Origin of the sequence: Leuconostoc holzapfelii, assembly GCF_012396485.1 — a bacterium.
Classification (GTDB): Bacteria; Bacillota; Bacilli; order Lactobacillales; family Lactobacillaceae; genus Leuconostoc; species Leuconostoc holzapfelii.
The window spans coordinates 57,458-172,800 of record NZ_JAAXPO010000002.1; the positions used below are offsets into that span (position 1 = coordinate 57,458).

Consider the following 115,343-nt stretch of genomic DNA (forward strand, 5'->3'; position numbering starts at 1 on the left):
TTAAATCAAGTTATTTAGAAACATTCTATTTTACGTGATATACTAAACATGACATCAAAAAGGAGTACGACATATGACGCCACAAGCGCAACGTGACATTTTAAAAAAGCATGGGTTAAAAGTCACCGCCCAACGGCTGGCCATTTTGGACTATCTCATCACCCATGAGACCCATCCGACTGCCGAAATGATTCATCAAGATTTACCCATGATCAGCTTGGCAACCATTTATAATACACTTGAACGCCTTGTCGCAGCTGAGATTATCATCGTGATTGATAGTCTCAGCGATGGGAAGCGTCATTTTGATTATTATGGTCAACCCCATTACCATATTGTCAACACCCAAACCAATGCCATCATTGATGCAGAAAACTTTGATGTCGCACCGCTCTTAGCGGCAGCAAGACAGGCCAGTGGACTAAACATTACCGGTTTTCATATTGAAGTTTATGGGGTCAACCCAGAAGATGCGCGCTAAAAAAAGACGCTTGCAATCACTTGCAAGCGTCTTTTTTTATTACATATTGGCATTCATGATTTTGGCAACTGCCGCATGAATCTTTTCGAGATAAATGCCCTGTTCTTCTTCAGATTGCGCGTACTTATCGTCTGCGACACTTTGGTCACTCACAACAACTGCATCAGCCATTAATTGTGTCGCATCAGCATACTTTGCATAAGCACTGGCAAGTGACTTGTGCACACCAAGTAGACGAACAGGCGCTGAAGCTGCGTTCAATTTTGCAGCATTCGCTTGATAACTTGCAACCGCATCTTCAAATTCGGCTTTGATTTCAGCAAATTCTGCTGCAGGAATTTCCGCAATTTTACCAGCTGCTTTGGCGTCATCTAGCTTGGTAAAAAATGGTGTCACGCGTGTTGCTGTGTCTTCTGTGTTGGTCAAAACATTTTGTAATGTTTGCACATACATTTGCGCTTGTTTGGGATTAAATTTTGGCAATGTCTTCGTATCCTTTTTTGAAAATTTTTCGCTGTACTAATTTTACCAGTTCAACGATCAGAATGATACTCAATCCGGCCAACAAGACGATCGCCCACTGGTAGGCATCCAAGTGTGAGACGTGGAAGATTGGATTCAATGGTGGTATCACTACAACAGCTGCCATGGCAATAAGTGACACCAATAACGCCCAGTTAAACAATTTGTTTTTGAAAGCTTGTTGGCCAAGCATTGAGCCATATACCGACTTCACGTTAATTGCATTAAACATTTGCATTAGCCCCAATGTCATAAATGACATCGTTAAGGCGTCTTGATGTGCTGCTGTGTCGTTGGCATGAACTGGGAAAGCCAAGGCAAAGCCATAAACGGTGAGCACAATCGCTGCTTGTAACATCCCCTGCCAAATAATGGCTGGGCCAACGCCGCCAGACATGAAGCTTGCGCCACGGCCTCGTGGGGCATGTGTCATCGCATCTTTTTGCGCTGGTTCTACGCCTAAAGCAATGGCTGGCAACGTATCCGTGACCAAGTTAATCCACAAAATCATAATCGGTGCTAAAATGTCCCAACCCAATAAGGTCATCACAAATATTGCAATGACTTCCGCCAAGTTTGAAGCCAAAAGGTATTGCAAGGCCTTTTGGATATTAGTAAAGACCTTGCGACCTTCTTCAATGGCATGGACAATGGTGGCAAAATTATCATCAGCTAAGACCATGTCAGAAGCACCTTTGGAGACCTCTGTCCCTGTAATCCCCATGGCGATGCCGATATCGGCCGCTTTAAGGGCTGGCGCATCATTCACGCCATCACCAGTCATCGCCACAACTTTGCCTTTATTTTGCCAAGCTGTGACAATTTTAACTTTATGTTCTGGTGCTACACGCGCATAAACACTATACTGGTCCACCTTCTCTGAAAATTCAGCCGCTGTCATACGATCCAAATCTGAGCCTGAAATCACCGCGGTGTCACGGTCGGCTTCATCTAAGATTCCCAATCGAATGGCAATGGCAGCTGCGGTGTCGCGGTGGTCGCCAGTAATCATCATTGGGCGAATACCCGCTGCTTTCGCTTCAGCTACGGCTTGGGCAACTTCTGGCCGTTCTGGATCAATCATCCCCACAAAGCCAGTAAAGACTAAGTCTTTTTCGACTGCTACAGAAGTCATCTCTGGTGGCAGTGTTTTTGATAAGTGATAAGCAAAACCTAACACCCGCAGTGCTTGCGTCGCCAATTCCGAATTAATCGCCAATAGTTTGGCACGGATCGCATCAGTCAACGGCACGATGTCGCCGTGCATTTCAATCTTAGTGGCCCGTTTCAACAACTCATCAGGTGCCCCTTTAACGGTGATGATATAGCCTTCTGGCGCGGGGTGAACTGTCGTCATTAACTTACGTTCCGAATCAAACGGAATTTCTGCCACGCGCGGCATCTCGGTAAATAACTTGTCCAAATCACGGCCATGATTGTCGTTAAATGCAATTAAGGCTGTTTCGGTCGGATCCCCAACATAACCATTTTCTGTGCGCTTCGTGTCATTATTTAGCGCTAAAATATCTGCCAAACGCGCTGCCGTGCCGGTCAGCGCTTCAGTCGTTGCCGCATCAGATATTTCAGCATTAACAACCAGCTTTTCCACAGTCATTTTGTTTTGCGTGAGCGTACCAGTTTTATCAGAACCAATAATATCTGTGGAACCCAGGGTTTCCACGGCTGGCAATTTACGAATCAAGGCTTGGCGGCCAGCCATCCGTGTCGTCCCCAGCGCCAACGTAATGGTCACAATCGCAGGTAGGCCTTCTGGAATCGCCGCCACCGCCAAAGAAATTGAAGTGAGCAACATATCCAGAATGGTTTCTTTGCCACGCATCAAGCCGACAACAAAGGTAAAGGCTGCGATTGCCAAAATCAAATAGGTCAAAATGCGGCCGAGTTGAACCAAATTATCCTGCAACGGGGTGCGTGTTTCGTCAGCTGCTTCCAACATACCAGCGATATGCCCAATTTCCGTTGCCATCCCAGTATGAATCACCACACCAACCCCACGCCCATATGTGACGTTTGTGTTCATAAAGCCTAAGTTTTTCCTGTCACCAAGGGGCAGGTCTTTTTCTGGCAAGGCTTCAGCCACTTTATCGACTGGGACAGATTCCCCGGTCAACGAGGCTTCTTCAATTTGTAATGAAGCAGACGTTAACAGCCGAATATCGGCCGGTACGATGTCGCCGGCTTCCAAACGGACAATATCCCCGACGACTAAGTCCGTTGATTTCACGGACACATCTTTACCATCACGAATCACATTGGCATTCGGGGTGGCCATTTCTTTTAAAGCATTAATGGCATCTTCGGCCTTTGCTTCTTGGAATACGCCAAAGACTGCATTAATGATCACAATCGCTAAAATAAAGCAGGCATCCACCATTTCTCCAGTGAACCCGGCGACAATTGCCGCAATGAGTAAAATCGCAATCATCAAATCCTTGAACTGATTGACAAACTTTTGAAATAGCGAGGTACTGGCCGCCTCTTTTAACTGGTTTGGACCATTATCAGCCAGGCGTCGCGCGGCTTCTTCTTGACTTAAGCCACGTTGGCCATCTGTGTTGAGTTCGGTCAAAATCGTTTGTGCCTCTTGATTATATCTTGGCTGGTCTGCCATACTTTCCTCTTTCCTCCTACGCTTTTGCGCTGTCATTCCTGTGTCTCACTTCAAAAAAAAGACCCATATAAATAACACAATGCATCGGCACCGGTTATTTACATGAGTCTCACCATTTAAGATAATACCGGAACACCTTGTTCGATATAAGCCACGTCTTTAACATGGCTCGCTTTGACGGTATTATCGCGGAAAATCCGCCAGTTACTCCCTCAGGAATGTTGATACCTTTATTCTAACAAAGCAGCTACAGTCACGCAAGCGACTTGCTCTGACCTAAAAGGCCACACTGCCACCCTACTGGCTCAGGTATACAGCAAACGCCGGCTTTCAAAACCAACACGTCCCGTCGACTTATTCCCTTTATGTCGAAAATAACGTAAAATAGAATGATAAAAATCATCGGAAGGACGCAGGCATTGCACACCCTCACACCCCTATTTGTCCCCTTTGCCTGCCATTACGCACATGTCAAAATCTGCCCACCCCATTCACGAACGCTTACCCATTGCCTTACTTTTAGCGGCCAATTCCGGCTTTGTCGATGCCTACACCTTTCAATATCACGGTGAACGGTTCGCCAGTTTACAAACTGGTAATATCATTCAAGCGGGTATTTTGCTGGCCAAAGGTGAATTTGTCGCTGCCCAAAGTTTTATTTTGCCGATTCTTTTTTTCATTTTAGGCGCCGCTTTTAACGGGATATTAAAACGCGAATTCAAATCAGGCAAGCTCTCTCAACAACAACATAGCCTACTTGTCGAAACGTTGGGCATCAGTTTTGTCGTGGTACTCGGCGCTTTGATGTCAAGCACCCTCTATATCACCATGCTCTCATTTTTCCTCGCCATTCAGCTTGATGCTTTCCCAAAAGTCAAAGGCTTGCCATTTACAAGTGTCATGTCGACCGGTAACTTGCGTAACGTTGGCGCTAACATGATGACTTTTTTCTACACAAAGGACACACAAGCGCGTAAAAACGCTGGCTTATTTACACTCATTGTTTTAGCTTTTTTGGTCGGGGCCTTTGTTTCAACCAGTCTCGTGAACCTCTTTGACCGCTATACGCTCATTGGTTCTAGCGTGATTTTACTCAGCATTTTCACATTACTTTTTGATTTTTCCAAAAAAGGTGTTGACAAATATTAATCAGGTGCGTATTATAAGATTTAACGATTTTAGAAATAAACAAGTTGAACAGGAAAGTAGCAATTAAGCAAAGCCCAGAAAGCTAATGGTTGATGAGAATTAGCGTGCGTGCGATTGTGAAAATGACCTGTGATTGGTGTTGGCGAATTGGTTTACCATTTAGCTAGCAACGGTTTGGCCCTCGTTACTGGGCACACCATTCGGCTAGGATCATCTCCCGATGCCCGATGGTTAGTGAGCAAGTCAATAGTAATATTGGCTGACAACTCAGAATGGTAACGCGCTTTTTAGCCGCTTCTGTATTTAGGTATACAGAAGCGGCTTTTTTTATTGCAAATGCAACAACTGCCTTTCTAAAATCGCGTCAGATAACATTTGGGAGAATAATACATGAGTAAAGTAACAAATTGGTTCATTGGCGGCGCACTCATTGTCGCCATTGGTGGGATTGGCTATGCGAGTTTTGGCAACCATGGTCGCAAGACTGACGACAAAATTGTCAAAGTCGGCATCATGTCTGGTTCAAAACAAGATACCCAGATTTGGCAATCTGTGGCTAAAACAGCCAAAAAACAATATGGCATTACCTTAAAATTCAAAGAATTCTCAGATTATAATCAACCTAACAAAGCCTTAGCCGAGGGCGACATCGATATCAATGCTTTTCAACATTACGCCTTCCTTGATGCCTCAAATCAAGCAACTGGCAATAAAATTGTCGCCATCGGCGATACGGTGATTTCCCCAATCCGTTTGTATAGTCAAACGTATAAGAACGTCGCTGATTTTAAAACTGGTGATACCATTGCCGTGCCAAATGATGCCTCTAACGAAAGCCGTTCACTCTATGTTTTGAAGGCCGCCGGCTTAATTGACCTAAAGCCTGGTCTCAAAACAGCAACCGTCAAGGACATCACGAAGAATCCAAAGAATTTGAAAATCAAGGAGCTCGCCGCTGACCAAACAGCTCGTGCCTTATCTGATGTGCAAGGTGCCGTTGTCAACGGGACGTATGCCGATACCGCTGGTTTGGACTACAAAAAGGCGATCTTCGTAGAACCCATTAACAAAGATTCACACCAATGGGTCAATATCATTGCCGCTAACGCCAAAGATAAAAATAAAACCGTGTTAAAAGATGTTGTGAAGGCCTACCAGACGCAAACAACAAAAGATGTCATTAACAAAGCTTATGACGGCGTGGAACTTGCCGCATGGGGAAAAGATTTCTCAAAATAACAGCATATCAGTAACGATTAGTTTACTGATGTGAGCGACCCAAGCCTTGGCTAGTTCGTTCACATCAGCGCGTTAGTCGCTAACCCACATAGGAAAACAGAAGGAGATTTGTCACATGAGTCAAAAGAAAAATTGGATTATTGGCGGTGTAGCCGTCGCAGTCGTTGCCGTTGGTGCTTATTTCAGCTTTGGTGGTCAAAGTAAAGAAGCAACCAATAAAACAGTAACCATCGGTGTGATGGCTGGTGATAAAAACGAAGATGAAATTTGGCAATCTGTTAGTGAAACAGCCAAAAAGAAGTACGGTATCACATTAAAGACTAAGAAGTTCACTGATTACCTCCAACCCAACAAAGCGCTTGCCGCTGGTGAAGTTGATTTGAATGCATTCCAAAATTACCCATTCTTGGCGAACTGGAATAAGCAATATAAGACTGATATTGTCTCTATTGGTGACACTTGGACAACCCCACTTCGAATTTATTCTGGCAAGTATAAGCAAACTTCAGAAATCAAGGATGGCGATCAAATCACGATTGCTAACGACCCAACCAACGAAAACCGTGGCCTACACCTTTTGGCCGATGCTGGTTTGATTAAGATTAAGAACACGACTGCAGCCACACCAAAAGACATTACCTCTAACCCTAAAAACTTGAAAATTACACCGGTTGACGGGTCACAAACTGCGGCTTCATTAAACGATCCAACGGTTGGCGCAGCGGTTGTCAACACCAATTACGCCAAGTCAGCACATTTGGATATCAACTCAGCCATTTTTGTGGAAAGCCTCAACAAAAATTCTGAACAATACTTCAACTTTATTGCCGCCAACAAAAAGGATAAAAACAAGGCAATTTATCAAGACGTTGTGAAGTCATTACAAACGGCTCAGACCAAGGCTTTGGTTAAGAAGTTCTACGGTAACGCTGAAATTACTGTCTGGGACTACAAGAAATAACCAACCAGCACCAATAGCTGCAAGTACGCTTGCAGGTACATATGTGAAACGGGAGAAGACACATGACTATCCGCCAAGACTACCTCAACTTACTTGAAAAACTTGTGTCCATTCCAAGTGTGTCCGCTCAGGCAGCGTCACTGCCTGAAGCAGCTCAAATGATTGCCCATGCTTTTGACCAACTTGGTGCAAAAGTGACTTATGATGACACGTTTTTTGCCCCCTTTGTGCTGGCTGAATTTCCCAGTTCACGACCTGATGCAAAAACGCTCGTCATCTATAATCATTATGATGTGCAACCTGCCGAACCACTTGACCTTTGGACCACTGCCCCATGGACTTTATCAGCACGTGATGGCAAGCTTTATGGCCGTGGTGTTGACGATGATAAAGGCAACTTGACTGCACGACTAGCGGCTGTTGCTGAATATTTAGCAGAAAATGATAACACATTACCAGTCAATATCGTCTTCATTGTCGAAGGTGCTGAAGAAACTGCCTCACAATTCTTACCACAATACTTAGCAAAACATACCCAAAATCGCCCGGCAGACTTAATCCTTTGGGAATCTGGTGGTAAAAATGCGGCTGACATTGTAGAAATTTATGGTGGAAATAAGGGCATTGTGACCTTTGAATTAACAGCTCATACCGCGGATAGTGACCTACACTCATCATTGTCGGCTGTTGTGGACTCGGCTCCGCTTCGCTTATCACAAGCCATTGCGACATTATTTGATCAACAAGGCAATATTGCCGTGCCGCATTTTTATGATGAGGTCGCTGCACCCAATGCACGCGAAAAAGCTTTAATTGGCCAGTTACCGCTAACACGGGAAGATCTAGTAGCCCAACACGGCCTAAAAGTGCCACTTTACACGGATCGCAACGGTCAAGATTTAAAAGAAACGTTGTATTTCCAACCCACCCTTAATGTGCAAGGCCTGATCTCGGGGTATAATGGTAGAGGTGTAAAAACTGTCTTGCCAGCCACCGCCACCGCCAAATTAGAGGCGCGCTTGGTACCAAATATGTCACCGGACGTCACGTTACAACGCATAACTGACCATTTGATTGCGCAAGGTTTTTCAGATATTACCGTCACCAAAACGCTGGGCTTGGCTGGTTATCGCAGTGACATGTCTGACCCAGAAATTCAACGGGTCATCTCGGTGGCCAAAGCCTACTATCAAGTCGCACCGGTTGTCATGCCTACTTCGCCTGGCACTGGCCCCATGGCAACTGTTTATGCAGCTTTACAGGCCCCAATTGCCAGTCTTGGCGTAGGTTATGCTAACAACCTCGATCATGCACCAAATGAGCATATTCGTCTGGTTGATTATAACCAACATATTGATGCTGTGAAGGCGTTAATCAAAAGTTATCATACCCCAAGTATTTGAACTAAAGGAGTAAATGAATGAGTCATCCCATTATTGCATTAGACAATATTACTGTCACTTTTCATCAAAAAAAGCGGACCATCACTGCTGTCAACAATGTTTCTGTTCACATCGAACGTGGCGACGTTTACGGGATTGTTGGGTATTCTGGCGCTGGTAAATCAACCTTAGTACGCGTCATTAACCTTCTCCAAGAACCAACCAGCGGCTCAGTTGTCGTCAATGACGAAGTCTTCTTTCAAAGTGACGCCAAAACCGATAAAGCCACGCGTATCACAAGCAAAAACCTACGTGACCGCCGGCGAAAAATTGGTATGATTTTCCAACATTTCAACTTGCTAAATGAACGAACTGTCACAGAAAACGTCGCGTTCGCCTTGCAACACAGTCCCTTGTCAGAAAAAGAAAAAGCACAAAAAGTCGCTGAACTCTTGGACTTGGTGGATCTGTCTGATCGTGCCCAACAATATCCCTCACAACTTTCTGGTGGGCAAAAGCAGCGTGTGGCCATCGCGCGTGCTTTGGCTAACGACCCAGAAATTTTAATCTCTGATGAAGCGACTTCAGCGCTTGACCCCAAGACCACTAACCAAATTTTGGCCTTGCTCAAAAAGCTCAACCAAGAACTAGGCTTGACGATTGTTCTCATTACGCATGAAATGCAGGCCGTCAAAGAAGTCGCCAATAAAGTCGCTGTGATGCAAGATGGCGAAATCATTGAACGTGGCTCACTACTGGACATCTTTGCGCAACCAAAGGAACAACTGACCAAAGAATTCATTGAAACAGCCACCAACATCGATAAAGCCATTGCAACCATCGCAGGCCAGCCATTAGTCACGAACTTACAACCCAATGAAATCTTTGTCCGTTTGGCCTATGTGGGCGACACCACTGATGAACCACTCATCGCGGGTCTATTCCGTGACTTCAATGTGACCGCCAATATTTTATACGGCAACATTGAAGTGTTGCAAGACACGCCTGTTGGGTCGCTGCTCGTGATTCTGTCTGGGACGTCTGAGCAAATTAAAGCATCAATTTCAACCTTGGCCGATCATCATGTTGAAGTTGAAATTCTTAAAGGAGGGCAATAATCATGCAAACATGGTTCGCACATACATTTCCAAACGTGGTTTATCAAGGCTGGACTGGTGATACCGGTTGGTTAACGGCCATCACTGAAACACTCTTTATGACTTTTTGGTCAGCCCTCTTTGGCGGCCTACTTGGCCTTATTTTTGGTATTGGCCTGGTCATTACCGCACCAAATGGCATCACGCCAAATCGTCCCCTCTTTTGGTTGTTTGACAAAGTGGTCTCAATTTTCCGTGCCGTGCCGTTCATTATTTTACTGGCTGCGATTGCACCTTTTACCAAGCTCCTGGTCGGGACACAAATCGGAACAACCGCAGCGCTAGTGCCTTTGTCTCTTGGCGTCTTCCCCTTTTACGCGCGTCAAGTACAAGTGGCTTTAGCCGAAGTGGATAGCGGTATTGTTGAAGCCGCGCAAGCAGTCGGTGCATCATTTTGGGATATTGTCTTTGGCGTGTATCTGCGCGAAGGGCGTTCAGAGATTATTCGTGTCTCAACCGTCACACTCATTAGTTTAATTGGTTTGACAGCCATGGCCGGTGCCATCGGTGCTGGTGGCTTAGGTAACATGGCCATTTCATACGGCTATAACCGTTTTGCCACGGATACGACATGGGTTGCCACCTTACTCGTCTTAATCTTTGTCTTGATTGTTCAATTAGTTGGCGATTACCTCGCCAAAAAGTTAAGCCATAAGTAACCATCCTATTAAATGTCATGCAGGTGTCATTCAAAAAACCTAAACGTCGACTCAAGCACTGACGCGACGTTTAAGTGACGCACTGGGAGTGATGGCACTCAGCCTGATTTTTCTCCCCACTAAAAAAGACTAGCATCCGCTAGTCTTTTTGCTTTATCGCGTTAATGTAAATTCAAAACGTTCGCCCACATAGTATGAGCGGACATACTCAAACGGTAAATCATTTTGGTCAAAAGATACTTGACGTACCGTCAAAATCGCATCCCCACGCTTAATCTGTAACAACTCGGCAAGCCGTTCATTCGCCAAACTTGCTGAAATCGTTTGTTCCGCGCGACCTGGCAGAATGCCGGCTTGGTTTAACGTGACATACAAAGATTCCGTCAAATCGTGCTTTGAAAAGTCCCCCACTAACTTTAACGGCAATGTGGCACGTTCTAGTAAAATCGGTTCATCGTCCCCCATTCGCAAACGCTCCATCACCAAGACGTCATCCGTTTCCAAAAGTTGTAAATGAGTCATTTCCGAAGCCGACGGTGACGTCACTTTGTAACTGATCGTCTGTGTGCGGGCCACGCGGCCGGTTGCCGCCATTAATTCGGTAAAACTGGTCATACCAAGGGCACGTTCCGACACTTTTTGCTCGGCCACATACGTCCCAGAACCAACTTTACGTTCTAACAACCCCTCATCAACAAGGGTCTGTACCGCTTGACGTAGGGTCATTCGCGACACATTAAAAGCTGCGGCTAATTCACGTTCGGCCGGCAGTCGCTTATGTGACTGCCATTCCCCCGCTTCGATGCGCGCTTTAATCTGATTATGAATTTGGATGTAACGTGGTGTGGCCGGTTTTGTCATTAATTCTTCCGTGCAAATCGCCGGCCTAATGAATAGGTCGCTTGAAGTTGCATATTTTCCTTATTAAATAAATTAAAATCAGCATCTTTGCCGATAGCGAGTTCGCCTTTTTGGGTCAACCCAAATTCACGGGCTTGATTCACTGAACTCATTTGAACTGCTGCTTGGATGTCAGCAGATGTCATTTGTTGAATATTACGAAATGCATCATCGTACGCTAACACAGAACCCGCGAGATGCCCATTTTCAAGACGCGCCTGTTTATCTTGAACGATAACTTTTTGTCCACCAAGCTCAGACTCCCCATCACCCAAGCCTTCAGCTCGCATCGAATCCGTAATTAATTCCAGTCGTTCTGGTCCCTTCAAACGAAAGGCGAGTTCTAGCATATCCGGTACAATGTGGAAGCCATCAGCGATCAGTTCCGCAGTCATGGAAGATTCCAACATGGCATGCCCTGTGACACCAGGTTCGCGATGATGCAAAGGGCGTTGCGCATTATAAAGATGCGTCACATGCGTCGCCCGTGAATGGGTTAATTGTTCACGCGTGGCATTAGAGTGCCCAACTGATGGGCGAATATGATGTGCTAACATAAAGGCTTCAAAATCAGGGATACCCCCATTTTCGGGCGCATACGTGACTAAGCGAATCCGTTCACCAGATAAGGCATACCACTTTTTAAGCAGGTCAGTGTCAGGATTGACAATATATTCTTCTGGTTGTGCCCCCATGAAGACTTTGTTAATGAATGGCCCTTCCAAATGAATCCCTTGAATGACTGGATTCGTCTTTGCTACATAATCAATCGTCACCAAAGCACGTTCAATATTTTCCGGTGACTGCGTCATGGTCGTTGGGAAAAGCGACGTAATCCCTTCCGTCACCATCAAATTAACCATCTCATTGAGTTTATCAGGATCACCATCCATTGTATCAAAGCCGTAACCACCGTGCTTATGCACATCAATAAAGCCGGGCACAACCAAGCGACCACTGGCCTCTTCAATGACTGTATCTGCCGCATCTGGGACAAAATCTGCCATATACCCAACATCTAAAATCGTATCAGAAAAACGGATATACGCAGCTGGCATATGCTTGTATCCCGTGTAAAGATCAATATTTTTCAATAAATTTGCCATGATTATACGTGCCACAGTATCACCATTATTCAATATGCACATGAATAATTTATGGTAGGGGACACTGCCTCCTTTTTCTTGTTACCTTCATTATAATTGGTATAGACCGATTATGCAAATCTCACTAAAAAAAGACGCTGCCGCGTCATGTGTCACTATATCTGGTGCGCAATAATATTTTTAGCATAGTTGTGAGCAATTTTTGAGGCGGCAGCAGCAGCCAATGCCCCGACAATATCATCAGCAAAGGTTGTGACAGCAGCAGTTGTTTTCCCAATGCGATCTAATTCCCCAACCAAACCAACCTTGGTCTTATCAATGTAACCATAGTTTGTGACACCAATGGTGTCATATGACATCGCAATTGCTGTACCAAGTGTTTCATCCACACCAAAAAGTGAATCATCCCCTTCTACCAAATCCTGTAAAGGTGATTCAAGTAAATGGGCTTCGGCCAAACGATCAAGCTCTAATGCGACCCAAATTTGGTGTTGAACCACACGTTTATGCAAAATACTCACCACCGCTTCTTCAACTTGGGCTAACGTGAGGTCAGGTTGATACCGGTGTTGGCTATCAAAACCAATTAACGCAATATCATGAATGGAAATGTGATGCTGCTTAAGTTTTTCAACAGTATTCTCGTAAGTTGCGTATGCCATGGTGTTTCTCCCTTTAATATGTCCTTAGTATAAACAATAAATCAGAATTTGACAAAGCCTATTTTAGGCTTGCAAAACCGAGTTGAACTCTGTAAAATAGATAGAGTAATTGCCCCTTGGCCAAGCGGTAAGGCGGTGGCTTCTGGTGCCACTATGCGTTGGTTCGAATCCAACAGGGGCAATGCCTAGCAGTCTTCGGACTGCTTTTTTTATGACCTGAAAAACATAAAAAAGCCATCGTCTGAGACGATGGCTTTTAATAAAATGTTGCAAATTCTGATCCTAATGATGGATAAGCATATAAGTTAGCTTGCGTTTCTGCTAACGTCCGTCGCTCATTAATGGCTGTGACAAAATAATTAATGACTTCTTCTGCCTCAGCGGCAATAACGCTTGCGCCAACGATATATCCGTCATCATCAAGAACTGTCCGTACCCGTGCCGTATCATTATAGCGATAAAAAGGCATGACTTGACTCATATCCACATCCGTTACCCGATACCCCTTTGTCTGTCCTGCCTCAACAGATAACCCGACTTGCGCAATATGTTGGGTGCCAAACACCACCCCTGGAATAGCCGGATAAGTGATGGCGGCAGTGGTCAATCCAGTAATGACTTGTGCCACGTAACGCCCTTCATGGTTCCCAGTTGGCACTAATTTGGCCACCGGTGAACCACCGACATCCCCAATCGCATAAATATGTGGGTTTGACGTGCGCAAATGGTCATCAACCGGAATTTCCGTTGTCTCCCAGACCACCCCCGCATTTTCCAGCTGTAGTTGATCCGCATTGGCCACGCGACCAGCCGTCGCAAACACCCGTTCCGTTTCAAATTGCGTCCCATCAGTCAAGGTCACCGTTAATCGTCCTGATGGCGTCTGCATGATTTGTTGGACAGTGGCATTAAAATACCAGTCAATACCTGTTTCTTGCATGTCGGTGATGAGCTGACGGACTAAGGTTTGATCAAATGACCGTAGCGCTGTCGGCCCTGCAGTGACTATACGTGTGTGGGCGCCGGCAGCTTGGGTAATATTGGCAAATTCCATTCCGATATACCCAGCACCGATAAACGTCACGTCTTCTGGCATGACGGGCAAATTCAAAAATGCTTCAGAATCTTCGGCCAATTCGGCACCTGGAAACGTCAACGTTTTGGGCCGTTGCCCTGTGGCAATCACCCAATCTCGCGCCTTAATCTGATCCCCTGTTTCACCCACCGAAACGGTATCGGCGTTCACAAATGCCGCCCGACCACAGAAACGGGTAATCCCGGCCTCATCCAACCCGCGAATTTTCCGGGGTTCAACCGCATCGACATAACGTTGCTTGTGCGCCATCAATGCAGACCAATCAATGGTTAACAGACCACGTAGCCCAAGATTTTGGAGGGCGGATTGTCGATGAATACCTTCAACAGCTGCCAATAAAATCTTTTTCGGGTCACAGCCATAATTAGGGCACGTCCCACCCCAGAGATAATCTTCAAAAATCGCGACTTGCTTGCCTAATGCTTGCGCGGCATAAGCCGCAGCCAAGCCAGCAGGGCCTGCACCAATTACACCAAGATCAAATTCATATTTTGTCATGATTCACCTCACTAAAACATATTATACCAGCATTTTTTCATCTCTATCGGGCCTGCTTTCATGAAAATATTTGCATAAACCCGTGACATATGTTAAATTTAACGTGTAGTTTAATATTTAACAATCTGGGGTGCCTTTTGGCTGAGAAACACCCATTGAACCTGATCTGGTTAGTACCAGCGAAGGGAGCATTGCGCTTTAGTGTGTCTTGAGCAAACGCATGGTTCATAAAAAGCCAGGCGTTTTTTTATTTGTCCAAAATATCAACGCCAAGACACCAGTTAACTGCACGCTGCCAGACATAAGATACAAACTACAAAAAATTTTATGGAGGCATATTCCTATGCAAACTGTTTCAGATTCAAAGCGTCGCCATTGGGCGCTCCGCGATGTCCTATTACTCGCCTTTGTGGCTGTGTTTATTGGGTTTATCTTCTGGGTGCTTGGCCCTGTTTATAACGTGTTGGCCGCTGCTTTGACACCCATGGGCTTGGCACCATTTGCCAATGACTTGTTGCTTGGTGGCTGGATGATGGCTGCTCCTTTGGCCAGTATTTTAATTCGTCAAGCCGGCGCCGGCTTGCTCGGCGAACTCTTTGCCGCAGCTGTTGAAATGTTGTTGGGTGGCCAATGGGGCGTGGCAACCTTGCTTTCTGGCCTTGTCCAAGGTATTGCCAGCGAAGCTGGTTTCGCCGTTTTGGCCTATAAAGATTGGCACTGGCGTGGTATTTTCTCATCAGCTGTGACTGGTGCTGTGATTACCTTCATCTGGTCACTATTCCGTGATGGTTATGCCTCATACCACATCGGCCTTTTGGTCGCCTTGTTCTTGACACGCTTCGTGTCACTACTCTTCTTTGGTGGTGTCCTAGTGGTTGCCATCCAAAAGTTGATCGAAAAAGCTGGTGTATTGCGTCGTGACTGAACTCGTTGTCCAACAAGTTAATTTTGCCTACAACGATGCCACAGTCCTCCGTGATGTCTCTTTGACAATGCAACCAGGCAGCTTGAACTTACTTGTCGGCCCAAGTGGAAGTGGTAAATCCACCCTGCTAAAACTTTTGGCTGGTCTTTATCCAACCTTTAGCGGGGGTAAACTCACCGGCCAATTGACATTAGATGGCTACGAGATTCATGATATTGTGCCGTTTCAACGGGTGGCCCACATTGGTTATTTGTTCCAAAATCCCACCCGGCAATTCGTGATGAAAACACCTTTTGAAGAACTGCGTTTCAGCTTGGAAAATCTCCAAGTCGCCCCTGAAGACATGACGTCACGTATCGAAGATGCCCTCACACGCGTGGGTATGCGTGACTTCATGTGGCATGATTTGATGACCCTTTCTGGTGGCGAGAAGCAAAAAGTCGCTTTAGCCGCAGTCCTCGCAGCAGACAGCCATTACTTACTCCTTGATGAGCCGTTTGCTAACGTGGATCCCACGTCACGATTACAATTAATTCAGTTAATTAAAGCCTATCAACAATCTGGTAAGACGATTTTAATTGCTGATCATGACTGGAGTGGCTACACCGACGTGATTGATGATGTCTTTGTGATGGCTGATGGGGGATTGCACACCGCATCAACTGCCGAAAAGACAACGATTCTATCGCAATTACCCACCCAACCCGCAGTTCACACCACACAACCTGACGCAGTGATTGGCGACGTTGTTTTGGACCAGGTGACGCTCACCAATGGTGACCGCCCCCTACTGTCTAAAACATCACTAACTATCCCGAATGCAAAACGGACACTAATTACTGGGCCAAATGGTGTGGGCAAATCAACTCTTTTTTCTGCCTTAGTGAAGCTGTATCCATACGGTGGTCAAATTCTGTATCAGAATCAATCATTAACCAAACGGCGTATCGCACAACATGTCCGCGACGTTGCCTTGGTCTTCCAAAACGCGGAACAACAATTTGTCGCCATGACCATGGCTGAAGAATTAGCCCAAGCGCAACAAATGAGCCGCTTTCCAGAACTTTGGACGTCAGCGGTACTCGATGACGTGTTGACCCGATTAAATCTCGCCCATGTGCGCGACCATATCGTTTACCAACTTTCTGGTGGCCAACAAAAAAAGCTCCAAGTTTTGCTGATGCTGATGACTGGCACGCCAGTCTTGTTGTTTGATGAACCCTTGGCTGGCTTGGATAGTGTGTCACAAGCACATCTCTTAGCCATCATTGCGGAAATTACGACCCAGCAGGCTCAAACCGTGGTGATGATTAGTCATCAATTGCACGCGGTGACTGATTGGTTTGATTACCATCTTCAGTTTGAAGATCAAGCATTAACTTTTCGAGGTGACGCATCATGAACCCACTGATGAAATTTGGCGTGATTATGATTATTGCCTTAGAATTAACCTTCATTAAAAGTGTCACCATTAATCTGATTGTCATTGCCGTGAGCGCCGTCTTATATCTCATCTTACATTTGCGGTGGCGACAATGGCTCTGGCTATGCTTGTTACCAGTCTTGCCAGGATTGGGATCATGGTTTTCGTTGATGTACTTTGGGACGGGTGATCATGTTCATATGGCGTGGGTCATGCTGTCGCGTGTGTATGCCTACCTCTGGCTTGGTGGCTTATTTACCCTAAAGCTCAATGACGAACGCGATATTTTCCTAGCGACACTTGAGCAACGGGCGCATTTAAGCCCCACCTTTGTTTATGCCTTGGTTGGCGTTTTGAACTTTATGCCAGCGGTAAATCAACAAATTAAAACCATTCGTGTGGCTGCCCAGATGCGTGGCATGACACTACACATTTGGGAACCACAGTTGTATTTTAAAGCCATCTTGTCTGCCATTCGTTGGTCACAGAGCTTGGCTGAGGGGATGGTCAGTCACGGCTTCACCGAGGGTGCCCAACGCACCCATCTTGAAGCTGTGACAATTAAGCGACTCGACTGGGTCATTGCCATTATTGCCCTAATTGCTTTCCAATTGTTATTGCTACCCCATTGGTACTAAGGAGACCGTTATGACTTTTTCACAAGCACTCTTAGAGCGCGCACAACCCATGATGGATGCCATTATGGCAAACCCGTTCGTTAAAGCTATCGCGGCTGGTCAAGTACCCGACGAAGTTTTGAACTATTATGTGGAACAAGATGAACATTATTTGAAAGATTATTTGCAAGTAACCGCCTTGACGATTACCAAGACCGATAATGTCGATGATATTAATAATCTCTTGGCTACGGCACAATTTGTTCAAAATGAATCGCGTGCCCATCAAGTCATGCTTGAAATCACGGGACACCCCATTGAAAATTGGCGGCGTGAACCAGAAACCAAGCGTTATACTGATCATATGTATGCATCAGCTTATCACGGCACATACGCTGACGCCATTGCAGCGCTCCTACCTTGTGCTTGGAGCTATGCCGTGCTTGGTGAACAACTAGTTGACCAAGGGGCTAACAATGCCGATAATCCACTGAAAGAATGGATTGAGTTGTATGCACCCCAGACAAATCCAGATACGCCAGATTACAATGTCTGGCGATTTGAAGCCTTGGATCGCGCGGTGGCCTCACTTAACCCAACACAGCTTGAACACGTTGCCCAAACATTCCTCTTCAGCCTTGAAATGGAATGGCGCTTCTGGGAAGCGGCTTGGCAACAAGAACATTGGCAATTCGAATTCTAATCAAAAAGCAGATCAATTGATCTGCTTTTTATTTTTGTTTCGTTTGTTGTAATTGGGTCGCTAATAACAAACCCAGGATCGGTACAATGATAAACCACGCTGAAGTGCGAACGAGCGCCTGTCCAAAAGACAAGGTGAGATTGTAATGACTCAAACAAAGTGTCGCAACGACAACACTACCGGCACCGATCACTTGTCGCATCGTCGTAATTAATGCCGTGCCGTGACTCACTAATGGCTTGGGGAGCACATTATTGGCAGCCGTAATGGCTGGCATCATGACAAAAGCATTCCCACCTTCCAAAAACATGGCCGAAACCAGGCCAACCAGCCAACTTCGCAAACCAAAAAGCGCTAAGAGTACGTAGCCCACAATCATCATTGTCATGCCGATATAGACGAGTTTTCTCAAACCAATTTGATTTAAGAGTTCGCCGGCTTTGGGGTTTAGTTGGCTTAAAAACACAGCCGCTGGCACCAATAATAAGCCAGACCACATCGGCGATAAATGAAACACTTTTTGATAAAAGAGCGGCATGATCACTGTGGCAATAATCAAGCCTGAATAAGCAATGCCGGTTAACAATAACCCCGGCAAATACCCTCGGTAACGCAAGACGGATAAGTCTAAAAATGGCTCTGGCAGGCGCTGTTGCCGAATGACAAACCCTACCAGCAAGAGCAGGCTCACACCAGTTATCAGCCACCAAGTGGTGTCAAAATGGCTTTGCGCAAGACTTGATAAGGCATACAATAACCCGCCAAAACCTAGCAAGCTCACCGCAGATAGCCAGTCAAACCGCGTAGGTTGCAGGTGATGTGTGTTTTGAATCCAGCGCTGGCCCAAGAGCAAGAGACCCGCTAAAATAACAAAAAACAAACCAAACAGCGCACGCCACGACACCCACTGCAAGACCACGCCTGAAATAATTGGGCCAACCGCCAGAGCTGAACCCATCACTAAGCCCACAACCCCCATTGTTGCACCGCGGTTTTCTACCGGTGTGTTTTCTAAGATAACACTTTGGAAGGTTGGAAACAGTGCCCCAACAGCTAGCCCTTCCAGTAAACGCCCCAATATCACCCCAGTAAAATGCGTGGCAAACATCGCCACGGCTGTTCCAATCAAAAATACGACGACAATGCCATTTAATAAACGGCGCAAACTGATATTATTCAATAACCATGGACTAACTGGCATGACGAGGGTCATTGCAACCATGAAACCAGTCGTCAACCACTGCACAGTATCAGCCGCTACCTGAAAATGTGCCATCAAAATAGGATACGCCGTCGTCATAGTCGATTGACTAATTGACATCGTGAAGGCCATGGCCAGTAACAATAGCGAAAAAGGGGTTAATTGTCGGATATTTTTGAGCATGTCGTGCCGCCTTTCATTTACTCATAGTTTACCGAACATTGGTGCGTAATTCAAATTTAATTAGAATCATTCTTGTTTAATTAACACGATATAAAAAGCGTGGGCGAATGCTCACGCTTTTTTCGGCTTTGGCTTTAATTTAAAGCCATAAAATGTGCTACCTTTATAAGTTTGCTTGGCTAATTTACCGGTTGCCGTATACGGTTTGCCGCGCTTAGACTTGGCTTCAAAACTAATTTCCGCCCCGTTCAATAATTTGGTCAGTTCGTCATCTGTAAAGACATGGCCACTCCATTCTTTGGCAAACGTAATCTCTTCACCTTTAAACGTGGCGGTCATCTTTTCACTCACTTTGCGCTTGGACGTCGGCTTTGGTTGACCGAGCTGCGCGGTTAATTGTTCCGCGTTGGCTAACATGATGGGCATATCATGGGCAACCACTTGGGTCACAGATTCGAGTAACTTTGGCATCGTCATCTCAAATTGGCCCACTTGATCCATCATTTCAAATAACCGTTTGGTGATTTTGGGTGAGGCAATCCAGGTATCTTTGACCATGACCGCAGACACATTGCCGGTTTCAGTTAAGGTCAGTTTCCCCCGCGTTTCTTTAATCATCGCTTTGGTACCTTTGCTCATGTCCGACAATGTCGAGACGCGGGTCGCACCGGTGCCAACATTGTGCTTCTCCAAAAAGGCCATAATCCATTTTGTCGTTGGCGCTTGCGGCTTCTTGTTCGCCCCTTCGTGCAAATAAGGTTGCGCCATTGGCCCTAACTGGCCATTGGCCACGTCATCTTCAGTCTCATCATCCACTTTTGTGGCGCGTTGGGCATCATAAACCGCTTTAAAATTTAACGCAATCGGCACATTATACGCTGTTTTAAATGCGGGATAATCCGCTAGATTAGCAGTCACATGATCATAGATATAATCTTCGGCCAACATGGCCAAATAGTTTTTGGCAATCACTTCATAAATGGCTGAGGCACTGGGCCCAAATTTGGTCAAACTGGCTAAAGTGGTTGGTACATTTTCCCCTGGCCGGTTCGCCCCGTGGGCACCTTTGGCTTTCACATGGGTTGGCCGTGGTTGCCAATGTGTGAGCAAGCTTGGATCAACTTGGACCACTTGGGCAATTTGATCAATTTTTGGCAGCAATTCATTAAATTGCTCTGGTGTGACCGTCTTGTCTTCCGTTCGTGGATAAGATACCACTTGGGCTTCATACATCTTTTGATACGTGCCCAGCACTTCTTGGGCAGAAAAGCCACGCGGTGCCAAAATGGCGGCTAAGCCAGCCAAATCTAGCAATTTCCCTGGCGCTTGCGTTCGTGTTTGGTGCTTTTCATTTACCACCGCACTCTCATGATACTGGGCCAAATCTTGTTGCGCAGCCGCTTTTGTCACAAAGCGCCAAGGGATCACATCCCCTTCTGGGGTGACCCGACCAAACACGTGGCCGGTGGGATCTTTGAACTTCACCTCAAAATACGGCTTTTTAACATAATTTTTAATCGCTTCCAGTTGGGCATAGATTTGCCAGACAATGACTGACTTTAGTCGCCCTTGCCGTGCCACCACCTTAAAGCCTTGTTTTTTAGCCGCAGTGGTCGCAATGCGGGTCAGTTGCATCGAGGCAAAATCCCACCGGTTACGACTTTCACCTTTGATATAGTCGCCGTCTTGCTGCTTATCGGACACATCGCGAAGCTGGGTCATCGCGGCTTGAATGCCTTTGACCGACTCGTCCATGAAGTTCGCCCGGAGGACTTTGCCACGCCACTTGATCGCGTCTAACGCCTCCCACGCCAACAGTTCGCCTTCCCCAGACGGGTCTGTGTCGGTGGCGATGACAATGGCATCATAACCGTTTTTGGCTTCTTTTTTTAAGTCATCAACTAGCTGTTTTGTCGATTCGATTTTCCCAGTGCGGAAATTGCGTTGCCGAATGTAGGTACGTTCCCATGAAAAGTCAGCCAGATCCCAAGGCAAATGCTTGATGAGCCACGATTTGTAGCGTGGTTTGAGTTCATCAGCGACCATCGCCTCGGGCTCTTTTAGGGTCATCACATGACCACGTAAATTGGTAATTTTATAATTAAATTGGTTAAATGTGCCAGTTTGGCCACCCAATGCTTTGACAAAGTTGGCGGCAGCGGATGGCTTTTCCGTAAGTATCAGGTAATTGGGCATCTCTTTATGTCGCCTTTCGATTCATTACCTTACCATTTTACCAGATTTCGCCACCTAGTCGTCAGCTCGGCGACGAGTCGCAAGCTTTTCATTGATACGACGAGCACGATTTTGGCCTTGCTGGCGGAAGTAAAAGAACACGAGTACATAAATTACGACAAACGTGGGGATACTGTGCCAGGTGATTACCCAGTCATGAAAAGTTAGCCAAATAAAAATAGTGTACGTCAGCAATTCCAAGATGAAATGACCACTCAATTGGCTGATAAACGACAAACGCTCAACATCAAAAATTGTCGTTACCAGCCCCATCACCACACTCATCCCCATCAATAACCAAAATTGTGTCATCGACAGCGTCGCATGATGCACTGTCACTGATAACAGTGAGATAAACGCTCCCACACCTACGCCTACTTGGGCATGTAACAACAAATATTTAAACTGCGTCATTGTCTGTTCCCCCTTCCAATCGATTCAAAATATTTTTAATATAACGCCTCGAAACCGTCACGCGTTGACCGTTTGTTAAATACCCATAATAATTCCCAGAAAAAGCCACTGCCATCCGATCCAACGCGTCTATATTAATGGCCATTGACTTAGATATTTGGACAAATAAATGTGCTGTATCATCCGCTAAAAATTGCTTGAGCGTTTTTCGGGTAATGAGCTGTTGCTGGTGTAAACTGATGGTGAGTTCATTACCTAAACTTTCAACCCATAAAACATCTGCAAGTGCGACAACTTGGAGTTGATCAGCTGTTTTAATCACCATTTTTCTAGCCTCAACTGGATTGGTGTCTAATTTTGCCGCGACAGCTGTCAACTGCGTTAGATCTGGCCCGGATATCACCGCCAGAATATCTGATAATGTGTTGTCGACAGTGAGTTTAATTTCCATGCCTTTTTCCTCGTTCACGTCATGAATTGAATACACCCCATTTTACCAAATCATCCTCATACAGGTCGCTTTTTGAGCCGACGATAACGCTTAGCCAAACAATACAAGGCAAAAGTAATCAGGATAAAGACACCCATTTGCAAGAGTTCGTCTTGAAAACCAGCGAGTTGCTGCCCTTGCCACTGTGCCCGCAACGTCTCACGAAAGATTTTAAAGGGAATCCAGCGGCTCAATTGTGTGACACCTGCTGGCACTTGTGAAACGCCCATGCTGCCAGTGGTAAACGCAATACCAAAATAGCATAACATGGCAATCCCTTGAATCATGTTAAACCCTTCAAACACCTGCGCAATGGCGAAAGCGAGCAAATAAAGGCCGCCAGCCAAACAAATCATACTCAGATAAATCATTACCAAAGCCAACAAACTTAGTTTTGGCAGCGGCAGCATCTGACTTAACACCACCCAATATAACGTCGTCATACTTAACACCAACAGCAGCACCGCGATAAACTTCGCTAGTAGTTGTCGGGTCAGCGTGTAGCCAAAAAGTACCAATCGATTTGTAATACCGCTTGTCATATCACGGGCAAAACTAATGGTAAAAGGCAAAATTACCAACCCTAGTGGTACCATTGGTAGCAACGTGACAAATACCCCTTTAGCGGTTGCTTGGTCAAGCGCGGCATGACCAGTAGCATGGTAGTTACTCAAAACGAGCACCAAGGGTAAGATCCCCCCAACAATCATCGCAATGGGATAACCCAACGTATTTTTTAATTCAAATCTGATATAAGCCCACATGATTAGCCCGCCTTTACTGTTTGGTGTAACGCCAGCACGTTGAGATAGATTAAGGTCAGGTTCAAGCGTGTCGCTGTAAACGCCACGCCAGCCTGATTCAATAATGCAATGACTGCTTGTTGCGTGGTTGGACTATCACACCCAATAGCGGTTGTTCCAGACTCACCGGCAATTTGGCGTGCACCAACAGGCAATACTAAATCAAGCTCTGGGGCTGCAACAATGACTGCAGCGGCGCCCACATATTCTTGAAAAAGTGCTGTGGTTGGGCCATAGGCCAACATTTTCCCCTGTTCAATAATGAGTAATTGATTGGCCAATGCCTCAAGCTCATCAAAATAGTGGGTAATCATTAAAATTGTCGCAGGTTTCTCCGCATACCAGGCTTTGATTTTGCTCATCAGTTGTTGCCGTGTCTCAAAATCCAAACCCGTACTTAATTCATCAAAACATGTTAGCGCAGCGTCTTGATACAAGACCATCATGATGGTTAAGCGCTGCTGTTGTCCGCCCGAAAGTTGCTGAAATTTACGTTTGAGTAAAGGCGCAAATTCAAAAAAAGCCACCAGCGCCTGTAATTTTTGGTCACGCCGATAGGTTGTCTGTAACAAGCCCTCCAAAATCGTTTGGCAAGTCACGGTATCTGGATAATGGTTTTCTTGTAGGTGAACGGCAATGTCGGTCGGCTTATCAATCTGACCTGTGTAGGCCACTTGGTCGGTTAAAGCCTTAATCAATGTTGATTTACCCGCACCATTGCGTCCGATAATCCCGACAATATCCCCATCAGCGATTTGAATTTTTGATTGTAAATCTAAGGCAACTTGGTCACCATAGCGCACAGTTACTTGGTCTAGCATTAGCATTTTTGTCACTCCTTTAAGCCGTTGATGTGATTAGCATACCAACTTTGCCCACAAAAAAACCGCTTTTGTGATAAGCGGTTCATTTTTTGAGATAAGTGACACCATCAGAAACTAAACTTTTCAAAGTAGACCTGGTCGCCCGACACGCCAATTCGGCGCAATAAGTTTTTGGTCTGACTCATCATATTGTTGGGCCCACTCAGCAAGTAAAAGTAATCATTGGTCACCCCTTTGGCCAAAAAACTTTGTAATTCATCGACGGTGAAACGCCCTTGATGGACGCGATACTGAAAAGTATCTGGATATTGCGCCTTTAAGTCGGCCAAGACTTGGTCATAGACTAGTTCATGAACTGTCTTGGCTGTCCAAATCAAGTTAATTTGTCGGCCTTGTTTGAGATAATCATGACTTAGACTTAACATCGGGGGAATCCCCGAACCACCAGCTAAAAGCACCAGCGGTTGACGGCTTGGGGTCTGGGCCACCATATTTTTGAGCGTCCCATAGGCACCAGCAATGCGAACTCGTGTGTTGACTGGCACATCACGTAACTGTCGTGTCCAATCCCCATCACGTCGAATCATCAGCGAGATGAATTCAGAATCGTTTTCCGCATTTAACAGGCTAAAGGGATGTGGTTCACGCATACCCGCAATGCCCGGAAAGCTAATCAAGACATAATCGCCCGATTGGTAGTGCAAGCGATCGCGTTGTCGTAAACGAATTGTGATTTGCTGCACTGAACGGCTCAATACGTCATTGGCCACGAGCACACCCGAGGCATGCCCACGGAAACTTTGGACTTTATCCCAACCATATAAACCAAAAGCCAAGCCACTGTAGGTATAAAACCACACCATAAAGCTCATATCTTGGCGGATATACGGGATTAAAATCACATGGACGAAAATCAATAATGTGGCCACCACGTTCAACCGGTGCAACCAGACCGAGATTTCATGCTTGAAGACATGCTCAAGCCACTGTTTAACTTGCCGTAACCACCACACCCGATCCGTCAACCAGCCGCTAAGAAAGAATACCGAGTAAACCAGCACCCCAATGAGGATGACCAACGCCGCATCCCCGGTGAGCTTAATCAGCCCATTAGATTGACTCCAGATTTTATGCAAATACGCCACAATGATAATGCCAATCCCAATCATGCCATGAACAAAGTACATTTCCGGTAAGCCAATCAAACGTTCTAACCATTTTGGTCGGGTGGCAATAAATAGTTCAAACAGCATCCAAACATAGGCAATTACCCCAAGGTTAATGGCAAAAAGCGACTGGGCGTAAATTGGACTGAGTCCCATGGCAATGGCTTGAATTAAGGGGAGTGGCAACACAAAAATCGTAATCAACCAAAATAGTCCCAGATAATAGCGGTGTTGTTTTAGCATGATGCCACCTCCTGTCCGGCAAACCAACGCCGTGTGTCGCCATTGGCTGCTACCAGCAGCCCAGTGCCCGGTACCCGTTGGTCAAAGCCAAATGTCTCAAAATCCGCCGCAATCAGACTGGTTGCCCAAATATCCGCAGTCGTCAAATCATCTGTCACCACCGTGGCAGACAGCGCATGACGACCAGTGGTCTGATAAGCGATGTGTTCGCCACGCGCCACCGTCCCAGAGGTCGCTACTGCGCCTGAGTGTAAGGCGAGGTGCGCCAGGACCTGCTCGGGTTGGTTAGGATCTTGAATGCCAATTTCCCACGTCCAATCCGTCACCGACTCACGCGTCAACAATTGCATGTCACCACCACCATTTAGCCCAACCGCCACCAAGCCGGATTCAGTCGCCAATAGCGGGGCTAAAAATCGCGTCACGCATTGGGCTATTCCCCAGCCTTTGACCAGTCCAATCGGATCATAGACGCCCGCATGCCACGCATTAAAGAGCCCTTGTGTGTCTTTTAGTGCCGTTTCGGCCAGCTGCCAAACGGTCCAAAACCCATCCGACGTTGCCGCCAGTGTGAGCTCCCCACGATTAAATCGGGATAATTCAGAGTCTGGTAAAAATGGCGAAAAGGTCTGGTCAAGCCAATCCAAGTAAGTTTGGATTTTTGGCAATACTTCGGCCGTAAGAGCCGCAATTTTAGTCGATATGGTCTGTTCGGGTTGGAACACCAGTTCTAAGGTAAATGGGACGGTAAACTTTTCAAAATGTGTTTTGGCAATCTGATAAGCACCTTGTTGTTGCGTTGTTGTGCGAATTACTGCTGTCATGTGATTACCCCGCTTGTGATAGCGCATTTTTGAGCGAAGCTTGGAAACCATGCCAAGTTTCCGTTGCCCCACTGATATTCGAAAAATGTGCCGATTGCGCACTGACAGCCGCCTTTTCATAGACGGGCAACGCTTGGGCATTAATGGCTGCGGTATGATGGCTATCCGTTGGATATTTGACCGTCTTGACTTGAGTGATTTTTCCGTTGGCAACGGTGATTTGAACTTGAATTGCCCCGTACTGATAACTGGCGTCTGTCCCCAAATACGTCCCGTCTTTATAGGCTGTTGTCTTTGCTACGGTATGTGCTGGTGTCGCTGTTGACGCGGTTGCAGCGGTCGTTTTTTGCGGTGTATAGAAGAACAAGAAGAAAACATCTAACACCATGGCGAGTAATGTGATTGTTGCAATCATTACCGTGATTATTTTTTTCATCAGTCAACCCCATCATGCTTTTTTGCTTACAAAGATCATAGCAGAAAAAGGCTAAATGAAAATGAAGAAACGTCATATTATCCATGTATTTGACAAATGATTTATTGACGTGATAGACTAACGATAACAATTAAATCACGTGTTATATCGAGAGCTAGTGAGTGATTACACACTTTGACCTAGCAGCAACCTACCTTTTGGCAAGGTGCTCCACTGTAATTGGATATACGTCACTTTTAACGTGTTCGTATATCGGGCACGTTTTTTATTTGTTTAATCAGTCCTTTGGACGTTAAACAGGAGAACCACATGACCACACTAACCTTAGACGCAGCGCTTCGCCAGCAAGCCTTGACCCAACTCGGGGTTGCACAAGTCTTGACACTGCCTGATGTCACCCCAACTGATCTCGTGCTGATGGCACAAACCACGCAAGACCCTGCGTTACACGAGCAAATCCAACAAGTAGCTCAGGTACAAGCAGCTGACGCCCTCACCCGTTATCAAACCTTGCAACACGCTAATGGTCTCATCGCTTATCGTGGCCGTCAGCACTTTAAAGCCCAACTTAGCGAACTCCTGCCCCTCCTCCCCGAAACCCAACAGCTCGTTATTCAAAAAATTTGCTATTAATGCAAAAAAATCGTAAAAAAAGCTTGACGACCGCCGTGAAAATTGTTATGATATTATAGTTGTCTGATAGCAATTCAGACATCACTGACCATGGCTCGTTGGTCAAGTGGCTAAGACGCTGCCCTTTCACGGCGGAATCGAGAGTTCGATTCTCTCACGAGCTATATCAAGTCGCAACTTCGGTTGCGGCTTTTTATATTGTTTTAAACATGATAAAAAACGCCAAACCTAATTTTTAAGGTTTGGCGTTTTTTCATTTTTCTCTCTTTGTTTAGCATCAACAAACCTAAAACGATAAACAAAATTGGGCATATCAAAAATGGCAGTGCAAAAGGATGACTCGTCGTCAACCACGTATAACTGAATAACATGATTCCAGTACCAACAATCAGCCACCCGCGATAAGGATAAATCGCCCGCATCGATTTCGTATTCTTTAAGTAAATTGCCTAAAATTGTCGCAGCGGCCATACTTTATCTTAGTCGATCGTTGTCTGATTTAGCGTCATCAATTTTCTTCTCAAATCATCATTAACAGCATAAATATAAAGACCATGTACGCCGCGTGTCAGCAAAACATTGACAACATTTTTTAGAAATGCCTTATTTTCAGTAGTATTATACGTCCCATTTTGTTTTCTAATTTTCGAATGGTCAAACGAATAATCAGCATCAATATCTAACGCATTGGTTGCTTCGTTCCAAATGACTGACGGGCCTAAAATCACACCAACATAATTCAAATCAATCCCTTGAACTGTAAAATCACTACCAACTTCGCTAATACTTTCGGCAATTTCTTGCCACGGTATTTGTTTATTTTGCGCTACTTTAACCTGTGGTAATTCAAGATTCCAAGGGACAACCTCACCACCGAACGTCACAGCCCAATATTGCCCATCTTCTGGTCTTGATCCTTGCGAATATTGCCAGTCGTATGTTGCTACGAGTCTGCTTAATCCAACTGCTGCGTTTTGTTTTTCAATCGCAGTTTTAAAATTTTTCGCACTATCAAAAAATTTAATTTGATATGTCTCATCAGTTGGTGGCATAATCAGCGAATTATTTTCAAAGTGGGCTAAATTTTCAATCCATTGTTGCGATTCTTGGCTGGCTTGTATTCGCCACTGATTTTCCAAGTAAAGTGTTGTGGTATCTGGCCCATTAACTAACCGCCAAAGTGTGTCGTTATCACTAATATTGTTTCTCACCGATGTTGCCTGTTTTGGATCATAAACCAATACCATTGTACGCGCTAATGCATGTAATGCCTGTAAATCCGGTTGCCATTTGGCTTTGTTCACACGTCCGTAATTACCACTCCATAAAAGATGCGCCTCATCTACCAGAAGGACATCAACCTGCTTACCGCGATTAATAAATGTTGGCACATCCATCACAACTGCTTTGCCCATATTTAATTTACGGGCAATTTGTTCGTAAGTGCGCCGTTGTTGTTCATGACGCACTAATAGCACAACTGTGGCGTCATGTTTTGATTTTTTATCTGCATTTAATACCGGATACGGATTTTGCCAAATTTCATAAAATAGTTGCGACATCAGGACAGCCTTCCCAGAACCCGCAAGCCCTTGGATTTTAATAATTTTGTTATCCAAACCATTGACTAAAGTCTCTTCAATCGTCAAACCAATGCGATTTTTTGCCATTTCTTGTTCTGGACTTAATGATTTAAATGGACTATTCGCAAAAAGGGCTGAATTTTTGACAGATTCTAAACTCGATACAACATTTTCTTGCCGTAAACGTTCCCATATTTCAGGAAAAATACCTGACCGATAGGCTTCTCGTTGATAAAAATCATTGGATAAACCATTGTTACGACCATTATAAATTTTGTCAAACTTGTCATCGCCTAACAGGTAGTCCATGAACATTTGCTCAATTTCCAATGTCGCTGATTTATTGAATTTTGAATGCCCTATAATATATAATGACTCGTTTTGCTCGTCGGAAACAGCTTTAATCTCATTTAGCTTATCTACCTGTGCGCCCAGATGTTCAACCGTTCGACGTACAATTGCACTCGCCTCACCGACATAAACTAGCTGCTTAGTCTGCTTGGTATACTCATTTGTTTGTTTCCCTATTCCCAAATAAACTGTTGGATAATTGGTTAATATCGTATTTTGGGCGGTTTTTGCAAAATTTTTAATAGCGTCTTTTGAATAATCAATCGTCTTCATCATTAAATTACCGCTATCAATAAAGCCAAACACAGATAAGATTTCATCTGACTCAAACCCTAGCAGACCAAAATAGTCCGCCAGTAATTCATTTGGAATCGCACGCTTATCTTTCTCCCAATTTTGAACAGCTTGTCGTGTGACATTCAAAAAACGTGCGACATCATCTTGTGTGTAGCCTTTATCTTCTCTTTTTTGCTTAATTAACTCATACAATTTCATAGCCTAATTATCTCAAACCGGTCCAAAACAAAAAGCAACAAATTGTTGCTTTTTGTTTTGCTATTTTATCAAATTGACTGATGGTTAAATTCATCCTACTCCTCTAAAGTCGCATCAAACTTCGCTTTCATGGTCGGATTGTTCTTCGTGAGCTTTTTGACACTGACATCTTCCAGCTTATTATTAGCCAAGCGGAGTTGGTTTTCTGAGGTGGTCAGGGCTTTTTTGACGGCTTCCATTCGAGCAATTGACTTATCAATTTCATCAATCGCCTTTTTAAAGTTAGTTGCGGCACTTTGGTAGTTTTTACCGAAAGCAGTCTTAAAGTTGGTCAGATCACTTTCAAAATGCGTGATGTCAATATTTTGTTCGCGGACTTGCGCAAGTTCTTGCTTGTAGGCGACGGTGTTTAGTGCGGCATTGCGCAACACCCCGATGAATTGAATAAAGAATTGCGGGCGAATGACATACATTTTCTCATAGTTTGGCACTTGGACAATGCCAGTATTGTACAAGTCACTATCAGCTTCTAACATCGATACCAAGACGGCGTACTCGGTGTTTTTTTCGCGACGATCTTTATCCAATTCCTTGAAAAAGTCAGCATTCTTATGCTTGGTGGCCGTCGTATCGGCTTCATTTTTCATATCGAACATGATACTGATAAATTCCAGATCATCTTGATAGTCACGGAAAATAAAGTCACCCTTTGAGTTAGTTTCCGATAACGTATTATCCTTTTCAAAATAAGCATTGGGGAAAGCATACGAGCGAATCTTGTTAAATTCGGTCATCGCGTATTGTTCCAAACTTTCACCAATTTCTTTGGTGGATTGCCGCGCTTTAAAGTCTTTATAAAACTCAACTTGCTCTTGCGCTGTTTTTAATTGCGCTTCAAATTGATTTTGGACACTGGCGAGTTCTAATTGTTGTTTTTGCTCTTTTAGTGCTAACTGTGACGTCAATTCGGTGAGCTTTTGGTCCCGCGTGGCCAATTCAGATTGCACATCCGCATCCTTTTTAACTAACGCCGTTTCCAATTCGGCTTGCCCTTGCTGCTTAACTGCATCAATTTTAGCTTGTAATTGCGCGATTTCAGCCTCTTTCTTAGCAATCGTGTCCTGAATATCTAAATCCTTTTTGACGAGCTGAGATTGCAATTCTGCGGCATTCTGCTCCTTGACCGCATCAATTTTGGCTTCTAATTGCGCGATTTCAGCTTCTTTCTTAGCAATCGTGTCCTGTATATCTAAATCCTTTTTGACGAGCTGAGATTGCAATTCTGCGGTATTCTGCTCCTTGACATGCGCTAACGTGGTCTCTAACGCAACAATCTTTTGCGCTTTTTCATTCACTTGCGCTTGCATCGTCTGTTTTTGCGCTTGCAATTGATTTTCTAGTTCAGCGGCTGCTTGTTTTGCCTGCTGCGCTAGCCATTCTTCGCGCGCTTGTGCGACCTTTTCTTCTAAAATATCGGCAATTTTACCGTTCACGATACTAGTATCAATATTTTGTTCATCCGTCAGGTCGATGACATCCCCAACTTGCGCCTCTTGGTCGAGGACAAGTTCTGTTTGCGATGCAATGTGAAATTTAACTTTTGCCATGATGATCCCCTGAATAATTTTCTAGACTAGGTCCTTACTTGCTTTATTATAGCAAAACTTCTAAGGCCATCTGCGGTCAATTCGTGTTACCACCATTAAAAAAACACCTGCCGAAGCAAGTGTTTTCACTTATTTTTGACGCTTTTGCATATAGAAATAAAGTGGCAAACCAGCCAGTGTTGCAATGACACCAATCATGGCCAACTGGAATTGGGTCATCAACGTCATCACAATAATGAACACGCCACCGACAATGGCAATACTTGGTACAATCGGATAAAGTGGTACGCGATATGGTCGGACCAATTCTGGTTCTTTGCGGCGTAAGATAAAGACTGCCACAAAGACTAACGTGTAGAACAGCCAAATGACAAAAATCAGCATATCCGTCAACATGTCAAAGCCACCGACAAACATCAAGGCAATTGCCACGACTAATTCAAAGATGCCCGCAACATAAGGAATCTTAAAACGGTTTAGCTTCACTAAGTGCTTTGAGAATGGCAAGCTGTTTTCCAAGGCCATCGCATAAGGCAGGCGCATCCCTGTCATCGTGTAACCGTTCAACGTGCCGTAAATCGAAATCAAAATACCAATCGTAATTAACTTACCACCAAAGCCACCAAAAATTGCTTGGGCAGCATCCATAGCTGTGTTTTCATTCCCTTGGATAGCATGGAATGGCAATGCATGTAAGAATGCATAGTTAACTAACAAATAGATAAACATGATACCAAGCAAACCACCCGCAATGGCGCGCGGTAGGTCACGTGTTGGGTTCTTCATTTCCCCAGCGATGTTTCCCACGTGAATCCAGCCATCATAAGCATACATCGTGGCCAACAAGCCACCACCCATCGCAGCAGCCCAGCCGCTCACTTGATGTCCTGGTGCTACTGGGAACAATGAAACATCGACTCCGCCTGGTTGTAACAAACCAAAAATAATAATCAATGCAAGTGGAATTAATTTAAAGAATAATGTAATGGATTGGAATTGACCAGCAATTTTTGAACCTAACATGTTGATCAAGGCCACTGATACCAAGGCCGCAATCCCTGATGGAATAATCGCAGCCGTACCCCAATGCAAGAGATTAGCCACTTGTGTCCCAAAAATAACACCTTTGGCAGCAATACTTGCTGGGAAGTAAATAATAATTTGCGCCCAACCCAAGAGATAACTCGCTAATTTACCATAAGCGCGTTCGATATAAACCAGCATCCCACCAGTATGTGGCAAGGCTGCCGCAAGTTCAGCCCCAGTTAAGCCAGCAGCTAGACTAATCAAGCCACCCACTAACCAGACAAATAATGACATGCTTGTTGATCCTGTGGCATCAGCCACACTTGAAGCTTTATAAAATACCCCAGCGCCAATCACTGTGCCCATCACAGTTGATATTGCCGGTACTAACGTCATGGTACGATTAAGTTTTTGATCGGTTGCCATGTTTATTCCCCTGTCTCACCTAAGATAGAATTACATTCTCTATCATACCAGTTAAAGAATGACAAACCTATGACTTTTCCAAATTTTTAGACGTTTTTAAACATCCAGTGCCCAGACACCCCATTTGACAACCGATACGGAACTTGTTATGGTAAAGACAATCATATCGTGACATGTCATGACATGTCTGCGTTACACGGCAAAACAGGTATAGATTGGGCGTTGTCAATGCGACGTCCTCTTTTTTGTACAAAAAAATAGAAACGGTGGGTTATGACAACAATTCAAAAGCGGGCGTTATTTTTGCTCGTGGGTTCGCAATTATTAATTATGTTAGGGATCGGCTTGGTCATTCCAGTCGAACCCTACATCAAAGCAGAAAAGCAGATATGTGCTTAACAGCCATGGATATGGGCATCATGGCGGCGCTTTTTGCCGCAGTCCAATTCGTCGCGTCACCAATTATTGGTCGTTTATCGGATAAGTTCGCGCGCACGCCCTTGATTGCTGCCGGATTACTCTTATTTGCCATCTCAGAAGCTGTCTTTGCACTTGGTATCAATCATGCTTTCTGGCTGCTTAATTTGGCACGTATTTTAGGTGGTTTGGCCGCTGCGTTATCCATGCCATCTATTACTGCGTTAGCTTCAGACATGACATCTAATGCCAATCGTGCCCGCGTGATTGGGTGGCTATCTGCCTCATTTAGCGGCGGCATCATCTTGGGCCCAGGTGTTGGTGGCGTATTGGCTAATATCCACCACGCACTGCCTTTCGTTGGTTCGGCCATTTTGGGCTTAATTGCCTTTATTGTCTTCATTACGCTGATGCCAGCAGAAGACAAACTACGCGTGGCGCATGCCACCCAACAGGAAAGCGTCACTCAGTCAACGACACCATTTTGGTCACTACCATTAGTGATGTTACTGGTACTCATTCTTGTGGCCTCATTTGGCCTGGCAGCACTCGACAATATGTTTAGCCTCTACCTCCATGATGTCCGTGGTTTTGATCTCGCAGAAATCGCTTGGTTTCTAGTTGTCAACGGCATCCTATCCTTGATTTTTCAAGTGGTCTTCTTTGACAGTCTGGTAACCTATCTTGGTGAACTGCGATTAATTCGTCTGAGTTTTATTGCCAGTGTGCTCGCGATCATTTGGATTCTACTGGCGCAAAGCAAATGGGAAGTTTTCATCGCGACTTTGATTGTATTTGTCGGATTTGACATTATTCGACCTGCCATTACAACATTACTCTCGCATGTCAACGAAGGGCAACAAGGCCTTATTAATGGCCTAAATATGTCGCTGACCAGCATTGGTAACATCGTTGGTCCCGTTCTTGGCGGCGCGTTACTCGACATTAATGGTAATTTGCCATACGCTTTTGTCGCAGTGATTATGGCGATTTCAAGCATCTTAACCTTCACCGTGAGGTTTAAACCCCAAACGTATTAAACAGTTGCTCATGCAGCTGTTTTTTTGCACAAAAAAATCAGTGATCTGTAGTCACAGACGCACTGATTAAGAAGATGCCGACGAGAGGATTCGAACCTCCGACCCCAGGTTTACGATACCCGTGCTCTACCAACTGAGCTACATCGGCAAATTGATAACCAACAGGTTATCTCAGACTCCGACTGCCGGGCTCGAACCGGCGACAACCTGATTAACAGTCAGGTGCTCTACCAACTGAGCTAAGTCGGAATAATTGCTTAACACAACTATTTAATTATGCCAGCTTTGACTAATTTTGTCAACACTTTTCATCAGAAAGTTCGCTTAGAAAACGGCACAAAAAAAGCAAGCCACAAGCGGCCTGCTTCTCATAAAACTCCGACTGCCGGGCTCGAACCGGCGACAACCTGATTAACAGTCAGGTGCTCTACCAACTGAGCTAAGTCGGAATAATTGCTTAACACAACTTAATTATTATATCTAATAATCCATCGTTATGTCAAGCCTTTTTATCGTTTATATTGAAAAATGCTTATCGCATTGTTGGGAACAACAAAACATCACGAATCGTGTCAGAATCGGTTAGCAACATCACCAAACGGTCAATGCCGATTCCCAAGCCACCTGTTGGTGGCATACCATATTCCAAAGCTTCGATGAAGTCTTCGTCAATATTTTCCGCTTCATCGTTACCATTTTCGCGTTCAGCAACTTGCGCTTCAAAACGGCCGCGTTGGTCGATTGGATCGTTCAATTCCGTAAAGGCGTTCCCATATTCGCTGCCCATAATAAACAGCTCAAAACGATCTGTAAAGCGGTCATCATCAGCGTTACGCTTAGCCAATGGTGATACTTCCACTGGGTGACCATACACAAATGTTGGTTGAATCAAGGTGTCTTCAACGAACGTTTCAAAGAACGCATTGATAATGTGGCCAACACCCCAATACTTTTCGTACTTCACGTGGTGTTCATCGGCCAACTTTTGAGCGTCTTCAACTGACATGTCTTTCCAGAAATCAACACCAGTCTGTGCCTTAATCAAATCAACCATGTGCTTACGGGCAAACTTTGTGCCGAGATCGATTTCTGTGCCTTGATACGTCACTTTCAGGTTATCAGAAACAACGGCTGCGGCAGCCTTGAAGATGCCTTCAGTTTCGTCCATGACGTCCGTGAAGTCCATGTAAGCCGCATACGTTTCCATTGTGGTAAATTCAGGGTTGTGCTTTGGATCCATCCCTTCGTTACGGAAGATACGGCCAATTTCATAGACCCGTTCAAAACCACCTACGACCAAACGCTTTAAGTACAATTCTGTGGCAATACGCATGTACATGTCAATGTTCAACGCGTTGTGGTGCGTGATAAATGGGCGCGCCGCCGCACCACCAGCTTCCGTTTGCAAAATTGGTGTTTCAACTTCCATGAAGTCTTGCGAATCCATGTAAGCACGAATGGCAGAAATAATCTTTGAGCGCAATTGGAACTTCTTGAATGACTCTTCATTGGCAATCAAGTCCAAGTAACGCTTACGGTAACGTGTTTCCACATCAGCAATCCCATGGAACTTATCTGGCATTGGCCGCAAAGCCTTGGTAAGGTGTGTCAACTCTGTCGCTAAGACAGTCAACTCACCAGCTTCTGTCTTCATGACGATTCCCTTGATACCAAGGAAATCACCAAGATCCGCCCGCTTAATGATTGGGTAGTTGTCACCTAGGTCATCGCGCTTAGCATACACTTGAATCTTACCTGACACATCGCGGAAATCAGCAAAAATGACCTTCCCTGCACCACGCTTGGCAATCATACGACCTGCAATGACCACTTCGTGTTGTGCGGCTTCTAAATCTTCTAACGTGCTATTATCATATAAATCATGCAAGGCTTGCGCCTTTGCAGTGCGATCAAATCGCTTTCCAAATGGATCCAAATGTAAATCGTCAACAAGCGTTGCTAGTTTTTGACGACGCGCCAACATTTGATCGTTGAGGGCTTTTTCTTCTGCCATATGTTTAAAGTGCTCACACGGAGCACGTTTCCTCCATTATATTCTGGCTTTTTACACCAGTTTTAAAAGTTCTCACTAACAATAACTATACCAAAAAAAGGAGGCAACCTCAAAGGTTAGTCGTGATTCTTGTCGTTGATTTCAATCACGATCTCACGTAATTCATCTGCTGTGAAAAAGTAACGTTTTCCCGAGAACTTACCCACAATCTCAGCCCCGCCATCTTCGTCAATCATTGCCTGAACTTCTTCAGCCGGTAACGTTGTTAACATGTCACGGTACGCGGCCTTCGTTGGTTCCGCAGCTAGACCAACACCGGCTACTTGAAGTATTTCCACTTCGCCTTGACCAAAAATTTCTTCTAGGATTTCAAGCGGTGTATAACCAGCAACTAACATATCGGCTAACGGCTTCATATTTTTTAAAGCCGCTTCCAAATCATCAATGGCTTCGTCTGTCGCATCTGGTAAGGCTTGTACCAAAAAACCGCCGGCAACTTCGACCGTATCGTCTTGATTCATGTAGACTGAGACGCCAACAACGGATGGAATCTGTTCAGATTGGGCCAAATAATATGTGAAATCATCGCCAATTTCACCGGAAACCAGCTGACTTTGTCCGATATATGGGTTGGCATACGGGGCAAACTTTGTGATTTGCAAAAAGCCGTTGGTGCCAACTGCTTGCGCGACGTCTAACTTCCCCTCAGCATCAAATATTGGCTCAAGTTGTGGGTTGGTCACATAACCACGGACACTGCCTTTGGCATCTGCTTCTGCAACCACATTCCCGATTGGTCCCCGACCGTTAATTTGAATGGCTAGTCGTTCTTCACCCTTTAACACCGATTGTGCGGTGAGTGTGGTGGCCAACAGGCCACGGCCCAAAACAACCGCGGCCAAACGGCTCGTCTCATGGGTAGCCGCTGCCTCACGAACAAATTGCGTTCCGTTTAAGGCATAGGCTCGGAAATACTTATTTTTGGTAACAGTTTTAATAAATTGATCTGACATAATAGACTTTCTATATTCGTAGGTGCCTATGGCACTCAAGGTTGACACAGTTGATTTCAAATAAAAAAGTTGACGCTAACGTCAACTTCTATTTTACTTACTTTCGTCTTGCTTGTCATCAGTTGGTGCATCATCCGCAGCTTCCGCTTCTGAATGATCATCCGTATCTGCTGGCTTTTGATCATCATGATGTTCAAAACGAGCTTCTGCTTCAGAATCTTTCGCATCCGCAGCAGCTTTTGCTTCTTCAAATGACTTGGCTGTTGCCAATTCATCGTCATCTTGGACATCCTTACGCGTGAATTCACCCGTTTCGTAAATGTCTTTGATTTGACGTTCATCCAATGTTTCCACTTCAAGCAAAGCTTCCGCAATGGCGACCAGCTTATCTTTATGCTCTGCAATAATTGCTGTGGCATCATTATAAGCTTCTTGCGCTAGACGACGAACTTCTTCATCAATCAGGCGGGCTGTCTCTTCTGAATAAGCATGGTTCCCAGCCTGTTCAGTATAACCAACACTGGCATTACCTTCCAACTGCACCATACCAAGCTTATCTGACATACCAAATGCTGTGACCATTTGGCGTGACAAGTTCGTTGCTTGCTGGAAATCGTTTGACGCACCAGAACTGGCCTCGTCAAACATAAACATTTCCGCTGCACGACCACCCATCAAACCAGCTAACTGTTCTTTGGCTTCAGAATAACGTAAGTTGAAACGATCATTCTTCGGTGTCATAAGGGCATAACCCCCAATACGACCACGCGGCACAATCGTTACCTTACGCACAACTGAGGCTTCTGAACGAATCAAGCCAACCAAGGCATGCCCAGCTTCGTGATACGCCGTTGTGCGGCGCTCTTGTTCTGACATCCCACGATTGGTTTTGGCTGGGCCTTGGAAAATACGATCTTCAGCTTCATCAATATCAGCGGCATCAACCTTTTTCTTATTCCGACGTGCAGCTAACAATGCCGCTTCGTTCAATAAGTTTTCCAAATCAGCACCAACGTAACCTGGTGTTTGTTGCGCAATGGCCTTCAAATCAACATTATCAGCCAACGGCTTGTTTTTGGCATGCACATTCAAGATGGCTTCACGCCCCTTCACATCAGGTGCGCCAACCAAAATCTTACGGTCAAAACGACCAGAACGGAGCAAAGCCGGATCCAAAACATCCGAACGGTTGGTTGAGGCCAAGATGATCACACCTTCTGAACCTTCAAAACCATCCATTTCAATCAAAATTTGGTTCAACGTTTGTTCACGTTCATCGTTGCCGCCCCCCATGCCTGTGCCACGACGACGACCAACCGCATCAATTTCATCAATAAAGATAATGGCTGGGGCTGATTTTTTCGCGTTTTCAAACAAATCACGCACACGTGAAGCGCCGACACCGACAAACATTTCAACGAAGTCAGAACCTGACATTGAGAAGAATGGGACGTTGGCTTCACCAGCAACTGCTTTGGCCAATAATGTCTTACCTGTTCCCGGAGGGCCCTCAAGTAACACACCCTTTGGAATGCGTGCCCCTAAGCTCACAAACTTCTTAGGTGACTTCAAGAATTCAACCACTTCGACTAATTCTTGCTTTTCTTCTTCGGCACCAGCCACATCAGAGAAGCGCACTTTATTGTCTTTTGGATCGGATGGCTTAGCTTTTGACTTGCCAAAGCTCATCATCCCACCTTGGCCACCCTTGCCACCGGCTTGGCTCATCATGACGTAGAAGACGCCAACAATGAGCAAAACAGGCAAGAACGACACCAAAAGGTTCAACCAGAAGCCAGAAGATTCTTGCTGCTTGGCCACCAAATCTGTCTTGGTATTTGCAGCCGCTTGTGTGACTGACTTTAATGACGCGTCATTGGGTAGCAGAGTTGACGTAAACTTAGTTACCTTTTGTGACTGCTGCAACAAGTTTAAGCCGGAATCAGATGACGCATCCTGTGGCTTACGGTATTCACCAGTAATGTTATAAATCCCATTACCTTGTTGCACTGTGATTGATTTCAGGTCCTTATCGTTCAGTGCCTTCATAAATTCACTTGACGTCAGTGTCTTAGATGTTGACTTGTCATTGCCAAACAAGCCATAAATCATCCCTACAACAGCAAGGAAAATGAAGATGTAGAAAATTGAACTTTTTAAGAAACCATCTTTTGGATTATTTTTCATTAAGTTTCCCCAATTCCTAGAAGTTAATCAGAATAGACTTCTTTTTTCAAGATACCAACATATGGCAAGTTACGATACATTTCTTTGTAATCTAAGCCATAGCCCACGACGAATTCATTGCGGACATCAAAACCAATGTAATCGGCATCAATTTCGACTTTACGCCCGGCCTTTTTATCTAGCAGGGTTGCGACCTTAATTGAGCGCGCGCCACGCTTGGCTAATAATTCTTTCATGAACAACAGTGATTGCCCAGTATCAACAATGTCTTCTAAAATAATGACATCGCGGTTAGCAACATCTGAACGGATATCTGTCACTAACGTAATTTCATCGGTACTAGTGACCCCACCATGATAACTTGAAACGTTGATAAATTCTAAATCAACGTACAAATCAACTGCACGTAATAAATCAGCTGTCCAAAGATAAGCACCCTTCAACACTGATAATACCACTGGTTTTTCGCCAGCATAATCTTGTGTAATTTGCTTGCCCAAGCGCACTGCCGCATCGTGGATGCTGGCTTGGTCAAACAATACTTCTTGTATATCGTTATCCACTACTTTTCCTCAATTCGCCATGCTAGCCAATTTGGCATCGCATCTTGTTTGATGGCAAAATCTTCGCTAACGCGCCAACGTTGACGTATTCTCACTGCAATCACCTCGTTTTCCGGGGTGGCCAAGACGAGACAAGCTCGGCGTTCAGCAGGGGTTAATTTTTCGTCAATCGCCAGTCGTCGCAACTTTTTGTGCCCATGTATGAGTGCAAGTTTATCACTAGTTTTCATGGGACGCAAGTCCAAATGCGTTGCGGGTTGTTTTAGGTTAAAAGCAACCGTGAATGCGGTTTCATTTGGGGACTGATTTGTCCATTGAAAGGCGTCATCATTGAATTTTTGCCACTGGTTTAATTTTAACATAGTTGGGGGCAAAACTTGCACTGTATTTGCCGGATCTATTATGTTTTCTAGTCGTAATTGTTGATAAGATTTGACAATTTGCTTATCTGCCGACAAACGCACTGTACCCGTGGGTTTTTGTGCGTTGTGTAATAAGTTCACCACTTGCGTGATCTGGGCCTGTTTCACTTGAAAAATGCCATGCTGCTGACAAAAAAATTGTAAGGTGGGACCCAACCAAGCCGTTGGCACGCTTGGCCAATTCATCATGAGTTGATCCACGTAAGCCGCAGCTGTTGCCTGGATTAAATCTGATTGCACTTGAATCTGTGCTGCCATCCCATTAATATGCGCTACGGCTTGCGGATTAATCTGCTGTAATGCTGGTATGATGTCGTGGCGAATCCGATTACGCGCGGTGTAGTTAGGATCCGCATTCGTTTGATCTTCGCGCCACATCAAGCCATGCAGCTGCGCATACGCCACCAACTCCTGTTTAGTTAGGGACAAAAATGGCCGCTTAATTTGCTGGTTTGTCGCAGCCATGCCACTCAGTTGGCTGGCTTGTCCACCGCGTGTGAGCTTCAATAAGACTGTTTCTGCTTGATCATTGGCATGATGTGCCACCACAATCGTCTGTGTCTGATACTTATCAGCTAACTGTTTGAAAAAACGATACCGTAGGTGGCGCGCTTGTGCTTCGACGCCTGTACTCGGTACTGCATCCCAACTGCATTGCTCAAAAACGGCCTGGTATTTTTGGGCTAAGTTAGCCACAAAGGCAGCATCCCCGTCACTTGCGGTGCGCAAATGATAATTCACATGTGCGACTACAAGCTGTGCTTGTGGTAAATGCTGACGCAAAGCGTGTAATAAGACGACAGAATCGACCCCACCAGAAACAGCGACGATAATGGTCTTTTCCCATACGTGGGCTTGTAATTGTTGTTGGATTTTTTCAATCATGATAGAAAAAGCACCCTGAAGGTGCTTGTTAATTATTATTTGATGGGAGATTGTAAACCAGCTCACCTGATTTTGTGTACCCGTATTTGTCGCGTAAAATTTGTTGCAGATAGGCCGGGTCATTTAACCGCTTTTGATCTGCTTTTAAATCACTATTTGTTTTTTGGACAGTTGTTAGTCGCGCTTGTGTCGCTGTCAGTGTTGCATTTGCAGCGTGCAACTTCACTTGACTCACTAATAATTGCACCGCAAAAATAGAAGCAAAAACAGCACCAAAAAACAAGATCTTTTTTTCACGGTTCGCATGCGCCCTTTGGTAGTGACGCTTGGCTTGCATATTGGCCGGTTCAGAATTACGAATAATTTGCTGTATTTCTGGGTTGACGTGCTGCTTATTCAATTGTCTTCTGTTGTAAGTCGACATGAATTTCACCTAATTCTAGTGTGTCATGTTCTTAGGATTTTTTCAACATTCTTTAGATTTACTTAAAGTTTTTATTCAGCAGATTCATCCTCAACCGTCCGGAAATCTTGGGCAAACGTTTCACTCACAATTTCATACATGTCGGCTGATGCTTCCTTTTTAGTCGTTTCGACAATCTTAACCACCTTGACTGTCAGTGTTTTGTTCCCAAAACGGACTTCTAATTCGTCGTTTGTCGACACATCTGAAGAAGACTTTGCCACCTTACCATTAATCGAAATTCGGCCTTGATCGGCTATTTCTTTGGCAACTGTCCGGCGCTTAATCAAGCGGGAAACTTTTAAATATTTGTCTAATCGCATCTCATTCTCTTTCTTGTATCTATCGTTTATATCGTCTGTTCTTTTGTTATCGTCACGAGCAAGTAGTTCCGTAAAATATTCAACCAAATACTACTTTCAGCAACATCATTCACCGTGAAAATGACTTGTAATTGACCTGATTCGGAGCGAACCGCCACCTTCAGAGGTACTTCAGCTAACGTCTCAAACACCGTTTCTCCAGCTAAACGTTGGGTCGCCTCCGCGCTAAATGTGATGGTGAGCTGTTGACGCTGACGGCGAATATGGGTGACTTGGGCTTGGTCAGCCAATTGTTTTACCTGACCAACCAATAATAAGCGTGCCACTTCATCAGGCATGTCACCAAAGCGATCTAACATATCACCTTCAATCTCTTCAAACGCTTCATCCGTGCGCGCCTGTCGAATGCGTGTATAAAGTTCAATTTTTTGCGCATTATCTGCAACGTATTGCTCTGGTAAATAGGCTAATACGCCTAAAATTAACTCGGCATCGGTCTCTGATCGTCTTGGTGCTGCTGGTGTATGTCCCTGTTTTTTTGCCACCGCTTCTTTCAACAGTTGCGTATACATGTCATAACCCACTGAATCAATAAAACCGTGTTGCTGTTTACCGAGCAAATCACCGGCACCACGAATACTCAAATCACGCATCGCAATGCGAAATCCCGAGCCCAATTCGGTAAAATCACGAATCGCAGCGAGCCGTTTTTCCGCTTCTTCACTTGGTGTGCGCGTAAAGGGATAGGTAAAATAGGCATATGCTAGTCGCGTTGACCGCCCCACACGTCCCCGCAGTTGGTACAGCTGTGATAAGCCCATATGATCAGCATTTTCAACAATCAATGTATTGGCGTTAGGAATATCGACACCCGTTTCAATAATTGTTGTTGTCACCAGCACGTCATAATTGCCATTTAGGAAATCAAAGAGAATACTCTCCAATTGTACTTCAGACATCTGACCGTGGATGGCAGCAACACGCGCAGACGGAACTAAGGTTTCAATTTGACTCGCGACGCGATCCAAATCAGCCACGCGATTATGCAAGTAGAACACTTGCCCATCACGGGCCAGCTCTTTTTCAATGGCATTGCGCACAATCGTCCAATCGGCTTCAATGACGTAGGTCTGAATGGGAAAACGGTTTGCTGGTGGCGTCTCAATCACGGATAAGTCGCGTGCACCAACCATCGCCATGTTGAGTGTTCTTGGAATCGGCGTGGCTGTCAACGTTAACACATCCACACTATGACGCAACTGTTTCAGGCGTTCTTTGTGTTTCACACCAAACCGTTGTTCTTCATCAATCACCAAGAGGCCAAGATCAGCAAATGCCACATCCTGGCTTAATAGCCGGTGCGTACCCACAACGATATCAATCTCATGGGCATTGAGTTGTGCGATAACTGACTTATTCTGTGCTGGTGTTTGAAAACGACTGAGCACGCCAATTTTCAATTCAGGAAACGCACTAAATCGTGTCATCATCGTGTCATAATGCTGCTGAACTAAAATCGTTGTCGGGGCCAAAAAGGCCACCTGCTTCCCAGCATACGCTGCCTTAAAGACTGCCCGAAGGGCTACTTCAGTTTTACCAAAACCCACATCACCCACTAATAAACGATCCATTGGTCGTTCTTTTTGCATATCCACTTTAATTTCTTCAATCGAACGTATCTGATCTGGGGTCTCAGGATAACCAAATGCCGTGTCAAACTTCAGTTGCGCCGTATCATCGGGTGGAAAAGCATAACCTGCTTGCGCCTCACGTTGGGCGTATAATTCAAGCAAATCATCTGCAATATCTTCAATTTTAGCCGCCACTTGACGCTTCGTTTTGACCCATTCTGTCCCACCTAGCTTATTTAGCTTGGGTGCACGAGCAGCATCGGATGCACCGATGTATTTTTGAATCAAATTGAGTTGCGTAACAGGAATAAAGATTTTGGCATTTTTCTGATAGGCAATCGTGAGATAATCTTGCATCCCACCATCAACCGCCATGGTTTGCAGCCCTTCATACCGACCAATCCCATGATTAATGTGCACAACATAGTCGCCAACGTTCAATTCGTTATAGGATTTCAGACGCTCTGCATTCGCAATCTGCCGTGGGCGCGGTGTACTACGCCGTGACTGGGCAAATAATTCATGTCCAGTCAAAACCGTAAGATGCAACTGTGGCCATTCAAAACCAGCAGATAATCCACCAGCCATCATCTGTACTTGATGCGGTTGTACAGTGCGCGTTTCCAACACCCCTGGTGCCAAATCACCAAGTGACTGCGCAAGATTTTGCCGTTGCTTGGAAGATTCAAGTAATAAAATTACCGTTGTGCCGGCACCCTGTGCCTGTTGTAAGTCAGCTGTCAACGCCGGCATTTGGCCATAGTATTGACTGGCTGGCCGCGTGGTCACAGTCACCAAATTGGTAAATTTAATCTGGTTCAATCCTCGCTTAAAGTTCGCCAAATGTAATGTCGCCGCGTTTGCTTGGTGTAACTGTGTTGAAAATTCTGCCCGTAACACTTGATGTGGTAACATTTGATACGTAGCGATTTGATTTTCAAGCCAGTCTTGGTCACGGCTTAATTGCGTCAAGCGCGTTTCTTTTAAGCGCGTGTATTCATCCACGACAAGCAAGACGTCTGACTGAAAATAATCAGCCAAAGTTGTCTGCCCACCAAAGAAATAGGTTGCATACGGTAGTAACTGATTTTCACGCGCCCGTGCATGGAGTAACTGTTGCGTTGCAGCAAAACCGGTCGTGGCGTGCTTTTTTTCAATCCCAACTAAATCACTGCGATATTGGTTAAATGCGGCTTCAATCTGATCTGTCGCAGCCGTGTAGTCCGCCTCGGATACGATAAAATCCGTCACTGGATCAATGCTAATCGTTGACAATGTACCCGTACTTTTTTGTGTGCTCACATCAAAGGTTTTAATTTGGTCCAATTCATCATCAAAAAAGTCCAAACGAATCGGCTCATCACCAGTCAGTGGGTAAATATCAAAAATAGCGCCCCGCTGGGCAAATTCGCCAGGCGTTTGCACTAATTTTGTTGCAGTAAAACCCATCATCATCAATGTCGCCTTAATATCAGCAAATTGATAGGTTTGACCCACTGAAAACGTCAGTTGCGCTTGATCAAGCGCTGCTGGCTGTGGCAACAGGCGCTCAGCGCCAGCCAAACTCGTCACCACAATGACCGGTTCTTGTCGCCGGAGCGCCAAAAGTGCAGCCACACGTTGAAGGCGCAATTCTGGCGAACTAATCGCCATTTCCGTGGCTAATGCCTCTTCTGCGGGGAAATTAATGGCTGCCGTGGTCAACTGAGCCAGATCAGCAAATAGTTGATCTGCATGAACTTGCGTGTCAGTCACCACCAACAGTTGTCGTGGATTTGCATGATAAATCGCAGCAATGCTGGCAGCGCGCGCACTGCCATGGACGCCAAGCAATAATTGATTGGATTGTGGCGTCGCTTGATGTGTGATGGCTTGTATCGTATCTGTCTTTGCTAAAAATCCTGTTAGCATCTTGTCAGTTATCCCCTCTCAAACATCCCACGAGTCAATCTACTACCCATTATATTGATTGCTTAATTGCGTTACCGCTGCACCGCTAATCCAATCCGTCATCGCCGCCACACTGCGATCTAACATCTGGTTAATCTCAGGTTGTTCAGCGGATGTGAACTTTCCTAACACGTAGTTAATCACAACTTGTTTATCGTGTTCAGGATGCCCTAAGCCAAATTTCAAACGCAAAAACGCTTGTGACCCAGTGTGTGCCATAATCGACTTCAATCCATTATGACCACCAGCTGACCCTTTGGCACGGAAGCGTAACTTACCAAATGGCAAGTCCATATCATCGACTAAAATCATCACATCGTCATCAATTGCCCCACCGTAGTAATCCAAAATGGCACGCACTGCTTTGCCTGAATCGTTCATATACGTCGTCGGCTTGACAAGCATCACAGCTTCGCCAGCAATCGTCACCTTGGCCGTCAGGGCAAATTGTTTACTTGGTGAAAACGTGGCGTGGTTTGCCGCAGCAAAGGCGTCTACCGCCATAAATCCAATGTTGTGCCGCGTTTGTTCGTAGTCTGCGCCAATGTTGCCTAGTCCGATAATATATTTCATGTCAGCTTTTTATCTGTCCTTACTAAAATTCTCAATCTTATCTACCAGTATAACAGAATTCTGTGTTATCATGATATATGGCTATTTCATGATAAAAAATTTAATTTTAGGACACGCATATGCTCCACGAATCCCTCATTACCCCAAAATCTGCTCTGACAACCGTGACAGAAAATACAACGATTGCACAAGTCAATGATTTGTTCAACTCCCCTGCCGAAGCGCATACACGCACCATGCCCATCTTGGACGAATCTGGCAAGCTATTTCGTGGCAACGTTTATAAACAACACGTTTACGAACACATTGCCAAAAACGGCGACATGAATCTACCAGTAACGGCAATCATGCGCAATTCAACCAAGTTTATTTATACCACCAGCCAGTTCTACGAAGTTTTCTTCGCCATTCGCGACTTACCGTTTATTGCGGTTTTGGATGAAGATCACCACTTTGCTGGTATTTTTACCCACGATGCTTTAATGGACTTATTATCACAAAGTTGGTCGGTACGCACTGGTGGCGTTGCGATTTCGGTAACCTCGCACAATACACAAGGCGATTTAAAAAAGATCGCCAGCATTATCGCGCGCTATTCCAATATCGAATCCGTATTAAGCATCCAACCCAGTCCAACAACAGCTACCACGTTGATGATCACCTTGCCTTTAACTGCTAATAGCGACCAATTGCAAAAATTAGTAGCCCATTTAGAGAAGAAACACTTTACGGTCACAAGTATAGAAGACCTACAACGTTTTAATTAAAAAGACTGACGCTCAGGCGTCAGTCTTTTTATATCAATAAACCAGCTAAAATTGTCACTGTCATGCCAAGCATGACAATCACTAAGTTTTTGATGGCTAAAATAAAGGTTTCTCGCTTCACGGGGTTTGCAATAAAACCACGCGCGTGACGCATCACAAGCGGCAACAACATGACGAGTGCATAACTTGTCACTGGTAACCAACCAACCAATGTCGTGACCACCACTTCTGCAAAAGCCAGTAGTGCTGCGAACAAGTAAAGCCGCTTGGCTGCTGGCACACCGATATAGTGCACGAGCGTATGTCGTGCATTGGCCTCGTCTTCATCGTGATCCGCAATATTGTTTGCAAGCATGATTTCAGCAATGAAGACCGTCAAAGGGAAACTCACCACAAACCATTGCAACAGCACGCTGGGCATGGGTGTCATCTGTGTATTCACATACACTTGCGCAACAAAGATAAAATACCCCATCGTCAACCCAGATACAATTTCACCAAATGGCGTATTCGTAATTGGCTTTGGCCCAGCAGAATACAAATACCCGATCAAAAAACTCACAATCCCAATCACCCAAGTCACGTAATCCGTACGCAAAGCCACGGCAACGCCAGCGATTGCTGCAATGATGCCTAAAGCAAGGGCAACTTGCCGAACTTGCCGATGAGAAATAACCTCGCCGGCTGCTGCCTCACGTAAATAGGCATTTTCTTTTTGGCGCTTGGCATCTTCGTAACGGTTAAACGTATTAACGGCAAGATGCACACTAATGGTCGCTACAATCAGTAGGCCCGCATTCAGCCAATTTAATCGGGCATATTGCCATTGACTGTAGACTAAGCCAACGAGTAACGGTGCCACACTGGGAATCACCACCCGAATCTCGACTAAATCTAAAAATTGTTTTGGTGTCATTTTCATATTAACCTCTAGTAATCTATTCTACCAGAAAAATACATCCTATCTTATTCAAGTATGCTCCCTTGTATGGCTACAGATTTTTTAACAGAGTATTGATCGTGTATAATAAAAGTAAACCAGCTACAGACAGTAACTACCAACTAGCACCGATAAAGGCTGACTATGCACCCACTATATCTTAAAATTTATCAACAAATTAAATCCGATATCCAACAACAAATTTATCCAGCTAACGCTTTTTTGCCGAGTGAAAACGATTTGGTCGCCCAATTCCACACTTCCCGAGATACCATCAGAAAAGCACTGGCAAAGTTAGACAAAGAGGGTCTTATTCAAAAGCGCCGTGGTAAAGGCTCACAAGTGATTGCTCATCAATTACGACATTTTCCAATTAGCGGACTGACGAGTTTTCATGAGCTGGAAGTGCTACAACATTTTCAAGTAACCACTGAATTACCCGTTTTTGAAACATTCACGGTGACAGCAGACAATCAAGAAGTGACGCAATTTCCCATTGGCACACCCTTATACCATATTGTTCGCGTGCGCATTATCGATGACGTCCATAGCGTGATTGATGAGGACTATATTCGTGCCGACTTGATTCCAGGACTCACACCGGCTATTGCAAAACAATCTATATACGCTTACATTGAAAATGATCTGCATTTAGCTGTAGCATTCGCCGAAAAGACCATCACCGCTGAACTAATTACAACTCGCGACCGTGACTTATTGGTTGGTCTCCCAGCAAATGAAAATCGACTAATTCAAGTGGAAAGTCAAGGTCACCTATCAGATACAACCTACTTCCAGCACACCATTGCGCGTCACCGCCCAGATCAATTCCAGTTCAATGAATTTGCTAGAAGACAAACGACTTAAAAAGGTGATCCCGCGGGATCACCTTTTTAATATTGGATCGCAAAGCTCTCGTAAGGCCTCAAAGCCAACTCGTTTGTCAGGGTTTGTATAGGATAGTTACCAATCAGGTATTCGCCCGCATGCACTATCTCGTCAGGCAAGTGTAGTGTCACTGGGGTCTCACCAAAATGGGCCACGACCAACAACGTGACATCATCCAGTCGGCGTTCAAAAGCAATCACTTCAGCGACGTCGTCAAATCTTGGCATATAGTCACCATCGGCGATCACTGGGTTTGCTTGCCGTAACTGAATTAATTGATGATAAAACTGATACAGGCTATCTGCCGATTCTTGATCTTTTGCGACATTAATGTCATTAAAATCACCGTTTTTTAACCAAGGTTGATGTGTTGAAAAACCAGCATAAAGACCGTTATCCCACTGCATCGGTACCCGTGAATTATCACGTGCCTTAGATCGCACTACAGCAAAAGCCTGTGACTGGGTCAGGCCTTTCTCAAGTAACATGCGATAGGCATTTTGGCTTTCCACATCAACATAGTCTGTCATCCCTTGATAATCCGGATCCAACATGCCAATCTCTTCGCCCATATAAATGTAAGGTGTGCCGCGATTCAAATGCACCATCATCGCTAACATTTTGGCGCCAGTTCGGTAGTATTTGGGCGTTTTGATAAAACGATTAACCGCACGTGGCTGATCGTGATTATTCCAAAACCATGCTGGCCAACCGTTTGCTGTCATGATGCCTTGACTCCATCCGTGCCACAATTGACGTAACGCTTCAAAATCGTACGGCACTTTGGTCCACTTCTCACCTTGAGCGTAATCTACTTTCAAATGATGGAAATTAAAGCCCATGCTCAGCGCTTTATTTTGTGGATTAGTGTAGGCTGCCGTTTGCGCAATAGTGGTCGAGCTTAATTCACCGACTGTGATTACGTCCGAGTAATGTCCAAACGTCGCAGCATGCATCTCTTGAATATAAGTTTGTACAATTGGCGTATCTGTGTAGAGATACTTTCCGCCATTATCTGTATCATCGTCGACTAAGTCTGCTGCTTTGCCAATAACATTGATTACATCAAAGCGGAACCCTCGAACACCTTTAGCCAACCAAAAATTTAAAATTGCGTAGAGTTCTTGTCGAACTGCTGGGTTATGCCAATTCAAATCTGCTTGAGACTGATCATACAAATGCAAATACGCGCGATTGGTCTCACCAAAACGTGACCAAGCAGAGCCACCAAATTTAGAGACCCAATTTGTCGGCTCCAAACCATTCTCACGGTACGGCCTCAAGTAATAGTAATCTTGATACTTCACATCCCCCGCTAACGCTTTTTGAAACCACGGGTGTGCGATTGATGTATGGTTAAAAACCATATCCAACATGATACCCATCTGATAACTTTCCGCTTCGAGAACCAACTGTGCAAAATCTGCCATGGTGCCAAATAGCGGATCAATTGCCGTATAATCGCTGATATCATACCCGTTATCATTTTGTGGTGAGGGGAAAATTGGATTTAACCAGATCATCGTAACACCCAAATCTGCCAAATAAGGCAATCTTTGAATCAATCCTGGTAAATCACCAACCCCATCATGATTACTATCTTGAAATGATTTAGGATAAACTTGATAAACCACATGTTTGCCTAATTCTGTCATCGTTTTTCATCCTTTACTTAGCATCATTATCTTCAAATATGTTCTTTTTTTCGACTTGTTTAGCCGATTGTTCAACATCACGGTCTTTAAATCCCCATAGATACACCATTACAAATGACACCACAATAGTTGCTGCTGAAGCTAAAAAGAAAATCAACAAATTGTTAGGATTATCTTTTGTCGCAGCAAAAGATGGGAAACCAATTAATGAACCAGTGAAGCCATACATGTGAAGATTAAATAGACCAGCAATCAAGCCACCCACAGCACCACCTATGTTGGCCATCCAGAACACACGCCCATACTTCAAATTAATACCATACATCGCCGGTTCTGTAATACCAGCAAAAGCTGACAAAGCCCCCGCACCGGCTAAGCCTTTCAAGTTGGCGATTTTTGTCTTGGCAAAAACAGCTAAGGCGCCTGCACCTTGCGCGATCATCGTAAAGTTAACTAATGCATTCAATTGTGATTGACCTGTTTGCGCAATTTCATTGGCAATTAATGGCACGACCATCCAATGCAAACCAAAGATAACCAACACTTGGTACAAACCACCAATAATCAAACCTGATAATGCATAATTGAAATTCAACAATTCATGAATCACAATTGAAATGCCTGATGAGATCATCGTTATTGCTGGTCCCATAACGACTAACAAAACAGATCCCACGATAAATATTGTAATTAACGGTTGGAAAATTGATCGAATTGCAGCTGGTAAATGATTTTTCAACCAATTACCAATAGGGCGCACCAACCAGGCCGCAAAAATAATGGGAAAAATTGAATAGGCATAGTTAGGTACCGTGATTGGTAACCCAAAAAAATGTGCATTAATCGGCATGCCTAACCAAACACCAGATGCTTTAGTGGCTGATAGACCAACCATTTCCGGCTTAACCAGTAAGGCGCCTATGGCCGCCACAACTAGCGGATCAGATTTTAGACGTTGAGCGGCGGTAAAACCAACTAATATTGGCAAAAAGTAGAATGGCGCCATAGCCATCGATTGAATAATTGTAAAGGTATCCGACTTAGGACTAATCAAGCCAAGTAGGTTCGGATCTGACAATAGCGTTAAAAAACCATTCAACATCCCACCAGCCGCCAATAGACCAATCACTGGAATCATCGATCCGGTGATAGTTCCAATTAATGTTTGAAAGGCACCCTTTATAATATCAAGCCCATTTTTAGGCTTTGGTGTTGTCGGTTGTGTAGCTGCAACAGCAGCTTCTGTTGCAGCTGAGTCAATGACTCCATCACCAAGCTGCGCCACCACTTCATCATAAACGTCAGCCACTGCGGGACCAATTACAACTTGATATTGACCTAACGCACCATTATAAATCGCACCAGCAACCTCTGGTATCTGTGTGATAGCTGATGTATCGGCCAGCGTCTCATCTTTTAAATAAAATCTTAGTCGGGTAATACAATGAATGACCTTATCCACATTATCCCGGCCACCAACATTTCTAATGATGGCTTGTGCTGTCTCATCATAATTCTTTTTTGCCATGATTAACTTCTCCTTGCGATTGCTTGTCCGAGTTGCTGCCCTGCGATTATCTGACCGTATTGCACAGCGATTGATGCGAGCTTATCCGTTGTGTTGGTTATCAATACCATGGTCATTTTGGATAGCTGTGCCGCGTCGATCTGCGCCCAATCGACCGCAACCAACACATCACCTGCAGCAACAACCTGCCCTACCTTAGCCTTTGTCGTAAACGGTTTGCCATTTAAGGACACTGTATCAATACCGATATGTAACAAAACTTCTAAACCATCAAACCGTTGTAAGCCGACCGCATGACCCTGTATTAAAGTAATTTTCCCAGCTATCGGCGCAACAATTTCTGAATCTGTGGGTATTACGGCATAGCCATCCCCCATCATCTTTTGGGCAAAAACTGGATCCGAAACTTTTTCTAATGGTATGACTTCCCCAGTGACCGGCGCATAGATATTAATATCCTCGCGAGGTTTCTTTTCAAATCCAAACATAACTTTCTCCTTTGCGTTATAGACTTGTACGTACTAGTTAACAGTTAGATAATAACACACAAAAGTAGGTATGTAAACGGTTACATTTCATATTCTTATCGACTAATCCCTTTTGAAAGTCATATATCAATATTCGCAACGACGCAGAGATAAATCATTTTATATTTTACAAAAAATTAAATATTAAATAATCAACCCATTCACCTCAGGTTTATACTTAAGAAGTACTTTAGCGTACACATGCAAAAACATAGCCATTCATTATTCAAATAAAATATCATTATGGCAGAAATTATAGTCCTCCTTATGTTATGTTTTTGTGTACATATACCAACAATTCCTTCAGTTTTCTCAATCTTCAAAATCCTAAATAAACTAATTGTTTGCCAAACGGTATACTATCTTTGTACCCAAAAAGTACGCAGGCAAAAACATTTTGATGGTGATGTTTTTGCATACATAGTGCTTTTTTGCACACAAAAAAGCACGACAAGTTGTCGTGCTTTTTCATAAATTTTTACATCATACCAGGCATACCACCTTGTGGCATGGCAGGTGCGACATCATCCTTTGGTAATTCAGCAACCACTGCTTCAGTTGTCAACAACAAGGCTGATACTGAGGCTGCATTTTGCAATGCTGAACGCGTCACCTTTGTTGGGTCCACAATACCAGCAGCAATCATGTCAACCCATTCATCTGTTGCGGCGTTGTAACCGAAGCCTTCAGCTTGGTCTTTCAACTTGTTGACAATCACTGAACCTTCCAAGCCAGCATTTTCAGCAATCTGGCGCACCGGTGCTTCTAACGCCTTCATAACAGTATTAACACCAGTTTGCACATCACCAGTTTCTGATAATGCTGCCACCGCTGAAATGGCATTCACAAGCGCTGTACCACCACCAGCAACGAAGCCTTCTTCAACGGCAGCACGCGTTGCGTTCAAGGCATCTTCAATGCGGTACTTACGTTCCTTCAATTCCGTTTCAGTTGCTGCACCAACGTTAATGACAGCAACACCACCGGCCAACTTTGCCAAACGTTCTTGCAACTTTTCACGATCAAAGTCAGAAGTTGTTTCAGCGATTTGCTGCTTAATTGTTTCAACACGTGTCGCAACAGCACCTTTATCACCGGCGCCTTCAACAATTGTTGTGTTGTCCTTTGTCACGTTAACCTTGCTTGCCTGACCGAGTTGGTCAATTGTGACATCCTTTAAGTTCAAGCCAAGATCTTCGGTAATGACCGTACCACCAGTCAAAATGGCGATATCTTCAAGTTGTGCCTTGCGACGGTCACCAAAGCCTGGTGCCTTCACGGCAACAACATTGAATGTGCCACGCATCTTATTCAAGACAAGTGTTGGCAGCGCTTCACCGGTGATATCGTCAGCAATAATCAACATGGCGCGGCCTTGTTCAACCACTTGTTGCAAAACTGGCAGAATATCTTGAATATTGCCAATTTTCTTATCCGTAATCAAGATGTATGGATTGTCCACGTTGGCTTCCATCTTGTCATTATCAGTCACCATGTATTGTGACATGTAACCACGATCAAATTGCATCCCTTCAACAACGTCTAATGTTGTCTCGATACCCTTGGACTCTTCAATTGTGATAACGCCGTCATTACCAACCTTGTCCATCGCTTCAGCAATCAAAGCGCCGACTTCTTCGTTGGCAGCCGAAATTGAGGCAATTTGCGCAATTTCATCTTTGGTATTGACCGTGTGTGACATGTCATGCAACTTTGCTACGGCTGCTGCTGTCGCCTTTTCAATCCCTGTGCGAATGCCGACTGGGTTCGCTCCTGCTGTCACATTCTTAAGACCTTCGCCAACAATCGCTTGTGTCAAAACAGTTGCTGTGGTTGTGCCATCACCCGCAATATCGTTTGTCTTTGATGCCACTTCGGCAACCAACTTGGCCCCCATGTTTTCAAAGTGATCTTCTAGTTCGATCGCCTTAGCAATTGTGACACCATCATTTGTAATGGTTGGCGCACCATATGATTGTTCTAACACCACGTTGCGGCCCTTAGGGCCAATCGTTGTTTTAACCGTATCAGCTAACTTATCCACGCCAGCCTTCATCTTGGCACGTGCGTCTTCAGAAAACTTTAATTCTTTCGCCATGATTTCATTTCCTCTCTAACAATCAATTTAAATATATTATCGTGAAGATATGCCTACAATGTGGCATATGCTCAATGAGATTATGCCACAATGGCAACAATATCTTTTTCATGTAGCGCAAGATAATCCGTGCCTTCAAATGACACTTCTTGCCCCGCGAACTTATCGAATAGTACTTCATCGCCTGTTTGAACTGTTAATTCACGAATTGTCCCATCGTTTAGGACGTACCCTGAACCCACGGCAACGACCTTACCAGTGACTGGCTTTTCCTTAGCATTTGTTGCTAGGACAATGCCACCAACAGTTTGTTCTGCAGCTTCCGTTACTTCAATAATCACGCGATCACCCAATGGCTTCAACATGAGATCATACCTCCAATTTTTAGTTTAGCACTCTTTTCGTTCGAGTGCTAATTACAACTATTAGTATAGCACTTTGCCCGCAATTGTCAATAAAAAAAGCCTACTTCCGTAGACTAATTTGCTCCTGATTGACCGGCTATGACATGGGTTAAATGAAGGTACCACCGTGTGCTTCGCTGATATCGTAAGCCACCATAAAGACCGCTGGGTCAATTTGGTGAATCCCACGCACTAGATGGTTATAATCTTGATTATCAAGAATGACCATAAGCATGTCCCGATCGCCACCCGTATAGCCACCACGAACCGCCATCAATGTGTAACTCGTGTCATGCTTCGTCAAATACTGCTTAATCGCTTCGATTCGTTCATTACTTGTGATATAAACCATCTTTCGGCGGTCCAGACCAGTTTCAATATAGTTCATCACCACCGCGGTAATGATCAAGGAAAACATCGCCAAAATAAACGCGGCGACCCCATCCGTCAACAAATTCCCTAATGATACAACGGTATCAATGACCAACAGGGATATAGCTGGCGTAATCCGGAAATACTTTTTTAAAATCATTGGCGGCACCGCCGTACCACCACTTGATGCCTCGACACGGTAAAGCATCGCGACCCCAACGGCAAAAATGGCCCCGCCAACCAACACAGCAAATGGCCGGTCAGTCAAAATTTGTTCACTGGGCGTGATTTTAAGTAATACGGGTAATAACAGACTACCAAATGTAATGCGCACTGTCGTCCCACGATCTAGGAAAATTGCCGCCAAAATAATCATCAAAAGATTAACGACCAATACTGTCGCAGCACGATCAAACCCCACTAACTCATTGAGTAAGATGGCTAATCCTGTCGCGCCCCCAGCCGCAACTTTGGCCGGTGCGTAGAAGTAATTGATACTAATGGCCACCAACTCCAAAGCCAAGATGATCGTGAGATAACGTAAAATTTGATATGTCTTGATTACTTTCATTAAACGCCTTTCTTTTTATCCTTCTTTTTGAAAATTGTTTTCATGCGTGCCACTAACGTAGGTTGACGCAACACCTTTTCTCGACCAATATGGTCTCCAATCACTTTTAACACTTTACCTGATTCTGGGGATGAAAAGTCAAAATTACCCTTATCTGTTTCAATCCGAAAACGGCGACTCACGTGTTGCCGTGAAACACTCGTATAAACCGCCGTCACGTTTGGCCAAGGAATTTGGATATAATCGGCGACATTATTATCATTAAAAAATTCAAACGCCCGATCACCCAGCAAAAATTGCCCATATTGCGCGCCAATACCTAAATATGAAATACCTTTCGCTGTGAGCGCTACTTTTGAATTCAGTGATTGCACCATGTTTCTTGTCTCCTTCACTATGACCCTTTAATCGTAACATTAAATCGTTACCCGACTCAATGAATTTGCTGCCATTATGTACAAAGGCGCTCGTCGTAATCGACGGGCGCACTTTATCGTCATCATTCAATTTTTGATTACATGATGTGTAGGGCGTGCATCGCAATACCGAAGATAAAGATCCCAATAATCATCACAATTGGTGAAACCTTCTTCTTCAATAGCCACATCGCAAAGAATGTCAACAACAAGCCCATCAAACCTGGAATCAAACTATCCAAGTTTGCTTGCAAGGTATTTGGCGCCATCTTCGTCAATGACATACCTGAAGCTTGCTCACCTAAGATTTGTTGCAACTTACCCCCAGTGACTGCACCATTTGGGAAGTTGATATACGCACCCTCAGCCAACTTCTTAGCTGGCAATTGCACAACAAACTTGATTGAAACCCAGCGTTCAACCAGAACGGCTAGAATGAACATACCAAGAATTGAAGCGCCCTTCGTAATATCCTTCAAGAGGCCACCCGACAAATCTTGGGTGATAGCAGAACCGGCCTTATAGCCAAATTCTTGCGTGTACCAGATAAATGACATACGAATCAAGTTCCACAAAACAAAGAACAAGATGGGACCTAAGATGTTACCAGAAAGGGCCAATGAAGCACCCAAGGCACCCAAGATTGGACGTAATGTGAACCAGAAGACTGGATCACCAATACCAGCCAAAGGTCCCATCATACCGATTTTCACACCTTGGATGGCAGCGTCATCAATCGCAGCGCCATTGGCACGTTCTTCTTCCAGTGCCAATGTGACACCAATAATTGGTGAGGCAACATAAGGGTGGGTATTGAAGAATTCCAAGTGACGCTTCAAAGCAGCCGAGCGGTCTTCTTTTGTGGTATATAACTTTTTAATTGCTGGGATCAAGGCATAAGCCCAACCCACGTTTTGCATCCGTTCGTAGTTCCATGAACCTTGTAAGAACTGTGATCGCCATGCAACTGACATACGATCATGACGTGATAATTCGATTTTTTCAGCCATCATGTTGCTCCTTCCTAGTATTGGTCCAAAATGTCGCCGACTGGGTCACCCGCGCCGCCGCCATTTGAACCACCGCCACCGTTACCACCCATCTTTGAGAGGTTCAAGTAGATGAAGGCCAACGCAACACCGATCGCACCAAGAGCGATCAATGTCAATTGGCTTACGGCAGCCAAAGCAAAGCCAATGGCAAAGAATGGCCAAACTTCACGTGTTGCCATCATGTTGATAACCAAAGCATAACCAACGGCGACAACCATGCCACCACCGATAGCCATACCACCAGTTAACCATTCAGGCATAGCGCCCAAAGCTTCTTGCACAGCTGAAGCAGGAATGGCAATTAACAAAGCCGCCGGAATCGCAATACGCAACCCTTGAAGTAAAATACCAACCAAATGCAAGCGCTCAATGGTTTGATACTTTCCTTCCTTGGCCGCAGCATCGGCACCGTGCGTCAAACCAACAGACACGGTACGAACAATCATTGTCAGGAACAAGCCGGCAACCGCCAAAGGAATCGCAGAAGCCACGGCAACAGAGATACCAGTTGGGGTAAAGTTGTTACCCTTTACCATGATAATGGCTGAAGCAACAGATGCCAACGCGACATCCGGCGCGACAGCGGCACCAATGTTCGCCCAACCCAAAGCGATCATTTGCAATGAACCACCGAGCATAATGCCCGCAGTCAAATGGCCCGTAGCCATTCCGATTAATGTAGCCGAAACCAATGGTTGGTGAATTTCAAATTCATCCAAAATACCTTCCATACCTGCAAAGAAGGCAATGATTACGACTAAAACCATTGAGATAATAGACATAGTTTAAACACCTTTCCTAATTAACATCCAATATTAGTTATTGAACGTTAGCTTTTTTAATTAAATCAAACAAGTTCGCCTTGCTGTCACTTGGCACCTTACGAACATCAAAGTCGACGCCCAAATCACGCAACTTTTCAAACGCAGCCACATCGGCCTTATCCATTGACAACACTTTGTTGACCATTGTCTTGCCTTCAGAATGCGCCATTGACCCAACATTCAAAGTCTTAATTGGTACGCCACCTTCAACGGCACGCAACACATCTTGCACTGTTTCAAACAGCAAGAAGGCTTCCACGCCACCAAAGCGATCGTCCTTCACGACTTCTTCCATCTTGCTGATTGGCACGATGTTTGCTTTGACCCCGTTTGGTGCCGCTTGCTTAATCAAATTCTTACGTAATTCATCACCAGCAACCGCATCCGATACAACAATAATGCGGTTAGCCTTTGAATCAGGTGTCCAAGCCGTGGCCACTTGACCATGCAACAAACGCGTGTCCAAACGCACCAACTTGATATTCATGTGACCTGGCTTTAGGCCAGCTGCTGGTGCTGCCTCGGCCTTTTTGTCTTCTGCCACTTCTGCTTCAGGCACTGACTTCACACCATCTTTGGCCACTGGAACCAAATACTTTGCCAAGTCAGCAGCTGAACTCATCCCAAGACGGCCACCATAAGATTCAATCAGCATTGGTAAATTCAAACCAGCCACAATTGCGACATGATCTGGATTTTGCTGTTGGATGAGACTCGCACGGTTGAAGGGTGAGCCCCCCCACAAGTCCACTAAGAACAACGTGTCATCATCATTATCAAATTTTGCCAAAGCTTCTTGATAATGCTTATCTAAATCGTCTGGTCCTTCAGTAGGCTGGAATGTCACAACTTCAACATTTTCTTGTTCACCGAAAATCATTGAACCGGACATGATAATGCCTTTTGCAAAGTCACCATGACTTGCAACAATAAGATTAACCATCGATAATCTCCTTCTCAATAAAATGTTTACTATACGATTATAGTCGAATTTAATCGTGATGTAAACGCTTTCACAACAAAATATTGTTTTCTTGTTTACAACGATAAGTATAACTCGTTTTCAGGACAAAGTAAACGCTTTCATAACGTTTTACAAAACGTTATCGCAATATTTACATGATTTTTCCTGAAAACACAACAAATCCACTAGTTATCTAGGTATGACAGCTCTTGCTCGCGATAACTTGTCGGTGTCACAAAGCTGACAATGACCTCACCGCGGCCGGACAACGTATAATTGCCAGTATCTTTTAACATGATGAAGTTATCACCCTTTTTGAGTGGGTAGGTTGCCTGACCGGCCGTCAACGTCAGTTCACCAGCAATCACGTTATATAATTCATAAGGATGATGTTGGTTGAAGTGACTGTCGCCACGAACAGATAATTTGTCAATCGTGAATTTAGGTGACGTCAGTAACCGCGTGACAATCGTCTGGTCTTGCAAGCGAGACCGTTGATTTAAAATCGGATCAACATGCGGTGTTTTCGTCACTGCAAGTGCAGCTTCGATTTGTAATGGGCGTGGTTGGTGCGTTGTAGGATCCAGACGATCAAAATCGTAAAAACGATACGTTGTATCAGAACTTTGTTGAATTTCTAACGCTAAAACGCCAGCGCCGAGTGCATGGAAGGTGCCCGCCGGCACATAGAAAAAATCACCAGCTTGTATTGGAATGGTCCGCAGCAAAGCGTCCCAATCCTGGTTATCTACCAGCGTTCTTAATGCGGCTTTGGTTGACGCATGGTGCCCATAATATAGTTTTGCACCTGGCGTGGCCTCTAGGATATACCAACTTTCGGTTTTGCCAAAATTTTCCGAAGATTGCTTATCGTTTGGATGCACTTGGATCGATAAATTCTGTTGTGCATCAAGAATTTTGACCAATAATGGAAAGGCTTGTTTCGGGTCATGGCCCCCAAATAATGCGGGCTGTTCGGACCAAAGTTGTGCTAAGCTTTGCCCTGCAAACTCACCTTGGGTCACCGTTGACACCCCATTGGCATGGGCTGAGACCACCCACGCTTCGCCAACATGGTCGGAGGCCAAGTTGTACCCAAACGTCTTAAGTTTCGTCCCGCCCCAAATTTTTTCATGTAAGGCTGGTTGTAACATCAATACTGTCATCGCGCGATTCCCATCATTTAAATTTGTGCTGGCATATCAAAATATGTATGCGCTTTCATTTTATCACAAGCCAGCCAAACATGGTCGGAAAATGCGTCTTTTTCCTGTAAAAAAGACACCCAAATGCCATTGCATGTGGATGCCTTTTGCTTTTAAAGCCTTAAATCTTAAACCCTTTTTGCTTTGGGTATTGCCCAAGAGCTGTATAATCACGTGGGCGGGTCAACAATTTAGTATTGTTTTTTACCCAGGAGCTGTCGACACCACGGACGGCATAATAAGCCGCCATGGTGTCGTCATAGTCCGCAACGGCCGCTTCGAGTTGCGCTTGATCGTAGTGATCCTTCATCCACATACCAGTCAGCGGTAGCTTAGGCTTGATCCCTGGTTCTTGGGCTGGAAAGCCGATGGAAAAGCCCATCACAGCTTTAACTAATTGTGGTAATTTAAGCTGTTTCTCATACAACTCAAAGGCCCCCAAAGCACCAGCCATCGTCACACTCCCTAACCCGATTGCTTCAGCGGCAACTTGCGCACGACCCAAAGCCACACCAGCAGACACAATCCCACCTTCAAGCATGGGATAAGTGGCTAAGCGTGCTTCAGCCAGCGCGCGGACCTCAGGTGTTAAGCCAATCAAATCTTTATTAAAATCGACAGCCACCACAAAATAGCGTGCAGCACTTTCAATGTAATCCATGCCCACTTGAGCCGTCACTTCAGCTTTTAATGCCTGGTCGGTGATTTCAATAAAAGTCACGGGTTGGTAATTATTCATATTTGGTCCGGCATTGGCCGCTGATAGAATCGTTGCTACCATGTCATCGGTTACGGGTTCATCGGTATAAGCGCGGATTGACCGGTGATTGTTGAGTAATTCTAATACTGGATTTGACATGTGCTGTTGTCGCGTCACTGGTTAAAATAACCAGTGTGACACGATCCTTTCGTTTTATGATAAATAGATTTTACCATTTTTTTATGATAAAATGATAAGAATGTTAATGGAGGCAGTTATGCAATTCGGACGATTCCGTATCGGTTTACGGACATTAAAAACAGCCATGGCTGTAATGCTCATCATTACCGTCTTTTATTTTTTTAAGCGCCCCCCATTTGTGGCTTCGTTGGCGTCAGTGTTTGCCTTGCGGGAAAGTTGGGATAAAACATTAAGTTTTGCTAAGATTCGTTTGGTCTCCAATATGGTAGGTGGCCTCTTAGCCTTGGTTTACTTTCTTGTTTATACCCATACCCATCATGCAGTTTGGGTGCCCATGATTTTTTTGCCATTTCTCGTCATTGTCGCGATCGTATTCTTGGATGGCTTTGATTACAACAGTGGCGTGATTGGTGCACTCGCTGCCCTACTGATGATTTCATTAAATATTCCACCTGGTGCAACGGTGGTTTACGTGATTGATCGTATCGCAGACACCTTTATGGGCGTGCTTGTCGCAATCGGTGTGAACCGCTTTGCCTCACCTGAACCAAAAAAGAAGGGCTAACGCCCTTCTTTTTTATTGTGCTCAAAAACCAAAATAATCCTCAATTGTTTGCAACACCCCATCATTCACATTCGTATTCACGGCTCGCTTAGAAATTGCCTCTAACATGAATTGATCGGCGTTGGGCATCACATAAGCATGTTCATACTTTTGTAACATCTCTAAATCATTGACGTTGTCACCAAAAGTCATCACTTCATGATCAGAAATAGCGTAGTAATCTTGCAATACTTGTAGTCCTGTCGCTTTATCCACACCTTTACCCAAAATATCCACTGACCCAAAACCTGAGCCTGTGGCGTGCAATTCATTGCCGAAAATTTTTCTCAACTCGTCGACATGCTGTTGCACTTCATTATTTGGCCAAACAAAAGTCATTTCAAGAATGTGATCTTCAACAGCTAGTAACTTTTCCACACGCGTGACATTTGGATAAAACTGGAACACCATTTGCGCAACGGGACCGACTGCATGATTAGAGACATAAGTCGCTTTTTCCCCAGCCATAATAATAATGTTTTCTGCCGATTCCGGATTATGCGCATTCCACTCAATCACCTGTTGTAACTGCGTTGGCGACAAATAGACTGAATAGAGTTGTTCATTTGGTGTTGCCACCAAGGCGCCGTTGGACCCCACAAAATTAATTTCATACCCTTTTGTAATCGTTGGTTCAAAGAGTTCTTGTAAATTCTTCACCTGTCGGCCTGATGCGGCGACAAATTTGACTTGACGTGCCTCAAGTTGATTTAACACACGTTCAAATCGCCGCCGATTATAATCATCATATGCGGTTAAAAACGTGCCGTCCATATCAGAGGCAATCATCTTAATTGTCATGCAGACGCCCTTTCTTGAAAATGATTAATTTGCTGAGAATATAGTTCGCAATAATGACAAAGACATTTTGTATAATATTCCAGATGTTGGCATCTTGACGTAACAACTCGACACCGAATATTAGGATTGCATATCCAATTAAACCTGTCATTATTCGTGCAGTGTAAAATTGCCATATTTCTTTAAAAATAGCAGTTTTTTTGACCTGTGTCGAATGAAAAACCCACGTCCGATTTGTCACATAAGCAAATAATACTGCCCAAAACCAAGCCATTGCATAGGCAATATTGTGGCCTGTATGCAACAAATTGTAACATACAGAAAAAATGATAACATTGACCACAGTTGTTAAACCACCAAAAATGATATACAACAAAACGTCTTGATATTTATTAAAAAGATGCCTGACTGTCTTCATAAAAACCCCTCTAATTGTTCATTATAACATGTTTTGAAGTCGCTAAAAAAGCCGCCAAAGGCGGTTTTTATTTAAACTGTTCGAGATAAGTATCATAGCCCGCTTGGTCAACGACCCAGTCTAACTCACCAATATATTCCGCATGTGGGTCGTGATAAGCAAAGCCATGCTTAAACTTATAGAGGCCATCTTCAGGTACAAAGTCGCCAACACCCCCAAAGTCATATTCGACTTTACCAAGGGCCAATCCCCATTTGAGCATTTCCCATTGCACCGCATATGGGCCATAATGCTTCGCGTACTGGCGGTCAGAACCTGCATACATATACCAGATTTCATCACCATAGCTAAAGCCGATCCCACTGGCAATCACACGACCTTCAAAATGCGCCAAGAAGACTTTAAATAGGCCGGTTCCCGCCCAGAGTTGTTGCATCCGCAAGAAGTACGCAATTGGCCGATGCGTGATACCTTGTGCTGCGGCCATCATGACATACGTGTCAAAAAAGGCACGAACATCTGCTTCACTATCACCAGCAGTAACGGTCACACCATCTTTGGCCGCGCGTCGAATTTGGTTGCGATAATCGCGTTTGAAGTGTAACATCAATGTTTCTTCTGTTGTAATTGGTGTCGCCCCTTCGCCTCGGCCATCGTAGTATAAGACAACATTTTTGCGTGGCTGAATATTCCCATGCATATGTTGAATGCCACGATTACGTGTCACAAAACCTGCGGCACGATACTTGGCATCTAGCGCCTCACTATATGGCACTTCAGGGTCTAAACGAATTAAGAAGACATTATCTGGTAACGCTGCTAAGGCTTCCGCAATCATCCCTTGAATCAAAGCCACATCTTGAATGTCTCCAATCGGTCCACGGCCGGCATAACCCAGTAACTTGCCTGGTACGGCTTCAACAGTTAATACTGTCAACACGGCATCGATTTGCCCATCGGTTTCATGATAGACATAAACATGTCCCCAGTTTGCCTTAAGTTCTCCCCAAAGCGGATCTTGTGTCACTTGTCCGCGTGGGTCTTCCCGAACAAATTGTTGGTAAGCCTGCACGCGCGCTTGATCATTTAAATCTAAAATCGGCATATTAATTATAATCCCGTTGTAATTGAACCATAGTTGTCAATGAAATAGACCAGTGTCTGTAATTCATTCGTCAAATCCACGTTTTGTACCCGTACGCCACTCGGAACCGTGACACGCAAAGGTGTAAAGTTCAAAATCCCCTTGATACCTGCTGCTACAAGTTCATTTGTAATTTCTTGTGCCACTGATTGCGGTACAGTCAAAATTGCGATATTAATGCGTTGCGCCATAATTTGTTCTTTTAATTCTGTCATCGCATAAATCGGTACACCGGCCATAATGGTTCCGGCACGTGACTCATCCACGTCAAAAGCGGCTGAAATACGCATATTAGATGACTGGTGGAAGTTAAAGTTTAACAAGGCCTGGCCAAGGTTTCCCGCACCAATCAAGGCGACGTTAATCAAGCTATCTTGATCCAAAACATTAGCAAAGAAGTCAAGCAACGCTTTCACGTCATAGCCATAGCCTCGCTTACCCAACGCGCCAAAATATGAAAAATCACGACGAATGGTTGCCGCGTCAAACTTAATCGCATCACTGAGTTCTGCTGAAGAAATACGGTCTGTGCCTGCATCATGCAAGAATGTCAAATAACGGTAGTAGATTGGAAGTCGCTTAGCGGTCGCCCGCGGAATTTTTGGTTGTGTCATAGGTTTCTCCAATATGATTGTATCATTTTAATTGATTTGGTGATGCGCGGCAAGCACTTTGCATGCATGATCACCAACGTTGCCACTTTGTGAACTTTTGCATAACTATTATACCATAAAAATAAACACCGCAACAAAAGATCGTGAGGTATTCACAATCTTACAGCGATGTCATCAGGTCAAAATCCAGTCCTGGATCCGTGTTTAAATCCAATCCCGCAAAATGCCCTTGCTTATAGTTCCAGTAGCCAGCTGCGCCAATCATCGCAGCATTATCGCCTGTATATTGACGCGGTACTGGGATGTAACTTGTCTCAGGAAATGAGGTTAGTAACGATGCCAAAGTGTCACGTAATTGTGAATTCGCAGCAACACCACCAGCTAAAATAAAACTTTTCACTGGAAAATCTTGCAAGGCCCGTTTTGTACGACCCACCAACGCATCAACGACGGCATTTTGAAAACTGGTTGCCAAATCATTTTGATCAATGGCTTCGCCCTTTTGTTCGGCATGGTGGACATAGTTAATCACAGCACTTTTAAGCCCAGAAAAACTAAAGTCATAATTATCTTCATGTGCCATCGCCGTTGGAAATTTAATGGTGGGTTGGCCTAAATGGGCCATCTCATCAATCGTTTTACCCGCAGGATAAGGCAATTTGAGTAGGCGACCAACTTTATCAAAACTTTCACCTGCTGCGTCATCACGTGTTTCGCCAAGAACGGCAAACTCATTTTCCGCTGACATGAAGACGAGCTCTGTATGGCCACCTGAAACCATCAAGGCAAGCGCCGGGTAGACGATTGGTGCGTTAAAATTGGCTGCTGCAATATGACCAGCTAAATGATTCACTGGTACAATAGGCAAATTGTGTGCTAAGGCAAAGGTTTTCGCCCCCATTAAGCCGACAAGTAATGACCCCACCAAGCCTGGACCATAAGTCACGGCGACGGCATCGAGTGCTTCAGGTTCAATCTGTGCCGTTGCCAATGCATCCTCTAAGACGCGGGTAATCCATTCAATATGATGGCGACTGGCGACTTCAGGTACTATCCCGCCAAACCGTTGGTGAGAATTAATTTGTGTTGCCACAGCGTTGCTTAAAATGATGTGACCATCTTCGACGATGGCCACACTCGTTTCATCAGCGCTAGATTCAAATGCTATGATTTTTGTCATCGTGCTATCCATGAGTCCGCTTCTTGGGCTGACTCACATTTTCCTTTCCATCATGATCGCTGCATGGCCATTTTTGTAATACTTTTCGCGCCGATAATACGCGACAAAGCCCATTTTTTCGTAAAGACGCATGGCGTTTTCATTGGCTTCGTCCACCTCCAATAAAAACCGAACCACGCCTGGCATGTCTAACACATGCGCTAATAACGCTTGCGCAATGCCTTGCTTTTGTCGATTGGGATGCACGGCAAGACTGCCAATGTCAACCTCATCCAAAATTTGGGTCACGCCAATAAAACCGCCTGGAGTCACAAAATAGCGGCTGCGTGGGCTGGTTAATTCGTGCTCAAATACCGATTTTGGCCACGGCGATGGCTGAAAAGCAGCTTGGGCAATGTCGTAAATCGTCTGACTATCTTCAATTGTGGCGCGTTGGATTGCCAAGTTTTTTTACCATTGAAACAGCGTCTTCGTGATCCCCTAAGTAATACCCTTTTTTTACACCGATTTGTTGAAAGCCAAAGCGCTGATACAGCGCAATCGCACCATGATTTGAGGCACGCGCTTCAAGCGTCAACGTGCTAACACCAACCCCTTGTGCAAATTGCGTCATTTCAGATAACATCGCCGTCCCTAGTCCATGACTTTGCCAGACTGGAACAACTGCGATGTTAGTAATATGCATGTCCCGCTGTTCGCGTTGATAGGCCGCCCCAGCAAAGCCGATGACTTGTTGATGGCGCTCAATCACAAGATAAAGCCGAACATGTGGGCGGGACAACTCACTTAAAAAATCGCGTAACACCCACGGCGCCCTACCAGCATAAACCGCTTCCTCAATTTTAACCAGTGTATCAATGTCAGCCACTGTTGCCCGACGACAGGTAAAGGAATAGCCAGCGACATCAAGCATTTTTGGGTTAAAGACGGGCAATGTCGCCGGTAATTTTGGTTGATGATTAAACTTCAAAAACATAGTTTTCAGGGTGATCCTCACCCGGATGTGCCGCAAGCCAATTGAGTTCAGCTTGGGTTTTCCTTAAATAATTGGGGTTAAAATGTGCCACATCGGGGTTTGGTTGCGATTGGTAACCAAGGGCAACAATCCCATGACCATCAGGCAAGCTAGCTGTCGGCGTTTCAACCACTGCCCGGTCGCCAAACAATTGTGTCAAAGTGGTTGAAAATTCAGTTGTTTCACCAACAAAAGTTATTGGCTCGGTGCGTGTCTGTAACCATGTTGTCAATTGGTCAAGTGACTGGTGGGCATCAGGTAACACGTTTTCGCCTGCCCGATAGACCCCAGCAAAGACGTTATTATTGCGCGCATTAAATAACGGCACAACTAATCCAGGACGCGTGACTTGTGCAGCCAATACCGCTAGGCTTGACACGCCAACAAGTTCAGCCTGTAACGTTTGCGCCAACATTTTAGCGACCGTTACACCAATTCTCAGTCCGGTAAAGGACCCAGGGCCTTGTGCAACCACAATGCGATCAATTGCACTTAGTGGCCAGTTTTGTTCAGCAAGCGTTGCTTGAATCGCTGGCAGCAATTGAATGGAATGATTCCTGGCTTCATTGGTTGAAAAAACACGCAGCACATCACTATTTTCCGCCAAACTCACAGTCAGAGGTTGGTTACTTGTATCAAAGGCTAAAATCTTCATAAGTTATATTTTAACACAAAAAGACCGCCCAACGGCGGTCTTAATCCAGTGTCACTCGTGTTGTCAAATTGCCTATTTGAGTGGTTCTAAATACGGCATGATTGGGGTGGTTACCCCAACGTTAGTGGCATAAACGGCGGGTAATTGATCCAGTGCCGCCAAATTTTCCGTTCGGCCGGTCACAATGACACCAGCAAACTGCGCCTGTTGTAAATCTGGTGCCAGCTATTTCATTTGCTAGTGCAATTAACCGGTCTTCATACTGATCTATTTTCATTCCTCCTACCTTTCTATAAGGTATACCGAATGATACGCAAAATGGTTACAACGCAAAAAAGTTCTCACACGCTTGCGTGTGAGAACTTTTAATTTCATACTATCTATTAGATTATTTAACGGCTGCTTCAACCAACGCGATGACTTCGTCATTAGTTTCGGCATCCAAAGCCTTTTCAGCTAATACTTTCATATCGGCTGTATTTAACTTTTTCATAAGTGAACGTGTTTGCAAAACAGATGGCGCGCTCATTGAGAACTCATCCAAGCCCAAACCCATCAAAACAGGCACAGCCACTGGATCACCAGCCATTTCACCACACATTGCCACAAACTTTCCTTCCTTATGCGCCGCAGTAATCACGTTGTTAATCAAACGCAAAATTGATGGGTTATAAGGTTGATACAAATAAGCGACCTTGTCGTTACCACGATCTGCAGCCATTGTGTAGCCAATCAAATCATTGGTCCCAATTGAGAAGAAGTCCAATTCCTTGGCAAACTTATCAGCTAACATGGCGGCAGCAGGAATTTCAATCATGATGCCTAACTTGACATCCCCCATTGCTACACCAGCAGCTGCTAACTTTTCCCGTTCTTCGGTATAAATTTGCTTTGCCGCACGGAACTCAGCCAACGTGGCAATCATTGGAAACATAATCCACAAGTTACCAAAGGCTGACGCACGCAACAAGGCACGCAGTTGCGTCCGGAAGATTTCCGTTTGGTCCAATGAAATACGAATCGCACGGTAACCCAAGAATGGGTTCTCTTCCTCTGGTAGTTTCCAATAACTTAAGTGCTTGTCGCCACCAATATCCATGGTCCGAACTGTCACTGGCTTACCTGCCATTTTTTCAACAACAGCTTTGTAAGCTTCAAACTGTTCGTCTTCAGTTGGAAGATGGTCTGATTCCATGTATAAGAATTCAGTCCGGTACAGGCCAACCCCTTCTGCCCCATTATCTAGGACAGCTGGTAGATCCTTGGGTGAACCAATATTGGCCCCCACAACAAAGGTCTTCCCGTCTGCACTAGTAGATTGTTGGTCTTTTAACAAAGCCCACTCTGCACGTTGTGCTTGGTAATCAGCAGCCTTTTGTTGGTAGGTAGCAAGGGTGGCTGCATCTGGATCCACAATCACATCGCCAGTCAAACCATCCACAATGACCGTGACACCAGCAGCAACTTCTTGGGTTGCCACTTCAGCACCAACAACTGCTGGAATTTCTAGCGTGCGCGCCATAATTGACGCATGCGCGGTGCGACCGCCAAGATCAGTTAAGATACCTTTAACAAATTGACGATCTAATTGCGCCGTGTCAGAAGGTGTTAAATCCTTAGACACCAAAACCACTTCTTCGTCAATCAATGCTGGGTTAGGCAATGACACATCAAGCAAATGTGACAAAATACGCTTGGTCACATCGCGAATATCTGCTGCCCGTTCTTGCATATAGGCATTATCCGTCATCGCTTCAAACATGCCAATATACATGTCTGTTACTTCCTTAACGGCTTGTTCCGCGTTCACTTTGTCATCGGCAATCTTTTGCTTAATTGCACCAGACATTTCTGGGTCAGCCAAAACCATCAAGTGGGCTTCAAAGACTTGGGCTTCATCAGCACCAAGGTTTTTTGCAGCCTTTGCTTTAATGATTTCAACATCCGCACTGGCAGCCTTCAAAGCATCGTCGACACGAGCTTGTTCAGCTGTCACATCTGTAATCGTTGTCTTAGAAAAAGACAAATCTGGGTCAACTAACAAGTAGGCTTTTGCAATTGCAACGCCATTACTTGCCGCGATTCCTTTGAAGTTCTTAGCCATTATTATTCTGCAAGTCCTTCTGTTCCCATTGCTTCAACGATTGCAGCCATTGCAGCTTCTTCATCATCGCCTTCTGTTTTGATTGTAACATCGGCACCTTGACCAACACCAAGTGACATCACACCCATGATTGACTTCAAGTTAACATCCTTACCTTGGTATGACAAAGTAACGTCTGATGTGAACTTTGAGGCTGCTTGAACCAACAATGTTGCTGGGCGTGCGTGAATACCTGTTTCTGCTACGATATGAAAGTCTTTTGATTGTGCCATAATTATTTTCTCCTTTTTAGCTGTTCATCAGCTTCTGCTATTAGTGTATCAAAGCGCTTACAAAATATCAAGTAAATTATACTGGTAAACCTTGATATATCAAGCCCAATCGTTACAAATGCCGGTCTCATCGCGTTTGCCATGTAAACGTTTACATGTTTTATGTGTTTCATTTTCAGTAAATTAAAAGTTAATGTGTCATTATCCCATAATTTAGTCCAACCGCAACAAAAAAAGCCCCCACTGGGTGCTTTTAAAGCGTAAATTCTTGATTACCCGCCGCTTTGGCTAAGCGATTATTGTAAGCTTTTCCTAGGCCGATTGGCGGCATTTTCTCAACGTAAATCGTCCCCACATCAGGTGACTCGTCATAGTAGCGTAACCCTGCAAACAACTGCTCCGTCGCGCTATCAAGCGTTGCGCCTAATGACCAGGTACGTGTGAGCGGCAAATTCAGCGTTGCTAACGTCTCATCTTGCGCCATGACTACGTCTTCTGCCGCAAGCGCTGATTTCAAGGCCAAAGCATCCAATGGGTCAAACATCAACACATTTTTATCCGGCGCATAATGCCGATATTTCATCCCCGGTGCTTTTGGCGTGACATGATTCGCCACTGATTCTGTGCTGGTCGCATCAAAAACTGGCTGTTGAAGCACCGCTTCTAATTGTTGCTGCGTGACCGCACCTGGCCGCAAAATCGTTGGCGTGTCTGTTGACATGTCAATCACGGTCGATTCAACCCCCACTTCGGTAGGGCCATCGTCCACAATAGCCGCAATACGCCCTTGCATATCATGCCACACGTGTTGGGCTGTGGTTGGCGATGGCTTACCTGATGTATTCGCACTTGGGCCAACGATAGGGACACCGGCGGCGCGGATGATGGCACGTGCTGTTTCATTAGCCGGCAAACGAAAAGCAACAGTTTGTAAGCCACCCGTCACCAACATCGACACTTGGCCCGGCTTAATTGGCATAATAATTGTCAAAGACCCTGGCCAAAATGCCGCCATCAATTGGCGGGCCGATTCAGAAATTGTGACAAAGGACGCCAACTGTTCAACATCGGCAACAGTCATAATCAGTGGATTATCGGCTGGGCGATTTTTCGCCACAAAGACTTTTTTCACCGCCAAGTCATTGGTCGCATCTGCCCCTAGACCATAGACTGTTTCGGTCGGAAAAGCCACCACTTCGCCAGCCTTTAATAATTCACCAGCATATTGGGCGTCTTGTGTTGTGAGTAATGCTGTCTCCATGCTTATCCTTTCACGACACGGACCATACGATCAAGGCCCGCAAAATCTTTTTTCAGCGTCACCGTCGCCTCAGGCAACGCTTGTTGCATCAGGGCCACCACTGCTGGCCCTTGTTGATAACCAATTTCAAAATAGGCACGTCCTTGTGCTGTTAAATGTCGCGCCAAACCAGCGGCAATTTTGTCATAAATCGCTAAGCCATCACGATCAGCAAACAGGGCCATCTGCGGCTCATAAGCCAAGACACTAGCGTCCATTTCTGCTTCATCGGTCCGCGCAATATAGGGTGGATTGCTGACAATGATATCAAACTGTAATTCCGCAACACCTTGATACACATCACTTTCAATGACATGCAAATTGTGTAACCCAAAGCGCTGGGCATTGTTTTCGGCCACGGCCAAGGCGTCGGGTGAAATATCAGCCGCAAACCCCTTGACGCGTGGATTTTCCAGCATCAGGGTCTCAATAATGGCCCCCGATCCCGTCCCAATATCCAACACAGACACTGGTGCCCCCTGCGTGCCACTCGCGTCTTGTAAAATCCATTCGACGAGTTGTTCCGTTTCTGGTCGGGGAATTAAGACGCGCGCATCGACCATGAACTCCCGTCCGTAAAACGGCGCATGACCGAGAATATATTGCGGTGGCTCGTTTTGGCTTAATTGTGCCACCCACTTTGGCCAAACTGCCGCAAGCGCTGCTGGCATTTGCCGAGAAAAATTGGCACGTAAATAACCGTAGTTAATGTTCAAAGCACCCGTCAACAAGAAATCGACATTATCTTTGGCATCGGCTTCAGGCATCCCCGCCTGTGTCAGCTCGATTACCGCCCACTTGCGCGCTTCCAGCAGCGATAATTTTACTTGCGCTGGGGCCATTGGTTTGGCCTGATCATCCCACTCGTACCAACGTGGTTGGGTCAACTTAGCGGGTGGCTTTGAGCGTTTTTGCGTCGTCTGATGAGACTGTTGAAATTGTTTTGGGGTTTCAAAATGTTTGTCTGTCATCTTTAAGCGTTGTTCAATTCCGCGAGCTTAGCCGTCTGATCAGCAATGATTAACGCATCAATCACTTCGCCTAATTCACCGTTCATCACCCGATCTAACTTGTTTAAAGTCAAGCCGATGCGATGATCCGTGACACGGTTTTGGGGGTAATTATAGGTCCGAATGCGTTCTGAACGATCGCCAGTCCCAACCGCTGATTTTCGTTGTTCGGCATACGCCGCTTCATTTTGTTGGGCGTAAAAGTCATACACACGACTGGCCAATAACTTACGCGCCTTATCACGGTTTTTAATCTGCGTTCGTTCTTCTTGCATTTTAACCATGATGCCGGTTGGCTTGTGAATCAAACGCACTGCCGTTGACACTTTGTTGACGTTTTGTCCACCAGCACCGCCTGAACGGAAGAATTCTTCTTCCAAATCAGATTCAGCTAATTCAAAGTCAATTTCTTCAAATTCCGGCATCACGCCAACCGTGGCTGTTGAAGTATGCACTCGGCCTTGTGTTTCTGTTGAAGGGACCCGCTGCACGCGATGCGCACCTGATTCAAATTTCAACTTGGAATAGACATTATCCCCAGTAATCATCACAGCGACTTCTTTATAGCCACCAACTTCAGTCGTCGCTTCATCAATAATGCTTAATGCCCAGCGTTGCTTTTCCGCATAACGTCGATACATATCTAGCAAGTCAGCGGCAAATAATGAGGATTCATCCCCACCGGCGGCCCCACGAATTTCCATGATAATATTTTTATCGTCGTTGGGGTCTTTTGGCAACATTAAGATCTTCAATTGGTCTTCCAGTTGCGCCTTTTCTGGCTTGAGATCCGCTAGATCTTCTTTGGCTAATGGCGCCATTTCAGCGTCATCCAACAACTCCTCGGCCTCTTGAATGGCTTGAATCACTTGTTGATAACGGGTATAGACTTCAACAGTTTCCCGCATTTCGCCTGCTTCTTTAGATAGCGCCATGTATTTTTGGCCATCACCAGCCACCGCCGGGTCAGCTAATTGTTCGTTTAGTTCATCATAACGATCAACGACCGTCTGTAAGGATTGAAAAATTGGATCCATAGTTTATTCTCCCGCTGACAATACGTGGTGCAAATAACACGCTACCCGTATTGTCTTGCTGTCATTTTAAGTGTTTAAAAAACCGCTGTTTTCTTTATTTATCCACAGGAAACATGTCAGCGATTTTTACTAAATCAGGGGCATACCAATGCTTCCGGCAGGTTGGAATATAAGCTTCATCTCCACCAATAAATAATTGCTCACCCGTGCGTTGTGGTTGACCATTAACAATTCGCAATTGCGTCGTCGCTTTTTTGCCACAAAAAGAGCAAATTGTCTTCATTTCTTCCAATTTATCCGCCATTTCAATGAGGCGTTTGGAACCGGCAAACAAGTGGTTAAAGGCATCTTGCTTCAGGCCAAATGCCATCACCGGAATCTGTAATTGATCCACCACTTGTGCGAGTTGGTCCACTTGTGTTGCGGTCAAAAATTGGGCTTCATCAATTAATGCCACGGCTAAGTTTTCCCCTTGCATGCCTGCAATTAGCGCGTATAAATCATCCGTTGGTTTAATCGCCAACGCTTCGCGTGACAGGCCAATACGGCTCGCCACAACGCCCACACCGGCCCGTGTATCAACAATCGGCGTCATCAACAGCACCTTACGGCCTTGCGATTCATAATTGTGGGCAACCTTTAGGATTTCAATTGATTTCCCAGAACTCATTGCGCCGTATTCAAAAAATAATTGTGCCATAGTGTTGACATGTGCGCCATGCACTCACGTGCAGGCGCTGCCTCCTGAAATATTTGTCTAACGATAGATTTTGTCACTCCTTACCATTATAACAAATACGCCTCAAAATCGTCAGATTTTTCATGGCACGCCCCTTTCCAATATCCCCCTGCCGGATTGTTAATATTTCATCAAAAATCCCCATCTCATGCCTGTGCGTGGTAAAATGATAAACATGAAAGTGGGGACATTATGACACTTAAAAGTACTCTTGCACGCGCCACTGCTAAAAGCGCCTATTGGCTTTTGCACGACGTGATGCACCGTGGCGGGACCAGCCTTCCCGGAAAAATTGCGGTCGCAATCGACCCAGATATTCTCAAATCAATCCAACAGGATTTCGACCTTGTCGTGGTGACTGGCACCAATGGTAAAACACTCACAACAGCACTCATTACCCGTGTCTTGCAAGCAGGTGGTTATGAAGTCATCACCAACCCATCGGGTTCCAATATGATTCAAGGCATTACGGGCACATTGGTTACCACACCAGTGAAACCCTCACCAAATGGTAAAAAGCCAATCGCCGTGTTGGAAGTCGATGAAGCCAATGTTGAAAAAATCACGGCTGCCATTAAGCCAAAGCTGTTTGTGCTCACAAATATTTTCCGTGACCAGTTGGATCGTTATGGAGAAATATATACGACGTATGAAAAAATCATTGCGGGCATTAAACATGCCCCAGCAGCTACTGTGCTCGCCAACGGAGATTCGCCAATCTTTACTCGTGGTGACTTTCCGAACAAACGTCAGTATTTTGGCTTTAATCATGTCCAACCGGCTGATTATCACCCGCAAGTTGCGCCAATCAATACAGACGGTATTCTATCACCAACTGACCACACGGTTTTACACTATGATTTCATAACGTATGCCAACTTGGGTCGCTATTTTAGCGTCACTGATGACTTCAAGCGCCCTGCCCTTGCCTATCAAGTCACAGCGATTGACACGCTCACGCCAACTTATTCAACCTTTAGCATTGATGAGACACCACTTAAAATTGAAATTGGTGGTCTGTATAACATCTACAACGCCCTGGCTGCTTATGCCGTAGGTCGTGAATTTGGTGTTACGCCTGAACAAATTAAAACAGCTTTCGAGTCCAATGCGCAGATTTTTGGTCGTCAAGAAGCCATTCACGTTGATGGCAAAGATGTCACAATTGTCTTGATTAAAAATCCGGTCGGCACAAATTCCGTCATCGATATGATGGCTACTGAAACAGACGACTTCTCCTTGTTAGCACTCTTAAACGCGAATTATGCTGACGGCATTGATACCAGTTGGATTTGGGATGCTGAATTTGAGAAGTTACATGATACAAAACTCCAAGCAGTAGCTACTGGGGGAGAACGTTATCAAGACATTCGTGTTCGGCTGAAAATGGCTGGTTTTGCCGACCAAGCCGTTTATGAAGATTTGACCCAAGTTGTTGCAGCCATCAAGGCGTTACCAACGGATAAAGTTTACATTGCGGCCACTTATACCGCCATGTTACAACTTCGTGAACAACTCGGCGCAGCCGGTTACATTAAAGGAGGTTTCTAATGTCTGACTATCAACTCAACGTCGCGCACCTCTATGGTAACTTAATGAACACTTACGGCGATTATGGCAACATCATTGCCCTCACCTACTATGCCAAGCAAATTGGCGTGGCTGTTGATTATCAATTAGTCTCACTTGGGGATGCTTTTGATGCCCAAGCATTTGACTTTGTGTTATTTGGTGGCGGACAAGATTATGAAGAAACCATCGTTGCTGAAGATTTACCCGCAAAGGCCCCACAAATCAAGCAATATATTGAAAATGATGGCCCACTGCTCGCAGTTTGTGGTGGTTTCCAATTACTCGGTCACTACATGGTGATGGCCGACGGCACACGGGTTGACGGGATTGGTGTGATGGATCATTATACGACTAACATGTATGATGACAAATTAACTGTCCTATCTGGTAAGCGCCTAACTGGTAACATTGTGATTGAAAATAACGACACCGGTGAAAAATACCATGGGTTTGAAAACCACCAAGGTCGCACTTTCCTTGGTCAAGGCGAGCGTGCGTTAGGCACCGTTATTTCTGGTAATGGTAACAACGGTATGGATCAATCTGAAGGCGTGATTTACCGGAATGTTTACGGTTCTTATTTCCACGGGCCAATCTTTACCCGCAATGGTAATTTAGCTAAGCGTGTCTTAGCAACGGCTTTGCATCTTCGGTATCCTGACGTGGATTGGCAAGCCAAATTGGACGCCGTTCCAACTGAGAGTTTCTAACCAAAAAGCGACAACCACTGCAAGTGGTTGTCGCTTTTTTATTTTTTCTTCGTTGTTGACGTCGCCGTGTTTTGTGACGTCTTTTGTTGTTTTTTCACCCGATTCACTTCGCGATGATACCAGCGGATAATGAGAATTAAACCACCCGTCGAAATTAGCATTGCAATGACGACCCAAATGAAAAATAAAATTAGTTTCGTATCTTGTGTCATGCGTTTCATCAGCACGCGTATCTGACGCCATGCCGCTCCTTTTTATTTCAAAATTACCTATCTTATTCCGATAGATGGTAATAATACGTTGATACTGAAATATCCGTGCGTGCAGCAAACGCTGTCCGTAAGCGTAATGAGTTCTGGTTGTGCAAAATATTTTGCCATGGTTTTTTAGGGACGAATTGTGGCACCAAAACAGTCACTGAATGATTCCGTTTCTCAGCCTGCTTCACCACTGCATCGACAAAACTGGTAGCTGGTTTCACAATTGAGCGGTAGGACGAGTGAATATCGACATAGCGCACATCTGGAAAATCCAATTTAAACTGGGTTGACGTTTCGAGTTCCTTTTTAGGATTCACATCAAAACTCACATGCATCGCGACCACATAGTCCCCAATCGATAAGGCATAATCAATCGCTTCGGTCGTTACCTTGGTAATATTTGATACCAGCACAATGACTGTCGCGCCATCATAATGATGCCGTACAGCATGGGAATTTTTCGCATAGGCAAGGCGTAATTGGCGCGCGATACTCGTATAGTGGTGCTTAATTTTTAAGAACATATACATGATAATTGGCATGATCAATAGATATGGCCAAACATGTTCAATGCGTGTGGCAAACAATGTGATCACTAAGACAGCAGAAATAAAGGCGCCAACAAAATTAATGACTGCTTTAAAGAGCCAACGGGCTGGTTTTGCCCGCCACCAGTGAATAATCATCCCTGACTGTGACAAGGTAAACGGCACAAATACCCCGACCGCATACAATGGAATCAACGCATCCGTTGAGCCATGGAAAATCAGCAATAAAATAATTGCCCCAAAGGCCAATGACAAGATGCCGTTAGAATAACCGAGGCGATCACCCTTATCCATATAAAGATGAGGGAGATATTTATCCCGTGCTAAATTCAACGCCAGCATGGGAAACGCTGAAAAACCAGTATTGGCCGCCACGGCCAAGATTAAGGCTGTGGCTAATTGAATGATATAAAAACCAAGATTATGCCCACCAAATGTTTTGGCAGCAATTTGCGACAAAACTGTTGAATGCCCATTTGGCACAATTCCATACCAGTAACTTAGGAAAGTAATACCACCAAAGAAGGTCGCCAAAATTAAGGCCATGAGTGTCAAAGTTGTCGCTGCATGACGTTCTTTTGGCGCGCGGAAATTAGGCACCGCGTTAGAAATGGCCTCCACACCGGTCAGCGATGACGACCCACTAGAAAAGGCACGCATAAAGAGGACAAAGGACAGCCCTGAAAAGCTCGTGCCAACCCGCGCAGCAGCGTGATATGGCAATTGTCCAGTGGCTGCTTGAAAGAGCCCCCAGGCAATCATCACAGCTAACACGAGGATGAAAAAGTACACGGGGAACATCAAAAAGTTCGCACTTTCTCGCAAACCACGTAAATTCATCCCCGTCAATAAAATAACCACCATCACGGATAATGGCACCACATAGGGTTGTAACATTGGCACCGCTGCGGTAATGGCGTCAGAAGCCGCCGAAGCGGAAACAGCCACGGTCAGCATATAATCAACCAATAACGAGCCACCGGCGACCAAGCCAGCCTTGGCTCCCCAGTTTTCACTCGCCACCGCATAAGCCCCACCACCTGATGGGTAAGCGTGGATGATTTGACGATAACTCATCACAATCGCTGCTAACAAAATTAACACAAGCAAGGCGATCGGGAGTTGCAACCATAAGGCGACTGCCCCACCGGCCAATAAGGCCGCCGTAATGGATTCAGTACCATATGCCACTGATGACAAGGCATCAGATGACAACAAGGCGAGCGCCTTAGTCTTAGATAACGACTGCCCACCTTCATCCAGGGTTTTTAGCGGCTTACCAATTAAAATTTTTTTGATATATTGAAACATGTTATTCTCCAAGTCGTGATGCCTAATTTGACATGCCTGGCACCCAAACGTCACAGTTTCCCAAAAATGCGCTGCAACATTACTCATCACATTTTACGCTATTTCAAGCCGTAAAAAAAGCCGTCAATTTAACGACTTGATAACAATTTACATTATTCTATTTTCGCCACAAAAGCATCAAACACCGCCTGCACGGCATCATCAGTCATCCGTAACATTTCAGGGTGCCACTGGACTGCATAAATTCGACGTGCCTCATCAGAAAAGGCCTCCACCACACCATCAGAACTGGTCGCATCTAAGGTTAAACTTGGTGCTAGATCTTTCACCGCTTGATGGTGGAAAGAATTTACCCATGCCGCGGCCGGCACCACCGGTGTCAGCCAACTGTCGCGTTGCCAAACCAAACGATGAGTCGGTGTGCTCCATTTGGTAGGGTATTGATCGTGTTTGACAGCCAGTTGCCCATATTGTGTCGCTAAGTCTTGATAAAGCGTCCCCCCAAGGCCGACGTTAATCACCTGTGCGCCACGGCAAATCCCCAAAACTGGCTTCCCCACACGTATTGCCTCGGCCAACAAGGCAAATTCAAACGCATCGCGAGAACGGTCAATCTCACCAATTGCCGGCGTTGGCTCTTCACCGTAATAGTCGGGCGTCACATCTTGCCCGCCCGCCAAGACCAAAGCATCTACACTCGCAATATAGTCTGCGGCCAAATCTGGCGAACTAATGGGTAAAATCATGACTAAAGCGCCCGCCTCAGTCATTGCCGCCGTATAGTTTTTCTGGATATAGTTCACATAGTTAGACCCAAATTTGGGGTTGGGGTGAATGGCGTGATTGCCAGCAATGCCGATTTTTTTCATAATACACTCCTAGATGTCTGCGCTATTTGGCATACTGATAGTTTTGATAACCAATGACTGGGTAATTTAAGTTATGCAGTTGCTTTTTTTGAAGATGAACATTTGCCACTTGGTATAGTGGCGTTACCCCATTCAAATCATTGTTCAATCGCGCTGCCTGTTGCTCTAATTGATAGCGGGTATCATTAGCTTCGGGCTGTTGACTAATTTGCTTCATCAGCGCATCATATTGCCCATTCTGCCATTTCGTAAAGTTAATCGCACCATCAGAATAGGCGGCATCTAAGAAGTCAATGGGGTCATTATAATCCGTTGACCAACTTAACGTCCCAGCCTGAAAATTGCGATTATTAAATGCCGAAATTTCGGCATTTAATGGCATCCGATTCAAATTAACGGTCACATCAGGCAACGTGCTTTCGATGCTTTGCTTTAAATAAACACCTAACGCGCGATAAGCATCAGTATCGGCCGTATTTAACGTCAAAGTCAGCTTCTTTTCACCAATTTCAGCCTGTGCTTGTTTCAAATAGGCCCGCGCTTTTGCTTGGTCAAATGGTAAGGCTAACCCGGCATTGAAATCTTTGCCGTGCACTTTAACTTCGCCACTTGGCACAATCGACTGCGCCGGCGTTGAACCATCTGCTAACGCCTGCTCCGCTAAGACTCGGCGATCAATGGCATAACTAATCGCCCGTTTAAAATTCGTATTACCGGTGACTTTGTCTTGGGCATTCCACACAATGAATGCCATTCGGCCCTTTTGACCTGATTTAATCTCATCTGGGTGGCTCTGCTTTAAATTGGTTAAAATGCCGCCGGAAATTTCCGCCTCATCAACCTTACCTGACAAAAACTGCTTACTAGCCAAAGTGGCATCCGTCACTAACGTCGTTTTAATCGTTTGATAGTGAATTTGTTTGGCCTGCGCATAGTACGGATTCTTTTCATATTGCCAAGTCGTGGCCGATTGATTCCACTTTTTAATCATATAAGGCCCATTTGACAACGTCGTCGCGGCAGTTTGACCATATTTATGGCCATACGCTTTGACCTTTGCCGGATTAATGGGATACAACTGATTGGCCAAAATAAAGTTAAAGTATGGCACTGGATGCGACAAGGTAATTTTCACGGTGCGATCATTGACCGCCTGAATCCCCAAAGTATCAATGCTTGCACCCTGCTTTCTAATCGCATCATAGTTAGCCAAGTCTTTAAAATGATTGGCACGCGTTGATTTAGATGCCGGGTCAACCTGGCGCTTGGCAGAAGCCACAAAATCTTGTGCTGTCACTGATGACCCATCGGACCATTTTTGGGCCTTTTTAAGTGTTAATGTATAAACCGTGTGGTTGTTAGTCGGTTGTACGATTTTTTCAGCCATGCCAGCAACAACGTGCCCCTTTTCATCCGTGGTGTATAACCCTTCCAAGGTTTGAACTTCGGCTAAATTCGACCCAATATCGTCCGCAAAATTCGGATCCAACGTTGTAATTGGATTTTGGACCGTCACTTTGAGTGTCGCGGGGGCCGCTTTTTCGGCCCCGCGTTGTTGGGACAACACATAACCACCAATCAGCAACACGGCCACCCCAACACCAATCATTGTTTTTCGTTTCATTCTCTTCCCTCATACCGCAACCACTAACAGCCAACGCTCACATGCGGTCAAAATAGCACCTAGTAAATAAATAAGTTGAGTATAGCGCGAATCGTTTGGGCGGGCAACGATTATGCCTCATCCCCCCAGACTTGCGTTAAAATCTCACGGACAAGTGCGAGCTTTTCCCATTGTTGCGCTTCGGTCAGCACATTGCCTTCCTCCGTTGAGGCAAAACCACACTGCGTCGAGAGCCACAAACGGTCTAACGGTAAATACTGCGCCGCTTCATAAATACGATCAATAATGGTTTGTTTATCTTCAAGTTCACCTGTTTTGGTCGTGATTAAGCCCAGCACCACGCGTTTATCACCTGACACCTTGGCGAGTGGGGCAAAACCGCCGGCCCGGTCAGAATCGTACTCCAAAAAGTAGCTCGCCACGTTTTCCTGACCCAAAAGCTCGTCAGCGACCAAATCATAGCCACCAGTTGCTGCCCAATCTGAATGATAGTTCCCGCGACAAACATGCGTGTTAATCACCAGATCAGCCGGTAGATCAGCTAATGCCCCATTATTCAGAGTTAAATACAGTGTTTTTAAATCAGCCACGGACACGCCATGCCCAGCCATCAGCGCGCCAAAATGCGGATCAACAAGCATCCCCCAAGTACAGTCATCCAGTTGGATGGTACGTGCACCAGCGGCATACAGGGCGAGAATTTCATCATGATAGACCTGCTGAATCGCCGCGTGAAAGTCAGTCTCTTGCGCATAAAATTCTCGCACACGGGTGGCATTTTTCCCGCGCACTAACTCCGCAAAAAACTGTGCTGGTGATGGCAAGGTGACTTTGGCCGCCACCCCATAGCGATCCGCAACGGCTTTGAGAAATTTGAATTCACGAATTAGTGGATGCGTCGTCGCGTCAAAACCCAGCGGCCCAATCAGATGCGCGGAATCATCGCGTGTTTCTTCATGGGCAAATTGATACCCTTCGCCAAATTTAATCCGCGCCACGCCGTCAAAGCCCCAAAAGTTATCTAGGTGCCAATACGAGCGGCGAAATTCACCGTCGGTGACAACATCTAAGCCTGCTGCCACTTGTTGGGCCACCAAAGTAGTGATCGCCGTGTCTTCTACCGCAGTTAAGTCGTCAGCTGTGATCTGGCCGTTGGCAAACGCTGCCCGGGCTTGCTTTAAGGCATCAGGCCGCAAAAACGACCCAACGTGTTGAAAACCAATTTTTTGTTGTGCTTGTGTCATATGTCAGACTCCTCTTGTCTCGTCATAGTTGCGTAACGTCACAAAACAAGGTCACATGACACCATCGACCGCCCCACTACCCGTCAAAAAGACAGCCGTGGCGATTTTATTGGTATGCAAATAATATACTTTCTGCGGGGACACCGGCATTGCCTACTCCTCTGATTTGTCTCACTGCCCGTTGAAATTAAACCACATGTCGTTCAAAAGCATCACTTGAAATGCCTTGTTCAAAAATAATTGCTGCCCAAGCTTTGGCAGAATGCAGACTGTGATCCTTAAAGTTCCCGCAACTTTGAATTTCTGCGGCTGGTACTGTTGTCACCTCATCACTGACAATCTTTTCTAAGACCTTTTTAAAGACTTTGGCCAAAGTTTCAGCATCATACGGTACCCAAGAAATAACATGAAAGCCCGTCCGGCAGCCAAATGGTGAGATGTCAATAATGCCATCAATTTCATCACGAACAAGTCCAGCAAAGAGATGTTCTAGCGTGTGTAAACCACCCGTTTCAATCGCCGTTTCGTTTGGCTGCGTGAGCCGTAAATCATAGTTCGTAATTTGACCACCTTGTGGGCCAGCTTGGGTTTCAATGACCCGCACATAAGGCGCTTTAACTTTGGTGTGGTCCAGGGTAAAACTTTCAACAACTGTTTCTGACATTAGTGTTCTCCTTTAAAATAACTGATTGATTTGTTCACTTCGGTTTTGGTGCCATGATACTTAGCTGCAATGTAAGCTTGCGAAGTCTTGTCATGATAAAGTGTTAATAATTTGCGATAAGTTGAATTATGGCTTTGTTTTTCAGCAGTGGCTAGAATGTTAATATTTGCCTTGGTATGGCTATTGACATGCTCATACGCCAACGCGTCTTTTAGCACGTTCAAACCACTGGCTTGAGAAGTGGAGTTAGACATCAAAACGGCCGCAATTTTTGGATCTTTGACAACGCGTCCCCCAGTCGTGTCATCAATTTCTTGGAATTTAAAATGCTTGGGGTTACTGGTGACTTTTTCTAACCCATCTAACGCCCCAAACCCAGGTGCTAAGGTGATCAACCCATTATCAGCTAAGAGCTTTAACCCCCGCGCTTCATCTGCCAAATCCTTGGCAATGGCAATCGTTGCCCCATCTGGCAAGTCTTTCAGCGCATGATAATGGCTCGAATAAATCCCCATCGGTTCAAGATAAGTTGTCCCTAAATTGGCTAACTTACCGACTTTGCTGGTTTTGTTAAACGCATCAAAGTAGCCGTAACTTTGGAAAGCATTCACATCAACTTGCCCTTGCGCCGTGGCTACATTTAACGCCTGCCCATCGGTAAATTCTTTCACCTGAATCTTGAGATGTAATTGTTTTGCTTGCTTACTCTGTGCTAAATGGCGCCAAATATCGGCATCACTGGTCACCGATCCCACCGTTATCACGTTGGTTGGTTGCTGCTTAACCGTTGCCCAAGTGATGCCTACGACCAGTATACTCGCTAAAACCAGACTCACCCAAATTTTTTTATGCATCACATGACCTCCAAAATACGCTTCAAACGGTCGCTAATTCTTGATCGGCAATCGTTTTAATCAGCGCCAACTTGCGCCATTGATCAGGAATCGTTAAGATATTGCCCTCTTCCGTTGATGAAAAACCACATTGGGTTGATAAGGCCAATTGTGCTTTGGGCACGTATTGCGCCGCTTCATTAATCCGAGCAACCACCTCATCAACGGCCTCTAAATCTGCCGACTTAGACGTGAATAAGCCCAACACAATTTCAACATTTGGTCGCCCATTGTAAATGTCTGCTAACGGCCCAAAATCACCGGAACGTTCATTGTCATATTCGAGGAAGAACGCATCGTAATTTAACTGACCCAAATATTTGGCAACAGGTTCATAACCCCCTTCAAAAAGGTAGGTTGATTTAAAGTTACCGCGGCAAATATGGGTGGATAGCTTCAAGTCGTCTGGTAGGCCGGCCAACGCTTTGTTAATGACATAGACATCATCTTGAGCCGTTTGCTCAAACGGTGCGCGTGTAGCCGGATCATCTGCATGGGCATTCAACTGCGCAATCAGATAGGCCCAAGTCGTATCATCTAATTGAATATAGCGGGCCCCCAAGTCATAGAAATGTTGGAGCGTATCGTGATAGGCTTGGGCCAAATCGTCCAAAAACGCTTGCCACGTTGGATAGTAATCTGACCAGCCATCCGAACGCTGGTCGCGATTAATAATCAGACTCGGTGACGGAATCGTGACTTTTGGTTCCACACCTTCAGGGACAAGCGATTGAAGGTATTTGAAATCATCAAAAAACGGATGGTTCAAGTTCGCATGCACAGGGCCGTTCAAGCGAATATTAGTCGAACGGGTCTTTTCACCGTGAAATTTATACGACGCTGCTTGATCGTAAAATTCAAACCCACCAAGTTGGCCCAAAAAGTCTAAATGCCACCATGACCGGTTAAATTCACCATCTGTCACTGCCGACAAACCGGCTGCTACTTGGGCGTCAACTAATTCTTTAATCGCGGCGTGCTGCACCTGCAAAAGCGCCTCTTTAGTGATTTCGCCTTGAGCGTATTGCTCACGCGCTGTTTTCAACGCGTCTGGTCGTAAATAGGACCCGACTTGATCAAAATGGTAGTGTAATTTCTGAGCTGTTGTCATCTTTTTTCTCCTCTTGCTGATTCAATTTGTGCTAGGGCGTGGTCCAAATCTGCAATGAGATCAGCCACGTCTTCTAATCCCACGGAAAACCGTAACAGGCCTGGGGTAATCCCACTGGCTGCGAGTCCCGCTTCATCCAATTCCGCATGGCTCATCTTGGGCGGATAACTGACAATACTTTCCACCGCGCCTAAACTAACGGAAAACACCGGAATTTTTAAGGCGGCGACCACTTTTTTGGCGTTGGCTTGACTCCCAACATCAAAGCTTAACACCGCTCCCCCGCTGGTGGCTTGTTTTGCATGAATCGCATGCCCTGGATGGGTTGCCAGCCCAGGATACAATACGCGGGTGACCTTAGGATGTTGGGCTAAATGTTGGGCAATCGCTAACGCGGACTGGCTCGACTGTGCTAGCCGAACCCCCAACGTTTTAATCCCGCGTAATAACAGCCAAGTGTCTAACACGCCTAGCGTCGCGCCGACCGCATTTTGAATAAAGTAAATCCGCTCAGCTAGTTGCTGATCTTTCACCACCACCGCGCCGGCCAAAATATCAGAGTGTCCCGCCAGAAACTTGGTAGCCGAATGCACCACGATATCCACGCCTAGGTCCAAAGGTTTTTGGAAAAATGGCGACATGAACGTGTTGTCAGCAATTGTTAACACCTGATGTTGCTTGGCTAGTGCCACAATCGCCGCAATATCTGTGATTTGTAGTACTGGATTAGAGGGCGTTTCAATGTATAGCGCTTTGGTAGCTGGCGTTATCACCGCAGCCACCGCGGCCACATCGCTAAAATCAACAAACGTATGGGTAATCCCCCAGCGGGGCAAAATGTCTTCTAGTACCCGAAAAGTCCCGCCATAAACGTGCTTGCTCACCACGAGATGATCCCCTGCCGATAAGGTAAATAACACGCTGCTGATGGCAGCCATCCCCGTACTAAATAAAAAGCCCTGCGTGCCGTGTTCCAATTTGGCAATGGCAGCTTCGCCAGCTTCACGGGTGGGATTGCCAGACCGGGCATAATCAAAATGACCAAACGTCTCAAATGACGCTTGATGAAACGTCGAACTCAACTGAATCGGTGTATTAATCGCCCCTGATAACGGATCATGTGTTGTCGCAGCTTGAATTAAATCTGTCCAATCACTCATTTTTTCGCTCCTTCAATGGCTTGGACTAAGTCTTGCAATAAGTCCGTTTTATCTTCCAGCCCAGCACTTAACCGAACTAACTGATCCGAAATCCCTAACGCGTCGCGCTGCGCTTGGCTCATATCATGATGTGTTTGCACTGCGGGGATGGTAATGAGTGTTTCTGGCCCACCAAGGCTTTCGGCAAACGAGCCAATTTTTAAACCTTGCAAAAACTGGTCCACATCATACCCATCCGCCAGATAAAAACTCACCATCCCGCCAACGCCAGCATATAAGACTTTTTCCACACCCGGCACAGTTTGTAAGGCATCAGCCAAAAACGCACCGTTTTCGTGATGCCGCGCCATGCGCAAATGCAACGTTTTTAAGCTACGTAACAATAACCATGCACTGAAAGGATCTAATACTTGCCCACGGGTCACCAAACTGGCGGCTAATTGTTCGGCCAGCACGTGTTGATTCGTCACAACCGCGCCAGCCAAAATATCATTGTGCCCCCCTAAGTATTTCGTCGCCGAGTGGACAACCACATCAGCCCCAAGCGTTAAAGGTTGTTGAAAAATCGGCGTTAAAAAGGTGTTATCCACCGCCATGACAATATCTGGTCGGACGGCTTTGACTGCTTGACTGAGTGCTTGAATGTCGGTGATTTTCATGGTTGGATTAGAAGGTGTCTCCAGCCAGATCAGCTTCGTTTCTGGCTGAATGTGTGTCAAAAAGTCCTCTAAATCACGACACGCGGTGTAACGCACCCCACTGTGATCCACCAAATCATCAAAGTAACGGAAAGTCCCACCATATAAATCATCACTGGTTAAAAAATGATCCCCAGGTCGCAACAACGTGGCAAACACCAGATCAATCGCCGCCATGCCCGAACTGGTGGCAAAGCCTTGAACCCCTTGTTCCAAACGGGCCAATTGTTCTTCTAACACTTGTCGGGTCGGGGTGCTGAGACGGGCATAGTCAAAACCCGTTGACTCGCCTAATCCTGGGTGCCGATAGGCGGTTGAAAAGTATAGCGGTGTGGCGACTGCGCCAGTTTTCTCATCATCCGTTCCGTTGCCCCCTTGGGCTAATAAGGTATCAATCGTTGTTGTCATGTGTACTCCTCTAAAATATTTTATACTGGCATGGCTGGGATAAGCTCAACGACCGCCGGCCGCCGAGCTTGTTTTAGTAGCAAATACCCCCAATTCTTGAAAAACTGCCCCGCCGCAGTTGCCCAGGCATTGACCGGTTCCCCAGCTTGATAATAGTTTTCTGGGGGTAGCGTTGGCTGACCCGCTTGCTGGTCGCGTAAAAATTCATCGTGTAAGGTGTGGGTCGCATACTCTAAATGTCCGGTCACATACGTTGTGCGTTTTGTGTCGTCGCGTAAAATGAACGCACCCACGCGGTCATCACCAGCGACTTTTAACCGCTGCGCCACCGCCCGATTTGGAATGGTAAAATACCGCGAATGTGGCATGGCAAAATCAGTCATCTGCGCTAATAAGGGATGGGTTGGGCCAAATGTTGGCTGATGATGGTAGACGCCAAAAATTTTGTCCTTCACGTGCCGAACGGGAAAGTTACGTTCGACATACCCGGCCCCATACGCTGCCCAGCAAGTTAATAAACTTTCTTTCACATGCGTGTGTCGCCAAGCCAGTAGTTGCTGAAACTCATCCCAGTAGTCAATCGCCGCCACTTTTTCCTGGTCAACCGGCGCACCAGTCACAATTAAGCCATCAAATTGCCGCTGCCAAATGTCAGCCAACGTCACATAATTTTTTTCAATCAACTCACGGTCGTGCTTAATCACGTGCGTGGCTGGCACGGCAAACGTCAGCCGCACATTAAAAGGTAACTGCGCCAAGAGTTGCGCAAATTGTTGTTCTGTTTGCTGGCGATTAGGCATTAAATTCACTAATAAAATTGTCACAGTGGGTTGTAACACACGATATTGTCCTAGAATCAATTGTTCTTGTCGCAATAACCCATTTTGTAAAATCACACTCATTTTGGCCCTCGCTTTTTAACCAATAAAAAAATCCCGCAGTCTAACATTAGACTACGGGACGTGAAAATGACGCGTTACCACCCGGTGTTCATGTAGGGCTCTCGCACCCACACCTTAAACGTACGCCCGCCAAGTGTCGTCGAGAACATCTGTGACACCCTTTAGGTTATACGTTGTGCGTTAACGAGCACCACCGACTTCAACTTACCGCGCCACACAAATGGGTGCCCGCTTGCTCGTCTCTGTAACCACTCCAAGACCATTTTCCAACGGATATTTTACCGACTTCCACCAGCCATCGGCTCTCTGATTAAAATATCAGGCTGTACTTATCTCTTCAACGTTTATGTTGTCATTACTATAACTTTTATTCTGTGAGTTGTCAATAGATTTCAAATTTATTTTTTATTTAACTCACAAAAACATCATTTAAGTAACATAAACAAAACAATTAACGCTGGCATGTATTTATGGTATACTTTTCCAAAATGATTCAGGAGTATGACGATGTACGAACCTACCCATAATACAGATGCTGTCGTTGAAGAAAACATTAACAACCCAGGACGCAATGTGATGTTCCTGTCGGCTGACTGGTGTGGCGACTGCCGTGCCATCAAGCCATTTGTTCAAAACATTAAAGATACAGTAAGCCAATCAGCTCATTGGTTTGATGCTGACCGTGATGAGAACTTAGCTGTCGCCACAAAGTATAACATGCGAGGAATTCCTTCATTTGTCCTATTTGAAGATGGGCAAGAAGTTTCCCGCATTGGCCACGGCGAACGACTCACACCCCAGCAAGTATTAGATTGGTATGAAAGTACGCAAAACGCATAAAAAGCGCTGTCGAGGTGACAGCGCTTTTTTTACTCTGACAAAATTTGGCAGAATTCGATGATTTCTTGATTCGGGCCTAAAATATTGAAATAGCGAATCCCATGTTGCCAAAAAGTGGGAATGCTTTGAATCTCCTGATCGATTAACTCAAAACCCGCTGCTTTAACAGCCGCAAAGGCTTTCGTCACATCAGTCGCATCTAACGAGATATGGTTAATTGCGCCGGCATGTCCGACTGGGTCACCTTCCCATGTTTCAATCACTAGATTGTCTAATTTAAGAAAGGCACAGCGACTGTCGCCGTTGGAAAATAGCCCCGTTTGCTGAAAGCCTAACGCCTCATAAAACGCGATTGTCGCCGTAAGATCGTTGGTTGGAATACCCGCATGTTGAATCCCTGTCACATAATCTTGAATTGCCATCATAGTCTCCTTTAAATTTGAATTACTCAATGTCGTGCTTAATTTCTGTCGCAAAGTAATAGCTGACCAAAGCAAAGGCAATGGCTGGCACAATAAATGATAATTGCATTGAACCCACGGCATCAGACACAACCCCTTGGATTGCAGGGACAACTGCGCCACCAACAATCGCCATCACCAAGATAGCACCGGCTGTTTCGGTATGACGCTTATCTGTGACGTTGTCTAATGTGTGGGCGTAAATGGTTGGCCATTGTGGGCCAAAGAAGAAGCTCGCACCAACCGCTGCATAAACGGCGATCATACCCGGTGCAAACGTAGCTAACAACAAAGCAATTGTGCCGAGAATTGAATAGCCTGTTAGCACTTGGGTAGGCTTAATTTGCGTAAATAGCCAGGTTGCAACCACTTTACCCAAGAAAAAGACCACATACGAATAAATCATAAAGTTAGAAGCCGCAGCATCGGTAATATGATGATTCAAGTCTAACGCGAGACGAATCGTAAATGACCAGACCGCCGTTTGCATCCCAACGTAAATGAATTGTGCCACGATCCCTTTTTTGAAACGATAGTTGTGAGCTAAATAAGCCATTGATTCGCGGAAACTAATTTTGGCTTGTTGGGTGCCGTGCACAATTGGCTTGGCACTTGGCATCTTCGTGACTGCCAAAACAAGCAGCATCACGACTAACACGAACAAAATATACTTGTAGGGTTGCAGCGTTAATTGGAGCATCTTTTCGCCGTAGGCCAAGCGCTCTGCGCCCTGCATACCAGCCATCTTTTCAGATAAATTGCCAACCGAACCAAAAATCAAATACTTCCCAAGCAAGATACCCGCAATGCTCCCGATTGGGTTTAGGATTTGAGAAATATTCAAACGTAAATTCGCGTATTTCTTCGGTCCCATCATTGAGCTATAGGTATCACTGGCTGTTTCTAGGAAAGACAAGCCAATCGCGATGGCGAAAATAGCCACCAAGAACATCGAATACGTCGCCACACGCGAAGCGGGGAAAAATAGGCCCGCCCCTAAAATATAGGCCACCAGTCCAGTCATAATGGTCACTTTATAAGACGCTTTACGAATCACAAAGCTTGCCGGAATGGCCACCAAGAAGTACCCACCATAAAAGGCAGACTGCACAAAGGCTGTTGCCGCATCATTTAAAGCAAAAACTGTTTTAAACTGTGTAATTAAAATATCATTCAAACTCGCTGCCGTCCCCCAAAGTGGAAACATCAACGACACGATGATAAATTGGAAAAGTGGTGTTTTTTCGAGATACCCATCAGCCAACTGACCAAAATCTTTATGTTTTTTGGCAACGGCCCCAACTGAATTAATCATTCATTTTCTCCTATAACTGCAATTTGTAATTTTCTGTAAGCGCTTTCAGGAATTAATAATAACACACCCCATTTACTTTTGAAAGCCCTTTCATCAACTTGTTATTTGTGCTGTTACGCACAAATAAGCGCATAAAAAAGAGCGCCTATCTGGACGCTCTGGTTTACTTTTCAGTTTGTTGGATAAATGTTTGTACGACATCTGATGGAATAGCAAAACCCATGCCCTCCACACTGGTGCCATCAGTTGACGCAGCAATCTTTGACGAATTAATGCCAACCACCTGGCCTGACAGATTCACAAGTGGGCCACCTGAATTTCCTGGGTTAATCGCCGCATCAGTTTGAATGACTGTTTCATCACTCATGCCAGTTTCTGCGGCGGTCAGTTGGCGCTTTGGTGCTGAAATAATACCACTTGTCATCGAGGTCGCATATTCTGACCCTAATGGCGAGCCAATCGCCAAAACTTGTTGGCCAGATTGCACATTGTCACTTTGGGCAAAGCTGGCTGTTGTTTGTATGGCAGTTGTTTTAGCTTTGATTAATGCCAAATCTTTATTTTCATCTGTACCGACAATGGTAGCTTTTATCTTATCGCCACTTGCTGTGATGAGCTGGAGGGCATCAGAATTGGCGACCACGTGGTTGTTGGTAATGATGTAAACATAACCATTGGCAATTTTATAAACAACACCTGAACCTTCAGAAGCCGTCTGTTCTTGGCCAGAGTCTGCTGACTTTTGTTGTGGCTTCTGACCAAATAGGCCCGCAAAACCATCTGGTGTTTGTGGGGTATCTTTTTGCAAGTTTTGCACGGTCACAACAGCATTTTTAACGTGGTTGTAGGCTGTCGTTGCCGCATCTTGGCTCACATACGCTGTGGTTGCAATCGATGCTTGACCAGCAATGTTAGCAACTTTTTGTGTCGCTGGTTGGCGTTGGAACCATGAATTGGGTTGGGTACCAGAATAAACGACGCCACCGCCGACAAGGGCTGCGACTGCCGCAACAGAGATAAGCGCATGTTTCATCATATAGCCTCCAATTTGATAAACGTCATGTTATGCAATCACTTGACAGCGATTAAAGGGGTAAGGTAATTTTAAAAATTGTCCCTTTTGGTTGATTATCTTGTACAACAATTTTGCCCCCATGGGCGTGCACAATCCACTCAGCAATGGACAAGCCTAAGCCAGTCCCACCAGTTTCCCGATTACCTGTTTTGTCTTCGCGATAGAAACGGTCAAAGACATGTTTCTTGGCTTCATCGCTGATGCCCCGACCAGTATCGGCGACCGTCAAAACGAGCTTACGCTTCTCAACAGTCGCAGCAATCGCAACTGTATCGCCAGCTTCTGAATATTTCATGGCATTGTCAACCAGTAACACAATCAGTTGGTGAATACGCTTTTGATCGATCATCACGCGTTGGCTAACGCGTGCGGACAACAAGACTTGTTTGCCTTCAAATTCAGCCATTTCTTGATAAGGTGCGACAATTTGTGACAGGAAATCACCAATGTTGGTCGGCTCTTTTTCCAAGCGTGTCATATTCGACCCTGACTTGGCCAGCGTTAACATGTTATTGGTTAATGATGTCAAACGTCTGACTTCTGAGAGCGATAAAATAATGGCGTCTGATTGTTCTCTTACGGTGGACTCCGGATGCGTGAGCATATTTTCTAATTTACCTTGAATTACCGCCATTGGCGTCCGTAATTCGTGAGCGGCATTATTTACGAAGTCTTGTTGTTGCTGCCAAGACTTGAGAATAGGTTTCATATTCTTCAGACTAATCCAATAAGAAACCATTAAAGCCAATAAACCAAACGAACCAAACGACCATAATATGACCTTTTTAAAATGGTTCAAATTATAAATGGTATCATTCACATTCACGGTAATGACACCATATTTCACACTTCGGCCATCGTTATTTTTGGCGTCATGAATGAACTGCACACTCGCCGCACGATAATAATTGTCACCAATATGCACCGTTTTAGGTTCATCCGATTCAAAGCGTGGGGTGTACTTGAATTGTTTACTAAAAACTGCCTTTGTCGCTTCTGGCAAACGAGAATCTAATACCAAATTTTTATGGCTATCATAGAGCCAGACACTGGCCAACGTATTGGTTTCTAACAACAACGGTGCTTTCCGGTCAGCACCTTCTGCATTCGATAAGGCACCTGCCAGTTCAAATTGCCGAATTTGTTGGGTAATCGCCGCATCAGAATTCCGAAAAACGGTGCGCGTGTAAGACCAATACATCACCCCACCCAAAATTGAGAAAATGACAAAAAAACTGGCAATGAGCAGCAAGAAGCCGCGAATCTGTTGCTGTTTATTGATCACATTAGGCATCTTCTACCTCAAGAATGAAACCAATATTACGCAATGTTTTAATCAGGTCATGCTGGCCAACAGCTTCCAATTTACGACGCAAATTATTCAGGTAAATATTGACCACGTTAATCGTCGTGTCTGAATCAATCCCCCAAACTCGGTCAAATATCTGGTCGCGTGTGACAATAATGTTCTTGTTTTGCGCGAGATAGGTCAAAATATCGAACTCTTTTCCCACTAGCTTCACGGGTTGGCCGTGCACCTGAACACCACGGTTTTCTAAATTAATTAACACATCGCCAACCGTTATCATGTTATCTTCAGAATAGACACCCGCGCGGCGCAATAAAGCCTTCACCCGTAATAATAATTCTTCACGGTAAAAAGGTTTCGTTAAATAATCATCGGCGCCAACGTTAAAGCCCTCAATTTTATCATCCAACGAACTCTTGGCAGTCAAAATTAAGACAGGCGTCTCGACATTTTTCGCGCGTAAATTTTTGATGACTTCAAGGCCATTTTCACCCGGTAACATCAAGTCTGAAATAATGAGATCATAAGGTGATTCTTGGCCTTCAAATTCACCATCCAAGCCATTATCCACTGCATGAACATCCGCAAAATCTTGTAAAAAGCCAACAATGTTATCTGCCAAGTTCACATCATCTTCAATTAATAATATTTTAATTGCTTTAGCCATTTTCATATCTCCATTGTACCGTTTTCTGACCCTAATTGTAATGCTTCCTGATTAACAGGAGATTAAATCACTCACCATCCCTTGACCCAGATTAATAGATGGCCTATACTATATTTATCATGTTATCAATATTATAAATATAATCATTTCGTCAAGAAGATGTAAAGGATATGCTCATGTTTAAGAAATTCTCGCGCACCAAGAAGTTTGCCCTCACGCTCTTACTCGTCCCCTTACTTTCATTTGCCGGGTTTGCCGCGACTACGTATTTCTTTGGTGTCTTAGCACCTAGTTCAAATATCGGCGCTTTAACAACTGCCAGCCAAACGTTTAATGGCAGCATGAAGACAATTCAAGATGCTTTAACCAGCCTAACCGGTAAATTCAATACGGAGCAACAACAACATCAAGCCGATCTCGCGCAAGCACAAAGTCAAATTCAAAAAGCCAATGATAACATCAAAGCTGCTAATGCTGCTGTCGATGCTGCCAACACGGCATTAAGTGACCCTAGCGCAGGGGTTGCGCCAACAACGCAACAAGCCGTAACGGCAAATACCAACGCCAACGTGACCGACCGTACGATTGATGTTGATCCAAATAATGCCAAAACGTCCACAACCACCCCTTAAGGATTGTGCAAAAATATCAGGAGAATATAGACTATGTTCAAATCACATCCATTGCTGCTTGCATTCATGACTGCCTTTACGGTGCTAATCGGCACCGCTTCGGCTGCTTATTACTTTTTGGGTGTGAGCCCACTAGATACCGCAGGCATCAGTCGCTTAAATCAAAACATCACGCGTATGAAAGCGTTATTGTCAGCAAGCCAAATGACCAACTCACAGCTCACAACGGATCTTAACACTGCCCAAGCAACCATCACTAGCGATCAGGCGACCATGACACAATTAACCACAAATAATAGTGTGTTAGCGACTGCTGTTGCGACCCGTTATCGCTTAATTGCCGCCATCGCCACAGCGTTAAATATTCCTAATCTCGCGCAATATTACACCACACCAACCGCCCCCATGCCGTTTTACGATCAAAACGGCCAAATTCTTGATATCGATAAAATCTCCCCGGTGATCGCCAACGCCATTGCGGCGTTAAAAAATGCGAGTGCCACCAGCCAAGACTGGCAAAACAAGTATACCGACCTCCAATCTCAGGTAACCAATGCCTATCGCGCAGCTGGTGGCGACCCTGCGATTCAACCCGATGTCCCCACATTAGTCAACCAATTGGTGACACAGACGATCAATCAATTCGCCGCCCAAATTAATGCGATGGGTATTTCCGTCGCCTGGATTAATGATGGGCCAACTTACCATGTGCCTGCCAATCCGAATCTGATATTTAAAAGTCAAAACATCAGTTGGGGGACAACCACCGTTAATATCCCGGATGCGAGCGGACAACTCGGTGCCGTCACGTTACCAGTCATTTGGCGGGGCGCTGCCAATGATCAATTTATTTGGGATGGGTTTGGTTGGGTGATTTACAAAAATGGCCAAATATATACCGATGCCACTGATGATAATGGTCAAGCAATCGGCCTATCTTTTGTTGACTTAAGCGCGCTTACCACGCGCATTAAAATGCCTGACGGGACGTATCGCGTGATTCTTTGGGGTTCCACCGCACATATTTTTGCAAAGGCCTTTATGCCTGATTTAAATACTTTGCCCGGTGGCGCTAATCTTTACCAATTTGCCTTTGATGCCCAAAATAATTTTATTGCAACCCCCTATAATAGCTATCAAAACCCCGGACACTATCAATTCAATGCCCCAGCCAATGCTAAAGACGTTGATCCAACGACTCGCAGTCGTGACTATTACCGTTACGACTATACAGCCACTACCACGGATGCAACTGGCAAACCAACTACTCTGCATAAATCACTTGCCATACCGATGGTCCCCCTGTGGCAAACTATCAAACCTTAAAAAAACGACAACTGTCTCAACAGTTGTCGTTTTTTTATTGCCCAACAAGTTCTTTTTCTGATAAGTGCAAGACGCGCCACATGGTTAACTCAATACACCAAGTGACTGCAAAAATACCAACTAAAATCATCCCTAATTGATTAAAATCTAGGCCACTCGCCCAATTGGTTAAAGGATTATGCCAATGCCATAGTACCCGGGTGGCTTGGACAAAATCAACAAAGCTAATAAAGCCAGCTGCCATAATCGAGATCCCAGTTAAAATCAAATTATAATACACCTTCCGATACGATGAGGCGACAATCCAAGTGTAAGTTGTGCTCATGAACATACCGTCTAGTGTGTCCATCAGACACATCCCCGCTGTAAATAACAATGGAAAAGCTAACGTGGTATACCAAGCAATCCCAGCATTTGCAGCGGTAGCTGATGTGGCTAAGACCGCAATTTGTGTGGCAGTATCAAACCCTAGGCCAAAAAGAAAGCCCACCACAGCGACTTGCCAATTGTGTTGAATCAGCTGTAATAATTTTAGGAAAAATTGATAAATACCAGATTGCTGATAGGCTGTGTCAGGCGTTTGTTGCGTATTTTGACGGCCAGCCTGGCGAAATTCTCGCCAAATGCCCCGTAAAATAAACGTATTGACGACAGTCAAGAGTAATAGCATGGTGGCTGCAATCATGGTGCCAAAAACACCACCAATTTGTTCAAAAACCGGCAACGTATGTTTGGCCCACTCAACAAATAAAACCGTCACCAGCGCCATCAATACAACCACCATCGAATGCCCAAACGAGAAGGCAAAGCCAACCCCGCGCGTGTTTTTACCGTCATTGAGCATTTTACGTGTCATATTATCAATGGCGGCAATATGATCGACATCAAAAGCATGTCGGAGCCCAAAAGTGAAAGATAAATAGGCCATCCCAAGCATTTCTGGGTACCGAGCCACCCCAGACATGAGCAACAGTACTCCAGCCAATAAAATGAGCAGAATAAAGCTCCCATATCGGATCACATCTCGCTGGAAAATGGTTGTTTTGACGCGTGCTATCATCGCAAATCTCCTTCGTGTTGTTAATAATAAAAGCCGTGACGATAATCCCAAGTTGGGAAGATATCACTCAAGTGATGCATAATGCGATCCACTGCAAGTCCCTTACGAATCAGTACCGGCGCTGGTTGGACGCCAACTTGACCCTTTTGTTCCGGAATCAAGTGACCGGTTGCATCAACCATGGACACCATCACGCCTTGTTCATAGCGTGTTGCAATCGATTTGTCCGGTTGGATACTGGCAACATAGTCATCAGCAGCAATAATTAAGTCGGCGGCTTGTTCGATCTGTGTCCCAATCCCTGCCACCAAACCACGATTTCCTTGACCGGATGGGTTGGCAGAACTTGCAAAAGTAAAGCGATGATGTTCTTCCCACATGGTTTTAGCTATTTGTTCACTTGGCGTGCCAAACTTAATGACAAAACAACTCGTCTCACGTTGGTCCATCATCAACTCTTCACTCCCATCTTGGGGAATCAACGCTTTGCCGCTCGCGCGCCAAGGTAGAATGCACCCCAGCAAAATATCCTCATCCCAGTGTTTTTGATAAAGGGCTTCAATTTCCGGCGTCATTTGAGCCAAAGTGCGAACCTGAGCCATCGAACCACATAAGACCACACCAGGCTTGTTGCGCCGTCTATTTTTGGCAGCAAATTTACGCTCAAGTCCCTGTTTATCTGACGTCATGATAATGTAGCCAACTTTTGTTGGACTAACAATCATGCCCCCTTCGCCGCCCAAAATGGCGACCGCTTCTTCTTGGACTTGGCCAGACCAAGTCACTGTATTTGTTTGAACTGTCATGTTTCAATTACTCCTTGTTTAATTAAATTGTGGTCGTTGTTGCTCGTAGGCCGTAATGGCATCAGCATATTTCAATGTGACATCGATATCATCTTCTCCGTGAATAAATTTTTCTTTCCATTGCGGATTAATATCAAAGTGGTAGTGATGGTTTTGGTAAGTGACTGTTTGGGCCGGCAAATCAACTATTAGTGATTCATTGGGGCCAATTTGTCGCAGTTGCTGGCGATCGGCGGCAGGTAATACGATAGGTAGCAGCCCATTTTTGGTGGCATTCATGTAAAAAATGTCGGAAAAGCTCCCTGCAATCACAACGCGAAAACCATAATCCGTCAACGCCCAGACTGCATGTTCACGAGATGAACCCGACCCAAAATTCTCACCTGTAATCAAAATTGTTGCCCCAGCATGTTCTGGGTGATTCAAAACAAAATCAAGGTTTGGCGCGCCGTCTGACAGATAACGCCAATCATAAAAAAGGTGCTGACCAAACCCCGTTTTTAAAATATTTTTTAAGAACTGTTTGGGTAACAAAATATCTGTGTTAATACTATCGTCTGGTATGACCACCGCTTGGCCAACTGTTTTCACAAATGCCTGCATCTGTTTTATTCCCCCTCATCTAGTGTGATATCTACAAAGTGACCCGCAATCCCTGCGGCAGCCACCATCGCTGGCGACGCGAGGTGCGTGCGTGAGCCAGCACCTTGCCGACCGATAAAATTACGATTAGAAGTCGAGGCAACATGCTTCCCGGCCGGTATTTTATCGGGATTCATCGCCAGACAAGCAGAGCAGCCTGGCTCGCGCCACTCGCAGCCCGCATCTTCAAAAATTTTTGCAATACCTGTTGCAATCGCACGGTTGCGAATGGCGCGACTCCCTGGCACAATCCAAGCTTGAATATTTGGCGCCAGGTGTTTGCCCGCCATGATTTGAGCGGCAATTTCAAGATCTTCATACCGGCTATTGGTACAAGAGCCGATGAAAATGTAATCCAGCGGTATCGCCGTCACCGGCATTCCTGGCTGGAGTCCGATATAGTCATACGCTGCCTGGTCATTATCATCTTTTACCGCTGGCAACGTCTGATCCACTGCTGTTGCCATCCCCGGATTCGTCCCCCAAGTCACCATCGGTTTTAAATGTGTCACATCAAATGTCAAGACTTGGTCGAAAGCGGTTTCGTCATCAGTGGCCAATTGTGTCCAGTAGGCTTTTGCGGCGGCAAAATTTTTCGGCGCAAATTCACGTCCCGCCAGATAATCAAATGTTTTTTGATCTGGCTGTACCATCCCAGTTTTCGAGCCGGCTTCAATAGACATGTTACACAGCGTCATCCGCCCGGCCATCGAAAGGGATTTAATGGCCTCTCCAAAGAATTCAATCGCATAGCCGGTGCCAAACGATACCCCATATTGGGCAATGATACCCATAATAATATCCTTGGCGTAGGTATTTTTAGGCAGTTGCCCCGTTACCTTAATTCCCATTGTTTTGGGCTTCACCTGCCAAATGGTTTGTGTCGCCATGACATGTTCGACTTCAGACGTGCCAATGCCAAACGCAATGGCGCCAAAAGCCCCATGGGTTGCAGTATGCGAATCACCACAAACAATGACTTTTCCTGGTTGGGTCAACCCGCGTTCTGGCCCGACGACATGCACAATGCCTTGTTTGTCATCGCCAATAGAAGCCAACGGCACCCCAAATTCTTGCGTATTTTTCACCAAGGTATCCATCTGTAAACGTGACATTTGATCTTGAATATTAAAAATATCTTTTGTTGGCACATTATGATCCATTGTTGCAAACGTTAAATCCGGTCGTCGAAGACGCCGATTGGCTTGTCGCAAACCATCAAAAGGCTGTGGCGACGTGACTTCGTGAATCAAATGTAAATCAACATAAATGAGTTGTGCTGACCCTAACTCACCAGCAATCACGTGCGTTTGCCATATTTTATCAAAAAGCGTTTGACTCATCGCACACCCTCCGCTGCTGGCTGAGTCACCGCTGCGACAATATATTGCGTGACAGCTTCAGTTGTCGCTTGCCCGCCCATATCTGGCGTCACGACCTGAGCTGCGATTGCTTGCGCCACAGCTGCAGTCACACGTTGAGCCAGCTGCTTTTCGCCAAAACTTTCAGATAACATCATGGCAACCGTGTGAATCATCGACATTGGATTGGCAATCCCTTGACCTGCAATGTCTGGGGCTGAACCATGAATTGGTTCGTAAAGTGCGGGTCCTGATTCACCGACTGACATCGAGGGAATTTGCCCAATTGAGCCAGTGATTTGAGCGGCTTCATCACTGAGAATATCACCAAAAAGGTTGGGCGTAATAATCACGTCAAAGGTGGCAGGTCGTGCAATAATGCCCATTGCCATGGCATCAACATAGGTGTAATCTACCATGACCGCCGGGTAATCTTGGGCAACCTCACGCGCCACGCGCCGCCATAATTTTGAGGTGGCTAACACGTTAGATTTGTCCACAATCGTGACATGTTGGCGCCGTCCTTGGGCAAGTTGGAAGCCTTTATGCATAATGCGTGAAATTTCTGACACCTGATATGCCATCGTGTCAATCGCGTAAGTCTCTGCCAACACCCGTGGTTCACCAAAATAGGCGCCCGACGTCAGCTCACGAACAATCACAAAGTCCGTCTGCCGGGCCAATTCAGGCTTAAGCGGCGAACGTGCCACCAAGGCATCTGAAATACGCGTTGGCCGAATATTAGCATATAAACCAAGCGCTGCCCGTAACGCCAATAACCCCTGTTCGGGCCGTTTAGGCGCTTGATCCCATTTTGGCCCGCCAATGGCACTAAGTAAAATGGCATCCGATGCTTGCGCTTGGGCTAGGGTTGCTGCCGGTAAAGGGTCGCCAGCTTGGTCGATGCCGGCACCGCCAAACGGTAGCGCAACCAGTCGGTACTGAAACGTCGTATTTTTAGTGACAGCTGCTAATACGGCTAGCCCAGCCGCCATAATTTCTGGGCCAATATAATCCCCTTTTAGGACAGCAATTGTTTTAATTTCAGTCATGATTTGCCTACCATTTCTTTTTGAAAAATCTCTTGCATCATCGCTTCCATTTGTTGATCCGACACGATATCGGTTACTTCAGCGAGCTGTTTAAATATTGGAAAAATTGTCGCCATCATCTCTCGTGTGACTGGAAAGCCCAACGCCGTGAGTTTTTGCATGACTGCATGTGAGCCAGATAGCTTTCCCAGTGGTAGTGAGGCTTTTGCCCCCACCATTTCGGGCTTTAAAATTTCATACGTTGCTGGATGCTTTAAATACCCATCTTGATGAATGCCTGATTCATGCGCAAACGCATTGCACCCCACAATGGGTTTATTCCGTGCAACCGGCATGTGCGTGGCATGAGCCACGAGATCTGAAATTGCCTTTGACTGTGGTAATTGAATGGGTGTTTGTCGTTCAAAAGCCCTTTGTCGCACATACAAAGCAGCTGCTGCTTCAATCACGTCCACATTGCCGGCACGTTCCCCAATCCCATTAATGGTCCCTTGAATTTCATTGGCGCCATGCGCAACCCCCATCAAAGCATTCGCGGTCGCCATCCCCAAATCATTGTGCGTATGAGTTGACCAACCAACACGTTCATAACCTGCCACATGTGCTTGTAGGTAATCAAATACCGCCCCATATTCTTCTGGTGTGTCGTAACCGACCGTATCAGGAATATTGATCATCGTTGCCCCAGCAGCAATTGCTGCTTGCACAGCGCTAGCTAGAAAGGGCAATTCGGTACGCGTGGCATCTTCTGGTGAGAAGATCACATCTGGTACCCATTGACGCGCATACGTGACTTCTTTGGTAATCGCAGCGATGATTTCATCTGGTGTCATGTGCAACTTGTAGTCCCGATGCACCGGCGACGTTGCGATAAATAGATGAATTGCTGGGCATTTTGCCATGCGTGTGCTTGAATCGCTTGGTCAATATCCGATCGTACGAGCCGTGCAAGGCCAACGACCTTCGCTTGGGTAATGGTTTGCGCAATTTTGACGACCGCATCAAAATCTTTTTGTGATGCTGCTGGAAAGCCGGCTTCAATGGCCGATACCCCGTAAGCTTCTAATGCCGTGGCAATGGCCACCTTATCTTCAATTGAGAAATTCACCCCAATGGTTTGCTCCCCATCACGCAAAGTGGTGTCGTAAAACGTTATTTGTTGTGTCATTTGCATTCTCCAAAATAAAAACGCCCGAATCAGTCATTACGACTGGTTCGGGCGTTATACCACACATGCTTTCACCACCAGTCGTTAGATTATGACCTAACAACCAGCTTTAAAAGCTCAACTTGCTAGGTATATCTGAGCAAGTTGAGGCTGAGCACTTGATTTTGATTCGTCATCATTGCAGTTTGCTTCATGTGAGTTTTTTCCTTTTCATTTAATGCATTAATCATAATGCCAACACCTCATTGCGTCAACCAAGCCAATAAAAATATGCCAATTTTATATAAAATACTGACTTAAAGTCCTAAGGCCATTTTTGCATAGCGAGACATCCGATCAATCGTCCAAGCCGGTTCCCACTGCAGCACCACTTCGGTTGATGTCACTGCTGGCAAAATTTTTAAGGCATCATAAATCATCTCTGTCAATAACGCCGTTAGCGGACACCCCATTGTTGTTAAGGTCATATTGATCAAAACATGCCCTTTGTCATCACAGTGCACGTGATTAATTAGCCCTAAATTCACGATATCAATGCGTAATTCAGGATCAATCACGGATGACAGGGCCGTCATAATTTGTTCGTCACTTGCTGCTGTCATATCTAACCTACCGATCCCACCATTTCAAATTTCATCAACCGATTCAATTCCACGGCATATTCCATCGGCAACGCTTTGGTGAACGGTTCGATGAAGCCCATTACAATCATCTCGGTGGCCTTTTCTGCTGAAATCCCACGCGTCATCAAATAATACAATTGCTCTTCTGACACACGAGAGACCTTGGCTTCATGTTCCATCGATACATTCCCATTTAGAATCGTATTGTAAGGAATGGTGTCGGCCGAAGAATGATCATCCACCAAAATCGTATCACACTCCACGTGGGCAAATGAACCATCGGATTCTCGGCCAAATTTAATGGTACCGCGATAATCTGTTTTCCCACCATCATGTGCGATGGATTTAGAAATAATGGAAGACGAGGTATTTTTAGCATGATGAATCATTTGGGCTCCTGAATCTAATTGCACGCCCTGACCGGCCACTGCAATTGATAGCATGGTGCCGCGCGCCCCTTCCCCTTCCAAATAAACAGATGGATACTTCATCGTTGTTTTTGAGCCAAAGTTTCCATCCACCCAGGCCATGGTGGCATTCTCATATGCGGCCGCGCGCTTGGTTTCTAACGAATACACATTATTGGACCAATTTTGAATGGTGGTGTAACGACAATAAGCATCCTTTTTAACAATGACTTCAACCACCGCTGCATGTAAGGCATCCCCTGAATACATCGGTGCTGAGCACCCCTCCACATAGTCGACATGCGCGCCTTCATCCACAATAATTAACGTGCGTTCAAATTGCCCTTCATTGGCCGTATTGATTCTAAAATACGACTGAATCGGCGTGGTCACATGGACCCCTTTTGGCACGTAAATAAATGTCCCACCAGACCACACTGCGGCGTTTAAAGCCGCCAATTTATTATTGGTTGGCTTGACCAATGACCCAAAATAAGCTTGGACTAATTCTGGATATTCTTGTACGGCCGTGTCAGTGTCGGTAAAGATAATCCCTGTCTTCTCAAATTCGGCCTTCATCCGGTGATACACTACTTCTGATTCATACTGGGCAGACGAGCCGGCCAGCCAGCGCCGTTCGGCTTCGGGGACACCTAGCCGTTCAAAGGTAGCCTTCAGTTGCGCCGGCACATCATTCCAATCGCGATATTTTTCATGCGTCGGTTTATTGTAATAATAAATATCGTCAAATGAAATCTCGCTTAAATCCGGTCCCCAAGTTTGCATGGGCATGGCCAGATACGTTTGATAAGCCTGCAAGCGATAAGCTAACATCCAATCTGGCTCGTGCTTTGCTGCTGAAATTTGGCGAATGATCGTTTCATTGAGCCCTTTGCCCGTTGAATAAACGGCCGTATAATCATCTTGAAAACCAAGTGTCGTCGCTTTATCGTCTGCAATCGCTTCACGTGTGCGTGCTAACGCCTCTTGTCGTTCAATATCCATTAAACCTCCTCCGTTTCTGTGAGTAACGCTGTGAGCGCATGCCAGGCCAATGTGGCACATTTAATCCGCGCAGGAAACTTCACCACCCCCGCCAAGAGTTTGGCTTCACCCAAACTGGATAAATCTTTGGCCTCACCCATCGTCATCTTTGAAAAAGTCGCTGCCAATGCCAATGCCGAACCCACGGTTTGGCCAATCATTAAATCTGTCATGATTGACGCCGAAGCCATTGATATCGCACACCCATCCCCATCAAAATGCATGGCTTTAACGCGGCCATCTGCTACCGTCACTGCCAGATGGATCACATCCCCACAGGTCGGGTTTAATTTGGTTACTTGACAGGGATCGTCAGGCGTGACAGGGTGAAAATGGTGCGGCTGTTGTGCATATGCCATCACGGTTTGCCGATATAAATTATCTAATTGCTGTAAGGCCATGTTCAAAATAATCCTTTATGTCTATTAACGTCTTTATCAGGCGGTCAATGTCGGCACGCGTATTGTAAAGGTAAAGGCTTACGCGTACTGTTGCGGCAACCTGAAGGGCTGCCATTAACGGTTGGGCACAATGATGCCCCGCCCGCACAGCGATGCCTTCTTGGTCAAGGGCAGTGGCGACGTCGTGGGCATGGATACCAGCTAAATTAAAACTAATCACGCCCACATGTCGTTGGCTATCTTGTGGGCCATAAATGATCACCCCAGGTATGGCTTGTAATTGGGCCAGCGCATAACTGGCTAATCCTTGTTCATATTCTGCGACTTGTGCCATACCGACATGCGTTAAATAATCAACGGCAGCACCCAAACCAATCGCCCCCGCCACATTGGGTGTACCGGCTTCAAAACGCCAAGGTAAGGGCTGAAATGTCGCTGATTGCTGCGTCACCGTGGCAATCATTTCACCACCAAATTGTGCCGGTGGCATCGCATCTAAGACTGCCTGTTTACCATATAAAACGCCAATACCCATCGGGCCCATCATTTTGTGCCCAGAAAAAGCAAAAAAATCAACCATTAGCGCCTGCACATCAATCGCCATGTGTGGCGTAGATTGGGCACCATCAGCTAAGATCACTGCGCCCTTCGCATGTGCCAATGCTGCCAGCGCCTTGATTGGATTAACGACGCCTAAAACATTTGACATGTGGGTCACGGCAACTATTTTTGTTCGTGCCGTAATTTTTCGCTGGGCATCTGCCATGTCTAAACACCCGTCATCCGTCAAAGCGATGTATTTCAACTGGGCACCGACTCGCTGAGCTAGTTGCTGCCAGGGGACAATATTTGAATGATGCTCCATCTCAGAAATCACAATCTCATCACCGGCCCCAACATGCGCCACGCCATAAGTGCTCGCCACCCAGTTAATTGCTTCGGTCGTCCCACGCGTAAAAATAATTTCCTCACGATGCTGGGCGTGAATAAATTGTTGCACTTTGTCACGCGCTGCTTCATATTGTTGCGTGGCGCGTTGTGAGAGGTCATAAATTCCCCGATGCACATTTGCATTATCGTGCATGTAGTACGTTGTCAGGGCTTGTATCACTTGTCGAGGTTTTTGCGCCGTAGCCGCGCTATCAAGGTACAAGAGTGGCTGACCATTCATTGTTTCTTGTAAAATTGGAAAATCATTGCGTTCACTGTTCATCTTGTAGTTTTCTCTCAATTTCTGCAATCACCCGTTGTCGTGCTGATGGTGTGGGGAGCGCTGCCAAGACATCCCCCAGAAAGCCACGAATCACTAATCGACGGGCAACCGTTTGGCTTAAACCACGACTCATCAAGTAATACAACTGCTGTTCGTCCACCCGACCGACTGAGGCCGCATGTCCGGCTGTGACGTCATTTTCATCAATTAATAATAACGGATTGGCGTCCCCACGCGCGCGACGTGATAACATCAACACCCGTGATTCTTGTTGGGCATCGGCGCCTTTTGCCCCTTTGATGATGCGACCAATACCATTAAAGACCAGTGTTGATTTATTTAAAATGACGCCGCGTTGAAAAATGTGTCCGACTGAATGGCGACCAACGTTTTGGACGGCCGTCACAAATCCTTGCGTTTGCTTTTGATAAGTTAACGCACTAACACAGACATGTGTTGTGGCGCCCTCGCCGTTGGCATGACTACGTAATTCAGTCAACACTTGCCCGTCACTAAAGGCCACATTCGCACAGTCGACGGTGGCTCGGTCATTAATTTGTGCTTGGCGGTTAATGTAGGCGGTTGTTTGGGGGCCAAACTGATCTAAGTTAGCATAGTTCACCTGGGCATCTGCCGCCGCGATGAGTTCAATCACAACGGATGCCTTGGTTTTTTGATCACCAATGGTGTTAAGTTGTTGCAATAAGCTCACTTTAGCATGCGCCCCCACATAAATTAATAGGCGCGCGACCAAATCATCACCGGTCAGGGCTAGCTGATTTAAGACCAGATGTAAGACATCGGGTACCACGACGTGGGCCGGAATATACAGAAAGATGCCCGTATTATACTGCACAGCGTTTTGGGCCGTTAACCGATCTGCGGTGGCAGGAATCACACGGTGCATCAAATCAGCAACTAACTCTGGCCATTGTTTTTGGGCAGCCATGAGACTAGTTAGTCGCACCCCTTGGGCCTGCAAATCAGCGGATAAGGCTAAATAGGTCGTTGTCAGACCACTCACTTCAATGCCTGATTCGTCGGTTAAAAATTGCGGCGTCTCATACGTGGCCTGACTTGGCGATAACGCATCCAACTGCCACGCCGAATAACGCACTTTAGGAAAATCAGGTAGCGGTAATGTTTGTGCATCAATCATGTGCAACCTCCACATATTGATCAGCGTCTTCATCAGTCAAAACAATATCTAAGCCCAATTCATCTCTTAACCCAGCATACCCTTCTGCCTCCAGTTTTTGAGCTAAAGCGGCGTCTCCTGTTTTGACAATTTTACCGCCCATCATGACATGAACATAGTCTGGCACAATATAATCCAATAAGCGTTGATAATGGGTGATCATTAATGTGCCAAAATCCTTGGAACGCATATGGTTCACCCCACGTGAAACGACCTTTAAAGCATCAATATCCAACCCTGAGTCAATTTCATCTAAAATCGCAATTTTGGGTTGAATCATCATCATTTGTAAGATCTCATTACGTTTTTTTTCACCGCCCGAAAAGCCAGCATTCAAATAGCGATCGGCCATTTCTTCCGTCATCCCTAAAAATTCGCGTTTCTCATCCAGTTGTTCAATAAAAGCCATAATCCCCATCTGCTGATCTTCTGGACGACGTGCATTGATGGCCGCGCGCATAAATTCCGCATTCGTGACCCCTTGAATCTCTGAAGGATACTGCATGGCCAAAAATAGGCCGGCCCGTGCGCGTGCATCAACCGGCAAATCACTTAAATCTTGCGCATCTAAATAGATATGTCCGGCTGTAATTTCATAGGCTGGATGTCCCATAATCGTTTGAGACAACGTCGATTTCCCTGTGCCATTTGGTCCCATAATGGCGTGCATTTCACCCGTTTTAACTGTTAAGTTCACGCCTTTTAAAATTTCTTTGCCAGAAACAGCGACATGTAAATTTTCAATCCGTAATGTTGTCATCTTATTTTTCTCCTCGTTGTTGCATCAGTTGCAATAATTGATTATTGCCGTGTAGCTTGGCTAGCAGTCGGGCATTAAGCAACACTTCTTGGCGTACAAATTGTGGCTGTTGCCAACCTTTCCCCGCAGCATATAACAGCCAGAAAAAATTTTCCACAAAGGCGGTGCTATCATGTTTTTGCGCAGCTGTAATCCCAATCGCCGCTGTCTCAGTGGCCGCTGTCATCTCCCCAACATCGAACTGATATTGCGCCATTAAGTACACCACAGCCCCCATTAACACGCCATAAGGTGCTTTGACCCAACGTGCTTGTCGCTGCATTAAATCATGATACGTTGCTGCCGCTAAGTCATCCTGATGCTGCTTGACATAATAATGCACGGTAATGGCATAAAATAAGTATTGTTGCTGAGCAGAAGCTAGTTTCAAATCAATCTCGCCAATCAATTGGGCAGCAAAACGTAAGTCGTGTTGCCACCAAACCGCTGCAAAATAACGCATTAGCATCAAATCAATGACCATTGGTACCGTCAACGTCTCAGTCATCAAACTTTGAGACAGCCGATGAAATGCTGGCTGATTTTGATGACCAAAGGCAGCCAGTAATTCTGCCCACCCCTGGTTGACTTGAGATTGCATGGGCGGAGATAGGCTAAAAATATCATCTAAAGTTAAACCCAACCGTGCACAAAGCGCGCCCATAATGTCGATGGTCGGTATCTGTTGGTGTTTTTCAAATTTGGACAGTGTTGCTTGGGTACAAATACCCGCCGATAACGCCACTTGAGATAACTTCAATCGTTTTCGCGTGGCAATAAATATTTCAGTTTTAACCATGATTTCCCCAATCAAAATAAAAAGCACCTTAGCTATCACTACAGCTAGGGTGCCTGTCCATGGCCTGACCCAACTGTCTACTAACCTTACCTTTAGTAGACAGACACATCAAAATGCCTACTACTACCCCATGAGTCGTAGGCTGAGAAGCTTGTGAATGCGTTGTTGCGTCTTTGTCATGTTATTTCCTTTTTGTGAACCATTATGCAAATTTATTATGGCTTCATTATAGGGCGCTGATATTTAAATGTCAAACTGATTTTAAAACAACTGCGCGTTCTCATCAAAAAAACCATGCTAAAGCATGGTTTTAAACAGTGATGGTCGGCCTATTTTTTAGCCCATCTTGGCTTGCCTTTATCCTTACTGGCTTTGAGGCGCTTTTTCTTTTTGGGCTTTTCGGCAACTGGGAGACCCGTTGTCACCTTTTTCCTTGCTTGCGGTGTCTCGCTTGTGGCAACTTGTCGTCCAACATGAGCAGATTGAACTTGGGTGGTTGACTGTGCCGGACTTGAATCTGGCGCTGGCTTAGCCGGCGTTGGTTTTGAAGCAGCAAATGTATTGACTGCCTTGACCAAGTTAAATTCATCGCCCAATTCACGTTTGAGATTACGAATATCGTGATCATTACCCAAATTCAAGACCCGTCCAGGCTTGCCCATGCGTCCGGTACGACCTGCACGATGAATATATGTCTTTTTACGTTGTGGTAGTTGCGCATTGACCACTAATGGTAAGTCTTCAATGTCCAACCCGCGTGCCGCCACGTCGGTTACCAAAAGTAGGGCCACTTCACCTTTTTTAAATAACCGTAAAGCATCCGCCCGTTGGACTTGGCGCTTATCGTTACTCCCAATGCTCATCACACTAGCATGGGCATGGCGCAATGTGGCTTGCATGTTCACTAAACCACTGATGGTATTAAAGAATACCAAGGCCTGTTGGTTCTGTCGGGCTAATTGGATCAGCAGGCTAGCCTTAGCTTTTTGATCCACATATTGAAATTCGTGTGAGATGGCTGCAGGGGCATCGGTCCCGACAGAAACGGGGCGTACCTCTTGATAAAATGTGTCGGCGACATATTTTAAATCCACGCCAGAGGTCGCTGAAAACAACCCCAATTGCACGTGTGTTGGCAATTGGTCAGCCAAAGCTTGCAAACTCTCATGTCGTTCATCTGTCAACATCGCATCAGCTTCGTCAAAAATAACGGCTTGCAGGTCATTTAACTTCAATGCGCCACCTTCAACCATTGTGAGTACACGACCTAACGTCCCGACAACAATATGTGGCTTTTCTTTTTTGAGCTTATCAGCTTGACGACGGCCATTGGCCCCACCAATCAGACTCGCCACCGACACATCAACTAAAGCACCCCAAGCTCTGGCAACAGCGGTTGTCTGCATGGCTAATTCTTGGCTAGGCGCCAAAATCAAGACTTGGGTTTTCTTAACTTGTGCGTCAATCCGGGTCAACATGGGCAACAAAAAGGCAAGGGTTTTCCCCGTACCAGTTGGCGCCAGACCAAATAAGCTCTCGCCTTGGGCAAGTTTTTCCCAGACGGCTGCTTGGATTGGCGTTGGGGCATCAAATTGTTGATCAAATTGCGCTTGTAGCGCTGGTTTAATTGGCATGAATTAACTTTCTTTCTGGTCAGCTGGGAAAACAATGCCCGCTGACGAACGCAAGTCAAAAAGGGTCTGATTGACTTGTTTTGCAAGTTGGAACCACTGGCGATACTGGCCATGGGTGCCAACGGGGTCATTGATCATGTCGGCGAAATCTTGGGCTTCTTGGACCATCGGATTAGCATCAGGTGTTTCACCGATGTTATCCACGTGCCCTTCACCGTCATGATAAGTTACTGTCTCAAGTTCGGCAATATTAGATGTTACAATAGTTTCTTTCAAGCCATAGATTTCACTCGACAAATAAGAATTGGCATTTTTACCAAAAATTGCTGTCACGTTAAAGCCATCGTAAAACAAATTAGCAACACCTTTGCCGTCAGCACCATTGGCTAATAGTGTTGGCAAGTATTGTACGGCACGCGGTGCACCAAACAACGCAATAGCGGCATAAATCGGATAAACACCCAAATCATACAGCGCACCTGCGCTAAATTCACGCGTCAATACATTCGGCTCTTCACCGGCTAAATAAGCGTCAAAACGTGAGGAATACTTCTGGTAAACCAGTGTTGCGCCTTGAACTTGTGGTAACTCGCCTAGCGTTTGCTCGATGCGCTTAAAATTGGGTTGATGAACGTGGCGGGCAGCTTCAAAATAACGTACATCTGGATTTTGGGCCAACAAGGCTTCAATCTCAGCAAATTCCGTTGGATTACTGGTTGCTGGCTTTTCTACAATCACATGCACACCAGCTTGAATGGCAGCCTTAGCCTGTTCAAAATGTAACGCATTGGGCGACGCAATATAGACAACATCAACAGCCGTAAATAAGTCACTGAGTGTCGTCACCAGCGTCACGTCGTCTACTGGCAATTGGGCCAAAAAAACTTCGGCACGCGTCTGGCTTCGCGAATAGATTGTTGTCAGCGTATACGCCTCTGTTTTCAGCGCAGCTTCAATAAACATTTGCGTAATCCAGTTGGTGCCAATAATCCCAAATTTGATCATTTTATCGCCTCGAATTCTTTTGTCGTGCCATTAAACACGCTGGTTGGCATCTTAATGGCCTTGAGGCCTGTGCCAATGGTATGATCTTCACTATATTGGATAAATTGATTATCCGATGCTTTATCATTGGTATTGTCTTCAATCAACCAATAATTGGTTTGATGGAGTGTTTTTGATAATTTGTCCTTTACACTTGGGGTGGTATAAACAACCACGGACTTGTCATAATGTGCAGCTAATGACTTAACTACCCCTGCCAGACGGGTCTTACTCGCCTGTGTGTCAATCTGATCATCCGTCACATACACGGCAATCGGTAACTGTCCAACACGCGACCCCACATGACTAATAAAGTATTGTGCTTGCGTCGTCGCATCGACACTACTATCAAAGACTTGGATGCTGCCGACTTTTAATTTTGCGGCTTGCGCGTGATCATAGCTTGATTGATAACCATCATCTGAAAATGAAGTGCCTGTCGTCGCCCGCAAATAGGTAAAATCAATGCCATTCGTTGCTAAATTATTGTAATCCACATAGCCAGATGCCTGATTAATTGCCACACCTTGGACACTAAAGCCAGCCGGCGTAGCATCCGTGTGAATCACAACCGGCTTTGACAGTAGCCATACGGCCAGTGTCGCTGAAAAACCAACTACTAAAATCACCCACGTTGTGATTAGTAACAGGTTATTTGTTTTAATTTTTTGTTTCACTGCAGCATTATTCGTCATAATATCCATTATACAAAATTTATCGTCAATTCGCCCGCAAATTACATTAAGGTTATATCACAAGTCCCATATCAGCGGCTTCAACTTGCCGTCTAGTCTTTTTCATGAGATAATCATTATATTGTGAAATTTTATGGAGGAACGTGTTAGAATACCTGTCATCTAACATATAAAAATGATGTCATTAGAAACTAAATTAGCGAAATATGCCGAATTAATTGTCAAGCGTGGTGTCAATGTCCAACCTGGGCAAACCATCATCTTGTATGCTGCGGTTGATGAAGCCTATTTTGCCCGACAAATCGTCGCTGCTGCTTATGAAGCCGGTGCCCGTGAAGTGGTCATGGAATGGTCAGATCAAACCATTGCCAAGTCATTTTTGAACAATGCGCCAACTGATCGCCTGGAAAACGTCCCTGAATATGACGTCCTCAAAGCCAATACGTTGATGGATAAGTATGCTTCGCGTATTTCTTTGGTTTCACAAGATCCTGATGGTTTGGCCGGCGTACCTGCTGACCGTTTGCAAACTTATACATTGGCCACACAAAAAGCACTTGGTCGCGTGCGTGAAGCCACGATGAAAGATGATATTTCTTGGCTCGTGGTGGCAGCGGCTGGCCAAGCTTGGGCGGAAAAAGTTTTCCCTGATCTCAAAGGCCAAGCTGCTGTTGAACGTCTCTGGGAAGAAATTCTTAAAGATGTTCGTGTTGATGATGATTCTGATGCCATCGCCAACTGGACAGCACACATCGCCACGCTCAAGGCTAAAGCTGATTGGCTTAACACACAAAACTTTAAAGCACTCCATTATCAAAATGCCCAATCAGACTTTACAATTGGGTTAGCTGAAGGTCATATTTGGGAAGCAGCGCTTTCAGAAGACAAGGCTGGCCATGTCTTTATTCCAAATATGCCAACTGAAGAAGTCTTCACGGCACCAGATAATCGCCATATTGATGGCCATGTCGCAGCAACAATGCCACTATCCTATCAAGGTAATGTCATTGAAAATATCACCCTTGATTTTGAAAATGGTCGTATTGTGAAAGCAAGTGCAACAAAAGGACAAGCTGTGCTAGAAAAGCTCATCGCAACCGATGCTGGCGCGCAATCCCTTGGTGAAGTATCACTTGTGCCTGACCCATCGCCAATTGCGCAGGGCGGTGTTTTATTCTACAATACCCTTTTTGATGAAAACGCCTCTGATCATCTTGCCATTGGTGCGGCCTATAATTCAAACATTCAAGGCGGCAAAACTGAGGCCCCTGAAGTCTTAGCTCAGCGTGGTTGGAACATTTCAGATGTTCACGTTGATTTCATGATTGGCTCAGCTGATATGGCCATCGACGGTATCACACAAGATGGCCAAACTGTCCCTGTATTCCGTCATGGGGACTGGGCCTAACTAACAAAAAACACCGCAAACTGCGTTTGCGGTGTTTTTTTTTTGGTTAGGCGTGCTTATGTTCGACCGTTGCGCGAATGGCATGCGCCACGACAGCATCGAATTCTTGCTGGTCAAAGTCGTCTAATCCGGCGCGTGTCGAGCCACCTGGTGAAGCCACAGTATCTTGCATCACTTGCGCCGACTGGCCAGACGCCGCTAACATTTGCGCAGATCCCAAAACTGTTTGCGTCGCAATCGTGGTGGCCAAATCATCGGCTAACCCGTTCGCCACGCCAGCTTTTGCTAAAGCATCGATAAATTTAAAGACATAAGCCGGCCCTGAGCCAGCGATAGCAGAAAATGCTGCAAATTGCGCTTCTGGCACCGCAATAGCTGTGCCGAGTTGTGTTGAAAAGTCATGGAAAATCGCTTGGTTTGCCACCGTTAATGTCGTGGTCGCAAAAGCCGTCACCCCTTGATTGATCGCGACATTGACATTTGGCAACGTTCGAACGACTTGGTGACTGCCAGTTGCTGTGACCAATTGGTCAACTGACACACCGGCTAATACCGACACCACCAGTTGATCTTCAAAAACAAGATTGGCCGTCACATCAGCTAGTTGATTCGGTAGAAAAGCTAATACAGTCAAGTCACTTGCTTGAATCACTTGTTGCGCAGACAAGGCCTGTACGCCCCAAGCCTGCGCTAATTTTGCCGCGGTTGTTGGTGAAGCGACAGCGATATCTGACGGAACAACGCCTTGGGCTAATAAGCCCTTAATCATGGCTTGTGCCATGTTGCCTGTCCCAATAAATCCATACTTTGCCATATCTATTCTCCTATTGAAAAACGACAAGTCAAAATGACCTATCGTTGTGATGTTGTATGCACTTCTGCTAATTTACTATCAATCATGTCAAGTACAATCGCACGCGCTGCCGCATCTGAAACAAAATCAAAACGATCCCCATCAATTTGCACCTTTGGTGACCGGTCGTAAGCTTCAAACCAATCATCATAGCGCTTGTTCAGTTCTTGATAATAAGCAAAGAGTTCGGGATTTTCGTCAATTTGTTCAAACGAACGCCCACGTTTTTTGATGCGTGACAACATCGTCTCAAAGCTAACACGCACATGAATCAACAAGTCGGGATTCTTCACGTCAGCCACACCCGCAATTTCAGCCATCATGTTATCTACAAGTGATTTGTAGATGTCAACTTCGGTTTGCGTGGCACGATTGAGATCAGCGGTTAACTGAAATAATAACGCATCTTCATAAATCGAACGATCCAAAATATTATTTACGCCTGCTGCGCGGGCTGCTTTAATTTGTGATAGGCGCTTATTGAGAAAATAAATTTGCAAAAGAAAACCATATTTTTTAGGGTTTTCATAAAACAATGGCAAAATTGGATTATCATCAACGCTTTCGTAAAATGCTTGTGACCCCAAGTGATCAGCCAACATTTCTGTTAAACTTGTTTTGCCGGCGCCAATAGTGCCTGATAATACAATCATGCCAGTTCTCCTAATGTTATCAATTTCGTACTAGTCTAGTATATCAAAAATCAGCCTGTTTAGCAGCCGCATTTAAATCGACCCTCACGCTATTTCACCCACAAACCCTTGGCAACACTGGCTGCCCAGCGCCGTTTTTTGGGGGATTAATTTTTTGTCGTCAGGCTGAACAGACAATAAAAAAGGCGATACATTTCTGTATCGCCAATATTTTAGTGGACAGTCAGGGGCTCGAACCCTGGACCCACGGATTAAGAGTCCGTTGCTCTACCAACTGAGCTAACTGTCCATATGTCGCTTTCACAACAAAAAATAGTATACCACGTATTTTTATTGTGTGCAACAC

Annotated in this window: 111 protein-coding genes, 6 tRNA genes, 2 pseudogenes and 1 riboswitch; of the genes and pseudogenes, 24 read left to right on the forward strand and 95 right to left on the reverse strand. The window is 45.3% G+C overall.

All coding sequences use genetic code 11. The features are described 5' to 3' along the window. Positions 1–73 precede the first annotated feature (73 nt). Positions 74–481 (forward strand): Fur family transcriptional regulator, encoded by a 408-nt coding sequence (locus HF966_RS01725; protein ID WP_168675947.1) that lies wholly within the window; start codon positions 74–76, stop codon positions 479–481. Positions 482–520: 39 nt separating this feature from the next. Here HF966_RS01725 and HF966_RS01730 read toward each other — a convergent pair whose 3' ends face one another. Both HF966_RS01730 and HF966_RS01735 read right to left on the reverse strand, forming a co-directional pair. After that, positions 521–964: a chemotaxis protein gene (locus HF966_RS01730; protein WP_168675948.1), complete on the reverse strand. Its 444-nt coding sequence runs from the start codon at positions 962–964 to the stop codon at positions 521–523. Then, positions 951–3,635 (reverse strand): cation-translocating P-type ATPase, encoded by a 2,685-nt coding sequence (locus HF966_RS01735; RefSeq protein WP_168675949.1) that lies wholly within the window; start codon positions 3,633–3,635, stop codon positions 951–953. The genes HF966_RS01730 and HF966_RS01735 overlap by 14 nt, the downstream gene beginning before the upstream one ends. Before the next feature lie 468 nt (positions 3,636–4,103). Between HF966_RS01735 and HF966_RS01740 the strand changes: the two genes are divergently transcribed. The 6 genes from HF966_RS01740 to HF966_RS01765 all read left to right on the forward strand — a co-directional run bounded on the left by HF966_RS01740 (position 4,104) and on the right by HF966_RS01765 (position 10,182). Then, on the forward strand, positions 4,104–4,784 hold the full coding sequence (locus tag HF966_RS01740; protein ID WP_168675950.1) for a YoaK family protein: 681 nt from the start codon (positions 4,104–4,106) through the stop codon (positions 4,782–4,784). Positions 4,785–5,174: 390 nt separating this feature from the next. Next, positions 5,175–6,023 carry a MetQ/NlpA family ABC transporter substrate-binding protein gene (locus HF966_RS01745; RefSeq protein WP_168675951.1) on the forward strand — a complete coding sequence of 283 codons (849 nt, stop codon included), beginning with the start codon at positions 5,175–5,177 and terminating at the stop codon, positions 6,021–6,023. 115 nt (positions 6,024–6,138) lie between these two features. Continuing rightward, a complete protein-coding gene (locus HF966_RS01750; protein WP_168675952.1) occupies positions 6,139–6,984 on the forward strand; it encodes a MetQ/NlpA family ABC transporter substrate-binding protein in 846 nt (281 codons plus the stop codon). Positions 6,985–7,046: 62 nt separating this feature from the next. Beyond that, entirely contained in the window at positions 7,047–8,387 is a 1,341-nt protein-coding gene (locus tag HF966_RS01755; protein WP_168675953.1) for a M20/M25/M40 family metallo-hydrolase, read from the forward strand. A gap of 17 nt (positions 8,388–8,404) precedes the next feature. Next, positions 8,405–9,484, forward strand: coding sequence for a methionine ABC transporter ATP-binding protein (locus tag HF966_RS01760; protein ID WP_168675954.1), 1,080 nt, complete (start codon positions 8,405–8,407; stop codon positions 9,482–9,484). Positions 9,485–9,486: 2 nt separating this feature from the next. Next, positions 9,487–10,182, forward strand: coding sequence for a methionine ABC transporter permease (locus tag HF966_RS01765; protein WP_168675955.1), 696 nt, complete (start codon positions 9,487–9,489; stop codon positions 10,180–10,182). 153 nt (positions 10,183–10,335) lie between these two features. On the opposite strand, the gene HF966_RS01770 is transcribed toward HF966_RS01765, so the two are convergent. The 3 genes from HF966_RS01770 to HF966_RS01780 all read right to left on the reverse strand — a co-directional run bounded on the left by HF966_RS01770 (position 10,336) and on the right by HF966_RS01780 (position 12,850). After that, positions 10,336–11,043 carry a GntR family transcriptional regulator gene (locus tag HF966_RS01770; protein ID WP_168675956.1) on the reverse strand — a complete coding sequence of 236 codons (708 nt, stop codon included), beginning with the start codon at positions 11,041–11,043 and terminating at the stop codon, positions 10,336–10,338. Beyond that, on the reverse strand, positions 11,043–12,188 hold the full coding sequence (gene nagA / locus HF966_RS01775) for an N-acetylglucosamine-6-phosphate deacetylase (RefSeq protein WP_168675957.1): 1,146 nt from the start codon (positions 12,186–12,188) through the stop codon (positions 11,043–11,045). The genes HF966_RS01770 and nagA overlap by 1 nt, the downstream gene beginning before the upstream one ends. 155 nt (positions 12,189–12,343) lie before the next feature. Beyond that, positions 12,344–12,850: a phosphatidylglycerophosphatase A family protein gene (locus tag HF966_RS01780; protein WP_168675958.1), complete on the reverse strand. Its 507-nt coding sequence runs from the start codon at positions 12,848–12,850 to the stop codon at positions 12,344–12,346. A 110-nt stretch (positions 12,851–12,960) separates the two neighbouring features. Here HF966_RS01780 and HF966_RS01785 point away from each other — a divergent pair. Beyond that, positions 12,961–13,032 (forward strand) — tRNA-Gln (locus HF966_RS01785). A 74-nt stretch (positions 13,033–13,106) separates the two neighbouring features. Here the strand turns inward: HF966_RS01785 and HF966_RS01790 are convergent. Then, entirely contained in the window at positions 13,107–14,444 is a 1,338-nt protein-coding gene (locus tag HF966_RS01790; protein ID WP_168675959.1) for a dihydrolipoyl dehydrogenase family protein, read from the reverse strand. 116 nt (positions 14,445–14,560) lie between these two features. Then, a riboswitch (TPP riboswitch) is annotated at positions 14,561–14,650 on the forward strand. A gap of 137 nt (positions 14,651–14,787) precedes the next feature. Here HF966_RS01790 and HF966_RS01795 point away from each other — a divergent pair. Genes HF966_RS01795 through tenA form a run of 4 tightly spaced genes read left to right on the forward strand, consistent with a single transcriptional unit; the run spans position 14,788 to position 18,112 of the window. Beyond that, positions 14,788–15,369: an ECF transporter S component gene (locus HF966_RS01795; RefSeq protein WP_168675960.1), complete on the forward strand. Its 582-nt coding sequence runs from the start codon at positions 14,788–14,790 to the stop codon at positions 15,367–15,369. Then, entirely contained in the window at positions 15,362–16,771 is a 1,410-nt protein-coding gene (locus tag HF966_RS01800) for an ABC transporter ATP-binding protein (protein ID WP_168675961.1), read from the forward strand. Before HF966_RS01795 ends, HF966_RS01800 begins: the two co-directional genes overlap by 8 nt. Beyond that, the gene (locus tag HF966_RS01805) at positions 16,768–17,430 is read left to right on the forward strand and encodes an energy-coupling factor transporter transmembrane component T family protein (protein ID WP_168675962.1); all 663 of its coding nucleotides are present in this window, start codon (positions 16,768–16,770) and stop codon (positions 17,428–17,430) included. Before HF966_RS01800 ends, HF966_RS01805 begins: the two co-directional genes overlap by 4 nt. Before the next feature lie 10 nt (positions 17,431–17,440). Next, the gene (gene tenA / locus HF966_RS01810; RefSeq protein ID WP_168675963.1) at positions 17,441–18,112 is read left to right on the forward strand and encodes a thiaminase II; all 672 of its coding nucleotides are present in this window, start codon (positions 17,441–17,443) and stop codon (positions 18,110–18,112) included. On the opposite strand, the gene HF966_RS09005 is transcribed toward tenA, so the two are convergent. From HF966_RS09005 to HF966_RS01855, 10 genes and pseudogenes are all read right to left on the reverse strand, one after another. Then, positions 18,109–18,210, reverse strand: a complete 102-nt coding sequence (locus HF966_RS09005) for a hypothetical protein (protein ID WP_373306374.1) — start codon at positions 18,208–18,210, stop codon at positions 18,109–18,111. The two genes, tenA and HF966_RS09005, sit on opposite strands and share 4 nt — an antisense overlap. Positions 18,211–18,305: 95 nt before the next feature. Continuing rightward, a pseudogene (locus tag HF966_RS01815) lies at positions 18,306–19,496 on the reverse strand (MFS transporter); the annotation flags it as partial. 111 nt (positions 19,497–19,607) lie between these two features. Further along, on the reverse strand, positions 19,608–21,692 hold the full coding sequence (locus tag HF966_RS01820; RefSeq protein WP_168675965.1) for a DNA topoisomerase: 2,085 nt from the start codon (positions 21,690–21,692) through the stop codon (positions 19,608–19,610). 54 nt (positions 21,693–21,746) lie between these two features. Beyond that, positions 21,747–22,145: a DUF3021 domain-containing protein gene (locus HF966_RS01825; RefSeq protein WP_168675966.1), complete on the reverse strand. Its 399-nt coding sequence runs from the start codon at positions 22,143–22,145 to the stop codon at positions 21,747–21,749. Then, positions 22,132–22,596 carry a LytTR family DNA-binding domain-containing protein gene (locus HF966_RS01830; protein ID WP_168675967.1) on the reverse strand — a complete coding sequence of 155 codons (465 nt, stop codon included), beginning with the start codon at positions 22,594–22,596 and terminating at the stop codon, positions 22,132–22,134. Before HF966_RS01830 ends, HF966_RS01825 begins: the two co-directional genes overlap by 14 nt. 56 nt (positions 22,597–22,652) lie before the next feature. Continuing rightward, positions 22,653–23,399 carry an ABC transporter permease gene (locus HF966_RS01835; RefSeq protein ID WP_168675968.1) on the reverse strand — a complete coding sequence of 249 codons (747 nt, stop codon included), beginning with the start codon at positions 23,397–23,399 and terminating at the stop codon, positions 22,653–22,655. A gap of 2 nt (positions 23,400–23,401) precedes the next feature. Next, positions 23,402–24,265 (reverse strand): ATP-binding cassette domain-containing protein, encoded by an 864-nt coding sequence (locus tag HF966_RS01840; RefSeq protein ID WP_168675969.1) that lies wholly within the window; start codon positions 24,263–24,265, stop codon positions 23,402–23,404. 104 nt (positions 24,266–24,369) lie between these two features. After that, entirely contained in the window at positions 24,370–25,671 is a 1,302-nt protein-coding gene (locus tag HF966_RS01845) for an FAD-binding oxidoreductase (RefSeq protein ID WP_168675970.1), read from the reverse strand. Next, positions 25,665–26,495 (reverse strand): FAD:protein FMN transferase, encoded by an 831-nt coding sequence (locus tag HF966_RS01850; RefSeq protein WP_168675971.1) that lies wholly within the window; start codon positions 26,493–26,495, stop codon positions 25,665–25,667. The genes HF966_RS01845 and HF966_RS01850 overlap by 7 nt, the downstream gene beginning before the upstream one ends. 4 nt (positions 26,496–26,499) lie before the next feature. Continuing rightward, complete coding sequence (locus tag HF966_RS01855) at positions 26,500–26,931, reverse strand: FMN-binding protein (RefSeq protein WP_168675972.1); 432 nt, start codon at positions 26,929–26,931, stop codon at positions 26,500–26,502. 309 nt (positions 26,932–27,240) lie between these two features. On the opposite strand from HF966_RS01855, the gene HF966_RS01860 reads away from it, so the two are divergent. Both HF966_RS01860 and HF966_RS01865 read left to right on the forward strand, forming a co-directional pair. Further along, positions 27,241–27,564, forward strand: coding sequence for a hypothetical protein (locus tag HF966_RS01860; protein WP_168675973.1), 324 nt, complete (start codon positions 27,241–27,243; stop codon positions 27,562–27,564). A gap of 92 nt (positions 27,565–27,656) precedes the next feature. After that, a tRNA-Glu gene (locus HF966_RS01865) sits at positions 27,657–27,728 on the forward strand. Between the two features lie 64 nt (positions 27,729–27,792). On the opposite strand, the gene HF966_RS01870 is transcribed toward HF966_RS01865, so the two are convergent. The 4 genes from HF966_RS01870 to HF966_RS01890 form a co-directional block, all read right to left on the reverse strand. Beyond that, positions 27,793–28,035 (reverse strand): hypothetical protein, encoded by a 243-nt coding sequence (locus HF966_RS01870; RefSeq protein ID WP_168675974.1) that lies wholly within the window; start codon positions 28,033–28,035, stop codon positions 27,793–27,795. A gap of 8 nt (positions 28,036–28,043) precedes the next feature. Then, positions 28,044–29,993, reverse strand: coding sequence for a DNA/RNA helicase domain-containing protein (locus HF966_RS01875; RefSeq protein ID WP_210729342.1), 1,950 nt, complete (start codon positions 29,991–29,993; stop codon positions 28,044–28,046). A gap of 95 nt (positions 29,994–30,088) precedes the next feature. Next, positions 30,089–31,600: a DUF2130 domain-containing protein gene (locus HF966_RS01885; RefSeq protein ID WP_168675975.1), complete on the reverse strand. Its 1,512-nt coding sequence runs from the start codon at positions 31,598–31,600 to the stop codon at positions 30,089–30,091. A gap of 129 nt (positions 31,601–31,729) precedes the next feature. Next, positions 31,730–33,052: an APC family permease gene (locus HF966_RS01890; RefSeq protein WP_168675977.1), complete on the reverse strand. Its 1,323-nt coding sequence runs from the start codon at positions 33,050–33,052 to the stop codon at positions 31,730–31,732. A 245-nt stretch (positions 33,053–33,297) separates the two neighbouring features. On the opposite strand from HF966_RS01890, the gene HF966_RS01895 reads away from it, so the two are divergent. Then, positions 33,298–34,509: an MFS transporter gene (locus HF966_RS01895; protein ID WP_246586627.1), complete on the forward strand. Its 1,212-nt coding sequence runs from the start codon at positions 33,298–33,300 to the stop codon at positions 34,507–34,509. 75 nt (positions 34,510–34,584) lie between these two features. On the opposite strand, the gene HF966_RS01900 is transcribed toward HF966_RS01895, so the two are convergent. The 12 genes from HF966_RS01900 to pth form a co-directional block, all read right to left on the reverse strand. Continuing rightward, positions 34,585–34,657: transfer RNA gene (locus tag HF966_RS01900), tRNA-Thr, on the reverse strand. A 28-nt stretch (positions 34,658–34,685) separates the two neighbouring features. Further along, a tRNA-Asn gene (locus HF966_RS01905) sits at positions 34,686–34,758 on the reverse strand. A 127-nt stretch (positions 34,759–34,885) separates the two neighbouring features. After that, positions 34,886–34,958: transfer RNA gene (locus tag HF966_RS01910), tRNA-Asn, on the reverse strand. Between the two features lie 83 nt (positions 34,959–35,041). Beyond that, positions 35,042–36,523, reverse strand: coding sequence for a lysine--tRNA ligase (gene lysS / locus HF966_RS01915; RefSeq protein ID WP_168675979.1), 1,482 nt, complete (start codon positions 36,521–36,523; stop codon positions 35,042–35,044). Between the two features lie 116 nt (positions 36,524–36,639). Beyond that, on the reverse strand, positions 36,640–37,536 hold the full coding sequence (hslO, locus tag HF966_RS01920) for an Hsp33 family molecular chaperone HslO (protein WP_168675980.1): 897 nt from the start codon (positions 37,534–37,536) through the stop codon (positions 36,640–36,642). 93 nt (positions 37,537–37,629) lie between these two features. Further along, positions 37,630–39,723, reverse strand: coding sequence for an ATP-dependent zinc metalloprotease FtsH (gene ftsH / locus HF966_RS01925; protein ID WP_168675981.1), 2,094 nt, complete (start codon positions 39,721–39,723; stop codon positions 37,630–37,632). Between the two features lie 23 nt (positions 39,724–39,746). Further along, complete coding sequence (hpt, locus tag HF966_RS01930; protein ID WP_168675982.1) at positions 39,747–40,286, reverse strand: hypoxanthine phosphoribosyltransferase; 540 nt, start codon at positions 40,284–40,286, stop codon at positions 39,747–39,749. Then, positions 40,286–41,593: a tRNA lysidine(34) synthetase TilS gene (tilS, locus tag HF966_RS01935; RefSeq protein WP_168675983.1), complete on the reverse strand. Its 1,308-nt coding sequence runs from the start codon at positions 41,591–41,593 to the stop codon at positions 40,286–40,288. The genes hpt and tilS overlap by 1 nt, the downstream gene beginning before the upstream one ends. Positions 41,594–41,621: 28 nt before the next feature. After that, positions 41,622–42,017: an FtsB family cell division protein gene (locus HF966_RS01940; protein ID WP_168675985.1), complete on the reverse strand. Its 396-nt coding sequence runs from the start codon at positions 42,015–42,017 to the stop codon at positions 41,622–41,624. Between the two features lie 71 nt (positions 42,018–42,088). Continuing rightward, complete coding sequence (locus HF966_RS01945) at positions 42,089–42,379, reverse strand: RNA-binding S4 domain-containing protein (protein ID WP_168675986.1); 291 nt, start codon at positions 42,377–42,379, stop codon at positions 42,089–42,091. Between the two features lie 26 nt (positions 42,380–42,405). Then, positions 42,406–45,921, reverse strand: a complete 3,516-nt coding sequence (gene mfd, locus HF966_RS01950) for a transcription-repair coupling factor (RefSeq protein ID WP_168675987.1) — start codon at positions 45,919–45,921, stop codon at positions 42,406–42,408. 42 nt (positions 45,922–45,963) lie between these two features. After that, positions 45,964–46,533 (reverse strand): aminoacyl-tRNA hydrolase, encoded by a 570-nt coding sequence (gene pth, locus HF966_RS01955; protein WP_168675988.1) that lies wholly within the window; start codon positions 46,531–46,533, stop codon positions 45,964–45,966. Positions 46,534–46,652: 119 nt separating this feature from the next. Between pth and cbpA the strand changes: the two genes are divergently transcribed. Continuing rightward, positions 46,653–47,300 carry a cyclic di-AMP binding protein CbpA gene (cbpA, locus tag HF966_RS01960; RefSeq protein ID WP_168675989.1) on the forward strand — a complete coding sequence of 216 codons (648 nt, stop codon included), beginning with the start codon at positions 46,653–46,655 and terminating at the stop codon, positions 47,298–47,300. Between the two features lie 28 nt (positions 47,301–47,328). On the opposite strand, the gene HF966_RS01965 is transcribed toward cbpA, so the two are convergent. After that, positions 47,329–48,216: a prenyltransferase gene (locus HF966_RS01965; protein WP_168676142.1), complete on the reverse strand. Its 888-nt coding sequence runs from the start codon at positions 48,214–48,216 to the stop codon at positions 47,329–47,331. Positions 48,217–48,384: 168 nt separating this feature from the next. Here HF966_RS01965 and treR point away from each other — a divergent pair, with 168 nt between their 5' ends. After that, the gene (gene treR, locus HF966_RS01970; protein ID WP_168675990.1) at positions 48,385–49,107 is read left to right on the forward strand and encodes a trehalose operon repressor; all 723 of its coding nucleotides are present in this window, start codon (positions 48,385–48,387) and stop codon (positions 49,105–49,107) included. Positions 49,108–49,133: 26 nt separating this feature from the next. On the opposite strand, the gene HF966_RS01975 is transcribed toward treR, so the two are convergent. The 12 genes from HF966_RS01975 to HF966_RS02030 all read right to left on the reverse strand — a co-directional run bounded on the left by HF966_RS01975 (position 49,134) and on the right by HF966_RS02030 (position 61,603). Continuing rightward, complete coding sequence (locus tag HF966_RS01975; protein ID WP_168675991.1) at positions 49,134–50,783, reverse strand: alpha,alpha-phosphotrehalase; 1,650 nt, start codon at positions 50,781–50,783, stop codon at positions 49,134–49,136. A 13-nt stretch (positions 50,784–50,796) separates the two neighbouring features. Further along, the gene (locus HF966_RS01980) at positions 50,797–52,311 is read right to left on the reverse strand and encodes a PTS transporter subunit EIIC (RefSeq protein WP_168675992.1); all 1,515 of its coding nucleotides are present in this window, start codon (positions 52,309–52,311) and stop codon (positions 50,797–50,799) included. Positions 52,312–52,313: 2 nt separating this feature from the next. Then, the gene (locus HF966_RS01985) at positions 52,314–52,799 is read right to left on the reverse strand and encodes a PTS sugar transporter subunit IIA (protein WP_168675993.1); all 486 of its coding nucleotides are present in this window, start codon (positions 52,797–52,799) and stop codon (positions 52,314–52,316) included. 517 nt (positions 52,800–53,316) lie between these two features. Next, on the reverse strand, positions 53,317–54,936 hold the full coding sequence (gene groL / locus HF966_RS01990; protein ID WP_168675994.1) for a chaperonin GroEL: 1,620 nt from the start codon (positions 54,934–54,936) through the stop codon (positions 53,317–53,319). A gap of 80 nt (positions 54,937–55,016) precedes the next feature. Then, positions 55,017–55,301, reverse strand: a complete 285-nt coding sequence (gene groES / locus HF966_RS01995; RefSeq protein WP_168675995.1) for a co-chaperone GroES — start codon at positions 55,299–55,301, stop codon at positions 55,017–55,019. Positions 55,302–55,449: 148 nt separating this feature from the next. Next, entirely contained in the window at positions 55,450–56,283 is an 834-nt protein-coding gene (locus HF966_RS02000) for a YitT family protein (protein WP_168675996.1), read from the reverse strand. After that, positions 56,283–56,660, reverse strand: a complete 378-nt coding sequence (locus HF966_RS02005; RefSeq protein ID WP_168675997.1) for a DUF956 family protein — start codon at positions 56,658–56,660, stop codon at positions 56,283–56,285. The genes HF966_RS02000 and HF966_RS02005 overlap by 1 nt, the downstream gene beginning before the upstream one ends. A gap of 137 nt (positions 56,661–56,797) precedes the next feature. Next, the gene (locus HF966_RS02010) at positions 56,798–57,709 is read right to left on the reverse strand and encodes a PTS system mannose/fructose/sorbose family transporter subunit IID (protein WP_168676143.1); all 912 of its coding nucleotides are present in this window, start codon (positions 57,707–57,709) and stop codon (positions 56,798–56,800) included. Between the two features lie 14 nt (positions 57,710–57,723). Then, complete coding sequence (locus HF966_RS02015) at positions 57,724–58,533, reverse strand: PTS mannose/fructose/sorbose transporter subunit IIC (RefSeq protein WP_168675998.1); 810 nt, start codon at positions 58,531–58,533, stop codon at positions 57,724–57,726. 37 nt (positions 58,534–58,570) lie between these two features. After that, complete coding sequence (locus HF966_RS02020) at positions 58,571–59,518, reverse strand: mannose/fructose/sorbose PTS transporter subunit IIA (protein ID WP_168675999.1); 948 nt, start codon at positions 59,516–59,518, stop codon at positions 58,571–58,573. 206 nt (positions 59,519–59,724) lie between these two features. Next, entirely contained in the window at positions 59,725–60,705 is a 981-nt protein-coding gene (locus HF966_RS02025) for a type I phosphomannose isomerase catalytic subunit (protein ID WP_168676000.1), read from the reverse strand. A gap of 160 nt (positions 60,706–60,865) precedes the next feature. Further along, entirely contained in the window at positions 60,866–61,603 is a 738-nt protein-coding gene (locus HF966_RS02030) for a nitroreductase family protein (RefSeq protein WP_168676001.1), read from the reverse strand. A 118-nt stretch (positions 61,604–61,721) separates the two neighbouring features. On the opposite strand from HF966_RS02030, the gene HF966_RS02035 reads away from it, so the two are divergent. Then, on the forward strand, positions 61,722–62,210 hold the full coding sequence (locus HF966_RS02035) for an FUSC family protein (protein ID WP_168676002.1): 489 nt from the start codon (positions 61,722–61,724) through the stop codon (positions 62,208–62,210). A 21-nt stretch (positions 62,211–62,231) separates the two neighbouring features. Here HF966_RS02035 and HF966_RS02040 read toward each other — a convergent pair whose 3' ends face one another. The 15 genes from HF966_RS02040 to HF966_RS02110 all read right to left on the reverse strand — a co-directional run bounded on the left by HF966_RS02040 (position 62,232) and on the right by HF966_RS02110 (position 74,499). After that, positions 62,232–63,050, reverse strand: a complete 819-nt coding sequence (locus HF966_RS02040; RefSeq protein ID WP_168676003.1) for a Cof-type HAD-IIB family hydrolase — start codon at positions 63,048–63,050, stop codon at positions 62,232–62,234. Beyond that, positions 63,040–63,468 (reverse strand): GtrA family protein, encoded by a 429-nt coding sequence (locus tag HF966_RS02045; protein ID WP_168676004.1) that lies wholly within the window; start codon positions 63,466–63,468, stop codon positions 63,040–63,042. Before HF966_RS02045 ends, HF966_RS02040 begins: the two co-directional genes overlap by 11 nt. A gap of 67 nt (positions 63,469–63,535) precedes the next feature. After that, the gene (locus HF966_RS02050) at positions 63,536–64,573 is read right to left on the reverse strand and encodes a lipid II:glycine glycyltransferase FemX (protein ID WP_168676005.1); all 1,038 of its coding nucleotides are present in this window, start codon (positions 64,571–64,573) and stop codon (positions 63,536–63,538) included. Between the two features lie 5 nt (positions 64,574–64,578). Then, positions 64,579–65,226, reverse strand: a complete 648-nt coding sequence (locus tag HF966_RS02055) for a redox-sensing transcriptional repressor Rex (protein ID WP_168676006.1) — start codon at positions 65,224–65,226, stop codon at positions 64,579–64,581. Between the two features lie 160 nt (positions 65,227–65,386). Next, complete coding sequence (gene tsaD / locus HF966_RS02060) at positions 65,387–66,406, reverse strand: tRNA (adenosine(37)-N6)-threonylcarbamoyltransferase complex transferase subunit TsaD (protein ID WP_168676007.1); 1,020 nt, start codon at positions 66,404–66,406, stop codon at positions 65,387–65,389. 33 nt (positions 66,407–66,439) lie between these two features. After that, positions 66,440–66,850, reverse strand: a complete 411-nt coding sequence (rimI, locus tag HF966_RS02065) for a ribosomal protein S18-alanine N-acetyltransferase (protein WP_168676008.1) — start codon at positions 66,848–66,850, stop codon at positions 66,440–66,442. Beyond that, positions 66,825–67,382: a ribosomal protein S18-alanine N-acetyltransferase gene (gene rimI / locus HF966_RS02070; protein ID WP_168676009.1), complete on the reverse strand. Its 558-nt coding sequence runs from the start codon at positions 67,380–67,382 to the stop codon at positions 66,825–66,827. Before rimI (HF966_RS02070) ends, rimI (HF966_RS02065) begins: the two co-directional genes overlap by 26 nt. After that, entirely contained in the window at positions 67,366–68,076 is a 711-nt protein-coding gene (gene tsaB / locus HF966_RS02075; RefSeq protein WP_168676010.1) for a tRNA (adenosine(37)-N6)-threonylcarbamoyltransferase complex dimerization subunit type 1 TsaB, read from the reverse strand. The genes rimI (HF966_RS02070) and tsaB overlap by 17 nt, the downstream gene beginning before the upstream one ends. 72 nt (positions 68,077–68,148) lie before the next feature. Next, positions 68,149–68,301, reverse strand: a complete 153-nt coding sequence (locus HF966_RS09035; protein ID WP_486606206.1) for an anti sigma factor C-terminal domain-containing protein — start codon at positions 68,299–68,301, stop codon at positions 68,149–68,151. Positions 68,302–68,464: 163 nt separating this feature from the next. Then, a complete protein-coding gene (gene ptsP / locus HF966_RS02085) occupies positions 68,465–70,180 on the reverse strand; it encodes a phosphoenolpyruvate--protein phosphotransferase (protein ID WP_168676011.1) in 1,716 nt (571 codons plus the stop codon). Positions 70,181–70,182: 2 nt separating this feature from the next. Further along, positions 70,183–70,452, reverse strand: coding sequence for a phosphocarrier protein HPr (locus tag HF966_RS02090; protein WP_168676012.1), 270 nt, complete (start codon positions 70,450–70,452; stop codon positions 70,183–70,185). Positions 70,453–70,705: 253 nt separating this feature from the next. After that, positions 70,706–71,713: an L-threonylcarbamoyladenylate synthase gene (locus tag HF966_RS02095; RefSeq protein WP_168676013.1), complete on the reverse strand. Its 1,008-nt coding sequence runs from the start codon at positions 71,711–71,713 to the stop codon at positions 70,706–70,708. Positions 71,714–71,715: 2 nt separating this feature from the next. Further along, positions 71,716–72,723 carry a peptide chain release factor N(5)-glutamine methyltransferase gene (gene prmC / locus HF966_RS02100; RefSeq protein WP_168676014.1) on the reverse strand — a complete coding sequence of 336 codons (1,008 nt, stop codon included), beginning with the start codon at positions 72,721–72,723 and terminating at the stop codon, positions 71,716–71,718. Positions 72,724–72,725: 2 nt separating this feature from the next. Next, positions 72,726–73,799 carry a peptide chain release factor 1 gene (prfA, locus tag HF966_RS02105; RefSeq protein WP_168676015.1) on the reverse strand — a complete coding sequence of 358 codons (1,074 nt, stop codon included), beginning with the start codon at positions 73,797–73,799 and terminating at the stop codon, positions 72,726–72,728. Positions 73,800–73,893: 94 nt separating this feature from the next. Continuing rightward, on the reverse strand, positions 73,894–74,499 hold the full coding sequence (locus HF966_RS02110) for a thymidine kinase (RefSeq protein WP_168676016.1): 606 nt from the start codon (positions 74,497–74,499) through the stop codon (positions 73,894–73,896). A gap of 231 nt (positions 74,500–74,730) precedes the next feature. Between HF966_RS02110 and HF966_RS02115 the strand changes: the two genes are divergently transcribed. Continuing rightward, positions 74,731–76,089 carry a Mur ligase family protein gene (locus HF966_RS02115; RefSeq protein ID WP_168676017.1) on the forward strand — a complete coding sequence of 453 codons (1,359 nt, stop codon included), beginning with the start codon at positions 74,731–74,733 and terminating at the stop codon, positions 76,087–76,089. Continuing rightward, a complete protein-coding gene (locus tag HF966_RS02120) occupies positions 76,089–76,820 on the forward strand; it encodes a type 1 glutamine amidotransferase (RefSeq protein WP_168676018.1) in 732 nt (243 codons plus the stop codon). The genes HF966_RS02115 and HF966_RS02120 overlap by 1 nt, the downstream gene beginning before the upstream one ends. A gap of 38 nt (positions 76,821–76,858) precedes the next feature. On the opposite strand, the gene HF966_RS02125 is transcribed toward HF966_RS02120, so the two are convergent. The 11 genes from HF966_RS02125 to HF966_RS02175 all read right to left on the reverse strand — a co-directional run bounded on the left by HF966_RS02125 (position 76,859) and on the right by HF966_RS02175 (position 88,512). Then, the gene (locus tag HF966_RS02125) at positions 76,859–77,032 is read right to left on the reverse strand and encodes a hypothetical protein (protein WP_168676019.1); all 174 of its coding nucleotides are present in this window, start codon (positions 77,030–77,032) and stop codon (positions 76,859–76,861) included. A gap of 62 nt (positions 77,033–77,094) precedes the next feature. Beyond that, positions 77,095–78,939, reverse strand: coding sequence for an APC family permease (locus HF966_RS02130; RefSeq protein ID WP_168676020.1), 1,845 nt, complete (start codon positions 78,937–78,939; stop codon positions 77,095–77,097). 152 nt (positions 78,940–79,091) lie between these two features. Beyond that, entirely contained in the window at positions 79,092–79,808 is a 717-nt protein-coding gene (locus HF966_RS02135) for a gamma-glutamyl-gamma-aminobutyrate hydrolase family protein (protein ID WP_168676021.1), read from the reverse strand. 22 nt (positions 79,809–79,830) lie between these two features. Beyond that, a complete protein-coding gene (locus HF966_RS02140; protein ID WP_168676022.1) occupies positions 79,831–81,432 on the reverse strand; it encodes a peptide ABC transporter substrate-binding protein in 1,602 nt (533 codons plus the stop codon). Between the two features lie 110 nt (positions 81,433–81,542). After that, positions 81,543–82,676, reverse strand: coding sequence for a 5-methyltetrahydropteroyltriglutamate--homocysteine S-methyltransferase (locus HF966_RS02145; RefSeq protein WP_168676023.1), 1,134 nt, complete (start codon positions 82,674–82,676; stop codon positions 81,543–81,545). Between the two features lie 187 nt (positions 82,677–82,863). Beyond that, positions 82,864–83,340: an S-ribosylhomocysteine lyase gene (locus tag HF966_RS02150; RefSeq protein WP_168676024.1), complete on the reverse strand. Its 477-nt coding sequence runs from the start codon at positions 83,338–83,340 to the stop codon at positions 82,864–82,866. Next, positions 83,340–84,194: a MetQ/NlpA family ABC transporter substrate-binding protein gene (locus HF966_RS02155; protein WP_168676025.1), complete on the reverse strand. Its 855-nt coding sequence runs from the start codon at positions 84,192–84,194 to the stop codon at positions 83,340–83,342. Before HF966_RS02155 ends, HF966_RS02150 begins: the two co-directional genes overlap by 1 nt. Positions 84,195–84,216: 22 nt before the next feature. After that, positions 84,217–85,344, reverse strand: a complete 1,128-nt coding sequence (locus tag HF966_RS02160) for a vitamin B12 independent methionine synthase (RefSeq protein WP_168676026.1) — start codon at positions 85,342–85,344, stop codon at positions 84,217–84,219. Continuing rightward, entirely contained in the window at positions 85,341–86,504 is a 1,164-nt protein-coding gene (locus HF966_RS02165; RefSeq protein ID WP_168676027.1) for a trans-sulfuration enzyme family protein, read from the reverse strand. The genes HF966_RS02160 and HF966_RS02165 overlap by 4 nt, the downstream gene beginning before the upstream one ends. Further along, on the reverse strand, positions 86,501–87,610 hold the full coding sequence (locus tag HF966_RS02170; protein ID WP_168676028.1) for a trans-sulfuration enzyme family protein: 1,110 nt from the start codon (positions 87,608–87,610) through the stop codon (positions 86,501–86,503). Before HF966_RS02170 ends, HF966_RS02165 begins: the two co-directional genes overlap by 4 nt. 20 nt (positions 87,611–87,630) lie before the next feature. Next, positions 87,631–88,512, reverse strand: a complete 882-nt coding sequence (locus tag HF966_RS02175) for a homoserine O-acetyltransferase/O-succinyltransferase family protein (RefSeq protein WP_168676029.1) — start codon at positions 88,510–88,512, stop codon at positions 87,631–87,633. Between the two features lie 507 nt (positions 88,513–89,019). Here HF966_RS02175 and HF966_RS02180 point away from each other — a divergent pair. Next, a complete protein-coding gene (locus HF966_RS02180; protein WP_168676030.1) occupies positions 89,020–89,352 on the forward strand; it encodes a thioredoxin family protein in 333 nt (110 codons plus the stop codon). 29 nt (positions 89,353–89,381) lie between these two features. Here the strand turns inward: HF966_RS02180 and HF966_RS02185 are convergent, their stop codons facing one another. The 5 genes from HF966_RS02185 to HF966_RS02205 all read right to left on the reverse strand — a co-directional run bounded on the left by HF966_RS02185 (position 89,382) and on the right by HF966_RS02205 (position 94,179). Further along, positions 89,382–89,774, reverse strand: coding sequence for a VOC family protein (locus HF966_RS02185; protein ID WP_168676145.1), 393 nt, complete (start codon positions 89,772–89,774; stop codon positions 89,382–89,384). A gap of 22 nt (positions 89,775–89,796) precedes the next feature. Then, on the reverse strand, positions 89,797–91,128 hold the full coding sequence (gene fucP, locus HF966_RS02190; RefSeq protein WP_168676031.1) for an L-fucose:H+ symporter permease: 1,332 nt from the start codon (positions 91,126–91,128) through the stop codon (positions 89,797–89,799). Positions 91,129–91,291: 163 nt separating this feature from the next. Continuing rightward, a complete protein-coding gene (locus tag HF966_RS02195) occupies positions 91,292–92,161 on the reverse strand; it encodes a S1C family serine protease (RefSeq protein ID WP_168676146.1) in 870 nt (289 codons plus the stop codon). A 52-nt stretch (positions 92,162–92,213) separates the two neighbouring features. Next, entirely contained in the window at positions 92,214–93,497 is a 1,284-nt protein-coding gene (locus tag HF966_RS02200) for a sensor histidine kinase (RefSeq protein ID WP_168676032.1), read from the reverse strand. Next, complete coding sequence (locus HF966_RS02205) at positions 93,490–94,179, reverse strand: response regulator transcription factor (protein ID WP_168676033.1); 690 nt, start codon at positions 94,177–94,179, stop codon at positions 93,490–93,492. The genes HF966_RS02200 and HF966_RS02205 overlap by 8 nt, the downstream gene beginning before the upstream one ends. A gap of 176 nt (positions 94,180–94,355) precedes the next feature. Here HF966_RS02205 and HF966_RS02210 point away from each other — a divergent pair, with 176 nt between their 5' ends. After that, positions 94,356–94,811: a hypothetical protein gene (locus HF966_RS02210; RefSeq protein WP_168676034.1), complete on the forward strand. Its 456-nt coding sequence runs from the start codon at positions 94,356–94,358 to the stop codon at positions 94,809–94,811. 33 nt (positions 94,812–94,844) lie between these two features. After that, positions 94,845–96,137: a hypothetical protein gene (locus HF966_RS02215; protein WP_168676035.1), complete on the forward strand. Its 1,293-nt coding sequence runs from the start codon at positions 94,845–94,847 to the stop codon at positions 96,135–96,137. A gap of 34 nt (positions 96,138–96,171) precedes the next feature. On the opposite strand, the gene HF966_RS02220 is transcribed toward HF966_RS02215, so the two are convergent. The 16 genes and pseudogenes from HF966_RS02220 to HF966_RS02295 form a co-directional block, all read right to left on the reverse strand. Continuing rightward, the gene (locus tag HF966_RS02220; RefSeq protein ID WP_168676036.1) at positions 96,172–97,197 is read right to left on the reverse strand and encodes a HoxN/HupN/NixA family nickel/cobalt transporter; all 1,026 of its coding nucleotides are present in this window, start codon (positions 97,195–97,197) and stop codon (positions 96,172–96,174) included. Between the two features lie 20 nt (positions 97,198–97,217). Next, positions 97,218–98,003, reverse strand: a complete 786-nt coding sequence (locus HF966_RS02225) for an L-threonylcarbamoyladenylate synthase (protein ID WP_168676037.1) — start codon at positions 98,001–98,003, stop codon at positions 97,218–97,220. A gap of 18 nt (positions 98,004–98,021) precedes the next feature. After that, a complete protein-coding gene (gene leuD, locus HF966_RS02230) occupies positions 98,022–98,606 on the reverse strand; it encodes a 3-isopropylmalate dehydratase small subunit (RefSeq protein ID WP_168676038.1) in 585 nt (194 codons plus the stop codon). 5 nt (positions 98,607–98,611) lie between these two features. Then, entirely contained in the window at positions 98,612–99,988 is a 1,377-nt protein-coding gene (gene leuC, locus HF966_RS02235; RefSeq protein WP_168676039.1) for a 3-isopropylmalate dehydratase large subunit, read from the reverse strand. Beyond that, positions 99,985–101,058, reverse strand: coding sequence for a 3-isopropylmalate dehydrogenase (leuB, locus tag HF966_RS02240; protein ID WP_168676040.1), 1,074 nt, complete (start codon positions 101,056–101,058; stop codon positions 99,985–99,987). The genes leuC and leuB overlap by 4 nt, the downstream gene beginning before the upstream one ends. After that, positions 101,055–102,226 (reverse strand): annotated as a pseudogene (locus HF966_RS02245) (2-isopropylmalate synthase). Before HF966_RS02245 ends, leuB begins: the two are co-directional and overlap by 4 nt. A gap of 296 nt (positions 102,227–102,522) precedes the next feature. Then, positions 102,523–102,828, reverse strand: coding sequence for a metal-sulfur cluster assembly factor (locus tag HF966_RS02250; RefSeq protein WP_246586628.1), 306 nt, complete (start codon positions 102,826–102,828; stop codon positions 102,523–102,525). 2 nt (positions 102,829–102,830) lie between these two features. Then, the gene (sufB, locus tag HF966_RS02255; RefSeq protein ID WP_168676041.1) at positions 102,831–104,261 is read right to left on the reverse strand and encodes a Fe-S cluster assembly protein SufB; all 1,431 of its coding nucleotides are present in this window, start codon (positions 104,259–104,261) and stop codon (positions 102,831–102,833) included. Beyond that, positions 104,261–104,701, reverse strand: a complete 441-nt coding sequence (gene sufU / locus HF966_RS02260) for a Fe-S cluster assembly sulfur transfer protein SufU (protein ID WP_168676042.1) — start codon at positions 104,699–104,701, stop codon at positions 104,261–104,263. Before sufU ends, sufB begins: the two co-directional genes overlap by 1 nt. Then, the gene (locus HF966_RS02265; RefSeq protein ID WP_168676043.1) at positions 104,679–105,914 is read right to left on the reverse strand and encodes a cysteine desulfurase; all 1,236 of its coding nucleotides are present in this window, start codon (positions 105,912–105,914) and stop codon (positions 104,679–104,681) included. Before HF966_RS02265 ends, sufU begins: the two co-directional genes overlap by 23 nt. Continuing rightward, on the reverse strand, positions 105,904–107,073 hold the full coding sequence (gene sufD / locus HF966_RS02270; RefSeq protein ID WP_168676044.1) for a Fe-S cluster assembly protein SufD: 1,170 nt from the start codon (positions 107,071–107,073) through the stop codon (positions 105,904–105,906). The genes HF966_RS02265 and sufD overlap by 11 nt, the downstream gene beginning before the upstream one ends. Next, complete coding sequence (sufC, locus tag HF966_RS02275; RefSeq protein ID WP_168676045.1) at positions 107,066–107,872, reverse strand: Fe-S cluster assembly ATPase SufC; 807 nt, start codon at positions 107,870–107,872, stop codon at positions 107,066–107,068. The genes sufD and sufC overlap by 8 nt, the downstream gene beginning before the upstream one ends. 1 nt (position 107,873) lies before the next feature. Next, a complete protein-coding gene (locus HF966_RS02280; RefSeq protein WP_168676046.1) occupies positions 107,874–108,710 on the reverse strand; it encodes a helix-turn-helix transcriptional regulator in 837 nt (278 codons plus the stop codon). Positions 108,711–109,039: 329 nt separating this feature from the next. Then, complete coding sequence (locus HF966_RS02285; RefSeq protein ID WP_168676047.1) at positions 109,040–110,344, reverse strand: DEAD/DEAH box helicase; 1,305 nt, start codon at positions 110,342–110,344, stop codon at positions 109,040–109,042. Between the two features lie 3 nt (positions 110,345–110,347). Then, positions 110,348–111,349 (reverse strand): Gfo/Idh/MocA family protein, encoded by a 1,002-nt coding sequence (locus HF966_RS02290; RefSeq protein ID WP_168676048.1) that lies wholly within the window; start codon positions 111,347–111,349, stop codon positions 110,348–110,350. Next, positions 111,346–112,083, reverse strand: coding sequence for a GH25 family lysozyme (locus HF966_RS02295; protein ID WP_246586629.1), 738 nt, complete (start codon positions 112,081–112,083; stop codon positions 111,346–111,348). Before HF966_RS02295 ends, HF966_RS02290 begins: the two co-directional genes overlap by 4 nt. A gap of 178 nt (positions 112,084–112,261) precedes the next feature. On the opposite strand from HF966_RS02295, the gene HF966_RS02300 reads away from it, so the two are divergent. Next, complete coding sequence (locus tag HF966_RS02300; protein WP_168676149.1) at positions 112,262–113,491, forward strand: aminopeptidase; 1,230 nt, start codon at positions 112,262–112,264, stop codon at positions 113,489–113,491. 46 nt (positions 113,492–113,537) lie between these two features. Here HF966_RS02300 and proC read toward each other — a convergent pair whose 3' ends face one another. From proC to HF966_RS02315, 3 genes are all read right to left on the reverse strand, one after another. Further along, on the reverse strand, positions 113,538–114,305 hold the full coding sequence (gene proC, locus HF966_RS02305) for a pyrroline-5-carboxylate reductase (protein WP_168676050.1): 768 nt from the start codon (positions 114,303–114,305) through the stop codon (positions 113,538–113,540). 38 nt (positions 114,306–114,343) lie between these two features. Continuing rightward, the gene (locus tag HF966_RS02310; RefSeq protein WP_168676051.1) at positions 114,344–114,997 is read right to left on the reverse strand and encodes a deoxynucleoside kinase; all 654 of its coding nucleotides are present in this window, start codon (positions 114,995–114,997) and stop codon (positions 114,344–114,346) included. Positions 114,998–115,213: 216 nt separating this feature from the next. After that, a tRNA-Lys gene (locus HF966_RS02315) sits at positions 115,214–115,286 on the reverse strand. Positions 115,287–115,343 lie beyond the last annotated feature (57 nt).

What these genes read in the sequence shown, in the direction of transcription:
- rimI (WP_168676009.1), bottom strand. Translation starts at nt 67,382, where the DNA reads ATGTTTTTGAAGTTTAATCATCAACCAAAATTACCGGCGACATTGCCC.
- HF966_RS01725 (WP_168675947.1), top strand. Translation starts at nt 74, where the DNA reads ATGACGCCACAAGCGCAACGTGACATTTTAAAAAAGCATGGGTTAAAA.
- HF966_RS01870 (WP_168675974.1), bottom strand. Translation starts at nt 28,035, where the DNA reads ATGGCCGCTGCGACAATTTTAGGCAATTTACTTAAAGAATACGAAATC.
- HF966_RS02300 (WP_168676149.1), top strand. Translation starts at nt 112,262, where the DNA reads ATGTCATTAGAAACTAAATTAGCGAAATATGCCGAATTAATTGTCAAG.
- HF966_RS01750 (WP_168675952.1), top strand. Translation starts at nt 6,139, where the DNA reads ATGAGTCAAAAGAAAAATTGGATTATTGGCGGTGTAGCCGTCGCAGTC.
- tsaB (WP_168676010.1), bottom strand. Translation starts at nt 68,076, where the DNA reads ATGAAGATTTTAGCCTTTGATACAAGTAACCAACCTCTGACTGTGAGT.
- pth (WP_168675988.1), bottom strand. Translation starts at nt 46,533, where the DNA reads ATGAAATATATTATCGGACTAGGCAACATTGGCGCAGACTACGAACAA.
- HF966_RS02310 (WP_168676051.1), bottom strand. Translation starts at nt 114,997, where the DNA reads ATGATTGTATTATCAGGCACTATTGGCGCCGGCAAAACAAGTTTAACA.
- HF966_RS01830 (WP_168675967.1), bottom strand. Translation starts at nt 22,596, where the DNA reads ATGGAAATTAAACTCACTGTCGACAACACATTATCAGATATTCTGGCG.
- nagA (WP_168675957.1), bottom strand. Translation starts at nt 12,188, where the DNA reads ATGGCAAATTTATTGAAAAATATTGATCTTTACACGGGATACAAGCAT.
- HF966_RS02265 (WP_168676043.1), bottom strand. Translation starts at nt 105,914, where the DNA reads ATGAACAGTGAACGCAATGATTTTCCAATTTTACAAGAAACAATGAAT.
- HF966_RS02095 (WP_168676013.1), bottom strand. Translation starts at nt 71,713, where the DNA reads ATGGAGACAGCATTACTCACAACACAAGACGCCCAATATGCTGGTGAA.
- HF966_RS02025 (WP_168676000.1), bottom strand. Translation starts at nt 60,705, where the DNA reads ATGACAGTATTGATGTTACAACCAGCCTTACATGAAAAAATTTGGGGC.
- mfd (WP_168675987.1), bottom strand. Translation starts at nt 45,921, where the DNA reads ATGCTAACAGGATTTTTAGCAAAGACAGATACGATACAAGCCATCACA.
- groL (WP_168675994.1), bottom strand. Translation starts at nt 54,936, where the DNA reads ATGGCGAAAGAATTAAAGTTTTCTGAAGACGCACGTGCCAAGATGAAG.
- leuB (WP_168676040.1), bottom strand. Translation starts at nt 101,058, where the DNA reads ATGACTGAAATTAAAACAATTGCTGTCCTAAAAGGGGATTATATTGGC.
- HF966_RS01780 (WP_168675958.1), bottom strand. Translation starts at nt 12,850, where the DNA reads ATGGCATACGCAACTTACGAGAATACTGTTGAAAAACTTAAGCAGCAT.
- HF966_RS01745 (WP_168675951.1), top strand. Translation starts at nt 5,175, where the DNA reads ATGAGTAAAGTAACAAATTGGTTCATTGGCGGCGCACTCATTGTCGCC.
- HF966_RS02215 (WP_168676035.1), top strand. Translation starts at nt 94,845, where the DNA reads ATGTTCAAATCACATCCATTGCTGCTTGCATTCATGACTGCCTTTACG.
- HF966_RS02295 (WP_246586629.1), bottom strand. Translation starts at nt 112,083, where the DNA reads ATGACGAATAATGCTGCAGTGAAACAAAAAATTAAAACAAATAACCTG.
- HF966_RS02020 (WP_168675999.1), bottom strand. Translation starts at nt 59,518, where the DNA reads ATGGTTAATCTTATTGTTGCAAGTCATGGTGACTTTGCAAAAGGCATT.
- HF966_RS02005 (WP_168675997.1), bottom strand. Translation starts at nt 56,660, where the DNA reads ATGGTGCAATCACTGAATTCAAAAGTAGCGCTCACAGCGAAAGGTATT.
- HF966_RS01735 (WP_168675949.1), bottom strand. Translation starts at nt 3,635, where the DNA reads ATGGCAGACCAGCCAAGATATAATCAAGAGGCACAAACGATTTTGACC.
- sufD (WP_168676044.1), bottom strand. Translation starts at nt 107,073, where the DNA reads ATGATTGATGCACAAACATTACCGCTACCTGATTTTCCTAAAGTGCGT.
- proC (WP_168676050.1), bottom strand. Translation starts at nt 114,305, where the DNA reads ATGGCAAAGTATGGATTTATTGGGACAGGCAACATGGCACAAGCCATG.
- sufU (WP_168676042.1), bottom strand. Translation starts at nt 104,701, where the DNA reads ATGGCCTTACAGCAATTAGATAATTTATATCGGCAAACCGTGATGGCA.
- groES (WP_168675995.1), bottom strand. Translation starts at nt 55,301, where the DNA reads ATGTTGAAGCCATTGGGTGATCGCGTGATTATTGAAGTAACGGAAGCT.
- HF966_RS02220 (WP_168676036.1), bottom strand. Translation starts at nt 97,197, where the DNA reads ATGATAGCACGCGTCAAAACAACCATTTTCCAGCGAGATGTGATCCGA.
- HF966_RS01795 (WP_168675960.1), top strand. Translation starts at nt 14,788, where the DNA reads ATGCAAACTGTTTCAGATTCAAAGCGTCGCCATTGGGCGCTCCGCGAT.
- HF966_RS01940 (WP_168675985.1), bottom strand. Translation starts at nt 42,017, where the DNA reads ATGTCGACTTACAACAGAAGACAATTGAATAAGCAGCACGTCAACCCA.
- HF966_RS01790 (WP_168675959.1), bottom strand. Translation starts at nt 14,444, where the DNA reads ATGACAAAATATGAATTTGATCTTGGTGTAATTGGTGCAGGCCCTGCT.
- HF966_RS02145 (WP_168676023.1), bottom strand. Translation starts at nt 82,676, where the DNA reads ATGACACAAGCACAACAAAAAATTGGTTTTCAACACGTTGGGTCGTTT.
- HF966_RS02285 (WP_168676047.1), bottom strand. Translation starts at nt 110,344, where the DNA reads ATGCCAATTAAACCAGCGCTACAAGCGCAATTTGATCAACAATTTGAT.
- tsaD (WP_168676007.1), bottom strand. Translation starts at nt 66,406, where the DNA reads ATGACAAAAATCATAGCATTTGAATCTAGCGCTGATGAAACGAGTGTG.
- HF966_RS02050 (WP_168676005.1), bottom strand. Translation starts at nt 64,573, where the DNA reads ATGCCGATTTTAGATTTAAATGATCAAGCGCGCGTGCAGGCTTACCAA.
- HF966_RS01860 (WP_168675973.1), top strand. Translation starts at nt 27,241, where the DNA reads ATGACCACACTAACCTTAGACGCAGCGCTTCGCCAGCAAGCCTTGACC.
- HF966_RS01855 (WP_168675972.1), bottom strand. Translation starts at nt 26,931, where the DNA reads ATGAAAAAAATAATCACGGTAATGATTGCAACAATCACATTACTCGCC.
- HF966_RS01985 (WP_168675993.1), bottom strand. Translation starts at nt 52,799, where the DNA reads ATGTTTGGATTTGAAAAGAAACCTCGCGAGGATATTAATATCTATGCG.
- HF966_RS02055 (WP_168676006.1), bottom strand. Translation starts at nt 65,226, where the DNA reads ATGACACAACCAAAAATTCCGCGGGCGACCGCTAAGCGACTTCCAATC.
- HF966_RS02150 (WP_168676024.1), bottom strand. Translation starts at nt 83,340, where the DNA reads ATGTCAGAAACAGTTGTTGAAAGTTTTACCCTGGACCACACCAAAGTT.
- tilS (WP_168675983.1), bottom strand. Translation starts at nt 41,593, where the DNA reads ATGATTGAAAAAATCCAACAACAATTACAAGCCCACGTATGGGAAAAG.
- HF966_RS01840 (WP_168675969.1), bottom strand. Translation starts at nt 24,265, where the DNA reads ATGCTAATGCTAGACCAAGTAACTGTGCGCTATGGTGACCAAGTTGCC.
- HF966_RS01975 (WP_168675991.1), bottom strand. Translation starts at nt 50,783, where the DNA reads ATGACAGAATTAGGCAAACATGTGGTTTATCAAGTTTATCCTAAATCA.
- HF966_RS02175 (WP_168676029.1), bottom strand. Translation starts at nt 88,512, where the DNA reads ATGAGTGTGATTTTACAAAATGGGTTATTGCGACAAGAACAATTGATT.
- HF966_RS02110 (WP_168676016.1), bottom strand. Translation starts at nt 74,499, where the DNA reads ATGGCACAATTATTTTTTGAATACGGCGCAATGAGTTCTGGGAAATCA.
- tenA (WP_168675963.1), top strand. Translation starts at nt 17,441, where the DNA reads ATGACTTTTTCACAAGCACTCTTAGAGCGCGCACAACCCATGATGGAT.
- sufC (WP_168676045.1), bottom strand. Translation starts at nt 107,872, where the DNA reads ATGACAACATTACGGATTGAAAATTTACATGTCGCTGTTTCTGGCAAA.
- hslO (WP_168675980.1), bottom strand. Translation starts at nt 37,536, where the DNA reads ATGTCAGATCAATTTATTAAAACTGTTACCAAAAATAAGTATTTCCGA.
- HF966_RS02160 (WP_168676026.1), bottom strand. Translation starts at nt 85,344, where the DNA reads ATGACAACAGCTCAGAAATTACACTACCATTTTGATCAAGTCGGGTCC.
- cbpA (WP_168675989.1), top strand. Translation starts at nt 46,653, where the DNA reads ATGCTCCACGAATCCCTCATTACCCCAAAATCTGCTCTGACAACCGTG.
- HF966_RS02040 (WP_168676003.1), bottom strand. Translation starts at nt 63,050, where the DNA reads ATGACAATTAAGATGATTGCCTCTGATATGGACGGCACGTTTTTAACC.
- HF966_RS01980 (WP_168675992.1), bottom strand. Translation starts at nt 52,311, where the DNA reads ATGGCAAAAAAGAATTATGATGAGACAGCACAAGCCATCATTAGAAAT.
- HF966_RS01945 (WP_168675986.1), bottom strand. Translation starts at nt 42,379, where the DNA reads ATGCGATTAGACAAATATTTAAAAGTTTCCCGCTTGATTAAGCGCCGG.
- HF966_RS02195 (WP_168676146.1), bottom strand. Translation starts at nt 92,161, where the DNA reads ATGAAACATGCGCTTATCTCTGTTGCGGCAGTCGCAGCCCTTGTCGGC.
- treR (WP_168675990.1), top strand. Translation starts at nt 48,385, where the DNA reads ATGCACCCACTATATCTTAAAATTTATCAACAAATTAAATCCGATATC.
- HF966_RS02120 (WP_168676018.1), top strand. Translation starts at nt 76,089, where the DNA reads ATGTCTGACTATCAACTCAACGTCGCGCACCTCTATGGTAACTTAATG.
- prmC (WP_168676014.1), bottom strand. Translation starts at nt 72,723, where the DNA reads ATGACAGACAAACATTTTGAAACCCCAAAACAATTTCAACAGTCTCAT.
- HF966_RS01755 (WP_168675953.1), top strand. Translation starts at nt 7,047, where the DNA reads ATGACTATCCGCCAAGACTACCTCAACTTACTTGAAAAACTTGTGTCC.
- HF966_RS02000 (WP_168675996.1), bottom strand. Translation starts at nt 56,283, where the DNA reads ATGAAAGTAATCAAGACATATCAAATTTTACGTTATCTCACGATCATC.
- HF966_RS01890 (WP_168675977.1), bottom strand. Translation starts at nt 33,052, where the DNA reads ATGGCAACCGATCAAAAACTTAATCGTACCATGACGTTAGTACCGGCA.
- ptsP (WP_168676011.1), bottom strand. Translation starts at nt 70,180, where the DNA reads ATGGCTAAGAACTTCAAAGGAATCGCGGCAAGTAATGGCGTTGCAATT.
- HF966_RS02125 (WP_168676019.1), bottom strand. Translation starts at nt 77,032, where the DNA reads ATGACACAAGATACGAAACTAATTTTATTTTTCATTTGGGTCGTCATT.
- HF966_RS02130 (WP_168676020.1), bottom strand. Translation starts at nt 78,939, where the DNA reads ATGTTTCAATATATCAAAAAAATTTTAATTGGTAAGCCGCTAAAAACC.
- HF966_RS02045 (WP_168676004.1), bottom strand. Translation starts at nt 63,468, where the DNA reads ATGAAGACAGTCAGGCATCTTTTTAATAAATATCAAGACGTTTTGTTG.
- HF966_RS02165 (WP_168676027.1), bottom strand. Translation starts at nt 86,504, where the DNA reads ATGAGTGATTGGACAGATTTAATTCAAGCTGCGACAACACATGATCCG.
- ftsH (WP_168675981.1), bottom strand. Translation starts at nt 39,723, where the DNA reads ATGAAAAATAATCCAAAAGATGGTTTCTTAAAAAGTTCAATTTTCTAC.
- HF966_RS01740 (WP_168675950.1), top strand. Translation starts at nt 4,104, where the DNA reads ATGTCAAAATCTGCCCACCCCATTCACGAACGCTTACCCATTGCCTTA.
- HF966_RS01805 (WP_168675962.1), top strand. Translation starts at nt 16,768, where the DNA reads ATGAACCCACTGATGAAATTTGGCGTGATTATGATTATTGCCTTAGAA.
- HF966_RS02115 (WP_168676017.1), top strand. Translation starts at nt 74,731, where the DNA reads ATGACACTTAAAAGTACTCTTGCACGCGCCACTGCTAAAAGCGCCTAT.
- HF966_RS01885 (WP_168675975.1), bottom strand. Translation starts at nt 31,600, where the DNA reads ATGGCAAAAGTTAAATTTCACATTGCATCGCAAACAGAACTTGTCCTC.
- HF966_RS02225 (WP_168676037.1), bottom strand. Translation starts at nt 98,003, where the DNA reads ATGACAGTTCAAACAAATACAGTGACTTGGTCTGGCCAAGTCCAAGAA.
- HF966_RS02210 (WP_168676034.1), top strand. Translation starts at nt 94,356, where the DNA reads ATGTTTAAGAAATTCTCGCGCACCAAGAAGTTTGCCCTCACGCTCTTA.
- HF966_RS01770 (WP_168675956.1), bottom strand. Translation starts at nt 11,043, where the DNA reads ATGACAAAACCGGCCACACCACGTTACATCCAAATTCATAATCAGATT.
- HF966_RS01765 (WP_168675955.1), top strand. Translation starts at nt 9,487, where the DNA reads ATGCAAACATGGTTCGCACATACATTTCCAAACGTGGTTTATCAAGGC.
- HF966_RS02135 (WP_168676021.1), bottom strand. Translation starts at nt 79,808, where the DNA reads ATGAAAAAAATCGGCATTGCTGGCAATCACGCCATTCACCCCAACCCC.
- HF966_RS02280 (WP_168676046.1), bottom strand. Translation starts at nt 108,710, where the DNA reads ATGGTTAAAACTGAAATATTTATTGCCACGCGAAAACGATTGAAGTTA.
- HF966_RS02250 (WP_246586628.1), bottom strand. Translation starts at nt 102,828, where the DNA reads ATGACAGCAGCAAGTGACGAACAAATTATGACGGCCCTGTCATCCGTG.
- HF966_RS02180 (WP_168676030.1), top strand. Translation starts at nt 89,020, where the DNA reads ATGTACGAACCTACCCATAATACAGATGCTGTCGTTGAAGAAAACATT.
- HF966_RS02290 (WP_168676048.1), bottom strand. Translation starts at nt 111,349, where the DNA reads ATGATCAAATTTGGGATTATTGGCACCAACTGGATTACGCAAATGTTT.
- HF966_RS02015 (WP_168675998.1), bottom strand. Translation starts at nt 58,533, where the DNA reads ATGTCTATTATCTCAATGGTTTTAGTCGTAATCATTGCCTTCTTTGCA.
- HF966_RS02170 (WP_168676028.1), bottom strand. Translation starts at nt 87,610, where the DNA reads ATGACAACAACGATTGATACCTTATTAGCCCAAGGGGGCAACGGAACG.
- leuD (WP_168676038.1), bottom strand. Translation starts at nt 98,606, where the DNA reads ATGCAGGCATTTGTGAAAACAGTTGGCCAAGCGGTGGTCATACCAGAC.
- HF966_RS02155 (WP_168676025.1), bottom strand. Translation starts at nt 84,194, where the DNA reads ATGCATAAAAAAATTTGGGTGAGTCTGGTTTTAGCGAGTATACTGGTC.
- prfA (WP_168676015.1), bottom strand. Translation starts at nt 73,799, where the DNA reads ATGGATCCAATTTTTCAATCCTTACAGACGGTCGTTGATCGTTATGAT.
- HF966_RS02035 (WP_168676002.1), top strand. Translation starts at nt 61,722, where the DNA reads ATGCAATTCGGACGATTCCGTATCGGTTTACGGACATTAAAAACAGCC.
- HF966_RS02010 (WP_168676143.1), bottom strand. Translation starts at nt 57,709, where the DNA reads ATGGCTGAAAAAATCGAATTATCACGTCATGATCGTATGTCAGTTGCA.
- HF966_RS02185 (WP_168676145.1), bottom strand. Translation starts at nt 89,774, where the DNA reads ATGGCAATTCAAGATTATGTGACAGGGATTCAACATGCGGGTATTCCA.
- HF966_RS01760 (WP_168675954.1), top strand. Translation starts at nt 8,405, where the DNA reads ATGAGTCATCCCATTATTGCATTAGACAATATTACTGTCACTTTTCAT.
- sufB (WP_168676041.1), bottom strand. Translation starts at nt 104,261, where the DNA reads ATGGATATTGAACGACAAGAGGCGTTAGCACGCACACGTGAAGCGATT.
- HF966_RS01820 (WP_168675965.1), bottom strand. Translation starts at nt 21,692, where the DNA reads ATGCCCAATTACCTGATACTTACGGAAAAGCCATCCGCTGCCGCCAAC.
- HF966_RS01845 (WP_168675970.1), bottom strand. Translation starts at nt 25,671, where the DNA reads ATGCTAAAACAACACCGCTATTATCTGGGACTATTTTGGTTGATTACG.
- fucP (WP_168676031.1), bottom strand. Translation starts at nt 91,128, where the DNA reads ATGATTAATTCAGTTGGGGCCGTTGCCAAAAAACATAAAGATTTTGGT.
- HF966_RS02200 (WP_168676032.1), bottom strand. Translation starts at nt 93,497, where the DNA reads ATGCCTAATGTGATCAATAAACAGCAACAGATTCGCGGCTTCTTGCTG.
- HF966_RS01875 (WP_210729342.1), bottom strand. Translation starts at nt 29,993, where the DNA reads ATGAAATTGTATGAGTTAATTAAGCAAAAAAGAGAAGATAAAGGCTAC.
- HF966_RS01850 (WP_168675971.1), bottom strand. Translation starts at nt 26,495, where the DNA reads ATGACAGCAGTAATTCGCACAACAACGCAACAACAAGGTGCTTATCAG.
- leuC (WP_168676039.1), bottom strand. Translation starts at nt 99,988, where the DNA reads ATGAGTCAAACGCTTTTTGATAAAATATGGCAAACGCACGTGATTGCT.
- HF966_RS01965 (WP_168676142.1), bottom strand. Translation starts at nt 48,216, where the DNA reads ATGACACCAAAACAATTTTTAGATTTAGTCGAGATTCGGGTGGTGATT.
- HF966_RS02140 (WP_168676022.1), bottom strand. Translation starts at nt 81,432, where the DNA reads ATGAAACGAAAAACAATGATTGGTGTTGGGGTGGCCGTGTTGCTGATT.
- lysS (WP_168675979.1), bottom strand. Translation starts at nt 36,523, where the DNA reads ATGGCAGAAGAAAAAGCCCTCAACGATCAAATGTTGGCGCGTCGTCAA.
- HF966_RS02090 (WP_168676012.1), bottom strand. Translation starts at nt 70,452, where the DNA reads ATGGCACAATCAAAAGACTTTCATATCGTAGCAGAAACAGGTATTCAC.
- HF966_RS01835 (WP_168675968.1), bottom strand. Translation starts at nt 23,399, where the DNA reads ATGTGGGCTTATATCAGATTTGAATTAAAAAATACGTTGGGTTATCCC.
- HF966_RS01825 (WP_168675966.1), bottom strand. Translation starts at nt 22,145, where the DNA reads ATGACGCAGTTTAAATATTTGTTGTTACATGCCCAAGTAGGCGTAGGT.
- HF966_RS02030 (WP_168676001.1), bottom strand. Translation starts at nt 61,603, where the DNA reads ATGTCAAATCCAGTATTAGAATTACTCAACAATCACCGGTCAATCCGC.
- HF966_RS02205 (WP_168676033.1), bottom strand. Translation starts at nt 94,179, where the DNA reads ATGGCTAAAGCAATTAAAATATTATTAATTGAAGATGATGTGAACTTG.